We start from the raw sequence: 114,132 nt of genomic DNA, 5'->3' as shown, positions 1-114,132 counted from the left end.
AAAGGCGGCCAGCGTCAGCCAATTAAGTATGTTGCCGCCGCGATAGTGCCGCACCCAACGGCCGTTGCGACTGGTCGAAGACCACGCGCCCAGCTAGTGCCAGATCCTCGGCGATCTGGCCGCCCGATCGTCCGCTGCCGACCACCAGCACCGCGCCATTCTCTAGATCGGCTACGCTGCCATACGCCGAAGAATCTACCTGGTGAATGGTGATTGGCAAATCCGCTGACCCTGGTGGCCGGACCTGTTGATTTTGATCGCCGGTGGCGATCACCACATTGCGGGCCAGAAGCGCGCCGCCCGCCGTTGTGACGCGAAAGACCCCATTGTCTTTCGTCAGCTCCTTCACTGGGGTTTGGGTGCTTACCGGCAAGCAGTGTCGCTCGGCATAGCCTTCGAGATATGCCGCGAACTCGTGGTGGGTTATTGCGCCCCTGGATCGGGTCCCCCGTATGAGTCATCGGGTAAGATGGAGCGGATTGTCGGCGAGTTCAGTCGAAACGAGTCCCATCGCTGCGTTCGCCAGGTCTCGCCGATCCGGCCTCGATCGAGCACCTGATGATTGCAGCCCAGCCGTTTTAGAAAATAGCTGACGCCGAGACCCGCCGAGCCGGCGCCAACCACAATGGCATCGAGTACCTCGCTCATGCGCCCGCGCCCCCTGCCAAACTATAGGTCTATATCATCGTGTCCCTCGGCTTCTGGCAAGGCTACAGTTGCACATGAGAGGTCCGCGATGGGGTCGCTTTCCCCGTTCTCCCAAATTCGCAACAGGGTGGAAAATCGCCGTTCGGGGCGGTTCTACCGAACGGCTTGGTAGCGGACGAAATCGACGTTCAAGTGTTGTCTGTGGGTAACTTGCCGCGGCACGACGCGGCCTCCGCAATGAGTTCCAAGGAGTTTGCCGGGAAAGGCTCTGGCTCCATTAAGAAAAACGCGCATGAAGCCGACAGTACGGCTTACTGGCTTATTCAACCCAGCATTTGATTGCTTAGGACTGCTCCCCTTTGCCAGGTGTGGACATGGCTCGGAAGCGATGGTCCGCGACGCTCTCACGCGCTCGTGCGATCACTCGCTCTGCCCAGGCAAGGGGTTCTGCACGGGTATAATCCTCAAGCACTTTGGCATGGTGCTCCGCCGCGTCCCAATCGCCGCCCTTGATGCAGGCCTCGATGGCAGACCTCCTGAACTCCAGCTGGTTAAGCACGGCCGCTCCTCTCGCAAGTAGTCCCTCTGCCTCGCCGAGCGACGATGCCCGGACTTCCGGATCGTCGGTGATCAACGCCAGCTCGCCCAAAACGCGCGGCCCCGCGAAACCTATTCCTGTCTCGCGTGCGATTGCGAGCGCGTGTTTCACATGATCAAGCGCGCCATCACTGTCGCCCGAAAGGCGCAACAGGCTGGCGTGTATATATAAGCTGAGAGCTTCGAATCGCCTTGCACCGACCGAGATCGCCAGTTTCAAGGCTGCCTGCGTGTGATCGAGCGCTTTGCCATGTTGTTGCAGCTCGCGATAACAGAGGGCGGCGGCGTTTTGGGCAAGTATCTCCCCCCTTTTGTGGCCAATCTTTGCTGTCTCGGCTATAGCCAGCAAGGCGATCTCCAAAGCCGCCGCCGCGCTTCCTGAGTAGAATTGCGCCATGGCCGCCATCGGGCGGTTCGCCGCAGCAATCCTGGCGAACCCATGCTCTTGGGCGAGGCTCACACAGCGCTCAAACAGCTCGTAAGCAGACACCATTCTGACGCGTATGAACTGCGCGTCGGCGAGGCCGCCTAGCGCCATGGCTTCGAGCTCGACCGAGCCAGCCCTCTTCGCCAACTCCAGAGCCTGCTCGTGCTCGTGACTGCAGGCTTCGGCGTTGCCGCTCGGGAAATAGAGATTGCCGCGCAGAAAGTGAATGCGGGCCAGTTCCGCCGTGAATCCAAGCTGCGAAGCGGTGTTCTCTGCCTGCTCCAGGTCAGCGAAGGCTCCGTCCATGTCATCAATGGTGCGCCTCGCTCCTGCACGGCCGATCAGTACGCTGCAACGGGCCCGATCGTCGATCGCTGCCGTCAGTGCGAGGTCGTAGGCCGCCACCGCGTCCCGGACCCTGCCCAGTTGCTCCAGGATTTCGGCCCTTGATTGGGCTAGCTCGTACCGAACGACAGGGAGGGCGGCAATCTCGAGGCCCCGGTCTGAGAGGCGGAGCGCGTTTTCGTACCGATAGCTCCCGACCAGCAGCTGCACTGCCGACAGGTAGGCGGCGGCTGCCCTGGTGTCTTCGGCGCGATCGAGATGTTCCGCCCGCAAAACTGGATCGTCACTGGCTGCAAACCATTCGGCAGCCGCAAGATGGAGACCACGGCGCCGATTCCGAAGCAACGTCTCGTATACCGCATCCCGGATTAGCGCATGGCTGAACATGATCGCCTCGCCATGGTATCTGAGAAGACGGTGCTCGATCAGCTGGTTCGGCTGGTAATGTGGCTTACCTATGAGATACCGCAGGGCCCCAAGCTCGACCCTGAGGCCCAAGATGGAAGCAGCCTGGAGCGCGGTCCTGTCTGCAGGGTCAACACGGTCGACGCGAGCCTGCATCAAGCTCTGCACCGAACCGGGAACTTCTTGTGCGCCAAGACTCTGCTGCGTCTCGGCCAGGAGCTGCTCCAGAAACAGCGGATTGCCTGCTGCACGCGCGACGCAGCGTTCCACGAAGCTGCTACTGGCGGCCAGCAGTCCGCTCGCGAGTGCACGCGCGTCTTCGAGTTGCAGAGGTCCAAGGTCGAGCGTGACGAGGGAGGCTTCGGCAACCTCCTCACGCCACCCGGAACCAGAAGGGTCTCCCTCGACGCGCGACGTCATCGCGAGAATGGATCTGCTGCGGGCAGTCGCGAGTGCGATCTCCGAGAGCTGTGCCAGCGTTGTCTCATCGGCCCAATGAACATCCTCGACGATAATGAGAATCGGCCGGGCGCGGCTCGCACGCTGCACCAGACTGGCGGGAACCCTTATCCTGCCAGCTCGCCGAGCCTCGTTGTCCATAGCATCCACAAGTACTCGAAGGTCGGGCGGCTGCGGTAGGTCAAGGAGATCGTCCAGGAAAACGAGCTCGTCTTGGTTCACCAGTCCTGCGGCCAAGGCTGAATCGAGCCCGGCTTGGCTTGCTGCAGGTCCATCGGTCAAGGAGATGTTCAGAAGACTGCGCACCAGGGCGCCGATAGCATCACGGCCAGCGCCGCCCCCAAAGTCGAGCACGAGGGCGGCGTGGCAATCAAACCCGCCGTCGCGGGCGACGCGTTGGAACTCCTCGACTAGGCGGGTCTTGCCGATTCCGGCTTCGCCGCGAACGTAAAACACCTGACCTCTGCCTGACGCTCGGCACGATGCCACTGCCGCCCCGAATATCTGAAGCTCTGCCTGGCGGCCAACGAGAGGGCCTGCGTCAGTGGAAGCCTCCGTTCTGCATCGCACTACTTGCCACGCCCGTACAGGTTCTGCGAAGCCCTTCACGTTCAGCCAGCCCCCGTCCACGCAGTCTATCTTGCCGCGTGTCATCCTCATCACGGCATCGGAGATAAGGATGTCTCCGGGCGGCGCCGCGGCCGCGAGTCGGGAGGCGAGATTTACGGATTCGCCTGTCACAGTGTATTCGTGGTGGCTGACACTGCCAGTCGTGCTTGCGACGACCTGACCTCCGGCGACTCCAGCATGAATCTGGAGCCTCCGACCATGGACGTCGGCAAGTTCTGAAACAGCATCGCGTATCTCCAAGGCTGCATGGACTGCACGAACGGCGTCGTTGCCATAGGATATGGGTGCGCCGAAGACGCCCATCACGCAGTCACCGATGTGCTTGTTCAGGTAGCCGCCGTGAGCCACGACGATCGGATCCACACGCTCGAAGAAACCGCCCACAACCTTGTGCAGCTCTTCGGCATCGAGTTCGCGACTGAGGGCCGTAAATCCGGCTATATCTGCAAAGAGGACCGTTACCTGCCGACGCTCGCTCGCGGGGCTATGCACTGCCGGGGCGGGCCACCCGTCGTCGCCAGACGCTTTCAATCTCCTGATTGCGTCAAGAAGCTTCTTTCGGTGCCCGAGCGCAGAAACGCCCAGGTTGCGCAAGTCCTGGTCTGTCAAGTCGCGCAGGACATCGCCATCGATTGCGTTGTCGTGAAACGAACCGACGTACTGCTCGAGCCCTAGTGAGCGCAACCAACTGACAACGTCCACCTGCCTGTCCTTTCAGGTTGAGGCGACATTTGCATTTTTCCCGACGTCTGGAAGCGAGCAAGCTCGCGCTCTCAAGACAACGCCGGCTTGTCGCTCGCGAAGCTCCGTAAATTAGCATTTTAGCATGGTCACGGAACGCCGAACAAAGGATGGTTGCGAGATCCGCTTTGCGGTGGAGTTGCGACGTTCTCTTTGCCCATCACCGGCGACCGCTACGGGTCCAGGCTGTGTGAAAACGCCGAACCTGATAGCCTTTGACATGAGTCGAGGGGATTCATGAAGCGGTATATCGAGGGTGTCGACAGGAGCCAGAGTACACTGCTTCCCGAGCAGTTGGATGACTGGGTGCATGAGGATAGCCCGGTTCGGGTGGTGGACGTCTTCGTTGATGAGCTCAATCTGGCCGATCTCGGTTTTGTACGCTGTGAGCCAAGCAATACCGGGCGCCCCGGTTATCATCCCTCGATCCTGCTCAAGCTCTACATCTACGGCTATCTGAACCGAATCCAGTCGAGCCGACGTCTCGAACGCGAAGCTGGACGCAACATTGAGGTGATGTGGCTGGTTGGGCGTCTTGTGCCTGACCATAAGACCATCGCCGATTTTCGACGCGATAACGGTGGTGCCATCAAGAAGGTCTGTACCGGCTTTGTGCGGCTGTGCCGCGAGATAGGGCTTCTCGCCAAGCCGAGTGTTGCGATCGACGGCAGCAAGTTCAAGGCGGTCAACAACCGAGACCGGAACTTCACCAAGGGCAAGCATGGCGCAGATCGAAGAGAGCGTTGCCCGCTATCTCCACCAGATGGACGGCGCCGACCGGCAGGAGCGCGACGACATTCATTCCGCCAAGATCGAGCGCCTGCAGGAGAAGGTTGAAGGCTTCGACAGGAGGTGGTTCGGCTCAAGGAGATCGAAAAGGAGATGCTGGAAACGCCCGACCAGCAGGTATCGTTCACCGATCCCGATAGCCGGTCAATGGCGACCAGCGGCCGAGGCTCGGGCATGGTCGGCTACAACACTCAGACCGCAGTCGACACCGAACATCACCTTATCGTTGCCCATGAGGTGACCAATGTCGGCAACCGGGCGCAACTTGCCAACATGGCCAAGGCCAGCAAGCAAGCCTTTGAGGCAGACCATCTCGAGGTCGTGGCTGACCGCGGTTACTTTAACAGCGAAGAGGTCCTCGCCTGCGTCGAGCAGAAGATCACGGTGACCATGCCCAAGCCCATGACGTCGGCCAATCGGATCAAGGGGCTCTTCGTCAAGCAGGACTTCCGGTATCTCAAGGACGAGGATGTCTATCTCTGCCCGGCCGGCGAACGGTTGATCTATCGGTACACGCGAGAAGAGGCGGACCTGATGATCCGGCGCTACTGGTCGAGCAATTGTCCAAGCTGCGCCATGCGGTCCAAGTGCACGACCAGCAAGTATCGGCGCATTCAGCGTTGGGAGCAGGAGCATCACCTTGAGGCGATGCAGGCAAGGCTTGATGCTGATCCTGATAAGATGCGGCAACGCCGCGTGACCGCCGAGCACCCCTTCGGGACGATCAAATCATGGATGGGAGCCACGCACTTCCTCACCAAGCGGCTGCCGAACGAGCGCGCGGAAATGGCGCTGCACGTACTCGCCTATAACATGGACCCGGGTCATGAACATCATCGGCTCCAAGGCACTGGTGGCGGCAATACAGGGGTAATAGCCACGCCCATCACGATTGGATGAAACGCTCCCGTCAAACGCCGGCATAGAGGCCAATTCGGCATCTGGAGGGCGCTCGAAGGCAAAAACCGCCTACCATGACGCTTGAGCAACGCTCATATCCCACAATTGGCCATGGCATCAGCGTTTTTACACAGCCAGGGTCGAGAGCCGTTCTTCACTAGCCATTTGCACGCCGCGCGGATGTTCACGTTCGGGCTAGAAAGATCCCATATGCTTGACGGGAACACTTTCCAGCGACGCATTTCGGCAAGCGCGAATCGACGCTCAGATCGCAAGCTCAGTGCGGACCAATGCGGATCATGCGCTCGCCAACTCATTTCAGAGAGCTTAGGCGAGCGCTTAAAGGGTTACTATTTCTTCACGTCATCGGTAACGGCCCTGATCACCTCCGACGCCATGACGAATTCGTGTTTTCTGTTTGCAATACGATGGCGCTTGGCGATCCATTCGAAGTCGGTATAGGCAGCGTAGACGGATCCATCCTCTGCTTCGTAGACAAGAACGCGAACGGGCCAATCGAGACCCGCGAGAGGGTTGGCGGTGATGAATGTTGTGCCAAGCGCTGGATTGCCGAATGTCACCAGGCGCGACGGAAGTACCTTGTTGCCGGCGGCGTTGCCGAGCTTCGCCTGATCGATGACGCTGAACAGCGTGATGCCCTTTTCCTCGACGCTATGTTTGATCCGGTCTACCGTTTCGCCGACCGAATAGCGGCTTTTGACGGTGACAACCCCGTCGCTGTTCCCTGCCTGTGCTGTCGACGTTTGAGCCGACGCCGCGACCGCCGTGACAATCAGGGCGGCCGACCGTATTCCATTGCTGATCGTGATCATCTGAAACTCCTCTGTGTTGCCAAGCGGCATGTCAAGGATGCGTGCGGCCGCTGGATTTTGGTAATGCCGTCTCGTGTCCGTTTCGATAATCGGATTTTATGGTTTGTGGCTCGGTTCGCAGAGGAAGCGTCATCAGGATGGCGATCACGAGTGTCAACACCAACGCCAGCACGCAAAAGCTCCATCCAAGATGATCGTAGATCTGGCCGACAACCAGGCTGCCGAACAGGCCTCCCGTATAGTAGGAGGCGAGATAGGCTCCGCTCGCGGCCGCCTTTTCGATGTCGGCGATGTGGCCCACCTGGCCTGTGACCAGAGCCTGGGCGAGAAAAGTGCCGACGGCGATTAGCGCGAGACCGGAGAGCACCACGGCAAGGCCGCTGCTCAACAAGGCGATGAGACCGAGGATCGCGACAAAGAGGGTGAGCGTGATCGCCGGTGCGGCTCCAAGGCGGCGCGAAATCACCCCGCCCAGTGGCGTCGTAAACAGTGACGGCAGGAAGACGAAATAGACGAGCCCGAGCTGCATGGACGAGAGACCCAGCTCAACGAGCCGGAAATTCACGTAGGTGTAGGTCCCAATGAACACGAAGAGGATCAGAAAGCCGACAGCAAGCATGCTCTGCAGCCCCCGGTTGCCAAGCACGCAGCGCCAGCTCCCGTTGATGCTGCGCATCTGTCGGTTCGGCATTATGTGTTCCGTGCGCTTCAATGTGGTCCAGACCAACGCCGCACCCGCCAGATTGAGGACGGCGAAGGTCAGGAAGTTGATCGACAGACCGCCGGTATCAGCCACCCAAGCCGACAGGGTGCGGCCGAAGAGATTGCTTGCGACGTTGCCGGTGATATAGGCGGCGAGCGCACCCGTTGCTCGGTCGGCCGGATAGTGTTCCGCGAGATAAGCCATGCTGAGTGTGAATGCTGTGGCCATGCACAGGCCCTGCGCCACGCGGAGGCCGGCGAAAAGCATTATGTCTTGGGTAACAGCGAGCAGCGCCGTCGGCACGGCAAGCAAGGTCAGGCTGATCGAAATCCCGTTGCGCCGGTCGAGCGAGCGTCCGAATATGCCGACCGCCAGGCCAGCGACCGCCATGCCCAAGGTGCTGGCGTTGGCCGCGAGGCCCATCGTGGCACGGCTGACCGCGAACTGTCTCTGTAGCGACGGCAAAATCGCCTGGGCAGCGAAAAGATCGACGAGCGTCAGAAATGCGATGAGTGAAATGATGCCGAAGTGCAAGCGTTCTGCCGCCGGGGTCGTCCGAATGGAGACGGGCGCAAGCGCGGCGCGATCGAGATTCGTCATCGCCTTTTCTCCTGGAGCGGAGACGTTTCCCGCCGGTGGCCGGAAACGTCCGAGTTAGGGAAGTTGTGCTGTCGCCGTGTTCACATGGTGTCGGCGTTGTCTGCCATCGGCGGCAGGATATCGGCGGAGTAGAGCACGGCCGGCTCTTTGCCGTTGTTCTTCCACCAATGGGCAAGATCGCCGAACTCTGCGGTAACCTCGCCCGCCTTGTGCTCGATCGGCACCTTGCAGCTGCTGCGGTATTCGGTGATGGTGCCTTCAAGGATCAGGATATTGGCAGGGCGCGCATCATGCGCATGCCACGGAACGACGCCACCCGGCTGCACAACCAGTTTTCGCAGCCTGAGCGCATTGCCTTTCCAGTCGCCGCCCTTCGACGAAAGATCGATGGAGGCGAGGACTTCGTCGGTAACACCTTCCGGCGTAGTCGCGCCCGGCGCCATCGCATCCGCCGCTACTTGATCCTTAGGGCATTCGCCCGCCATGGCCGACGGCGACGCGAGTGCGCTTGCAAAGAGGCCGAGCGCCACGGCGACGACCAACGAGGGGCGACCTGCAATGGATTTCTGGGTCATGTCCGTTTCTCCTTTATGGTCCGGCCGGAGACATTCCGCCGGCATGAGGAGATTGCGGGACATTCAGGCGACAAAGAAATGCCGCCTGCTTTTGAATTCCATAGCTCAGAGCTATTGCGCAAGAGGTGAGGTATCGGCGGCCGACCGGCGCATGTCTATGCCGGAATGCGGTGTGGCCCAGCCGTAAGATTTGACGGCTGCGACGAAGGTGGCAACGGCCGGCGAGAACCGACGACCCGCGACGGTAACGAGGCAGACCTCCCGACTAACCTCCGGCTCGGTTACGGGGCGGACCTGGAGGCCAGGAATGACGGCACTGTACTCGGGAATGAAGCAGATTCCGAGGCCACCGGCCACCATGTTCTGAATCCAGTCCTCCCGCTCGCTCGAATAGGAGATGCGCGTCTTCACGCCAGAGGACTCGCATAGGTCCGTCAAATAATCCCAATATTCGCAGTTCACGCGCCTTAGGTAAATTTCACCATCTATCGCGGTGATGGGAACGGCCTCGTATTGGCAGAGACGGTGACCGGCGGGAAAGGCAAGCATGAATCTTTCACGAAACAGCGGCGTCACGTCGAAGCGTTCGGGAAAGCGGTCGCTGCTCGCCATGACAGCGACATCGATCTCTCCCTCTTCAAGCAGCTCTGAAAGCCTGGACGGCACGCCTTCGACGAGCTGAAGCTGGATGCCTCGGTGGCGCATGTTGAAGTCGGTCAGGAGACCGGTGAACCGACGCGGCCCGATTGTGCACATGATGCCGACCTTCACATGCGCATCCTCAAGGCACAGGAAGCGCGACGCCTCCTGCCTAACGCCGGATAGTTCGTCGAGAATTGATTGGAATCGTGGTCGAAGTAGGTTTCCGAGATCCGTAAGGTGGGTCAGGTTCCGTTCCCGCCGAAACAAGAGCCCACCGACCTCGTCTTCGAGCTGTTGAATTGCCCGGCTGAGTGCTGGCTGGGTCACGTTGGACTTTTCTGCCGCCCGCGTGAAGTTCCGCGTCTCGCAGACTGCTAGGAAATACCGCACGTGGTGAATATCCATGCCCGCCCCCGCAAGGTTTTGTCGAGGCGGCCAACTTCCTACGCGCGTGGCGCCTGTACCAATGCAATTCACCTATCGATTTCATAGCACAGTAGCATTTCAGTTGGAATGAATATGGCGGCATCCTCTACTCGAAAAGGCTCTTCGGCCGAGACGTGAGGAGACGTTACATGCTCAAGGCAACTGACGCAGAGATCGATTCAATGTTCGGGCGCAGGACGCTCGAGGGCCGCAGTGCCATCGTGACCGGTTCAACAAGTGGTATCGGTCTCGGCATCGCACAGGCAATGGCAAGGGCGGGTGCCGCGGTGATGCTCAACGGTTTCGGCAACCCGGCCGAGATCGAGGGACAACGAGCTGCGATGGCGGACGAAAACGACGTCGACGTCGCGTTCGACAGCGCGGACATGTCGAGCCCCGAGGCGATCCGGATGATGGTGGCGCGCGCCGTCGCGCGCTTCGGCCAGGTCGACATCGTCGTCAACAATGCCGGCATCCAGCATGTCGCACCGATTGCCGAATTTCCGGCCGCCAAGTGGGACGCGATCATGGCGGTCAACCTCTCCGCCGCGTTCCATCTCGTTCAGGCGACCTATGGCCAAATGCAGTCCCGCGGGTATGGACGCATCATCAACGTCGCCTCGGCTCATGGGCTCGTCGCATCTCCGTTCAAATCGGCTTACGTGGCGGCCAAGCACGGCCTCGTCGGTCTGACGAAGGTCTTGGCTCTGGAGGGCGCCGAGTTCGGCATAACGGCGAATGCGATCTGCCCTGGCTATGTGTGGACGCCGCTCGTTGAACAGCAGATTGACGACCAGGCAAAGTCCCACGGCATCGCGCGCGATGCCGTCATCCGCGATGTGTTCCTGAAGAACCAGCCGACCAAGCGCTTCGCGACCGTCGAGGAGATGGGGGCGCTGAGCGTCTTTCTGTGCACCAGTGCCGCAGCCTCCATAACCGGGGCGGCGATCCCCGTCGATGGCGGATGGACAGCGCATTGATTGCCCGTGGCAAAAAAGGAGGAGAGCCATGAACAAGCACGCCAACGTGAAGTTGCCGGCGTCTCACGACCATGAAAGGGCGTCCGTGGACGTCCGTCCACCACGAACGATAAACTTGGCGCTTCAGGGCGGCGGTGCGCATGGCGCATTCACCTGGGGCGTGCTCGACCGGCTGCTCGACGAGGCGAACCTTTCCTTCGAAGGCATCGTTGCGACCAGTGCCGGCGCGATGAACGCCGCCGTCCTGGCCTATGGGCTTGCGGAGGGTGGACGCAGCGGCGCGCAAAGGGCTCTCGCCAATTTCTGGCGTCGCATCAGCCATGCGGCAGCCTTCAGTCCTCTGCAGCCGAGTTTGCTCGACCGCCTGACCGGGGCGAAATCCTTGGAGTATTCGCCCGCCTTCGTCGTGTTCGACATGGTGACGCGGCTGCTATCGCCCTACCAGTTCAACCCATTGAACTACAATCCGCTGCGCCAGGTTCTGGAACAGTCGATCGATCTCGATGCGATCCGCATGTCCCGTTGTCCCGTGAAGCTGAACATTTGCGCCACCAACGTGCGCTCCGGCAAGGTGAAGGTTTTTTCCAATGACGAGATCTCGATCGATGCGGTGATGGCATCCGCCTGTCTGCCGTTCCTCTTCCAGGCCGTCGAGATCGATGGCGAGGGCTATTGGGATGGCGGCTACATGGGGAACCCGGCAATTTTCCCTTTGATCTACGGCTGCGATACTCCGGATGTGCTGGTGGTGCACATCAATCCCCTCGAGCGAACGGAACTGCCGCGGACTGCGGCTGAAATCCTGAACAGGATCAACGAAATCAGCTTCAATTCGTCGCTGCTCAGGGAGATGCGAGCAATCGCTTTCGTGACGCAACTGATCGATTCCGAGACGGGTAATTCCCTCGGGCTCAAACGGATATTCGTGCACGGCATCTCCGACGACGAGACAATGAGAAACCTCAGCGTCTCAAGCAAGCTGAATGCCGAGTGGGGAGCCCTCGTGGACCTCCGTGACCGCGGTCGACAATGCGCGGAGGACTGGCTGATGGCGAACTATGACGCGATAGGGAAGCGTTCGAGCGTCGATATCAGTACGCGTTACCTCTAGGCGGTTCGACGCTTCCCGACCAATCAGGCGCGTCGCCACCGGTCGAGCGCACCTCCCTTGCCATCTCCCTCCCGCGGCAGTCCTGCCTCCCGATACGGCCCGATAGGCCCGATCCGGGGGGCTTTTTTCGTCTCAGGTGCGCCCGTCACCGGCGGATATTTTCGGCCTATCGAAACCATGCCTGAACAGCATTTCAAAGAGCTCGAGCGGTCTGCGAAGCTTGTCGGTATCAGGCCGATACCCGGTTTGAACAACGTCAAATCCAGGAGATGTTCAATGATCAACACTCGTACGCTCATCAGTTCCGCGCTTGCCGCGATCGCCTCCGTCTCGGCGTCGACCGCATCGGCAGGACCGGCCGCCCAGCCGGAGTTCTCGTTCGAGAAATGCTACGGGATCGTCAAGGCCGGGCAGAACGACTGCCAGACAGCCACGCATTCCTGCGCGGGCACCTCGACGATGGACGACCAGGCGGATGCCTGGATCTACGTGCCTGCCGGCACCTGCGGAAAGATCGCCGGCGGCAGCAACGCCCCCAAGGCCTGACGGCCTCCGGAAAACAAGCAAAAAGGGAGTAGACCGATGCCCAAGACGTTTCCAACCCACCCGGTGCCGTGCGCTGCGGGCATCGGCCTCCGTTCGATACACATTGCCGAGGTGCTTTCCCGCAGGCCTGCTGCGGGTTGGCTGGAAGTCCATGCCGAAAACTACATGGGCCAATCAGCGGCCGTGGATGCGCTCGAGAAGCTGCGCGAGGTTTATCCGCTTTCGGTGCACGGCGTCGGACTGTCGCTCGGCAGCGCCTCGGGTCTCGACCGAGCTCATCTGGAGCGGCTGCGTCTCGTCTGTGAGCGCTTCCAGCCGGCGATCGTCTCGGAGCACCTTGCTTGGAGCGTCGCCGACGGCGCCTACCTCAACGACCTCCTGCCGCTCCGTTACGATGACGAGGCGCTCGCCATCGTTTCCGGGAACATCGGCCGGCTGCAGGACACGCTCAAGCGTCAGGTGTTCATCGAAAACCTTTCGGCCTACCTGGCCTTTGCAGAATCGAGCATGACCGAGGCCGAGTTCCTGAGCGAGCTCGTCAACCGGACGGGTTGCGGCTTGCTGCTGGACGTCAACAACGTGCATGTCTCCGCAAGCAACCTCGATTTCGATGCATTGGAGTTTATCGACGCCCTGCCTGCCGAAGCGATCGGTGAAATTCACCTTGCCGGCCACGCCGTCAACGAGGTCGACGGCGACGTCATTCTCATCGACGACCATGGGTCGCGCGTGCCGCCGGCCGTCTGGTCGCTCTATGCCCACGCTCTCCGCAGGATCGGCCCGCGACCGACACTGATCGAATGGGACACGGATGTGCCGCCGCTCGAGGTCCTATTGGGCGAAGCCATGTGGGCAGACATGCTCGCCCGCAGTATCGCTTTCGGCGGGCGCCCGGAGGAGCTGCCGGTCGCCGTGCCGGACAGCCGTTTCGAGACAATGACGCTACCCCGCCGCGACAACGCCAGTGGCATCCGTTTCCCGGCGCTCGCTGCCATAGCAGCAGTTAGAGCCGCTTGCGGCAAGTGCCCAACGGACCATTGCAGGAGGGACGGCCATGTCCTCCATTGAAGCCTTGCAGAGCGTCGTCGCGCGTGCGGTTCTGACGACCGGTCCCGCCGATATCCTGCCGCTCCTCGAGCGGGGTCGTTTCGATCCCGCAAGGCGGCTCAATATCTACCGCAACAATACGTTGGTCTCGCTCACGACGACGTTGAAGGCCGTGTTTCCCGTGACGGTGCGGCTGCTCGACGAGCGCTACTTCACTTACCTAGCCGGCTGCTTCATCCGGAACAGCCCGCCACAAGAGCCGCGCCTTTCGCGTTACGGCGCAGGATTTGCGCCATTCCTCGCGCGCTTCGAGGGAACCGCCGATATGCCGTTCGTTTCCGAGGTGGCGCGTTTGGAGTGGAAGATCGCCGAAGCGCTCGACGCTCCGTTGGAGCGGCCAAGCACACTCATCGAGCTCTACGAAGGGCTTTCGAGCGGGTCCTTCGCGCTTTTCCTACAACCTTCGCTGCGACTTGTTCTCTGCCGCTGGCCCGCCCTCAGCATATGGGCGGCGCACCAGCAGGGAGGCAATCCCGACAAACTCGCCCATCTCAAACGGGAGCCGGAACGCATTGCGCTGTGGAGACGTGCCGACACCGTTCGCTTCCTGCGCCTCGACGCCGCGGAGTTTGCGTTCTGGCACATGTTGATGCGGGGCAGCGGAATCGAGGCTGCGGTCGCTCGCGCCTGCCGCCATTCGCCTGAGTTCGATATTGCCCGCGCGCTGACGGGCCTTTTCGTCAGCGAACTCGTCATCGGCATCCATCGCATGAAGCGGTCTTCCAACCAACAGGAGAGAGTGTCATGACCACAATGCGCGCAACACCCGTCAGTATTTCCAAAACGATATACAGGCTTCACGACACTGTCGTGGCGTTGGCGACCGCCCTGCCGCTATCGATCGTGCAACTCGCATCCCGCGCGGCGATCGCAGAGATTTTCTGGCAATCCGCTCAGACGAAGCTTGCATCCTGGCCGATAACGCTCCAGCTATTCGCCTTCGAATATCGCGTGCCGCTGCTCGATCCCGGATTGGCCGCCCTTATGGCAACAGCGGCGGAACTCAGTGGCGCGGCGATGCTCGCCCTGGGACTGCTCGCGCGGCTCGCGTCGCTGATGCTGCTCGGCGTCGTCGCCACCATCCAGATCTTCGTCTACCCGGATCATTGGGTCGAGCATCTGATGTGGACGAGCTTGCTCCTGCTCATCCTATCGCGCGGCGCCGGCGTCATTTCCGTCGATCATCTGGTCGCCCGACGCATCCGTGCCGGAGGCTGAGCGATGTCGGTGACGCCTGTTCAGAGCGGCTCCGCGCCGGGCAAGATCGCGGCCGGCGTGGAGCCGACAATGCACCGGCCGCGCGTGGTCATTCTCGGTGCGGGCTTCGGCGGCCTGAATGCAGCGTTGACGCTTCGCCGCGCGCCGGTCGAAGTCACCGTCATCGACCGGCGAAACTATCACCTGTTCCAGCCTCTCCTTTATCAGGTGGCGACCGCGGGACTCTCGCCGGCGCAGATTGCCATGCCCATCCGCCGCATTCTTTCACGGCAGTCGAATGCCACGGTTCTGATGGACAAGATCGAGGCGGTCGATACCGGCGCGCGATGCGTAGTGACCGGTAGCCGGCGCATCCCCTATGACTACCTGATCGTCGCGACCGGCGCCCGCCACACTTATTTCGGCAACCATACTTGGGCGGACCACGCCCCGGGCCTGAAGACGATCACGGATGCGACGGCGATCCGGGCGCGCATCCTCTCCGCCTTCGAACGGGCGGAGGTGACCGATGACCCCCGCTTGCGTCAGACGCTGTTGACCTTTGTTGTCGTCGGCGGCGGGCCGACCGGTGTCGAACTGGCCGGCGCCATCGCCGAGCTCTCGCGAAGGACGATCGTTCGTGATTTTCGGCGCATCGATTCGTCCTCCGCCCGGGTCGTGCTCGTCGAGGCGGGTGAGCGGATACTGCCAGCGATGCCGCCCTGCCTTTCGAGGAAAGCCCAGAGACAACTCGAAAGGCTTGGCGTCGAGGTCCTGCTCGGCAATGCCGTCGCCGACTGCGACGACAGCGGCGTGCGGCTGGCGGACGGAACTGAAATCGGCTCCGCCTGCATTCTCTGGGCCGCAGGCGTCATGGCTTCTCGCGCCGCCAAGTGGATCGCCGCGCCGGCCGACCGTGCCGGACGGGTCCTGGTCGACGGGCGCCTCAATCCGCCGGGGCACGGCGAAATATTCGTCATCGGTGACACTGCTTCAGTCGCTGGTGTGGACGGGTGCCCTGTACCGGGCGTGGCACCGGCGGCCAAGCAGATGGGTCGCTACGCGGCGCGCGCCATTCTCGACGACGTGGCGGGACGGCAGTCGACGCCATTCCGTTACCGTGACTACGGCAATCTCGCGACCATCGGCCGCAAGGCAGCAGTTGCGGATTTCGGCAATGCCAGGCTCTCCGGCTATGCCGCATGGCTCGTCTGGAACTTCGCCCACCTCTGGTTCCTCGTCGGCTTCCGTAATCGCCTCGTGGTCTTTCTCGACTGGGCCCATGCTTATGTCCGCAACGATCGGGCCGCCCGTTTGATCACCGGCAGAAACGAGGGCTAGCGATGTATCGCCCGAAGCTCGCCCAAGTCGTCGTGCTTCTGCTCTTGCTCGCGGTCCTGTCGACTGCCGCGCTCATCCATCTTATCTGGCAGCGTGCCGCCAGCGAGAACATCGACGAGGTCGTAGCCAGTCTCGATACGCAGACGGCCGGGTCCGTCCGCAATGATCTCACCTCGACGCTCGCCCTCGTTTCGAGCACGGCTGAGATCGTCCGATCCATCCTTTTCCAGGGTGCCATCAGCGCCGGCGACGAGGTGAAACGCGAGTTCCTGTTCCTTTCCCTGTTACGCGAACAGTCGGCGATCACCTGGATCGGCTTCGGCTTTCCGGATGGGCGCTTCTTCGGTTCGCATGCGACTGCCGACGGGCGGATCGAAATGGTCGAAATCGGCGTCGCCGAGCCGGGAGAATTGCGTCAACTCAGGCGTGACCGCTATCGGCCGATCCCCGGAGACATCTTTTTCGAGCAGCGCATCAAGGCGGAAAGCGCCTATGTGGCGCTCGGCGCGCCCTGGTATCGTCTGGGAAGGGACGGAGGTGACCCTGTCTGGACGGTCACCAATGTTCTGCCGAACGGGTTCGAGCCATCCATCGTTCTCTCGACGCGCGTCGACATGTTCGGGAAGTTTGCCGGCGTGGTGATGGTGGCGGTTAGTCTCAGACGCCTGTCGCAAGCGCTCAAGGCGGTCAACATGCCAGTCGGCAGCAAGGCCTTCGTTCTCGATGAGCATGGCCGCGTACTGGCCAACTCGCAGCCTTCCGACGGTGTGATGGCGGCGCACTTTTCCGATTTCCCGGAGTCTGATGCCGTCGCGGCGGCCGCGGCAGAGGCGGTGGCTCTCAACGGAGGAGCTGCGTTTCGTGCCGTCACGCAAAGCGCCGCACTCGGACCCGTCTTTGTGTCGTCGTCGCGCCTTCCGTTTGAGCGATGGCGGCTCATCACCGCCACGCCTCGGTCGACCTTCGCAAGCGGCATCGACGAGAATATCCGGCGCATTCCGATTGCAGTGTTGGCAATTGCGGGTCTCGCGGCAACCACGGCCGTCGTCTTCGCCAATTTGCTCTTTGCTCGGCCGCTCGCGCGGCTGGCGGTACAGCTGCGTGCGGTCGAGCACTTCTCGTTTGAGAGCGTCCGGCATCACCCGACCTTTCTGGCCGAGCTCAACGACTTCTCCGACGCCTTGAAGCGTATGTCGATCGGGCTTTCGGCCTTTGCTCGCTACATGCCGCTCGACGTCGTGCGGCCGCTCGTCGAAGGTAGCATCGAGCCGAAGCCGGGCGGTGAGCTTTGCGACATTACGGTGATGTTCGCCGACCTGCCCGGGTTCACGGAACTGACCGAGAGGCTCGGACCGGCCGTCGAGCCGCACCTGACGCGCTTCCTGACGACCGCGGTCGCCGCCATCCATGCGGAGGGCGGTACGGTCGACAAGTTCATCGGCGATGCCGTTATGGCCATCTGGAATGCACCCGGAAGGCAGGCGGATCACGCCGCTCGGGCCTGCCGCGCCGCAACGGCAATCCGGGATGCGATGCACACAGAGCCGCCCGTCTCGGTCGGGCATGGCGAGGTCCGCGTGCGCATCGGCATCAACAGCGGGACGGCGCTGATCGGCAATATCGGCTCGGCTGAGCGGCTGAGCTACACCGCCATCGGCGACACGGTCAATCTGGCGAGCAGGCTCGTGGGCGTTGCCAAGGAGCATGGCGTCGAGATCGTCCTCAGCGATGCGACGGTGCAGGCGTCCGATGCATTTGCGCACACGACGTCTCTCGGCCTAGCTACGGTCCGCGGCAAGGCCGAACCAGTGGCCGTGTACACGATAGACCCGCCGGATGTCGCGTTTCAGGGAGGAGACAATGGAAATGGCACTTATCACGGCGATGATGATTGCTTGCTTACAGCTCAAGCATTTCGTTGCTGATTACGTGCTGCAGCCGGACTGGGTTCTGCGTGGCAAAGGCGATTTGCGGATGATCGGCGGCTATGTCCATGCGGGGACCCATGCGCTCGGAACCGTTCCGGCGCTGCTTCTGGTCGGCGCCGACTTGGGACGGGTTGTCGTTCTCGTCCTTGCCGAATTCATCGTTCATTACCTCATCGATTACGCGAAGGCGTTCTTGTCACTGCGCAGTAGCGCTGACGCTTCGACCCGCGCCTACTGGGCTATGCATGGTGCGGATCAATTGATGCACCAACTTACCTATGCGGGATTGATCTTGGCCACGCTGGTGTACTGACTCTGTCGACGACGACCAAACCGGTACTTAGGCCCCAGTGTCAAACGTGTTTCACCGCTTACCGACTATCCCCTTGGTCGCGAGCCGGCCGCCCTGGTAGTGGCTGCCACCGGCGGGCTGGCCTTCGCGCCGCTCGATCTTCTCGCGATAGGGCTCGCTCGTGTCCTGCGGCTCCCAGCCGAGGAAATCGGCATGGGCGTTCGACCACCAGGCGTCGCGGTTTGCCGAGACGCCGTAGAGCACCAGATGGCCGATCACGGGGGCCCCGATGAGCTTTCGGACGAGCGAAAGGAAATCGCGCGGGCTGAGCCAGGTGGAGAGCGTGCGGCGGTCCTTCGGTGCTTCGAAGCAACTGCCGATCCGGAGGCAGGCCGTTTCGAGGCCGAACTTGTCGTAATAGAGCCGCGAAAGGTCCTCGCCGAAACACTTGCTGACGCCGTAGAGGCTGTCCGGCCGTCGCTCCGACCTGTCGTCGAGCCCTTCGCCGACCGGGTGGAAGCCGATCACATGGTTGGTGCTCGCGAAGAGGATGCGCCGGACGCCGGCCTTGCGAGCCGCCTCGTAGAGATTGTAGGTGCCGAGGAAATTCGCCTGAATCAGCGCGTCGAAGCTCGCTTCGCCCGAGATCGCTCCGAGATGCAGGATCATGTCGCAGTCGCGCGCCAGTGTATCGACCGCCGCACGATCGGCGAGGTCGCATCGCACCACTTCCTCGCCCGGACGGGAAGGAGAGATGTCAACGATGTCGGAGAGGCGCAGGATCTCCGCCGATCCTTTCAGCGGCTCGCGCAGAAGATGCCCGAGGCGGCCGCCGGCGCCCGTCACCAGAAGTCGTTTGATCATCGGTATTGCCTCAATGAATCTCCGGCTCGGGCAGCTTGTGGGGCGACTGCAGGAAGGTGAAGTCGCAGCCCTCCGGCGCCTGCTGGATGTGTTCGGCATGCATCTTCAGATAGCCGCGCGAATAGTCGCGCTCCGGCGGCCGCCATTCCGAAAGCCGGCGTTCGATCTCGGCCGCCTCGACCTCGAGGGTCAGCGTCCGCCCGGCGACGTCGAGGGCGATCATGTCGCCGTTGCGGACCGCCGCCAGCGGCCCGCCGACATAGGATTCCGGCGCCACATGCAGGATGCAGGCGCCATAGCTGGTGCCGCTCATCCGCGCATCGGAAATCCTCACCATGTCGCGCACGCCCTGTTTCAAGAGTTTCTTCGGGATCGGCAGCATGCCCCATTCGGGCATGCCCGGCCCGCCGACCGGGCCGGCATTGCGCAGGATCATCACCGACTCGGCGGTGACGTCGAGATCCTCGTCGTTCACCGCCCGCATCATGGTGTCGTAATCATCGAAAACGAGCGCCGGGCCGCGATGCTTGAGCAGCGCGGGGTCGGCGGCGGCCGGTTTCATCACGCAGCCGTCGGGCGCGAGATTGCCCTTGAGGATCGCCGTGCCGCCGCGGCCGGCGACCGGGTTGTCGAGCGGCCGGATCACCTCGGGCAGGTGAACCTCGGCACGCTCGATCGCGCTGCCAAGCGTGCCGACGACGTTGCGTTCTTTGAGGTTGAGCAGCGGCTCCAGCCGTTTCCAGAGCGCCAGCAAACCCCCCGCGTAATAGAAATCCTCCATCAGGAATGCGCCGGTCGGGCGGATGTTGCAGAGCACCGGCACCTTTTCCGACATGCGGTCGAAATCTTCCAAGCTCAGCTGGACGCCGCACCGCCGCGCCATGGCGATCAGATGGATCATCGCGTTGGTCGAGCCGGCCATCGCCATATGCACCGCCAGCGCATTCTCGAAGGCGTTGGCGGTCAGGATGTCGGAGGGCTTCAGATCCTCGAAGACCATCTCGACGATGCGGGCCCCGGAAAGCGCCGCCATACGCGAATGGCCGGCATCCGAGGCGGGAATGGCGGAGGCGCCGGGAAGACAGAGGCCGAGCGTATCGGCGAGCGCCGTCATCGTCGAGGCGGTGCCCATCGTCATGCAGGTGCCGTAGGAACGGGCGATGCCGCGCTCCATCTCGTTCCATTGCAGCTCGGTGATCTGGCCGGCCTCCTTCTCGGCCCAGTATTTCCAGACATCCGAGCCGGATCCGAGCGCCTGGCCGCGATAATTGCCGCGCAGCATCGGCCCGGCCGGCACGAAGATCGTCGGCAGGTCGACCTGGATCGCCCCCATGATCGTCGCCGGCGTGGTCTTGTCGCAGCCGGCGAGCAGGACGACGCCGTCGACCGGATGCGAACGGATGAGCTCCTCCACTTCCATGGCGAGGAAGTTGCGGTAGAGCATCGTCGTCGGCTTCACATAGGTCTCGGCGAGCGACATGGCCGGCAGCTCGACCGGGAAGCCGCCGGCCTGCCAGACGCCGCGCCTGACCTCGTCGGCGCGGGCGCGCAGATGCGCGTGGCAGGGGTTGATGTCGCTCCAGGTGTTGATAATCGCGATAACAGGCTTGGCGGCGATTTCCTGCTGGTCATAGCCCATCTGGTAGAGCCGCGAGCGGTGCCCGAAGGATCGCAGGTCCTTGGCGCCAAACCAGCGGAAGCTCCTAAGATCTTCCGGGTGCTTGCGTTTGGTCATCGGCGGCCTCCTTTGCATTCCCCATCGGCTCGGCTAAATTAGACCTGTTCAGAAAGATGACAGGCGAGACCAAGCTATTGAACGACGTATCGTTGAAACTGAAACCGGCGCGGCGCGAACGCCTCGCCGACGTGCTTTACGGCCAGATCCTCGAGCAGATCACCAGCGGCCAACTGGTCGAGGGCGCGAAGCTGCCCTCCGAGGCGCGCATCTGCAGCGACTTCCAGGTCTCCCGGCCAGTCGTCCGCGAGGCGCTGATGCGGCTGCAGGCGGACGGGCTGGTGGTGTCGCGTCAGGGGATAGGCACTTTCGTCAAGTCGCGGCCTTCCAACAAGCTGACCGACTTTGCCGCCTCGGCGGAGATCGCCAGCTATCTGAGGGCATTCGAGCCGCGCCTGGCGCTCGAGACCGAATGCGCCGGGCTGGCCGCGATGCGGCGCACCAAGGCGCAGCTCAACCAGATCGGCGAGGCGCTTCAAGCGCTCGAAATGGCCTTCCAGCGTGGCGAGACGGGCTGGGAGGAGGATTTCGCCTTTCACCTCACCGTCGCCGCAGCCGCGGGAAACGAGCTTTTCCCGCGGCTGCTGCAGGACCTGCGCGACATCATGAGCGGCTCGATGCGCATGGCGCTCGGCCTCACGCGGCAAGGCTCGGACGATAGGCGGCGCCGGGTGCTCGAGGAGCACCGCAAGATCTTCCTGGCGATCTCCAGCCAGAACGCCGACCTCGCGCGCCTCCACATGCGCTATCACCTGACCGAATCGCGCGCCCGCGTCACCGGCTCCTACGGCGACCTGTAGTCGAAGTTCCGCGTTGTCCGTCGCGGACGGTCTGACCCCCTCTGGCCTGCCGGCCATTTCCCCCGCAAGGGGGGAGCGCGCGTGGGGCACGACCGATGCACCCATAAAGAGGCGCTGCATGGCCGAAGCCGTTCTGTTGAAGCGGTGGCCTTGCCACGAGTCGATCTCCCGCCTTATGGGGAAGATGTCCGGCAGGCCAGAGGGGGGTGGGGCAAGGGCCATTGCCGATTGTTCGTCAGGCGCTCGCCGACAGCCGTGGCGCGGCCGCCGCCTCGCTCCTGGCTCTCAGCTCGCGCGCTGCCTTGCCGATCGCCTCGAGCTGTTCGGCGCCGTCGAGATTGGTGAGGAAGTCGCCGATCGGTCCCGCTTCGCAGATGCCGGCGAGCCGCACCGCCTCGTGCAGAACGCGGATCGGCGAGTGGGCGTCGCGGAGATCCTCGAGCGGTAGGAAGCTTTCGCGAAGGGCCCTTGCCTCGGCGAACCGACCCTCGCGGCCCGCCTTCAGGATCGCTGTCGACAGATGCGGGGCGACGCAGACCGAGCCGGATGTGAAGGCCGCCAGGCCCATTTCCATGTGGTCGATCGCCGGCCGCTCGCCGATGCCGCTGACGATGCGCTCGCCGGAGCCTACGGCGTCGAGGATATCGGCGAGATAAGGGTCGTTCTTCGGCTCCGGACGCACGACCGCATATTTCAAAGCAGTGATGGCGCCGTCGCGAAACAGGCGGGCGACGTCGGAAGCCTGCATGAAGCCGTCATTCTTGATATAGGCGATCAGCGGCCGGCCGCCGATGTCGGCAAGCTTTGCGAAGCCGGAGGCCAGCCCTGTCGGCGTTGCCGGAAAGGAGAGCGGCAGGACCATGGCCGTCGGAAAGGCGCGGTCTCGCAGGATGGCCGCCTGGTCGGCCGCCTTGCCGAAATCGGCGCCGATCGACGGGATCATCCAGCCGTCGGCCGGCGCGATCTCCTCGAGCATGTCGAGCAGCCGGCCGAAATCCATGACGCCGAAATTGTAGAGATTGGCGTTGCCGCCATAGAGATAAGTCGTCACGCCGCCCGAGCGCAGCCAGTCCACCTGCCGGCGATTTTCCGCCTTGCTCGGCACGCCCTGCGCGTCACGCGCCAGAGGCGGCACCGAGAGGACGGAAGCGCCGAGGTCGGCGACAGTGACGGGCGTCGTTTTCATGGAAATCTCCCTGGCCGATTTCCTGTATTTTTAATTTACAAGTTGAGGCGGGGCAAGAGCAATGTTAAAGAAAAGCGGGAGAGGTAGATCTCATGAATTCCTCTAGATAGTCGGTTCGCACGGCGTTCCGAAAAATGCCGGGCGTCAGAGCGTGGTGCGAACATGTCTTTCGACCTAACATTTGAATGCGTGCTGGACCTGCGTTGCGCCGTGGCCGAGAGCCCCGTCTATGACGAGCGCCGGAACTGCCTGTTCTTCGTCGACGTCGGTCACGGCACCCTTCACCGAGCCGATCTTTCCGGGGCCGATCACACCGAGTGGTCTTTGGAAGGCGGCGCCTGCAGCCTCGGGCTCGCACGGTCCGGCCGTCTCGTCCTGGCGCAGCGCGACCGGGTCGTGCTGTTCGATCCGGGAAGCGGCGCGATCGTCCGCAAAATTGCCGAGATCGAGCCAGAGAGGCCACATACGCGCCTGAACGACGGCAAGGTGGGGCCGGACGGCGCCTTCTGGGTCGGCACCATGCACGAGGTCGCTGTCGACCGGCGGCCGATCGCCTCGCTTTATCGCGTGACGCCCGCAGGCGCCGTCGAGTGCAAGGTAGAAAATATCATCTGCTCGAACGGGCTTGCCTGGAGCGCTGATGGCACCGTCCTGTTCCACTCCGATTCGCGCGGGCCCTGGATCGACCGCTGGCGGTTCGATCCGGCGACCGGCGAACTCTCCGGCCGCAAGCGGCTGGCGGATCTCGACGAGGGACGCGGACGGCCGGACGGCGCGGCGACCGATGCCGACGGCAACTACTGGAGCGCCGGCGTCTCGGCCGGCGTCATCAATTGCTTTTCCCCGGAAGGCCGGCTGATCAAGGCGCATCTGTTTCCTGTACCCGCGCCCACCATGCCCTGCTTCGCCGGCCCGGATCGGCGGACGCTCTTCGTCACCTCCTTGCGCCCGACCGATACCGCCAAGGAGAGCCCCGCCGGCAGCATCTTCGCCGCCCGCAGCCCACTAGCAGGAGCCGCCGTCCATCGCTTCGATGACCGGCGGCTCTGACCTCACGAACGCTCTTTGAGGGTCCGCAGCAAAGCTTCCCGTACGAGAATGATCAACTCGGAATGAATATCCGCCCGGGACCGTCCGCTGCCGTCGTCACAAATTGGTTCGACCTCTCCAAACGACTTCAAGAGCTCGGCCCCACCCTCCTTGCACTCGGGCAGGAAACTGAAATGGTCGGCCTGCGCGACCGTGGCGTAGGAGCCATGCGGAGACAGCGCCGCCAGCCCGGAGGCGATCACCGCTGCGGGAATGGTTCCGGCGCTGCCGAGATTGATGAAATTCATCGGGATGGCGATCTCCTTCAGGCTTTGTGCGTCATAGGCCTGCGCGAGGCCCGGGTCGATCAGGACGGCGGACTTGATGCGCCGGTCGAGGTTCGATCGTTCGAAGCGCGCCCGGTCGATCTTGCGCAGGTCGACCTTGTCGACCGTGATCGCTTTGTCGTCGACGTAGCCTTGACCGCCTGCATACCAGGCGCAATCCCACGTCTGGTAGGTATCGCAGTAGCGCGCATAGGCTTCGAGGTTTGCCCGGGCACCGGCGATCTCCATGGCGGCCGCGCCTCCGAGCGAGAAGCCGATAACGCCGATGCGGCCCTTGTCTATAGCGCCGCTCCAGAGCGGATCGGTCGTCAGCCTGTCGATCACAAAGGATAAATCATGCGTGCGCTCCCACAGCTTCGGCGTGTCGGCGGGGGTTGAGTTGCCGCTGGTCGTACCGGGATGATTGGGACCGGCGACGACAAATCCGGCCCTGGCCAGTTGCGCGGCGAGCCAGCTCATGCCCTGGATGCGGCCGCCGGAACCGTGCGACATCACGACCAGCGGGTAGCGGCCCTCGAGGAGCGGCGCTTCCGACAGCGCCGGCGCGCCCTTGAAGACCTGGTTGTCGCCCACCAGAACGGCTTTGCCGCCAGGTTCGGCGGGATACCAGACGGTGACCTGAAGACGACGCCCGCCCTCGGGAGAGGCAAGGCTTAATTCGCGCACGCCGGTTTCGATTGCATGGCAGGGTACGGCAAAAAGCGCGCAGAAGAAAAGGGCTGCCAGGATGCGGGAAAAAATCATGGGAAATCTCGCTAGGTTCAAGGGACCTGCGAATGATTGCGCGTGCCCGGCTTCTCCGCTTCCTCGATCATGATTCAGGTCGTCCCGAATCGCGATCTGGGTCAACATTCGACCGTCGATAGCCATCCTCGAAGGACAGAACTTGATTTTCCTCCCGCTGCCGTTCGTCGTCGCCCTGCTGCTCCTGATCCTTCTTGTGGCGATGCTGCGCAACGAGCCGCACAAAGGCCTTCGGCCGTTCCTGGTGCTGCTCTGCCTGTGCTCCGTGCAATCGATCATCGTCGGCCTGCGGTGGGGTTATGACATCACGGCTCTACGCTACGTGCTGCCCTTGCTGGCGAGTTGCCTGCCGCCGCTGGTGCTGGCGAGCTTCCGCTGCCTGATCCACGGGGAGGAGGCCGGGGCAAGGGGTGCCCGTTGGCTTCACGCCGCGCCGCCACTTGGGATGATTGCGCTGATGTTGCTTGCGCCGGCTCTGGTCGACGGTGCGTTGATCGTCCTATTCGTCGGCTACGCTCTGGCGCTGCTGAACCTCGGCCGCACAGGCCCCGACGCCTTGGACGAAGCGCGTCTCGACGGCGCCCAACAGGCACATCGCGCCCTCCTGGTCGCCGCCGCGGCGCTCTGTGTTTCGGCCCTGTTCGACCTCGCGATCTTCCTCGACTTCCAGTGGGCAAAAGGCGCCAATGCCGCTCTGATCGTCAGCAACGCAAGTCTTCTCGAACTGCTTTTCCTCGGCTTTACCGCAGATGTCGCAGCGCGTGCGCGGCCGCTCCCCGCATTGCCGGCAAAAAGTGATAATACCGCATCGCTGGCGGCTAAGGATCGCGAGGTCCTGGATCGGGTCGATCATTTGCTTACCGAGCAGCGATTGTCTCGGGACGAAAACCTGACCTTGTCGCGGCTGGCGCGGCGCGCTGGCGTGCCGGCCCGGCAGATATCCGGAGCAGTCAATCGCCTGGCGCAGAAGAACGTCTCCCAATACATCAACGATTTCCGGATTGCCGAAGCCTGCCGGATGCTGCGGGAGACCGACATGTCAGTCACCGCCGCGATGCTCGAGTCCGGGTTCCAGACGAAGTCGAACTTCAACCGGGAATTCCGACGCGTGACCTGCCTCAGCCCGGCTTCCTGGCGCGAGCGAAACCGACCGTCTTCGTCCTGATCGGGCACGCCTGCCCGGGTCCCCTTGCTCTGACCGCTTCACTCTCACGGCGAAGGTGGAAGCCCTGTACATCCAAACGGAGTAGCCCGGTCAGGTTGTGAGCACGGGCTAAGGATATTGGCGGATGCCGCTAACCCAATTTCAACCTCACCGCCGCGAAACAGCTTTGTTACCCTGAACGTTATGTTTGCAGATCATAAGCGCTGTGCGCCATGACTGGCTTGCCAGGCGCGCATGTCCGGAAGGGTCAGTCATGGATCGCGTAAACAGGTCGCAGGCGCCGTGCGAGAGCGCTGTACCCCGCCGGGCATCACTTAGGGCCACACTCCGAATAGTTCCGTTCTGCCTCTTCCTGCTCCTTGGAGTTCCCGCAAAAGGCGAGACGGCGCCCGACGCCAGGCTTGCTCCGCAAGACACGGTCGAGATCAGCGTTTCCGGATGGCATGCCTTGCTTGGCGGGGTAGCCGAGGGTACGTTGCTGAACGACACGTTCACGATCGGGACAGGCGGAACGCTCGAACTTCCGGGCATCGGACGCCTGCCCGCGGCAGGTCTCTCCGAGAATGAACTGGCCAAGCTGATAACCGATCGCCTGCAGGTCCGAAGCGGCAGCGATCAGCGTCCGGTCACGAAGGTCCAGCGACGGATGTCGGCGCCCGAAATGCCGCCATCGCTGGCGACGACCAATGTCGCGGCGGTTCCGCCTGCAGGGTGGCAACGCGCAGCTCAGTCGGCGCAATCGCAACAACCGGAACGGTCCAGGGGTGAAACGGTGCTTGGTGAACTGGCGGCTCTTCGCATGGATCTCCAAGAGGCTCGCAGAGAAGCGCGCGCGGCACGTCAGGCTGCGCGTGACGCCGCCATGCGGCACTATCGCCGCCTCGTTACAGAGCGTCGACGGGCTGCCACCCTGGCACAGGAACTCCACGCCGCCCGGGCCGATGTCGGGGCATTGAAGATTCAACTGCAGCAACAGGCGAAGGCGGCGCGAGATTGGGAAGCCGCGGTGGCAGACGCCAACGAGGCTCGGGAAGTGGCGGCGCGCGAACGCGCCGAACGCGCCGCCCTGAAGGCAAAGCTTCTCGCGGCGCGCAAGGAAATCGACGCGATCAAGAGCGGTGCGCTGCTGGCCGGGCGTCAGCGCGAGGCCAGTCTCCGCCACGAGCTGGCGGCGCTGAGAGGCGGCCTTGACGCAATGCGGCATGCCGCCGACGACGCCGGAACGCAGGCGCGCGAGGCTGCCGCCATGGCGGCCGCTCAGGAACGAGCTCTTGAGAACCAGCGCCGGAGGGGCGAAGGGCTCGCGCGCGAGCGGGAGCTGGCGCAGCGGGAGATCGAGCGTCTGCAGATCAAGACGGCCGGAGAAATCCGATCAAAGGCTGCCGCGCTGAGGGCGCGCGATGCCGCGGAGACATCGCTGACCAATGCCCGGGGGGTCCTCGACGACGAGCGGCGCAAGCTTGCCGCCCAGGAACGGGAACTCGCCCTCCTACGCCAATCGGCCTTGCAGGCGCGTGCCGAGCTGCAAGCCGCAAAGCAGGCCGCTGAAGTGGCCGCGCGCGAACGCGCGGCCCTGGAGGAGAAGCTTCTCGCGGCGCACAAGGAGATCGACGCGATCAAAAGGGGCGCGCTGCTCGCAGGTCGTCAGCGCGAGGACAGTCTCCGTCGCGATTTGGCGGCGGCGAGAGGCGACCTCGACGCGATGCGGCGTGCCGCCGACGAGGCAGGCGCACAGGCGCGCAAGGCTGCCGCGATGGCGGCCGACCAGGAACGAGCTCTCGAGAACGAGCGCCGGAGTGCCGAGGGGCTCGCCCGCGACCGGGCGATGGCGCAGCGCGAGGTTGAGCGTCTGCAGACCAAGACAGCCGGCGCGATCCGGTCGAAGGCTGCAGCGCTCAGGGCGCGCGATGCCGCGGAGGCAGCGCTGAGCGATGCCAGTCGGGTCCTCGACGAGAAGGGGCGCAAGCTTGCCGCCCAGGAACGGGAACTCGCCCTTCTTCGCCAATCCACATTGCAAGCTCGTGCCGAGCTGCAGGCCGCAAAAGAGGCCGCATTGCAAGCCGGACAAGCCGGAAGGGTCGCCGAGGCTACGGCAAGCCGGGCTGGCGAGGCGCTTGGCCTGGAGCGCGAGAAGGCGAGATCGCTGGCGCGCGATCTCGAAACCGCGCGCCAGGAACGCGACGCGGCAAGGAAGCAATTGGCGCTGAGCTTGGCGGCGGTGGAGCGTAGCGAGCTCGAGCTTCCGAAGCGGGAAGCTCAACGCCCCGCGGCAAGCGTGGAACAGAGACGGAAGGCAGGCGCCGGCGATCGCGCCAATCCACGTGTCAAGCCCGTCGCGCGCAAGCGCGGTGGCTCGGTGGAAGTCCGCAAGGTGGAACTCGGCAAGCCAACGCGATCGGTTCAATCGGTGACGCTTGCGCTTCCCGAGGAACTGCTCCCCACGCGGCCGCAGGTCCGTGGCCGCTGATAGAAGAGGTGGCGAGCTATTCAAGGGCTACCCGCCCCAAAATGAGGAACCGGATTATGCGCAAGTACCTAGCTGCCACAGTCCTGATCGCAATCGCGATCGGCCCTGCTCATGCCTTAGGCCTTAACGCAACAGTCGGCCCGGTCGGCGTCGGCGCCGAGGTGGGGGTCGATAAGAACGGCGTCTCGGCAGGGGTCGGCGCCGGCGTCAAAGGGGTAGGTGGAGCAAAGGCCGGAACCTCGCTCAACAGAAGCGGAGGCGCCAGCCTTGGGGTTGGCGGCAATCTCGGCAACAAAAGTGGCGGTCTGTCGGTGGGTGCCGGCTCGAATGCCGGCTCGTCGAGCGGTGCGGGAACAGCTCCCGCTTCCGGCGCGGTTTCAGGCGGTTCGGCCGCGGGTCCCGGTTCCGGGTCTGCGTCTGGTCCCGGATCCGGGACCCGGACGTCCAGCGGAGGCTTGACCGCAGGGGCCAGCAGCGGTGGTGGCAGGATCATCTCCATTGCGCCGACAAAGAACGCGCGAACATCCATCGTTCTGCCACGCATCCTTTGGCCGCTGAAGAAGAAGTCCGCCCATGAGCGCGGCGAATGGGGTTATCCCATACGCCTGCCGTTGACGATCGCAGCGGTTCCGGGGACCCCCAAAAGCGTCGTTCGAGCCTGCCAAAAGGCAATAGCGTCGGCTGCCTCGCCCCTCGGCGGCGTGCGTGTGCGTGCGGCAAGCGCCGGTTCCCTGCTCCGGCATCGCAGCGGGGCGCTCACGGCCCCGCTCGTTGTCAGCATAGACTATGCGGGTGAGAACAGCATCCAGGTCCGCCAGGCGCGAATCCGGTGCCGGCTCGATTCGGCCGGCAAGGTCGTCGCGGTGAACTAGCTGCAGCGCCGTACGTCCGGCGGGATGCGATTGCCTCTTGCCCGGCCGGCCAGAGCCGACCGGGCAACCAAGTTCACGCGTTCAGCGATTTCGAGAACGGCATGACGCGCAGCCGTTTGCCGAGCGCCTTATAGGCGGCATTGGCGACGGCAGGGCCGATCGGCGGCACGCCAGGCTCGCCGATGCCCGACGGCGGGTTGGCGGAGGCGACGATGTGGACCTCGACCTTCGGCATCGCATCGATCCTCAGCGGCGTATACATATCGAAGTTGCCCTGATCGACCTGGCCGTCCGTCAGCGTGACTTCCTCGCCCAATATGGCGCCAAGGCCGAAGCCGATGCCGCCCTCCACCTGGGCGCGGACCTGGTCCGGGTTGACCGCCAGACCGCAGTCGACGGCGGCGACCACGCGTTCGACCTTGATCTGGCCATTGCCGTCGGTCGAGACCTCCGCGATCTGAGCGACCACCGAGCCGAAGCTTTCGGCAAGCGCGACGCCCCGAAAGCGGCCCTGAGGCAAGGGCTTCTCCCACTCGGCCTTTTCCGCCGCCAGCTTGAGCACAGTTGCGTGACGCGAGTCGGGCTCAAGCATCGACAGACGGAATTCTACGGGATCGCGTCCCGCCGCCTCGGCAACTTCGTCGAGGAAGGTTTCGGCCGCGAACGCCGTGTGCGTCGAGCCGACGGAGCGCCACCATAGAACCGGAACGCCAACCTCCGTGCTCGTCAGGCCGACCGTCTGGTTGGGAATGACGTAGGGAAGATTGCTTGCTCCCTCGACGGAGGTCGGGTCGACGCCGTTTTTGACCATGCCCTCGAACGCCGTCTTTGCCACTATGGATTGACCGACGATGTGATTGTTCCAGGCCACGAGTTTCCCGCTGTCGTCGATACCGGCCTTGAGGCTGTGCACATAGGCGGGCCGATAGCGGCCCGCCCGCATGTCGTCCTCACGCGTCCACTGCATCTTGACCGGCGCACGGAAACCGATGGCTTTGGCGACGTGCACGGCTTCGACGATGACATCGCCGTCGAATACGGCCCGCCGGCCAAAGCTACCGCCGGTCTTCATGACGTGCAGGCGTACCTTCTCGGGAGCGATCCCGGCCGCGTCGCCGGCGAGCTTCTGGTAGACATCGGTGAACTGATGCCCGCCCCAGATCTCCAGCGTGCCGTCTTCGTTCATGCGTGCGACCGCGTTCAGCGGTTCCATCGCCGCATGCGCCAGGTAGGGAAATTCGAAGTTCGCCTCGAGGACCTTGGCGGCCTTGGCGAATTCAGCTTCGGCGTCGCCGTCCTCGCGCGCGAGCGCTACCGGGCCCTTCTTTGCCAGATCGCGGTAGGCAGACATAATCTGCTGGGTACCGCGCTTTTCCGCCGCCGTCTCGTCCCAGGCGACGGTGACTGCCTCGCGCCCCTTGATCGCCGCCCACATGTTTTCGCCGACCACTGCGACGCCACGCGGTGTTTCGACGACATCGACCACGCCGTTGACGGCGCGTGCGGCCGACGCATCGAAGGACTTCGCCTTGGCGCCGAACAGCGGCGGATGGATCATCACCGCGGTCAGCAGCCCGGGAAGCTTGACGTCGATCGTGTACTGCTCCGTGCCGTTCGCTTTGCGGGCGCTGTCGAAACGCTTCAACTCGGAATTGCCGATCAACTTCCAGTCGCCCGGCTGCTTGAGTTTGACGTCGGTGGGAACCGGCAGCGTCGCCGCCTTGGCGGCGAAGGTGCCGAAGCCGCCGCTCTTACCGGAGGGATGGGAGAGAACGCCCTTCTCGACGGTGATCTCCGCCGCCTCGACGCCCCACTCGGACGCCGCGGCGGCGACGAGCATCGCCCGGGCCGCGGCACCGGCCTTACGGTAGCGCTCCCATGAGGTTACCATGGAGGTCGAGCCTCCGGTGCCCTGCATCGTGCCACCAAAGGCGACATTGCCGTAAGCCTTGACATCGCCGGAAGCTCCCCTCACGTCGATGGTCGACCAGTCGGCGTCGAGTTCTTCCGCCACCAGTGTGGCGATGCCGTTATAGGAGCCTTGTCCCATTTCGAACTGGGAGGAGAGGACGGTCACCTTTCCGTCGCCGTCGATGGTCAGGTAGGGCGAAAAGGAATGCGCGCCTTCTGCCGATGGCGTCTCGCCCGCTGTCGCCGGGGTTGCGCGCAGGAGATGAAAGCCGACGGCGATGCCGGTGCCGGCTGCGAATGCACCGATGAGGAACTGCCGCCGGGACGCCTCGACCCGTCCGGCAGGGAGGGTGATCGATTGCATCAGTTTGGGGATCATGTCTCAGGCCTCCAGGCGCTTTGCGGCTTCGTGAATGCCGGCACGGATTCGATGGTAGGTGGCACAACGACAGAGATTGCCCGACATGGCGGCGTCGATGTCTTCGTCGCTTGGCTTCGGGTTGTTGGCCAACAGGTCCGTTGCCGACATGATCTGGCCGGACTGACAGTAGCCGCATTGCGGAACGTCGAGATCGGCCCAGACGGACTGGACCGTTTCGGCGACCTTGCCCTTCAGGCCCTCGATGGTGGTGACCTTAGCCCCTTCGATGTCGCCGATGAATGTCTGACAGGAGCGGACCGGCGAACCATCGACATAGACGGTGCAAGCACCGCATTGAGCCATGCCGCAGCCGAATTTCGTGCCCGTCAGCCCGACCAGATCACGGATCACCCAAAGAAGCGGCATATCCGCCGCGGCGTCGACCGAGTGCTCGACGCCGTTGATAGTCACAATTGCCATGGTGTTCTCCTCGCGTTGAGGCGCGGGGGCCTCAAAATAGGTGCAGATATGCCTGCCCGCGCGCCGCAGCCATTCGCCAGACTGCGGCCGCACCTTAGAAGACCGGCCTTTCGCCCGGTAGATTCGATCCTGTCGGATTATTGCCTATTCCTGTCGCGGTGACGAGATCGTGATCATCGGCCGTCTGCGCCTCTGCGGCGCTAGCCGATCGAATCTCGGCTGGCAGCGTCGTTGGAGTTCAGGATTGCCTTGATATCGCGCAGCGGCGGGTGGCCGAAGGCGCGCCGATATTCACGGCTGAACTGGGTCGGGCTCTCATATCCAACCCTGAGCGCGGCGGTTGCCGCGTCGAGCGATTGCGACAGCATCAGTTCCCGCGCATGGTGCAGGCGCAGATGCTTCTGGAACTGCAGCGGGCTCATGGCGGTCATGGCGCGAAAATGGTGGTGCAGCGTCGATACGCCCATATTGGCGACCTCCGCTAGATCTTCGACGCGCAGCGGTCGGGCGTAGTTCTCCTTGAGCCAGGCGATCGCCCGGGCGACGCGGTTGCTGTTGGTGCCGGCAAGGGCAAAGCGCCTGAGCCGCGCGCCTTGCTCGCCGGTGAGCAGCCGGTAGAGGATTTCGTTATGGATGTGATTGGACAGGAATGGGATGTCCACCGCAGCCTTCGCAAGCGAAATCAGCCTCAGAAAGGCGTCAAACAGCTCCGGCGTCGCGGCGCCGACGGCGACGCCGACAAGGTCGCGTTCCGGTGGCCCCACCGGGTGCAGGTCGTGATCGGTGATGATCCGGCGAAGCTTCTCGAGGTCGAGCCGGAGCGACGCCGCAACATAGGGCTCGTCAAGGCTCGCCTCGCAGATCTGCCCGGTCGCCGGAAGCCCCAGAGCCGTCAGGAAAAAGCAGGACTCGTCGTAAAGGAGGGTCTGGTTGCCGACATGAACGCGCTTGCTTCCCTGGATGATCAGCGAAAGGCTAGGCTCATAGACGGCGGAGAAGGGCCCGGCTGGCTCGACGACCCGATAAAGCGAAAGCCCGGGGATTGTGTGGCTGTAGCGCAGACCATCCCAGGGGAGCTGCGCCAGCTCGTCGAGGATGCGCCGACGAAGCGGCGCGGTTTCCTCGCGTAGGCGCTGTCGCTGACTGATGGCCTCTTTCATGGGCGGTCTGTCGCCTCTCTTGCGGCGGATGTCAAATCATTTCGTTATCACATTCATTTGAGTCCTGCAGGATTAGGCAAGAATTGCAAGGGCAGGTAAATATTTCCGCTGATATGCTCATTGACTCATCATACCAGCTGCGTTATCGCTTCGGCAACATGATGCGGGAGATATAGATGACTTCGATTGCCTTGTTGGGTGCCGGCGGCAAGATGGGCTGCCGACTGGCCAAGAACCTGAAGGGATCGCGCTTCGACGTGCGTCACGTCGAGGTGAGCGAGATCGGCAAAGCGCGGCTGGCAAGGGAGGTGGGGCTCGAGACGGTCTCTCTCGATACTGCTCTCGACGGTGCGGAAGTCATAATCCTTGCGGTGCCGGACACGGCGATCGGCAAGGTGGCGGCCGGCATCGCCGAGAGGCTAAAGCCAGGTACGATGCTCGTCGTCCTCGACGCGGCCGCACCCTTTGCCGGTCATCTGCCGCGGCGCGATGACCTCACCTATTTTGTCACTCACCCCTGCCATCCGCCGATCTTCAACGACGAGACCGAGCTTGCGGCACGCAAGGATCATTTCGGCGGCATTGCCGCCAAGCAGCACATCGTCTCGGCGCTGATGCAGGGACCGGAGGCGGATTACGCCAAGGGCGAGGAGATCGCCAGGATCATCTGGGCGCCGGTGATGCGCTCGCATCGCGTCACCGTCGAGCAGATGGCGCTGCTCGAGCCCGGCCTGTCGGAAACGGTCTGTGCCTCGCTGCTCGTCGTCATGCGCGAGGCGATGGACGAATGCGTCGCCCGCGGCGTGCCGAAAGAGGCGGCGCGCGACTTCTTGCTCGGCCACATGAACGTGCTCGGCGCCGTGATCTTCGAAGAGGTCGAGGGCGTGTTCTCCGATGCCTGCAACAAGGCGATCGAGTTCGGCAAGCCGATGCTGATGCGCGATGACTGGAAGCGCGTCTTCGAGCCGCAGGAAATCGCCGACAGCATCCGTCGCATCACCTGATCTGCAGAAACCGGAGGGCAACTCCGGCCGTTTTCAACCTGGGAGGAAGAACCGATGAAACTGACACGCAGAATGACCGTGGCCGCCTTTGCGGCCTTCCTGGCGGCAGGGTCCGCCATTCCGGCCTACGCGGCCGACCTCATCGCGATCATCACGCCGTCGCATGACAACCCGTTCTTCAAGGCCGAGGCGGTCGGCGCCGAAACAAAGGCAAAGGAGCTCGGCTACGAGACGCTCGTGCTCGTCCATGACGACGACGCCAACAAGCAATCGCAGCTGATCGACACGGCGATCGGCCGCGGTGCCAAGGCGATCATCCTCGACAATGCCGGCTCGGAAGCCTCGATAGCCGCCGTACAGAAGGCCAAGGATGCCGGCGTGCCGTCCTTCCTGATCGACCGAGAAATCAACGCCACCGGCGTTGCCGTCTCGCAGATCGTCTCCAACAACTATCAGGGTGCCCAGCTCGGCGCCGAGGAATTCGTCAGGCTGATGGGCGAATCCGGCAACTATGTCGAACTGCTCGGCCGCGAATCCGATCTCAATGCCGGCATCCGCTCGAAGGGCTACCACGATGTCATCGACGAATATCCGGAGCTGAAGATGGTGGCGCAGCAATCGGCAAACTGGAGCCAGACCGAGGCCTACAGCAAGATGGAAACCATCCTGCAGGCCAATCCCGACATCAAGGGCGTCATCTCCGGCAACGACACGATGGCCATGGGCGCGATCGCCGCGCTGCAGGCCGCCGGCCGCAAGGACGTCATCGTCGTCGGCTTCGACGGCTCCAACGACGTGCGCGACTCGATCAAGTCCGGCGGCATCAAGGCGACCGTGCTGCAGCCGGCTTACGCCCAGGCGCAGATGGCGGTCCAGCAGGCGCATGAGTTCATCACCACCGGCAAGAAGCCGGCGGAAGAAAAGCAGCTGATGGACTGCGTACTGATCAACAGCGAGAACGCCGACCAGCTCGAAACCTTCGCGCTCACCAATTGACCCTCTTCCTGACCTGCGACGCGGTCCAGCCGCGTCGCAGGGGCTATGGAGTAGCTTTCGATGCCAAGTACAAGGGGCGCGTCCGTCATATTCCTTGCGGTGATGATGGCTCTCGCGGGCTGCAAGATCATCAGGACGCCGACGGCCGAAGAGACGGCGCAATCCGCTTCCGGCGGCTTCGATCCGGATCGGATGGTCGCTGAGATATGGGACAGCAAGGTCGTGCCCTATCTCGACAGGAAAGCGGGGCCGTTCTCGGAGGTCGCCTCGCTCGCGGCAAGCGACGCAGATGCGGCCGGCGCCAAATACGGACATAAGGAGAAGCAGGGAAGCAGCCCCTGGACCTTCGCCGCGCGGCTTTCGGGCACCATCATCAAGGCGGAGACGAAATCGCGCTCGGCCTATGTGGAGGTTGACGCCGATGGCGACGGCAAGGCGGATGCGCGTGTCCAGATCGGCCCGGCGATCCGCGGCACGGCGATCCGCGACAGCCTCGACTTCGTCAACTTCAACGAATTCAAGAACCAGATCGAGTGGGCCCAGTACGGCAAGGCCTTCAACACACATGTGAACGGCCTTGTGCTCGAAAAGCTCACGCGCGATCAGCTCGTCGGCAGGAAGCTCGAGGCGATCGGCGCCTATCCGCAGCCCGCCAAGGGGCAGCTGCCGTCGTTCGTGCCGGCGCAGCTGACGGTGAGTGGATGAGCTTGCACCCGCCCGAGAACGACGATTGCGTTCTGCGCCTCGAGGACGTCACCAAGGTCTATTCCGGTATCGTCGCCGTGCGCCACGCCAACCTGGCGCTCAGGCGCGGGGCGGTGAACGTGCTCGTCGGCGAGAACGGCGCCGGCAAGTCGACGCTGATGCGCATCATCGCCGGCGTCGAAAAGCCGTCGCTCGGCCGCATCCTGCTCGACGGCGAGGAGGTCGAATTCCACTCGCCCGGCGATGCCCAGCGCCACGGCATCGGCATGGTGTTCCAGGAACTTAATCTCTTCGGCAATCTCTCGGTCGCCGAAAACATCTTCGCTACGCGCGAAATCAGGCGCGGCCTGCGTGGCATCGATCATCGTGCCCAGGTCGCGAAAGCCACCGAGTTCCTCGATCGGCTCGATGCGGGCATCGATGCCGAGACGTTCGTCGAAGACCTGCCGATCGGTCAGCAGCAGCTGGTGGAAATCGCCAAGGCGATCTCGCTCGATACCCGTATCCTCATTCTTGACGAGCCGACCTCGGCGCTTTCGGCGGCCGAGGTCGATGTGCTCTTCAAGGTCATCCGCGAATTGAAGGCGCAAGGGGTGGCGATCGTCTATATCTCCCACCGCCTCGAAGAGCTGATGCGGATCGGCGATTACATCACGGTCTTGCGCGATGGCCAGATCACCGGTCATGCCATGGTCAGGGACATCGACACGAAGTGGATCGTCCGCTCGATGATCGGTTCGGACGCGAAGGATTTCGCCAAGTCGGTCGATCACCGCCTCGGTGAAGACGTTTTCCGCGCCGAGGACATCTGCCTGCCGCGCCGCACCGGCGGCCTTGCCGTCGACCATATGTCGATCTCGGTGCGGGCCGGTGAAGTGCTCGGCATCTACGGGCTGATGGGTGCCGGCCGAAGCGAATTCTTCGAATGCGTCATCGGCCAGCATCCGCATTCGACCGGACGCGTCCATGTCGGCGGCGCCGATGTTTCCACATGCGATACTTCCGACCGGATCCGGCGCGGCCTGGCGTTAATCCCGGAGGACCGCCAGCGCGAAGGGCTGGTGCAGGCGCTGTCGATCGCCAGCAATCTGACACTGGCGAGCCTTGAGCGCTTCCTGCGCTTCGGCTTCCATATCGTCGGCGACAAGGAGCGGGCGGCGATCAAGGCGGCCATCGGCGATCTTTCCATCAAGGCGCCCAATCCCGATTTCGAGGTCACGTCGATGTCGGGCGGCAACCAGCAGAAGGTGGTCATCGGAAAGGCGCTGATGACCCGGCCGAAGGTGCTTATGATGGACGAGCCGAGCCGCGGCATCGACGTCGGGGCCAAGGCGGACGTCTTCCGCACCATGCGGCGGCTGGCAGGCGAGGGTCTGGCGATCCTGTTTTCCACCTCCGACCTCGAAGAGGTGATGGCGCTCTCCGACCGCATCGCCGTCATGAGCAATGGACGGCTCGTCACTGTCATCGACCGCGCCGAGGCGACGGAAGAGTTGATCGTGAAGGCTTCGGCCGAAGGCCACAAGACGACAAGGGAACACGCCTGATGACAGCGGCAACGACCACCACCAACGCTGCGGAAGCTCCGAACGGCTCTCTGCTGCTGACGCTAATGAAGCTCAGGACGTTCATCGCGCTCTTCGCGGTGATCGCCTTCTTCTCGGTCTTCGCGCCGAACTTCCTGTCGACCGCCAACCTTATCCTGATGTCAAAGCACGTGGCGCTCAATGCCTTCCTCGCCATGGGCATGACCTTCGTGATCATCACCGGCGGCATCGACCTCTCCGTCGGGTCGATCGTCGGGCTCTGCGGCATGGTGGCCGGCGGGCTGATCCTCAACGGCATCGACCTGCAGTTCGGCTACACGATTTATTTCAATGTCTTCGAGGTGTGTCTGATCACGCTCGCCGTCGGCATCCTGATCGGTGCGATCAACGGCCTGCTGATCACCAAGCTGAACGTCGCGCCGTTCATCGCAACGCTCGGCACGCTTTATGTGGCGCGCGGTTTCGCGCTGCTTTCCTCCGACGGCCAGACCTTCCCGAACCTCGTCGGCAAGCCGGAACTGTCGACGACCGGCTTCGCCTTCTTGGGCTCCGGCCGGCTTCTCGGCCTGCCGGTGTCGATCTGGATCCTCATCGTCGTGGCGCTCGCCGCCGCTTACGTCGCCAAGTACACGCCGATCGGCCGCCACATCTTCGCGGTCGGCGGCAACGAGCGGGCCGCCCGCATGTCCGGCATCCGCGTCGATCGCGTGAAGATATTCGTCTATATGTTCTCCGGCTTCTGCGCGGCGATCGTCGGCCTGGTTATTTCCTCGGAACTGATGGCCTCGCATCCTGCGACAGGCAATTCCTTCGAGCTCAACGCCATCGCCGCAGCCGTTCTTGGCGGCACCTCCATGTCCGGCGGCCGCGGCACGATCGGCGGCACCATCATCGGTGCCTTCGTCATCGGCATCCTGTCCGATGGCCTCGTCATGATGGGCATCTCGTCCTTCTGGCAGATGGTCATCAAGGGCATTGTCATCATCGTCGCGGTCGTGGTGGACCAGGCGCAACGCCGGCTGCAGCAGCAGGTGACGCTGATGCAGCTTGCGAAGAAAGGTTGACTGAATGGCAATTCTGAAGGGCGCCCTGATCGGCTGCGGGTTTTTCGCGGTCAACCAGATGCATGGCTGGCGCGACACCGAGGGGGCGCGGATCGTCGCCATCTGCGACCGCGATCCGGCACGGCTTAGGGCGGTCGGCGAAGAGTTCGGCGTCACGCGGCGCTATACTTCGGCCGAGGATCTGTTTGCCGATGGCGGCTTTGATTTCGTCGATATTGCGACGACCGTCAGAAGCCACCGGCCGCTGGTCGAGATTGCAGCGCTGAACGGCATTCCGACGATCTGCCAAAAGCCGATCGCGCCGACGATGGAAGACGCCAAGGCGATGGTCGCCGCCTGTGCCGCGACGGGCGTGCCTATGATGGTGCACGAGAATTTCCGCTGGCAGTCGCCGATCCGGGCCGCCAGGGCCGCAATCGACAGCGGCGTAATCGGCGAGGTGTTCTGGGGTCGGGTGAGCTTCCGGTCGGCTTATGACGTCTATTCCGGCCAGCCATATCTCGCGACCGGCAAGCGCTTCATCATCGAGGACCTCGGCATCCACGCGCTCGACATCGCGCGCTACCTCTTTGGCGATGCGGCGTCGGTGACCGCCCGCACACGCCGCGTCAATCCGAAGATCGTCGGCGAGGACGTCGCGACGATGATGCTCGACCATCGCGGCGGCGTCACGTCGATCGTCGATTGCAGCTACGCCACCAGGCTGCCGGTCGAGCCTTTTCCCGAAACCATGCTGGAAGTCGACGGCAGCAAGGGGACGCTGCGGCTCTCGCAGGGCTACCGTCTTTCTGTTCATTCGCGCGAGGGGACGAAGGTGACGGATGTCGAGCCGCGCCTTCTCCCCTGGGCCTCGGCGCCCTGGCACAATATCCAGGAGAGCGTCAGCCTGATCCAGCAGCACTTCGTCGACTGCCTGCGCGCCGGCCGCGAACCGGAGACCTCAGGAAGGGACAATCTCAAGACCTTTGCGTTGGTCGAGGCATCTTATCGCAGCGCCGCCAAGGGCAAGACCGTGCCGGTCGAGGATTTCCTCGGATGACGGCTTCCCGCATCTTTCTCCTCTTCGGGACGGAAGAGCCGGAGCCGGTGCCGCGGCGCCTCGAAGCAGGCCGGCTCAGCGCCGAGCTCGTCGGCGGCAATCTGCGCATGATCCGTTTTTCCGGCAAGGAGGTGCTGCGGGCGATATCCTTTCTCGTGCGCGACCGCGACTGGGGGACATGTGAGGCCGCGATCACCGGCCTGACCGTCGAAGAGGAAGAGGCGGCGACCATCGTCCGTTACGACGCCCGGTTCCAGGCTCCCAACGGCGCGGTGCTTGACTGTCGGTCGACCATCGAAGTCTTCCCCGACGCGCTCATCTTCGATGCGCGTTACACGCCGGATCGCAATTTCGAAACGGCGCGCGCCGGCTTTGCGATCCTGCATCCGATCGTCGGCGTCGCCGGCCGGGCAGTCACGGTCGAGCATGGCGATGGTTCCGTCGAGCGTTCGGTCTTCCCCGATCTGATCGAGCCCTGGCAGCCGTTCAAGGATATCGCCGCGATTACCTATGAGGTGATGCCCGGCATCGAGGCCGAGTGCCGCATGATCGGCGACGTCTTCGAAATGGAGGACCAGCGCAACTGGACCGACGGCTCCTACAAAATCTATGTGCGGCCGCTGGCGCTTCCCTGGCCCTATGTGCTGAAAGCCGGGGAGACGGTTCACCAGGCCGTTCGGTTATCGATCCGCCAGCTCGATGCCGTTGCGGTGGTCGCTACAAAGCCGGTCCCGATCGAAATTTCGCTGAGGCGCGATCAAGGCAAGTTGCCGGCAATCGGTATCGGGCTTCGACCCGACGAGGCGGGCGATGAGCTTCTCGAAGCCGGACTGATCCGCGTGCTGGGTGCGCGGCATCTGATCTGCCATTTCGATCCGGGTGCCGGCCATGGCGCCGCGGCGCTGAGGCACTTCCGGCAGATGGCCGATACATCCGGCGCAGCGGTGACGCTAGAATGCTTCGTTCCTTGCCGACGCCCGTTGGATGACGAGCTGGGCGAGATCGCCCGGATGGTGCGTGACAGTGGACTGAGGCTCGCAAGCCTTGCCGTGTCGCCATCGGTCGACCGCCAATCGACGCCGCCGGGCAGCGCCTGGCCGGAATGCCCGCCGCTCGAAGATGTCTATCAGGCTGCGCAAAGAGCTTTTCCCGGCGTGCCGCTCGGGGGCGGCATGTTCAGCTATTTCACCGAGCTCAACCGCAAGCGCGCGCCGGCCAATCGGCTCGCCTATGTGACACATTGCACCAATCCGATCGTCCACGCTGCCGATGATCTCAGCGTCATGCAGACCTTCGAAGCGCTCCGCGACGTGACGCGCTCGGTGCGGGTGATCTATGGCGACAAGCCCTACCGCATCGGCCCTTCCACCATCGCCATGCGCCAGAACCCTTATGGCAGCCAGACAAAGGACAATCCGTCCGGCAAGCGTATCGCCATGGCCAACCGCGATCCGCGTCACAATGCGCTCTTCGGCGCCGCCTGGACGCTCGCCTATGCGGCGACCGTGGCGGAGGCGGAAGTCGAGGTGCTGACGCTTTCGACGCTTGCCGGTCCGTTTGGGCTGGTGGCCGGGCCGGGCGAGCCGGTCAAGGAGGGCTCCCCGAGGCCGCTGTTCTATGTGTTGCGCTGGCTTGCCGAGCTTTCTGGGGGCGAGGGCATCGCCATCGAGACCTGCGTGGCGGATCGGGTTCTAGGGCTCGGCGCCGAACTCGATGGTACGATCACCTTGCTGCTTGCCAATCTCACCCCCAATCCGCAGACGGTGACGCTCGCCGAGCCGGGGAGGCGGAGCCTCCTCCTCTTGGACGAAGGCTGGCTCCGCAACGGCGCAAGAGAGCCTGAGGCGAGGCCGCATGAAAGTGCTGACGTTGTGCTCCCGGCCTATGCGGTCGCCCGGATCGAAATTCTCTAATCGGTTTGCCACTGCGGCAGGCCACAGGGGGTAGAGCGCTCCCAAGCGTAATCTATTTGCCCTTCGGCGCATAAAGCGCCCGCGAACGCTCGAGATGCTTGATCATCGACTGCTCGGCCTCATCAGGCTTGCCGCGCTGGATGCAGTCGATGATCTCCGCATGCTCGGAGAGCGTCACGTTCTCCCTGCCGGTCCAGATCAGCATTTCCGTATGATATTCCTTGAGCCAGCCGAGCATCGCTTCGCTCACGGCACTGAAGATCGGATTGCCGGAGATCTCAGCGATGCGGCCGTGGAAGGCCATGTCGGCGGCGATGAAGGAGTCGGAATTGCCAAGCGCGGCGCGCTGGCGCTTCAAGATCTCCTCGAGCGCGGCGACATCAGCCGTCGTAGCGCGGCTTGCGGCCTCGCGCACCATGCCGCGCTCGAAGAAGATTCGCGCGTTCTTCAGGTGCTCGAGCGAGTCCGAGGACGCCGAAAGCATGATCTTGGCGGCGACGTCCACCTGCCTCAGGAGCGATTGCGCCGTCGGCTGCAGCACCCTGGCGCGCTCGCCATGCGAAATCTCAATCAGCCCCATATTGGCAAGCGTCTGCATGGCTTCGCGAATGGCCGGGCGGCCGACCTGAAAACGCTCCATCAGCATCCGCTCCGACGGCATCTCGTCGCCGGGCTGCAATTCGCCGGTTTCGATCAGCGCCTTCAGCCGGGCGAAGACCTCGTCGGAAAGCTTCCTGCGGACGATAGGTTCTGATTGAATCGCCATGTGAACTCCACCGCTATTCTCGCTCGTCCCTCTATATGCACGTTTTCCGTGGCGAGGAAATCTCGCCCTCACCGGCCGGCTCACGCGATTTCGCTTGCGCAGCTCAGATACTCATTATACCAGTTGAGGGAACGAGGCCACTGATTTTCATGAGGGGCAAACCGCCGTGATCCGCATCACCTACCGCATCGAGACACCCGGCGACGTCGAGGCGATGGCGGCAAAGATTGCCAGCGATCAGTCGACCGGAACCTTCGTGCCGGTGCCGGGCGAAACCGAGGAGCTGAAGGCGCGCGTCGCGGCTCGGGTCGTCGCCATCAGGCATCTGGAGCCGGCCGACCGGCCCGCCTGGCCGGAGGAGGGCGGCGGGGCACAGCGTTTCAACCGGGCCGAGGCGGAGATCGCCTTTCCGCTCGATGCGATCGGCACGGATCTCGCCGCGCTCATGACAATCGCGATCGGCGGCGTCTATTCGATCAAGGGGATGACCGGCATCCGCGTCGTCGACCTGAAACTGCCGCCGGAATTTGCTGCCGCCCATCCCGGGCCGCAGTTCGGCGTCGCCGGCAGCCGCCGGCTGACCGGCGTTGACAAGCGCCCGATCATCGGCACCATCGTCAAGCCCGCCTTGGGTCTCAGGCCGGAGGAGACGGCGGAGCTGGTGGGCGACCTCGTGTCCTCCGGCGTCGATTTCGTCAAGGACGACGAGAAGCTGATGAGCCCGGCCTATTCGCCGCTGAAGGAGCGGGTCGCCGCGATCATGCCGCGCATCCTCGACCACGAGCAGAAGACCGGCAAGAAGGTCATGTACGCCTTCGGCATTTCGCACACCGATCCCGACGAGATGATGCGCAACCATGACCTCGTCGTTCAGGCGGGCGGCAACGCCGGCGTCGTAAACATCAATTCGATCGGCATGGGCGGCGTTGCCTTCCTGCGCAAGCGCTCCGGGATCGTTCTTCATGCGCATCGGAACGGCTGGGATATCCACACCCGCCACGGCGGCCTTGGGATGGAATTTTCGGTCTGGCAGCAATTCTGGCGATTGATCGGCGTCGACCAGTTCCAGATCAACGGCATCCGCGTCAAGTATTGGGAGCCGGACGAGAGCTTCGTCAAATCGTTCAAGGCGGTCAGCACGCCGCTCTTTTCCGGGCGGGATTGCCCGTTGCCGGTCGTCGGCTCCGGCCAGTGGGGCGGCCAGGCGCCTGAGACCTATGCCCGTACCGGCGGCTCGACCGATCTGCTTTATCTCTGCGGCGGCGGCATCGTCAGCCATCCGGGCGGCGCCGGCGCCGGCGTCAGGGCGGTGCGCCAGGCCTGGGAGGCGGCGGTCGCCGGTATCCCGCTAGCCGACTATGCCAAAGACCATCCGGAACTCGCGCAGTCCCTCGAAAAATTTTCCGGCGGCAAGGGCGCCTGAACACATCGATGATCCACGGAGGGCGCGCATGCAGACACCATTGCTGAGCTACTACGGCGACGACCTGACCGGCTCCACCGACGTCATGGAGGCGCTCTCCTCGCATGGCGTCGAAACGGCCCTGTTCCTCAAGATCCCGGAGGCGGCGCTGCTCGAACGTTTCGCCCATTGCCGTGCTTTCGGCCTTGCCGGCACCAGCCGCAGCCAGACACCGGATTGGATGGCAGAGCATCTCCCCTCGGCCTTCGCCTGGCTGAAGTCGCTTCAGGCGCTGATCGCCCATTACAAGGTCTGCTCAACCTTCGATTCCAGCCCGGCGGTCGGCAATATCGGCAAGGCGATCGAGATCGGCCGCGAAATTTTCGGCAAGGCGCCGGTGCCGCTGGTGCTCGGCGCTCCTGAGATCCGCCGCTACACGAGCTTCGGCAATCTCTTCGCCGCCTTTCGCGGCGAGACCTACCGCATCGACCGTCATCCGGTGATGAGCCGGCATCCGGTAACGCCCATGGATGAGGCAGACATTCGCCTGCATCTGTCGCGGCAGACGTCGCTGAGGACGGGGCTGGTGGACATCGCCCAGCTCGCATCGGCAGACGCCGACGCGGTCACCGATTTCGCCTTCTCCGAGGGGAAGGACATCGTCCTCCTCGATGTCGCGGGCGCCGAGAGCCAGGCCGCCGTCGGGCGGCAGCTCTGGCGCAAGCGCTGTGCCGGCGGCCAGTTCGCCTGCGGCTCCTCGGGTGTGGAATATGCGCTCGTCCGCGAGTGGCAGAGGCTGGGGCTCATCGGCGAAGCGCCGGTCTTCACGGCTCCCGGTCCCGTCGACCGGATTGCCGTGGTCTCCGGCAGCGTCTCGCCGACCACCGAGCGCCAGATCCGCCATGCTCTTCAGAACGGGTTTGACGGCATCGGCGTCGATCCGCTCGTGCTGGCCGCGGCCGACAGCGGCGCTGCGCTCGAGGAGGCGATAGCGCGCGGCCTGAGGGTTCTGCAGGAGGGGCGGAGTGTTATATTCTACACGGCGCTCGGGCCTTCGAGTGATCGCGGCAATGCCATCGGCCTGGAGGACGGCTCGCGCCACCGGATCAGCGAGCGGCTCGGCCTGCTCCTCAAGGAACTGGTGAAACGGGCGGGCCTTCGCCGCGCCGTCATCGCCGGCGGCGACACCTCGAGCCACGCGCTGGGGCAGCTTTCGGTGGACGCGCTGACCTTGCGCCTGCCGCTCCCGCAGTCGCCCGGTTCGCCGCTCTGCACCGCCCACAGCGGCGACCTGTCGATCGACGACATTGAGGTGGCGCTGAAAGGCGGCCAGGTGGGCCTGGACGACTATTTCGCGATGATCCGGGACGGGCGGCCAGCGTCGTAAGGGCCACTTTCAGGCACAGGCGTCTGCCGCGCATCCCCGCCCTGCCATCACCAATACGCATGGTCTCATCACTTCGTTTCATGAGTAGAGGCAGCCCTTCGGTCTTGACAGCCGATCTCTGGCTCCTGCAAATTCAGTTGTCAGACATCTTACATAAACGGGAACTTTCGACTGATCGATTTGAACAGGAGGATTGCGTGAGAAAACTGTTTGCCAAGCTCGCCATCGGCGCTGCCGCATGGGCCTTCGTGACCACCGCCGAGGCGGGCGAAACGCTCGAACGGGTCATGGACAAGAAGGCCATGGTCGTTGCCACCAACAGCGGCTGGCCACCCCAGAGCTATCTCGACGACAATAACGAGATGGTCGGTTTCGACATCGACGTTTCGAAGGAGATCGCCAAGCGGCTCGGCGTCGAAATCAGCTTCGAGACGCCCGACTGGGCAACGCTGACCGGCGGCCGCTGGCAGGGTCGCTACGATCTCGGCGTCGGTTCCGTCACCCCGACCAAGGCGCGCGCCCAGGTGATCGACTTCGCCGGCATCTATTACTACAGCCCCTATGTCTATGTTCTCCACAAGGACAGTCCGGCGAAGTCCGTCGCCGATCTGAACGGCAAGATCATCGGCGTCGAGACCGCGACGACATCCGAGGACTTCATTCGCCGTCAGCTCGAGATCGACGCACCCGGTCTTCCGCCGGTCGAGTACAAGCTCGAGCCCGGCGAGATCCGCACCTTTGCGGATTCCATGCTGCCCTTCGACGATCTGCGCCTCGGCAACGGCGTGCGGCTCGACGCCGTCATCGCGCCGGAACAGACCGCCATGAACGCCATCAAGAACGGCTATCCGCTTCGCGTTCTCGATGGCGAATACGCCTTCAGGGAACCGCTGGTGGTGATTGCCGAGAAGGTCGATCCGGACTGGACCAGGAAGATCGGTGAGATCCTCGCCGAGATGAAGAAGGATGGCACGCTCGCAACGCTCACCACCAAATGGTACGGCAAGGATTATAGCGCCGACTGATCCTTATCTGCGGGCGGCGGCCAAACCGCCCGCAGCCCTGTCCATGTGAGCGATCCGCGGGTGACCATGTCCTATCCCGATACCTATTACCGAAAGACAATGGCCGATACGAAGGTCAGACCAGTTCTGTCCGAAGCGGTCGAATGCGACACCGTCATCATCGGCGGCGGCCTTGCTGGTCTGACAACAGCGCTGCAGCTTGCCCTCGCCGGCCAATCGGTAATCGTGCTGGAGGCCGAATGCATAGGCTTCGGCGCCTCGGGCCGCAACGGCGGCTTCGTCAGCCCGGGCTTTGCCACCGGCAGTGCGGAGATCGCCAGGCGCGTAGGAGCCGAGGCGGCTCGGCAGCTGCATCACCTGTCGATCGAGGGGGTCGATTTCGTCCGCGAGACGATCGAGCAGCTGAAGATCGACGGCGCCCGTCCGCAGCCTGGCCTCGTCAGCGTGCTGCGCTATGACGATGGCATGAGCCTGAAAGCGCATGCGGACGAGATGAAGCGCGCCTATGGCTACGCGCTCGACTATCTCGACACCGACCAGGTGCGTTCGGTCCTGAAGTCGAAGCGCTACTTCCACGGCCTCAGGGACGGCCGCGCCTTTCACATGCACCCGTTGAACTATCTCCGCGGCATCGCGGACGAGGTCGAGCGTCTCGGCGGGCGGATCTACGAGCGGTCGGCCGCAATAGCGACGGCTCTCGGCGCGGCCGAGAAAACCGTCCAGACGATTCGCGGCAAGGTCAAGGCCCGTCAGGTCGTCTTCACCACCGGAGGCTATAGCGGCCGGCTGCATGGCCCGCTGAAACGCGCCTTCCTGCCGATCGCCACCTATGTGATGCTGAGCGAGGAAGCGCCGGAGCTCATCCGCACGGCGATCGCCACCGACGACGCGGTCGGCGACAACCGCCGGGCCGGCGACTATTACCGGCTGGTCGACGGCGGCAAGCGGCTGTTGTGGGGCGGACGGATCACCACAAGGGCGGCTTCGCCGGCGGCTCTCGCCCGGGAGTTGCGATGCGAGATGGTCGGAACCTATCCGCAACTGAAAGAACTGAAGACCGAGCTCGCCTGGTCCGGCCTCATGTCCTATGCCCGCCATCTGATGCCACAGATCGGCGAGATGCAGCCGGGCGTATGGCACTGCACCGCCTTCGGCGGCCACGGACTCAACACGACGGCGATCGGCGGGAAGCTCGTTGCGGAGGCGATCCTCGGCCAGTCCGACCGTTACAAGCTCTTCAAGTCCTTCGGGCTCGTCTGGGCCGGCGGCTATGCCGGCCTTGCCGTGGCGCAGCTCACCTACTGGAAATTGCAGGCCCAGGACTGGTGGCGCGAGCGCGCTGCCTGAACGCCGGAGAGGTTTCGATGATTGGTCGCTTGGTACTGACTTACCCGGACGCGGCGCGGCGCACCGGCCTTCTGCTGATGCTGGCGCTCGTCACGCTCGGCATCTACGGCCTCGGCATCAGTCCGACCTGGATCGGGCATCTGCTGCCGGCCGCTTCCGACTGGCTCGCCGCCCATCCCGCGCTCGGGCAATTCCTCAGCGCATCGATGATTGCCCTCACGGCGGCAGTGAACTGGAAGGCGCTGCGCCAGCTGCCGCGCCACTGGCAGGTGGTTGGGGTCTGGCTTGAGCTCTTCGCGCTGCTGATGCTGTTCTTCTATTCTTTCGACCTGTCCTTCGCCTTCATCGCCAAGAAGATCGGCTTCCTGGTCTCGCAGGGCGTCGTCACGACGCTCTACATATCGGTGATCTCGATCGCCGTCGCCACCGTCATCGCGCTGGCCGGGGCGATAGCGAAACTGTCGAAGAATGGCGTCATCTACGGTCTTGCGACCTTCTATACCTCGCTGTTTCGCGGCCTGCCGCTGTTAATGCAGATCTATATCATCTATCTCGGCCTGCCTCAGGTCGGCTACGTCATCAGTGCGGTGCCTGCCGGTATTCTCGCCCTTTCGCTCTGCTACGGCGCCTATATGACCGAGATTTTCCGGGCCGGCATCGAGAGCATCCCGCGCGGCCAGACCGAGGGCGCGACGGCGCTGGGGCTCAGTCCCGCCCAGACCATGGGGCTGGTGATCCTGCCGCAGGCAATGCGCGTCATCATCCCGCCGACCGGCAACCAATTCATCGCCATGCTGAAGGATTCCTCGCTCGTATCGGTCGTCGGGGTCTGGGAGCTGATGTATCTTGCCCGCACCCAGGGACAGACGGAGTTCCGTCATATCGAGATGCTGATCACCGCCTCGATGATCTACTGGCTTCTCTCGGTCTGCCTGGAATATTTCCAATCCCGCATCGAAGCCCGGTTCGGCCGCTTCGATGTTCGCTGATGCGACTGCGCGCCGCTCGAAACGCGTTTAGGCGAGGCTTGAAACTCAGAGCGGCTGCGGCGCCTGCGGGAAGCCGCCGATATGGGCGCAGGTGAGGGAGGCGAGATCGCGTCCGGCCTGCAGGCATTCCGCAAGCGACCGGCCTTCCATCCGGGCCGCGATGAAGCCGGCGATGAAACTGTCGCCGGCGCCCGTCGTATCGACGACCTCGACGGGACGGATGCCGGCCGTGGCTTGCTCCCTGCCGTCGCTCGCAAGCGAGCCGCGACTACCGCGCGTCACCACGGCGAGGCGGGCACCGCGTGCCAGGAAATCGGCGGCGAGGCGCTCGGCCGCGGCGTCGTTCTCGCCGGCCGAGCCGAAGGCGATCGACAGCCCCGCGACTCCGAGGTCAGCGGCCGCGGCGTTGACGGAGACGTCCTGCGAGACGCTGACACCTCTCGCCGAGAGCGCGCGGCGCAGCGCGCCGCCATCGTCAAGCCAGCCGATATGGACATGATCCATGGTCTTCAGGATTTCCAGCTCGGCCGGATCCGGCCGATAGCCGGCGCAGACCCCGAAGTCCTCGTGAACGAAGATCCGGTCGCCGGCCGGCGTCACGTCGATATCCGTATAGGCGGTGTTGCCGTCGCGTTCCTGCAGGTGATCCAGCCTTACCGCATGTTCCTCGAGCAGGCGGCGCACCTTTGCGCCGTCGCCATCACGGCCGACGGCGCCGAAATAGAAGGACTGATGACCGAGCCGCGCGAGCTGCACGGCAACATTGACCGCATTGCCGCCGACATAGGACCGGGACAGCGGCGGACGAAACCGATCGATGCAGTTGTCGCCGATGGCGGCAAGGCGGAAGGAGGTCATGACTGTCCCTAAGATTCACGCAAGGGGCGTGCGAGTGCTGTTGCAGGCGCGACCCCTCGTGCCGCTTGCCCGCTCAATAGGCAACGCGTTTGTAGTAGCGCCGCGTGGTCAGCGGATGGTTGCGCAGGACTTCGAGATGGGCGCTGATCCGTTCGAGCACCGTGGCAAGGACGATCGGCGAGACGAGACCGCGCACCTCCGGCGAAATGCCGGGCAGGTCGAATTGCGCCGTATCGAGTACCGTCAGCTTGTCGGTGTAGCCCGGCGCGAATTTCTCGACGCGGTCGGCGAGCGGCCGCAGGCTGTCCTCGCCTTTGAAGAGAATGACGCTGACGCCCTTTTCGACGAGTTCCAGTGTGCCATGGAAGAAGTCCGAGGCATGCACCGGACGGGTGCGGATCCACTGCATCTCTTCGAGGATGCACATGCCGTAATAGAAGGCCTCGGGCCAGACGTTCCCCGCGCCGGTGACGATGTGATAGTCCGAGCCGGCGAGGATCCTGGCAAAGGCCTCCGCCATGTCCTCGTAGGTGCGCTTCACCCCGAGGAGCAACTGCGGGAGTTGTTGCAGTTCCGCGACGATCTCATCGTAATTGTCGATCTCGCCGCGGTGGCGCAGGATCGAAAGCGCAATGAAGAGCGATTGCAGATAGAAGGATTCGCAGGACGTGTCGTCCTCGGCGAAATTGACGAAGGCATGGTCGCCGCCTTTGCCGAGCGGCGTCTCCTCGTGGCCGACGAGCGTCAACACCGTGGCGCCGATCTCCTTCACCTTGGCGAGCAGCGCCACGCTTTCCTTGGTCGTGCCGGAGAGGGAGGGGATCACGACGATCGATTTTTTCGTCAGGTTGGCCGAGCCGGTGACCACCAACTCTGCGGCAAGATCGCTGAAGACCGGGAAGCGCGATTTTCGCTGCAGCAATTGCACCGCCGGCTGCATCAAGATGGCTGCGCCGCCGGTACCCAGAAAGAAGATATTCTCGGCGCCCTTGTTGAGGCAGGACCCGATGACCGCGTCGAGGCGCGGCCCGAGGGCGGCGGCGCCGGACTGGATGCGAAGAAATCTCTGTTCGTCGAAATTCAACATGGTTCTCTCTCGATAAAGCACCCACGATCATCGCAGCGGCGATGTTGTAAGACAACTGACAACAATGAGAGCTTGTGTCAAGGGCCGCCGTGACGGAGAAAAGTAGATCGTCCCTGCTCGGGTTCGTGTCTTCCGGCTGAAATTGCCTGGCCTTGACCACGGCGGATTTGTCAGACAAGAAAGACTTAGTCTACGGGCGCTTTGGAGAGAGAATTGGACGAGCCGCTTCGCGATACGCGCACACTGGTCATCCAGCTTCGCGACCGCATCGCCGATTTGATTCGCGACGAGGGGCTGAAGCCCGGCGACAAACTGCCGACCGAGGCGCAACTGACGCAGCGCTTCAAGATCTCGCGGCCGGCCCTGCGCGAGGCCCTGAAACTGCTCGAACAGGATGGCGCCATCTATGTGGAGCATGGGCGCGGCCGGTTCGTTTCGGCCATGTCGGCCGTCCAGGTGGACAGGCCGATCACGGTGTTCGAGAGCGTCACCGACATGACGCGGCACTACGGCTACCAGACCATCAACAAGGTGCTTTCGATTGCCGAAGAAATCCCCGACGCGCTAACCGCCGAACAACTGAAGCTGGGTGAGGGCGAGCGCGTCATCCGCCTCGAAAGGCTGCGGCTGCAGAAGGACGAGCCGATCCTCTATTGCGTCGATTACATCCCGCGCGGCATCATCCCGAACCGTCTCTACGACATCGACTGGACCGGCTCGCTGCTCGATCTGCTCGACCGCTATCGACAGCGGCCGCGCATGTCATCGGCCACCGTCTCCGCAGTGATGCTGCCTGCGGACGTGATCGAACGGCACGACCTCAGGGACTTCGGGCCGGCGCTGCTCATTCGCGAGACCTGCTTCAGCACGGCCGGCGCGCCCGTCATCCACGCCATCGACTATCACCGCGGCAGCCATTTCACCTTCAGCTTCGCGCGCAAATAGGCGCTCAATCACCCTCGTCGGGGATATTGAGCAGGTGGCCGCAGGCCTTGCAATGCACGGCGTCGAGGTCGTGCCGCTGCAGGCCGCATTGCGGGCAAGGGAAGTTCACCTTGTGCGGCCGAACCACCGCCTGGGCGAGCCGGACGAAGAGCGAGATGCCGATGATCATCGTCACGACGGAGGTGAGCTTGCCCAATGTGCCGGGCAGCGTAATGTCGCCAAAGCCGGTGGTGGTGACCGTCGCGACGGTGAAGTAGAGCGCGTCGACGAAGCCTTCGCCGCCCTCCTGCGCGTAGAAGAAGGTGGTGTAGACGAAGCCCGTCATCATGAACAGGAAGACGAGAAAGTTCAGGCAGGCGCGCACCACGTCCTGAAGATGCGCGCCGCCGATACGCCGCAAGCCTTCGCGCAGCAGCGGGCTTCTGCCAATCGCCCAGATCCGCATGGCTCTCAGGAATGCGAAATTGAACAGGAGGTCCGGGAACAGAAGGGTGGCGAGGATGACCAGGTCGATCCAGGTCATCGGCCTTCTGAGAAAGACACGCAGCGACGGAGCCGAAAGCGCGCGCGCCAGCAGTTCGGCGCCGATCCAGGCGGCGATCGTGTAGTCGATGATGAGATAGGTGGGGCCTTCCCGGAGATAGGGGCCCAAGATGAAGAAGGCGAGGATGCTGAGATCGATGAAAGCGAGAAGCGCTTGCCACCGCAGCGCCGACGGATCGCGGCCGCGTTCAATGCGCTGCAATGCGATCCGAAACGATCGGACATTGGTGGAGGCGGATCGCCTGCGCTCGGTCATATCCATGGGCTGGAGATAGGCTCGCGACGTTCGCCGTCAAGCACTTGCGGTCCGCGCATGCCCTGGTCGATCTCAGGATTCCTCGGCACCACGCCCATAGTCCGCCCGGTTGATCCCGTGGCGCTGCAGCTTGTCGTAAAAGGTCTTGCGCGGGATGCCGAGCGCCTGCAGGGTTTCCCTGACATCGCCGCGATGGGCGGTCAGCGCCTCTTTTAAAATATCGGCCTCGTAGCGCTCCAGCCGCTCGGGCAGGGTGCCGTTGCTCGGCACCGGCGGGGCGGCGGACTTGCCGGGATTGGCCTCGACCCCGAGTGCCACACGTTCGGCAAAATGCGAGAGTTCGCGCACATTGCCCGGCCAGCCATGCGTCATCAGATGGTCGCGAACCATAGCGGAGATCTCCGGCACCTCCCGTCCGAAACGCTCCGAGGCGCGTTTCAGGAAATGCGAGAAGAGCAGCGGGATGTCCTCGCGGCGTTCGCGCAGCGGCGGAATCGACAGCGTCACGACGTTCAGGCGGTAGTAGAGATCCTCGCGGAATTCGCCGCGTTCGGCCGGGTCGCCGAGGTCGATCTTGGCCGCCGCGACGACGCGGATATCGACCGGGCGAACAATATTGGTGCCGAGCGGCGTGATCTCGCGAGCTTCGAGCACGCGCAGCATCTTCACCTGCGTTGCCGGCGGCATCGCCTCGATCTCGTCGAGGAACAGCGTGCCGCCGCTCGCATGCTCGATCCGGCCGATGCGCTTTTTGACGGCGCCGGTGAAGGCGCCGGGCTCGTGGCCGAAAAGCTCGCTTTCGATCACCGTTTCGGGCAGCGCGCCGCAATTCAGCGCGACGAAATTGCCGCTCCGGCGCCGGCTCCACTGGTGCAGAAGCGTCGCGACGACCTCCTTGCCGCTGCCGGTCTCGCCGGCGACCAGCACGTCGACATCCGTGTCGGCGATATGCCTCAGCGTCTGGCGCAGCCGTTCCATCACCGGCGTCTGGCCGATCAGCGGCAGGCTTTCCGACGCCGCTTCCGCTGCCTGGCGAAGGGCGCGGTTCTCCATCACCAGGCGGCGCTTCTCTTCAGCCCGCCGGGCGCTCTGCACGAGCCGGTCGGCTGCAAAGGGCTTGGCGATGAAATCATAGACTCCGTCCTGGATGGCCTGGACCGCCATCGGTATGTCGCCATGGCCGGTCACCAGGATCACCGGAAGATCGGCGTCGAGCTCGGCGATCCGCCGGAAGAATGCGAGCCCGTCCATGCCCGGCATGCGAATATCGCTGACGACGACGCCCTCGAAACCGGGGTCGAGTTTTGCGAGCGCCTCGGCCGCGCTGGGGAAGGGCGATACAGCGAAGCCGGCAAGTTCCAGGGTCTGCTGCATCGCCTTGCGCAGGTCGCGATCGTCATCGACCAGGAATACGGAGGGTGCGCGGTTCATGGCGCGTCGGCCTTCTTCAGTTGCACGGTGAATGTCGTTCCGGACGGGCTGCTGTCGACCTCGATCGTGCCGCCATAGTCGTTCACGATCTCCTTGGAGATTGCGAGACCGAGGCCGAGCCCTTCCTCCTTCGAGGTATTGAAGGGGGTGAAGAGCTCGTCCAGGATTTCGCGCGGGATGCCCGGTCCGTTGTCGGCGACGGTGAGGGCGATGCCGGCCGCGGTCTCCTCGCAACTCACCCGGATCAGCGCGTCGGGGCGATCGCCGATCGCTTCCAGCGCATTCTGCAGCAGGTTGATCAGCACCTGTTCCAGCCGGATGCGATTGCCGTGCGCCTTGAGGCCATCCGGCGGCAGCTCGATGCAGATCGCGTCCATGCGGCCGGCAAAGCGGCTGCGTAAGAGCAGAAGCGCGCCCTCGACGACATCCTTCATCGGCGTCGGTTCGGCGGCGAAATGGCCCTTGCGGGCGAAGCGCCGCAACTCGTCGGTGATCGCGCCGACGCGTTCGGTAAGCTCGGCGATGGTCTCCATGTTCTCGGCGGCGATCGCGCTCTGGCCGCGGTCGAGGAAGGCGCGGGCATTGTCGGCATAGGCGCGGATGGTCGCAACCGGCTGGTTGATTTCGTGGGCGACGCCGGCGGCGACCTGTCCGAGGATCGCCAGCCGGTTGGCCTGCACCAGATCCTGCTGGACCGCCTGCAGCTTCTCGGCCGTCTGCCGGTGGTCGGCGATCTCGGTTTCAAGGCGGTCGCGGGCCCTGCTGAGGTCACGTGTGCGCGCCTCGACCTTTTCTTCCAGCTCGGTGCGCGCCAGCCGCTCCGTGGCCGATCGCATCACCACCACCTGCCGCCGCCGCAGCAGAAATGCGGCCATCGCCAGGAGCGGCATCAATGCGGCAAGCATGAGGAGCCGCATCTCCCGCGCCCCGGCCGCCAGCGCCACCTTCAGCGGCGACAGTTGCTCAAGCCGCCAGGCGGTGGATGGCACCGGCGTCTCGACGCGCAGGAAGGCCTCGGTGCCGTCGCCGGGCAGCAGCGCCTCCAACGTCGAGGAGCCGTCCGGCCGGGCCTCTGTCCGATGAAAAGGCAGCGGCAGTAGCGGCGCGTCGCCGAACTGCAGGCTTTCGCGGATGTCGGCAAGCCGGTCGTCGGGGATCGGCCGCGTCGTCATGAAGCGCCAGGAGGGCAGGCTGGTGATCAGCACGATGCCGCGCCGGTCGGTGACATAGGTCGGCTTGTCCGTCACCCGCCAATCGGCCTCGACCCCATCGAATTCGAGCTTGGCAACGATGACACCGAGTGGGCCGCCCGGCCCGTCGACGCGGTGCGAGATGTAGAGGCCAGGCCGCCGGCTCACCGTTCCCATGGCGAAATGTTCGCCCTTGCCGTCGCGCATCGCCAGGCGGAAATAGTCGCGGAAGGCATAGTCGTTGCCGACAAAACTCGTCGGCTCCCGCCAGTTGCTGGCCGCGACGGCGACGCCGTCGCGGCCGATCAGATAGACGACCGCCGCCTCGGCGCTTGCCGCAAGGCTTTCGAGCTTGCGATTGATCGGCTCCACCGACTGCGGGCTCGGCGAGGTCAGCGCCTGGCGAATGGCGGTATCGTCGGAAAGAACGAGCGGCAGGGCCCGTTGCCGCTCGACCACCGCCCGTAACAGCGAGGCTTTCAGGCTGGCATCGAGCCGGCTCTGTTCGGCAAGCTCGGCGAGCGCCTGCGACCGTCCATATGCCCCGGCCAGGAGGAGGCCCGCGACCAGAAGAGCGAGCGCCACGGCCGCAAACAGCAGCCATGATTGCCGCGACCGGCGGCGGAGCGCGCCCAGATCGTCCGTGCCTGGCGGGTATTTGATCATAGCGATATTGTGCATGTTTTCGCCCGGCGTGCCAGCCGGTTTGTGCGGAAATCCGCACAGGCCGATTGCCCGTTCTTCACTCTCTCCAGAAAACATCAAGTGTTTTCAAGCCTGTGCAGAGCCAGCAACAAACTGGCACGCCCGTTGCAAACAAGCTCCACAAGGCAGCCGCTGCTGTCGATCTTCGGAAGAGTGGCCCGGGAGGCCCGGCGCGTTGCCGGACTGGGCGCGTCCCAAGTGGAGGATATCACATGATCATCGAGCATTCCGCGGAGGTCCGCGGCAAGACACCCTTTTACCGCCATCTCTATGTCCAGGTTCTGGCGGCGATCGCCGCGGGCATCCTGCTCGGCCATTTCTATCCCGAGCTCGGCACTGAGCTGAAGCCGCTCGGCGACGCCTTCATCAAGCTCGTTAAAATGATCATCGCGCCGGTGATCTTCCTGACTGTCGCTACCGGCATTGCGGGGATGACCGATCTCGCCAAGGTCGGCCGCGTCGCCGGCAAGGCAATGATCTACTTCCTGACCTTCTCCACGCTTGCGCTCGTCGTCGGCCTCATCGTCGCCAATGTCGTGCAGCCGGGTGCGGGCATGCATATCGACCCGGCCTCGCTCGACGCGAAGGCGGTCGCCTCCTATGCGGCGAAGGCGCATGAGCAGTCGATCACCGGCTTCCTGATGAACATCATCCCGACGACGCTGGTCGGCGCCTTTGCCGAGGGCGACATCCTGCAGGTGCTGTTCATCTCGGTGCTCTTCGGCCTCTCGCTCGCCATGGTCGGCAAGAAGGCCGAGCCGGTCGTCGACTTCCTGCAGGCGCTGACGCTGCCGATCTTCCGGCTGGTGGCGATCCTGATGAAGGCCGCTCCGATCGGCGCCTTCGGCGCGATGGCGTTCACCATCGGCAAATACGGCGTCGCCTCGATCGCCAACCTCGCCATGCTCATCGGCACCTTCTACCTGACCTCCTTCCTGTTCGTCTTCGTCGTGCTTGGCGCGGTGGCCCGCTACAACGGCTTCTCGATCGTGGCGCTGATCCGCTACATCAAGGAGGAACTTCTGCTGGTGCTGGGAACGTCTTCCTCGGAAGCCGCACTGCCGGGCCTGATGAACAAGATGGAAAAGGCCGGTTGCAAGCGCTCGGTCGTCGGCCTCGTCATTCCGACCGGCTATTCCTTCAATCTCGACGGCACGAATATCTACATGACGCTGGCGGCGCTGTTCATCGCCCAGGCGACCGACACGCCGCTCTCGTACGGCGACCAGATCCTGCTGCTGCTCGTCGCCATGCTGAGCTCGAAGGGTGCGGCAGGCATCACCGGCGCCGGCTTCATCACGCTCGCCGCGACGCTCTCGGTCGTCCCCTCCGTGCCGGTCGCCGGCATGGCGCTGATCCTCGGCATCGACCGCTTCATGTCCGAGTGCCGGGCACTCACCAACTTCGTCGGCAATGCGGTTGCGACGCTGGTGGTGGCGAAGTGGGAAGGCGAACTGGACCAGGCGCAGCTCTCGGCGGCGCTTGGCGGCAACCAGCCGGTCGAGACTATCCCGGCGGTGGCGGTTCAGCCCGCCGAATAACTTGCCTCCCAGGGCAACGCACGATGAGTGCAAACTGGCGCGGTCTGGTTTTCCAGGCCGCGTCCTTTTTTTGGGCGCGAGGGGTGGCGACAGTTGCAACGTCAGCGGATGGCGACACTCCCCTGTGGCCGGCAGGCCAGAGGGGGGTATCGCGTCCGCATACGCCGCGAGCCTATCTGAGCCACTGCGTGTGGTGAAAACTAAATCCCGTGCAGCACCTGCGTCGCCTTGACCGCCGCCGAAGCGCGGTTCTCGACGCCGAGCTTCACATAGATCTGTTCGAGGTGCTTGGTGACGGTGCGGGCGCTCAAGCCCAGGATCTCGCCGATGTCGCGGTTGGATTTGCCCTTGGCGATCCAGAGCAGAACCTCGGACTCGCGCTGAGTGAGATGGAAATGCTGGCGCAGCGTCTCGTCGTCGCTGACGCCGTTCTCGGCGGTCAGGCGGAAGAGAAATTCGTTGGCGCCAATGGCGCCGAGATAGGAAATCTGCAGCCCCGTCTGGCCGGCCTGGTGCAGCGTCAGGCTGCCCTGCTTGTCGCTCCCCTGCTTCTCCCGCTCCCGCATCCAGACGGCGATGCGGGCGGCCACCACCGCAAGGCCTTCATCGCTGCCGGTGGCGGCGTTGACGAGGCGGGTCGCCTGCGGCGTCGACCAGCGCACGGTGCCATCGCCGCGCACGGCCAGCAGGTGCCGGCCGGCGGCATCGAGTGCGACGCGGGCGCTCTGGGCCGAGCGGGCATTGGAAAGGTGGACGCGGATGCGGGCACGCAGCTCGTCGATGTTGATCGGCTTCGTCAGGTAGTCGACGCCGCCGGCCTCTAGTGCCCGCACCACATGTTCCGTCTCCGTCAGCCCCGTCATGAAGACGACCGGCACCTGGGCGACCGAGGCATTGGCCTTCAATCGCGTACAGGTGTCGAAGCCGTCCATGCCGGGCATCACCGCGTCGAGCAGGATGAGGTCGGGGGTGATGCGGTCGGCGATGTTGAGCGCCGCATGGCCGGAGGTGGCGATCAGCACGGAAAAGCCGGACTGTTCCAGCGCCTCGGTGAGGAAGCCGAGCGCCTCGGGAGAATCGTCGACGAGCAGCACCATGTCGCGCGGGTTGGCGGTTTCAGGCACGGGCGTTCGCCTCCTCGGGAAGCAGCCGTTTCAGAAAGGCATCGTAGCCGGCAAGGTCGAAGGCCCGGACATAGGCAGTGGCCGCCTCGGCAAAGGGCTTGTTCTCGGGGTTCAGGGCAATCTCCGTCAGTTTCGCCTCTATACCTCTCACGTAGCCGATTTCGCCGAGTGCTATCAATTCCCTCACATGCTGCTCGCCGGGGCTGGTGACAGTGGCTTTGCCGTTGGCGGGCGCATCTTTGACGTCGCCCTCGTGGAGCCATTCGAGGCCGAGATGGATCGCCAGCTTGTCGGTGAGCTGGCGCACGCCGAAAGGTTTGGCGAGCGTGTCGTTGTGGCCGATGGCGCCGGCCGCCGAGCCGTCGCCGATATTGGCAGACAGCATGATCGCCGGCGCCGTCTGGCCGCCCTCGCGGAGCTTTGTCACCAGTTCCCAGCCGTTCATGCCGGGCATCGAGATATCGATCAGGAAGAGGTCCGGCCGCGTCCCCTCGATGAGCGCCAGGCAGTCGGCGCCGCTCGCCGCCGAGAGAACGGTGAAGTCGAGCGGAGCGAGTACCTCGCGCATCAGTTCGCGGTGGTCGGCATTATCGTCGACGACGAGGATGGTGCGGTGCGCGCCCCTGTAGGACCTGATCCTGCGCACCGGGTCGATGAGCGCCACCGGACGGTCGACGGCCGAAAGCATCAGCCGCACCTTGAAGGCGGTGCCCTTGTCCTTCTCGCTCGTCACCGAGATCTCGCCGCCGAGCGTCTGGGTCAGCAGGCGGGTGATCGTCAAGCCAAGACCGAGCCCCGGCATGCGATACTCGGCGTCGCCTCGCTGGAAGGGATCGAAGATCTTGGGCAGGTCCTTGTCACTGATGCCGCGGCCGCTGTCTTCGATGGTGAAGGTCGCCACCTGGCTGCGATAGACGATGTGGAAGCGGATTTGGCCCTGATCGGTGAATTTCACCGCGTTCGACAGTAGGTTGACGAGGATCTGCCTGAGCCGCTTCTCGTCGGTCTTCACATATTGCGGCAGCGTAGGGCTCCGGTTGTGCTCGAAGCCGATACCCTTGGCCTGCGCCTGCGGGCGGAACATGTCGACGATCTGGTCGAGGAAATCGTGAACGTTGATCTCGTTCGAATAGACCTGCAGCTTGCCGGCCTCGATCTTGGAAATGTCGAGCAGCCCGTCGATCAGGCCGGAAAGATGATCGGCGCTGCGCTTGATCACCTTGATTGCGCCCTGCCGCGATTGCGGGATCGTCTCATCGCGCTCGAGGATCTGCGCATAGCCGAGCACGGCGTTGAGCGGCGTGCGCAGCTCGTGACTTAAGCCCACGACATACCGGCTCTTGGCGCGGTTGGCGGATTCGGCCGCTTCCTTGGCATTCTGCAGCGCCGCGTCGGTCTTCTTGTGGGCGGCGATCTCCTTCAGAAGCAGGGTGTTCTGGCGGGAGGATTCCTCCTCGGCCACGACGCGGCTGTCATGGGCGAGCACATAGAACCAGGAGACGACGCCGGCGAGGATGGCGAAGACGAAGAAGACGATGGCGATCGTGCGTTCGACGACCGCGGCGGTCTCCGGCGAGGCGGCGGTCGTCTGGTGGGCAATCATCGCCAGGATAACCCCGATGCCGGAGATCGAGATCACCGCCGAAATCGCGTAGCGCCCCAGCCTCGTGGCGAGCTTTGCGACGACCGTCTCCGGCAGCACGGCCTTGGCCACCGCGGCGATTTGGGCATTTAACCGCGCCTTCGGCTTGCACATGTCGTGGCAGCGGCTGTCGAGTGAGCAGCAGAGCGAGCAGATCGGCGCGGCATAGGCCGGGCACCAGGCCATGTCTTCGGGCTCGAACGGATGCTCGCAGATCGAACAGGTGATCTCGCTTTCGCTTATCCAGCTCTTGCGCGGCTTGCGGGCGAGATAGAACTTTCCCTCTGTCCACCAGGCAAGGAGCGGCGAGACGATAAAGGCGGTGACGAGGGCGATATAGGGCGCCAGCGAGGCGGCGATGTCACCCATGACGCCGAAATGTGCGGCGAGCGCCAGAAGCGCCGAGACGCTCATGGTGCCGAGGCCGACAGGATTGACGTCGTAGAGATGGGCGCGCTTGAATTCGATGCCAGGCGGCGAGAGGCCGAGCGGCTTGTTGACGAAGAGATCGGCAGAGATCGTCGAGAGCCAGGCCATGGCGATGACCGAGAAGATGCCGAGCGTCTCCTCGAGCAGCCGGTAGATGCCGAGCTCCATCAGGAGCAGCGCGATCGCCACGTTGAAGACCAGCCAGATGACGCGGCCCGGATGGCTGTGGGTCAGCCGCGAAAAGAAGTTCGACCAGGCAAGCGACCCCGCATAGGCATTCATCACATTGATCTTCAGCTGGGAGACGACGACGAAGGCGACCATCAGTATGAGCGCGGCCGTCTCAGAGGGGACGATGTAGCCGAAGGCGGTGTAATACATCTGCGCCGGATCGGCGGCGCGAGTCGAGGGCACGCCGGCACTCAGCGCCAGGACGACCAGGAACGAGCCGGCAAGCAGCTTCGGCGCGCCGACGATCACCCAGCCGGAGCCGGCGAGGAAGACGGCGATGCGGTGATGCAGCTTCTTCTGGCCGTCCGGCGGCAGGAATCGCAGGAAGTCGACCTGTTCGCCGATCTGCGCCATCAGCGCGAAGATCACCGCAGAAGCCGCACCGAATTCGACGAGACCGAAGGGGGCGACAGTGCCGGCCGGGCCGGAAGCGTGGTGAATGCCGGCATAGGCGAGCCACAGGCCCACCTTCTCCCAGTCGGCAAGCGCGATGAAGGCGAAGGGCAGGATGTTCAAGACGATCCAGAAGGGCTGGGTGACGAGCTGGAACTTGCTGATCAGCCGGACGCCGTAGGTCACCAGCGGAATGACCATGACGGAGCTGACGATGTAGCCGATCCAGAGCGGTATGCCGAGCGCCAACTCCAAAGCGCCCGACATGATCGACGCTTCGATCGCGAAGAGGATGAAGGTGAAGCTCGCATAGATAAGAGAAGTGATCGTCGAGCCGATATAGCCGAAGCTGGCGCCTCGCGTCAGAAGGTCGATGTCGACGCCGTGGCGGATCGCACAGCGGCTGATCGGCAGCCCGACGACGAGGATCATGACGCTCGCCACGAGGATCGCGATGATCGCATTGGTGGTGCCGTAGGACATGGTGATGGCGCCGCCGATTGCTTCCAGCGCCAGGAAGGAGATCGCGCCGATCGCCGTCTGCGAGATACGTTCTGAGGAAAAGCGCCGCGCGCTCTTGGCGGTGAAGCGCAGCGCATAGTCTTCCAGCGTCTGGTTGGCGACCCAGCGATTGTATTCTCGCCGAACGGGAATGATGCGCTGGCGTGCCGCCATGTTGCCTCGTCGTTAGGGTATTCCGCCGGCCTCTGCCTATTTTCCCGGCAAGATAAAGCGACGCATGAAATTTATGCAACGCCAGAAGCGGGAAAGCAAGGCTCGAAACGCTCAGTCGCTCGTAGCGCGGGCAATTGGCTTGACAGACGCGTGCTGATCTGTAATAAACCGACTAGTTAATTAGCTTACAGGTTAAATGCAGGCATGGATGATCCGTTGAGCAGCACCCTGTCGGCCTTGGCCGACCCGACCCGTCGGGCCATCATCGCGCGTCTTGCCGCGGGCGAGGCGACTGTGAACGAGCTGGCGGCCCCGTTCGACATGAGCCTGCCGGCCGTCTCCAAGCACCTGAAGGTTCTGGAGCGCGCCGGCCTCATCGCGCGCGGCCGCAACGCGCAGTGGCGGCCTTGCCGGCTGCAGGCGGAGCCGCTGAAGGAGATTGCCGATTGGGTCGGGCGCTATCGCCCGTTCTGGGAGGCCAGTTTCGACCGGCTCGACAGCTATCTTGATGAACTGCAGCGCAACGACAAGTCGGATCAGAATTGAACCGAACCTGTCTGAGAAGGGAGAAGCCAATGAATGCTCCATCTCTCAAGGAGGAGATCGCCCTCACCATCACGCGCGTCCTTGCCGCGCCTCGCGACATCGTCTTCAAAGTCTGGACCACGCCAGAGCACCTCGCGCGCTGGTGGGGACCGAAGGACTTCACGGTGCCAAGCATGACGGCCGATTTCCGTGAGGGCGGCGCCTGGCGCAGCTGCATCCGCTCGGCCGAAGGGCAGGACTACTGGGCCCAGGGCACCTATCGCGAAATCGTGCCGCCGAGCCGCCTCGTCTTTACGTTCACCTGGGAAGAAGAGGACGCGATCGATACACTGATCACCGTCACCTTCGAGGAGGTGGCGGGCGGCACAAGGCTCACTTTCCAACAAGCGCCCTTCGCGACAGTCGAGAGCCGCGATTCGCACGCGGAAGGTTGGGGCGAATGCATGGATCGTCTCGATGCCTATGTCGTTGCCTGGAAGGAGGCTGTGTAATGAAGAAGGCCTACCACGGCAGCTGCCATTGCCGGGCGGTTCGCTTTTCCGCAAATCTCGACCTTGCGCCGGAAGGCGAGCGATCGGAGCCGTCGCGGCCGGGCGTCTGGTGGACGACGACTTTCCGCTGCAACTGCTCCTCTTGCCTCAAGGCGCGCTTCTGGAAAATTTTCGTGACCCCTAAGGATTTCTCCCTGCTTTCCGGTGAGGAGGCACTCGCCGAATACCGCTTCGGCGAGCGCTCGATCCGCCATGTCTTTTGCAAGCATTGCGGCGTCCGTCCCTTTGCCAGCGCCGATTTTGAGATGCTGGGCGGACCGTTTCATGCGGTGAACATCGCCTGCCTCGACGATGCGACCGACGAGGAGCTGGCGAATGCGCCGATCGTCTACGAGGATGGTCGGCACGATGCCTGGGACCGGGCACCGGCGGTGACCGGGTATTTGTGACCTGCCGATCACGGGCAGCAGGCGCTCGTCGATGTGGCGGGGCCGCAACAGGCAGCCGACGTGCGCTTCTCCTCGGCGAGCCATCGATCCCGCGGCTTGCAGCTCGCCGGCCTGGGAACGAGTTGCACATGCATTGCGTTGTCGCGCAGGCGCGGGAGCGACGCACGATAGAGTTGCATCGGCCGCACGCCGTCGCTGACCTCGAAGGTGAGCTTTGCCGATCCATCAAGCTCCACGTGGTCCGACACCTTGCGGAGGATTGCAGAGAATTTGCCGGCCGGCATATGTGCGCATTCGGCTCCGTCCACATCCCAGAGCTGCACAAAGATTTCGGTCCAGGATTCCGGATTGGCGCCGCAGTCGAGCGCCGCGAACTGTCCCGCCTTGACCTCCGTCACGTGGTATCCGGTTTTGATCGGCCGCCCTTCGTAGTGAAAGACGAGCGGCAGGTCGCTGGCTTCGGCAAGTGTTTCAAGCAGAAGTCCGAGGGAGATTTCGTCACGCGGAATTTCCGAGTTGTCGAGCGAAATCATCTGCGTTATTCCTATTTCAACGATTCAAGGATTATTGAAATATGAATGAACGTCAAGCGCTCGCCTCGTTCGGCGCGCTTTCCCAGGAAACGCGCCTGCAGATCGTCCGCATGTTGGTCATTGCAGGTCCCAACGGCATGCCGGCGGGCGCAATTGCCGAGAAGGTTGAAGTCTCGCCCTCCAATGTTTCGTTCCACCTCAAGGAACTGGAACGGGCGGGGTTGATCACCCAGCAGCGCGCGTCGCGGTCGATCATCTACTCGGCCAATTATGATGCGCTCGGCAGCCTCGTTCGCTTCCTGATGGAAGACTGCTGTGGCGGCCATCCTGAAATCTGCGCACCGGCCGCCGCGATCGCGGCCTGCTGTGCGCCAACCGTAGAGGGGAAATGCCAATGAACGACGATCGGGTCTACAACGTCCTCTTTCTTTGCACCGGCAATTCCGCGCGCTCGATCATGGCGGAAGCCATACTCGAGGCGGAGGGGAAAGGGCGCTTCCGCGCCTTCTCGGCCGGAAGCCAGCCGAAGGGTGAGGTCAACCCCTGGGCGCTGAAGACGCTCGAGGCGCTCGGCTATCGCACCACCGGGTTCTCGTCGAAGAGCTGGGACGCCTTTGGCGGGCCAAGCGCTCCGCAGATGGACTTCATCTTCACCGTCTGCGACGATGCTGCCGGCGAGGCTTGTCCGGTCTGGATCGGCCATCCGGCAACCGCGCATTGGGGCATCCAGGATCCCGCCGCCGTCGAGGGTTCGGATGTGGAGAAGGGCCGCGCCTTTGCGCTTGCAGCGAAATACCTCAAGAACCGTATATCGGTCTTCGCAGCCCTGCCGTTCGCCTCGATCGACAAGCTCGCGCTTGAGACGAAGCTCCACGAAATCGGCCGGCTCGAAGGCTCCACGTCCCGGCCCGAGGCGCGCTGATGTCGTCGTACGATCTCTCCCGCCGCCTCGTCGCGGAAGGACTAGGCACGGCACTGCTTGTCGGAACCGTCGTCGGCTCGGGCATCATGGCCGCGTCGCTGACAGCGGATACGGCGCTCGCCTTGCTCGCAAACACGCTCGCAACCGGCGCAATCCTGGTGGTGCTGATCACCATCCTCGGACCGATCTCCGGGGCGCATTTCAACCCCGCCGTATCGCTGATCTTTGTACTGTCGCGCTCCCTGCCGCGACGCGATCTCGCCGGTTACGTCCTTGCCCAGGTCACCGGCGGCATCATCGGCACAATCGTTGCGCATCTGATGTTCGATCATCCGATCCTCGAATGGTCGACGAAGATGCGCACCGGGCAAGCGCAATGGCTCGCTGAATGGGTGGCGACTTTCGGCCTCGTCGCGACCATCCTCGCCGGCATCCGCTTCGAGCAGAAATCCGTACCCTGGCTGGTCGGCCTTTATATCACCGCCGCCTATTGGTTCACCGCTTCCACCTCGTTTGCCAACCCAGCCGTGGCAGTCGCCCGATCGCTGACCGACACGTTCTCCGGCATTCGCCCCGCCGATCTTCCCGGCTTTATCGTGGCCGAGTTGATCGGTGCGATTTCCGCGCTCTTGCTGATGACATGGCTGCTGCAGCCAAGCATTGCACGAGCCGGGAAGCGCGCGGCCTGATATGATCAGCGTGGCTCTCCTCTCCTTGATCCTCATTCTTGTGGCGAGCAGAGGGATGAGGGCAGAGGCGTATCCGCTAAACCCGATGTTCGCTTGGGAGGTCATTACCAGCGGGCGATACGGGGCGCCGCGAGCGCGCCGGCGAGCGTGAGCATGGCAATCGCGATGGTATACCATGTCGCCACGAAGAGCGGTGAATCATCCGTGCAATGGGCGGCATAGAAGGTCGCGGCGATGCCGCCGGCCGCAAGCCCGGCCATTGCGCCCGCGAGCATGGGGTGAGACGGAGCGCCATGGCGCAGCGCCAATAGCAGCAGCGCAAGCGGCCCTATCCCGATCAGCGGGATGAAGGTGAGACAGACGAGACTGTTCGTGCCGACGAGCCTGGCGGACCAAGTGCCCAGCGGCGAGACGGCAAGTTCCGCTACAATCCCGGCGGCCAGCAGCATCGGTGCGACGGCGAGGCCGAGCAGGGTCCGGTGCGGCTCTGCATCCGGCCGCGACAGCATTTTAAGGAGACCGAAGGCGCTGGCGGCGAGCGCCACGGTCACCACGAATTTGAAGAGGAAGCGGAAGGTTTCAGCAGCGGCGGCGATGTCCGACCGCGCGCCGAGCACGCCGAAGAAGACGATGGCCGCCAGCGCGACGGCGGCGGCGCCGGCCGCCGACCAGGCACCGGCCATCGATATGCGGCCTCGTCGCGTGTCTGCCGCCAAGGCCCTGATGAGGTCATCTGTTTCCATGTCAATCTCTTCCAAATCGCCTGGCTATCGCGGCAAGGCCACGGTGTAATGCCACGCGAACTGCGGTTTCATTCATCTCGAGGATTCTGGCCGCCTCGGCGATCGTGCGCCCCTCGACCGATATCGCGGTCACCACCGAGCGCTGGCCCGGCGTCAACGTCTCCAGTGCGCGGCCGATCTCCCAATCCCTGGCTGTTTCCGCCTCCTCGGCTGCGAGCCGGCCTTCCACCTCGCTGATGTCGATCCGCGGATGGCGGCCCTGCCTGCGCATCGCATCGACAAGCTTGTGCTTGGCGATCGCATAGAGCCATGGCGCCACCGGACCATCGCTTCTCCAGGTGTGGCGCTTCACATGGATCGCCAGCAACGTCTCCTGAACGATGTCTTCCGGATCGAGGCCGGCGAACCCCGTTCGCCGCCGTGCCCAGGCCCGGACAAGACGCGCCGCTTCGTGCAGGAAGTCGCCATAGGCCCGCTCGTCGCCTTCAAGCGCAGTGCGGAAGAGCCGTGCGAGATCTCGGTCGCTTGCGCCGTCCACCCTGCGCTTCCTCCCCATTCGCCGGTTTTCGCCGATTGTTACAGGTCCGCTCGCGATTCTGTCGGCGTTGTGCCGATCACTGTTCTGATTGCGGATCCAGTCAATCCAAAATCCTCGTGAGTCCGGCGTCCATCGCACTCACGAAAGCGTGTAGGCGGCAAATGTAACATATCCCCGTTTTCGGCGAACGAGGCTCTGTGTGGCCCTGGAAACGGAGGCCGCACGGGACCCTCAAATGGAGAGATGTCATGACTTCCAAATCCACGATCAATGTGGCCGTATTGGCAGGTGCCGTGGCAGCCGCGGTGTCGTCGCTTGCGATGGCCGCGCCGCTTTCACAGGAACAGGTCAAGGCGGCGATGGATGCCGGCAAGGAGAAATGCTTCGGCGTCGCGCTCAAGGGGCAGAACGATTGCGCCGCCGGTCCGGGTACGACCTGCCAGGCCACGTCGACGGTCGACTATCAGGGCAATGCCTGGAAATTCGTCGACGGCGGCACCTGCACGACGATGGAACTCCCGGGCGGCAGGAAGGGTTCGCCCGAGCCGCTCACCCGCGACATTCCCTCGTAAGCCGACCAAGCGGCCGGAAGGTGGAGGCGACTATGCCTGTATCGACAATTCCAGCAGATCGCGGTGCGCCGCAGGCTCTCTGCTTTCCGGTGCATACGATCGCCGGGCTGGCCGGGACCAGCTTCAAGCACCAGCACCTGCCGTCCATTCTTCTGGATCGGCAGGGCGGCTTCTTCGAGGTCCACGCGGAAAACTACATGGGGCTGGGCGGGCCGCCGCACGCGGCGCTGTCGCGGATACGCGAGGATTACCCGGTCTCGCTCCATGGCGTCTGCATGTCGATCGGCGGGCCGCAGCCGCTCGACAAGGACCACCTCGGCCGCTTCGCAAGCCTCGTCGAACGCTACGAGCCGGCGCTCGTCTCCGAGCACCTGGCCTGGTCGACACACAGCACGACCTATTACAACGACCTTCTGCCGCTGCCCTATACCGAAGCCACCTTGCAGCGCGTCGCCGAACATATCGACGAGGTGCAGGAGGCGATCCGACGACCGCTGCTCCTGGAGAACCCGTCGACGTACCTGCTGTTCAAGGAATCGACGATGAGCGAGACCACATTCATCCGGGAACTCGTCAAACGCACCGGTTGCGGCCTGCTGCTCGACGTCAACAACGTCTTCGTCTCGGCCACCAACCACGCCTTTTCCGCTCTCGAATATCTCTCGGACTACCCGCTCGAGCATGTCGGCGAGATCCATCTGGCCGGCCATGCGGAGCAGCGCGACGACGAAGGCGACCGGCTGCTGATCGACAGCCATGACGGACCGGTGTCCCATGCCGTTTGGAAGCTTTTCGAAATCGTCATTGGCCGGCGCGGTCCGATCCCGACGCTCGTCGAATGGGACAGCGCCATACCCGACTGGCCGGTTCTCAAAGCCGAAGCGATGGCGGCCCAGGTGATTCTCGATCGCCACGCGGTCGCACTGCCACGGGAAAAGATGCATGCGCGCGCTTAGGGAAAGTTCGGCCGGCGGGCTCGACTACCCGGAGGGTTTCGTGCCCGGACTGCTCGATCCCGGCCGCGCGACGCCCGCGCTTGTCGCCGGCCCGAACGGCAAGGCCGTCGGCAAGCGCTTCGCTGTCTATCGCAACAATGTGACCGTCAGCCTTATCGAATCGCTTGCCGCGGTCTTTCCGGCGACGAAGCGCATCACCGGCGAAACATTCTTTCGAGCGATGGCCCGCTTCCACGTCCGTGAAACCCCGCCGACGTCGCCGCTCCTCTTCGAGTACGGCCGGGATTTCCCCGATTTCATCGAGCGCTACGAACATGCGAGATCCATGCCATGGCTCGCCGACGTCGCACGCATCGAGCGCGCCTGGCTCCATGCCTATCATGCGGCCGACGCGGCAGTGCTCCGCCCGGATGAGCTCGCCGCGGTCCCACCGGAACGGCTCGGCGAACTCGTCTTCGAGCAGCATCCGGCGAGCCACATTCTTCGCTCCGCCTATCCGGCGGTGACGATCTTCTCGGTCAATCGGGCAAGCGGTGCTGTCGGGCGCATCGAAACGACGGCCGCCGAAAGCGCGCTGGTGACAAGGCCGCTGTTCGAGGTCGAGGTTCGCCGCCTCGCGCCGGGCGACGATGTTTTTCTGGGCAGGCTGATGGCCGGCGAGCCGCTTGTGAGCGCCGCCGCGGCGGCGACCATGTGCTGCCCGGACTTCGATTTGGCAGCGGCGATCGCGACGATGCTGGAGGGCGGTGCCTTTGCGGGCATTCGCCAGGGAGGATGAGATGGTCACGTCGGTGCGGAATTTCTTCAAGAGGCACGCGGCCACCGGGAGGGCAGGCTGGTTCGGCCGGGTCGATGGCCTGATCGCCGCCTTGGCGCCGGCATGGCTTGCCCAGCTTCTGCTGCGCCTAGGACTCGCCGTCCCCTTCTGGCGCTCGGGTATCGGCAAGTGGGACGGCTTCCTGCAATTGAACGATGTCGCGCTGCTGCTCTTTACGTCGGAGTTCCGATTGCACCTGCCGGGCGGCCCCTATGCCTTTCCGGCACCGGCGGTGACGGCTTTCGCTGCCGCATCGGCGGAAGTCCTGTTTCCCGTCCTTCTTGTCCTGGGACTGGCGACGCGTCTTGCCGCGCTGGCGCTGCTGGCGATGACGATCGTCATTCAACTGACCGTACCGGACGGATGGCCCATTCATCTGACCTGGGCGGCGATGGCATTGGCCATCCTCAAGGCCGGGCCGGGCAAGCTGTCGATCGACCGGTGGCTCGATCCGGATTCGGCGAAGGCGTGAGATCCGATCGAACTTCCTTCTTCCCCCATTCGCCTACGTAGAATGTCGTATGTGCAGTGCAGTGGGCCTGGCGGAATATCCCTCAAGCAACGGCCAAGGAGAACCAACACTCCGTTGCGGCGACCAGAGCTAGAGGGGTTCAACCAGATGACTTACAGGGCACGCGTCACCGGCGCATTTCTCGCTGCCGTTCTTTCGACGACCGCGTTCAACGGCGCCTTTGCCGCCGACGACACGATCAAGGTCGGCATTCTTCATTCGCTTTCCGGCACCATGGCGATCTCCGAGACGACGCTGAAGGATGCCATGCTGATGCTGATCGACGAGCAGAACAAGAAGGGCGGCCTGCTCGGCAAGAAGCTCGAAGCGGTCGTCGTCGACCCGGCCTCCGACTGGCCGCTCTTTGCCGAAAAGGCGCGTGAACTGATCTCGGTCGACAAGGTCTCGGCCGTCTTCGGCTGCTGGACCTCCGTGTCGCGCAAATCCGTGCTGCCGGTCTTTGAAGAGCTGAACTCGATCCTCTTCTACCCGGTTCAGTACGAGGGCGAGGAAAGCCAGCGCAACGTCTTCTACACCGGTGCGGCCCCGAACCAGCAGGCGATCCCCGCAGTCGACTATCTGATGGAGAACGAGGAGGTCGAGCGCTGGGTGCTTGCCGGCACGGACTACGTCTATCCGCGCACGACGAACAAGATCCTCGAGGCCTACCTCATTTCCAAGGGCGTCAAGCCCGAGGACATCATGATCAACTACACGCCTTTCGGTCACTCCGACTGGCAGACGATCGTCTCCGACATCAAGAAGTTCGGCGCGGCCGGCAAGAAGACCGCCGTCGTCTCGACGATCAACGGCGACGCCAACGTGCCCTTCTACAAGGAACTCGCCAACCAGGGCGTCAAGGCCGAGGACATCCCGGTCGTCGCCTTCTCCGTCGGCGAGGAAGAGCTTGCCGGCCTCGACACAGGCCCGCTTGTCGGCCATCTCGCTGCCTGGAACTATTTCCAGTCGGTCGACAATCCGGCCAATGCCGAATTCATCAAGACCTGGAAGGCCTATACCAAGAATGACAAGCGGGTCACCAACGACCCCATGGAGGCCCATTATATCGGCTTCAACATGTGGCTGAAGGCCGTCGAAAAAGCCGGCACCACCGACACCGACGCGGTGCTCGACGCGATGATTGGCGTCTCGGTGCCGAACCTCTCGGGCGGCTATTCGACGATGATGCCGAACCACCACATCACCAAGCCGGTGCTGATCGGCGAGATCCAGTCGGACGGCCAATTCGAGACAGTCTGGGAAACGCCCGGCCTGGTGGTCGGCGACGAGTGGTCGGATTACCTGCCGGATTCCAAGGATCTGATCTCCGATTGGCGGGCGCCGATGTCCTGCGGCAACTTCAACGTCGCCACGGGCAAGTGCGGCGGCAAGGGTTCGTGATTTCGTGACGCGATAGCTCGAAACTCCCTCCGTCCGAACGCCCGTTCGGGCGGAGGATTTGCTGCAGATGCCAAGCGAGGGGCGAATGTACCGCATCCTTCAAACCGTGCTTTTTACCCTGGTTCTCTTCAACGCGCTCGCGACGCTGGGGCTTCGGGCGGAGGAGGGACTGCGCGATATGGTGAACGCGCTCGGCGAGGCGAAACTCTCCGACATGGACGAGCACATCGCAGCCCTCGCAAAGACCGGGGATCCCAATGTCGTGCCCATCCTCGAGGCGCTCGGCGAAGGCAATCTCTACGCCCGCAAGGCCGACGGCCAGGTGTTCCTGACGAAGGAGAGCGGTTCGACGCTGACGCTGACCGACCCGGTCACCGGCGAAAGCGCCGGCGAGGCGCCAAAGGCGGCGCTTTCCAAGGTCAAGGTCAACAACGGCGTGCGCCGCGCCGTGCGAACCGCGCTCGGCAGCCTGACACTCTTGAGTCCCGACCGGACCGCACGCCTCAAGGCCGCGCAATCCGTGCTGCAGTCTCCGAACGCCGATGCGCTCGGTGCCGTCGAGAGCGCGCTCGCCGCCGAGAAGGATGCGGAGGTTCGCGCACTGCTCGAACAGGCGCGCGCCACGACGCTGTTGATGTCCGACCGACCCGTCGCGGAGAAGAAGGAGGCGGTGCGGCTGCTCAGGGAAAAGGGCGGCCGTGAGGCGCTTCCCATTCTCTCATCGGCGCTCGGCGCGGCCGACGAGACGCTGAAGCCTGAAATCGAAGCGGCGCTCGCCAGCATCGAGCAGACACAGGCGCTCTGGGCGGCCGGCCAGAACGTCTGGTACGGCCTGTCGCTCGGCTCTGTGCTGCTGCTCGCGGCGATCGGCCTGGCGATCACCTTCGGCGTCATGGGTATCATCAACATGGCGCATGGCGAGATGGTGATGCTCGGCGCCTACACGACCTTCCTGGTGCAGGAGGTCCTGCGCAATTCCTATCCGGGTCTCTTCGACTGGTCGCTGGCGATCGCCCTGCCGCTCGCCTTCCTGGTCACCGGCGCCGTCGGCCTGGCGATGGAACGCGGCGTCATCCGCTTTCTCTACGGCCGGCCGCTCGAGACGCTGCTTGCCACCTGGGGCATATCGCTGATCCTACAGCAGTCGGTCCGCACGATCTTCGGCCCGACCAATCGCGAGGTCGGCAACCCCTCCTGGATGTCCGGCGCCTTCGAGCTCGGCGGGTTGACGATCACCTGGAACCGCCTCTGGATCATTCTCTTCGCACTCGCCGTCTTTGCCGCGCTGCTCTTCCTCCTGAAGAAGACGCCGATGGGCCTGCAGATGCGGGCGGTGACGCAGAACCGCCGCATGGCCTCCTCCATGGGCATCCGCACGCCCTGGGTGGATGCGCTGACCTTCGCGCTCGGCTCTGGCATTGCCGGCATGGCGGGCGTGGCACTCTCGCAGATCGACAACGTCTCGCCGAATCTCGGCCAGGGCTACATCATCGACAGCTTCATGGTCGTGGTCTTCGGCGGGGTCGGCAATCTCTGGGGCACGCTCGTCGGGGCCTTCTCGCTCGGCATCCTCAACAAGTTCCTGGAGCCCTATGCCGGCGCCGTGCTCGGCAAGATCCTCGTGCTCGTGCTGATCATTCTCTTCATTCAGAAGCGGCCGCGCGGGCTGTTCGCACTCAAGGGCCGGGCGGTGGAAGCATGATCACCTCGTTTCTCATCAAATCGCTGGATCGAACGATCGTCGTCGCCGTGGCACTCCTGCTCGCGCTCGCGGCGCTCGTGCCGGCGCTCAACCTCCTGACTGCGCCGGACCATCCATTGCACGTGCCGACCTATCTGGTCTCGCTGTTCGGCAAGTACCTGACCTATGCGCTGCTCGCCCTGGCGCTCGATCTCGTCTGGGGCTTCTGTGGCATTCTTTCGCTCGGGCATGCCGCCTTCTTCGCGCTCGGCGGCTATGCGATCGGCATGTATCTGATGCGCCAGATCGGTGCGCGCGGCTCCTACGGCAACCCGCTGCTTCCGGATTTCATGGTGTTTCTCAACTGGAAGGAACTGCCCTGGTTCTGGCACGGCTTCGACATGTTCTGGTTCGCGGCCCTGATGGTCGTCCTCGTGCCGGGGCTGCTGGCCTTCGTCTTCGGTTGGTTCGCCTTCCGCTCGCGCGTCAACGGCGTCTATCTGTCGATCATCACTCAGGCGATGACCTATGCGCTGCTGCTCGCCTTCTTCCGCAACGACATGGGCTTCGGCGGCAATAACGGGCTGACCGATTTCAAGGACATACTCGGCTTCAACATCCAGGCGGACGGTACGCGGGCCGCGCTCTTTGCGGCCTCGGCACTGGCGCTCGCCCTCTCGCTGGTCGTGACCTCGGGTATCGTGCGCTCGAAATTTGGCAAGGTGCTGGTGGCGCTGCGCGATGCCGAAAGCCGCACCCGCTTCCTTGGCTACCGGGTCGAGCACATGAAGCTTTTCGCCTTCACCGTCTCGGCGATGATGGCGGGTGTCGCCGGCGCCCTCTACGTGCCGCAGGTTGGCATCATCAATCCGGGCGAGTTCGAGCCGGGCAACTCGATCGAGGTGGTCATCTGGACGGCCGTCGGCGGCCGCGGCACGCTCATCGGGCCAATCATCGGCGCCATCCTCGTCAACGGTGGCAAGAGTATCTTCACCGCCGCCTTCCCGGAATTCTGGCTCTTTGCGCTCGGCGGGCTCTTCGTCCTCGTCACGCTGTTCCTGCCGAAGGGCGTCGTCGGCACGGCCCAGCACTATCTAGCCCGGCGCCGCGCCTATCGTGCCGCCAGCCGATCCGAGAACGGGACCGGCTTGCCCGACGCCGAACCGATGGCCGCGGAGTGATCGCCATGACCGAGAAGAAACCGAAAAGCCTGCTCTATCTCGACGGCGTCTCCGTCTCCTTCGACGGCTTCAAGGCGCTGAATTCGCTCTCCTTCATCATCGAGCCGGGGGAACTGCGTGCCATCATCGGGCCGAACGGCGCCGGCAAGACGACGATGATGGACATCATTACCGGCAAGACGCGGCCCAACGAGGGCGAGGTGTTCTTCAAGGGCGACATCGATCTCACCAGAAGGGATGAGGCGGAGATCGCCCAGCTCGGCATCGGCCGGAAGTTCCAGAAGCCGACGGTCTTCGAGAGCCACACGGTCTGGGATAATCTCGAACTGGCGCTCAACCGCAGCCGCGGCGTCTTCGCGACGCTGTTCTACCGGCTGACGCGCGAGGACAAGGCGCGCATCGAGGAGATTCTTGAGACGGTGCGGCTGACGGCGCGCCGCGATGATCTCGCCGCCAATCTCTCGCACGGCCAGAAGCAGTGGCTGGAAATCGGCATGCTGCTCGCCCAGGAGCCGGAATTGCTGCTCGTCGACGAGCCGGTCGCCGGCATGACGGATGCGGAGACCGCGGAAACGGCGATCCTCCTTAAGGAGATTGCCAAGACCCGCTCGGTCGTCGTCGTCGAGCACGACATGGGTTTCATCCGCGAGCTCGGCGTCAAGGTCACCTGTCTCGCCGAAGGTTCGGTGCTGGCGGAAGGCTCGATCGATTTCGTCAGCAACGATCCGAAGGTGATCGAGAACTATCTCGGCCGGTAGCGCGTGAGGGGCAAACCATGTTGAGCGTCGACAACGTCAATCTGCACTACGGCGCTGCCCAGGCGCTTCGCAATGTCTCGTTCAAGGCCGAGATGGGCAAGATCACCTGCGTGCTCGGCCGCAATGGCGTCGGCAAGTCCAGCCTCTTGCGGGCAATTACCGGCCAGCATCCCGTGAGTTCCGGGGCAATCGCCTTCAACGGCACGGCGCTCGATGGACTGGCGCCGTTCCGGCGGGCGAAGCAGGGGATCGGCTACGTGCCGCAGGGCCGCGAGATCTTTCCGCTGCTGACGGTTAAGGAGAATCTCGAGACAGGCTATGCGCCGCTGAAGCGGGCCGAGCGCTCGATCCCGGAAGACATCTTCAGCCTCTTTCCGGTTCTGCAGACCATGCTCGGCCGGCGCGGCGGCGATCTTTCCGGCGGCCAGCAGCAACAGCTCGCCATCGCCCGGGCGCTTGTCACCCGACCCAAGATCCTCGTGCTCGACGAGCCGACCGAGGGCATCCAGCCGTCGATCATCAAGGACATCGGCCGGGCGATCCGTTATCTGAGGGATTCGACCGGCATGGCCATCCTGCTCGTCGAGCAGTATCTCGATTTCTGCCGCGAGCTTGCGGACCAGGTCTACATCATGGATCGCGGCGCATTCGTTCATGAGGGGCCGGCGGAGACGCTGGACACGCCGGAAGCGCGTCGGCATCTGACGGTTTAGCTGTTTTCCACAGGCGCAAATTCCCCCCGGCAAATCAGCAACTTGAGTCTGCGTTGACGATATCGAGTGTTGGGATTGCGTCAGAAATCCCACCATTTTAATCGATTGTGTTTGCGCGCTCCTGTGCTTTGAACCATACTGCCGCCGCACGCTTTATGAAGGAGCATCACAAACCGTTACCGCTGACAGAATTGGCCATTTCGCGTTTCCGGCCTAACCACTCGGAGGAGACCCTAATGACGAATTTCCTGCCCGCCCTTTACGAAGGGCATGCCCCAATCACGCTGCAGACCCTCTTCAGGGATGCGCTCGAAGCCTATGACGATTGGGACGAAGACATGCCCGAACCGATCGTTGCCTTTGAAGGCAAGGTGGTGCCGATCAGCGCCGTATTCGATTGGATGAAACCCTGCACCGACATCATGCCCGCCAACATGCTGGGCATCGTCACCGACCGGCTGACGAAGCCCTGGAGCGGTTCGGGCCCGCTCGACGAGATGACCATCTCGACCGCCGCCCGCGTCATGTCCGTCCTCGTCAAGCGACGCGTCAGACGCTTCGGCCGCGGCTCGATCGAGGCCTTCGCCGACCGTTTCAACCAGCCCCTGCGCCCCAGCCAACAGGGTTGAACCGACACCTTCGAAGCGGCGTTGCCGACGGCAGCGCTGTTTCGCAGGCAGCCCCTCCGGCCTTGTCGAAGCCGCCGCTTTACACAGGATATTGGTAACGCTACCATTTCGTTCGGACGCCTCGGGAGGAGCCTGTCTGGCGTCACTGGACTCGCGTATCGACAAGTCGTGCCGGATCGGCCTCTGAAGCACTTGGGATCGGGTGACCGAAACCGGAAGTGAGCTTCGTTGTGTTCTGGAGCAATTTCGACTGCGTTCAACGGTCACTGCTCCAGGCCGCAGACATGTCTGCGGCGAACATCGATGGCGGCGCCCGCTCGCTCGATGCCCAGTCCCGCCTGTTAATGGGAGGGAATTCGATGACCACATCATTTGTCAGCGGCATTCTCACCGCCGCTGCATTCGCACTTCTATCGACCACCGCCGCCGCAGAACCTGAAATCGTCAGCGGTCCCGCGGCCGAACCGGATTGCTTCGTGCCGTGGACGGCCGAAACCAAATTCTTCAAGTTCCCTAAGAAGGACGGTCCCTATCGTATCGCGCTCGCCAACGGCTTCATTGCCAACACCTGGCGCATCCAGATGATCCAGACGGCCAAGGCCTATGCCGCGCAGCCGGATGTCGCGGCGAAGCTCAAGGAGTTCAAGGTCGTCTCGACCGGCGAGGACGTGCCGGCGCAGATCTCGGCGATCAACAACTTTATCGATTCCGGCTATGACGCGATCATCGTCAACGCCCAGAACCCGACTGCCTTCGGCCCGGTCATCAAGCGCGCCAAGGAAGCCGGCATCGTCCTCGTCGCCTTCGACAACATTCTCGATACCGAGGATGCGATCAACGTCAATGTCGACCAGAAGGGTCTTGGCGTGCTCTGGGCCAATTGGCTCGCCAAGCATCTTCCGGAGGGCGGCAAGATCCTCGAGGTGCGTGGCGTCGCCGGCACGTCCGTTGACACCGACCGCCACAACGGCATTCATGAAACCTTCGCGGCGACCGGCAAGAAATGGGACGTCGTCGAGGTGATCGGCAAGTGGGACGACCCGACCGCCCAGAAGGCGACGGCGGATGCGATCGCCGTGCACAAGAAATTCGACGGGATCACCGCGCAGGGCGGCGATACCGGCGTCGTGCAGGCGATGATCGATGCCGGGCATCCCTTCGTGCCCTTCGGCGGCGAGACGGAGAACGGCTTCCGCAAGTTCTGCGCCAAGCATGCCGGCGAGGGCCTGAAATGCTCGTCGGCGGGCACCGGTCCGGCGCAGGTCGCGGTCGCCATCAAGACGGCGATCGCAGCGCTCGAGGGCCAAGTGGTGCCGCAATCGATCAAGCTGCCGCTGGCGATCGTCGAGGATCCGAACTTCAAGGAAGGTCAGGACTTCTATCCCGACCAGTCGGATAACTTCTTCGTCGGCAATGCTTTCCCCACCTGCGGCATCAACTTCACGGCCCAGGAGATCATGGGTCAGACCAAGGAGAACCAGTAGGTTCTTCCTCAAGCACTGAAAATGTCGCGCGCCTCGCGTGCGCGGCATGCCCGTGACGAACCCTGATCCGAGGCGCCTCATGACCGCAGCCGAGACACCGCCGCCGCTCTTCCAGATGGAAGGTGTATCGAAGCGCTATGGCGGTGTCCGCGCATTGGAGAAGGCCCGGCTCGAAGTGGTGCCGGGCCGAATTCATGCGATCCTCGGCGAGAACGGCGCCGGCAAGTCGACGCTGATCAAGATCATGGCCGGCGTGGTCGCGCCGGACGAAGGACGTCTCCTGCTCGACGGCCGCGAGGTTGCCTTTCGATCACCGGCCGAGGCCGCGGCGGCAGGCATTGCCTGCGTCTTCCAGGAACTGTCGCTGATCCCGGACCTGAGCGTCGCCGACAATATCGCCCTTGCCAATCCGCCCCGCCGTTTCGGCATGATCGACCGGCGCGCCCAGCGGACGCTCGCCGAGGAAGCGCTCGCCCGAGCCGGAGCCGAGGATATCCACCCGCGCGCCGCCGTGAGGGATTTGCCTCTGTCGCGCCGGCAGATGGTCGAGATCGCCAAGGCGCTCGCCTCGAAGCCGCGCGCGCTGATCCTCGACGAGGCGACCTCGGCGCTGACTGCCGGCGACGTCGCCAAGGTCTTTGCGGTGCTGAAACGGCTGCGGGAAGATGGTCTGGCGCTGCTCTACATCTCGCATCGCATGCATGAGATCGCCGAACTCGCCGATACCTGCACGGTTTTTCGCAATGGTCGCAATGTCGCGAGCTTTGCCGCCGGCAGCCGCAGCAATAGCGAGATCGTCGAGATGATGATCGGCCGCGAATACAGCAACGTCTTTCCGCCGCGCCACGCGGTAGCGAGGCCGGCGAGAGCGCCCGTGCTCGAATGCCGCGATCTCGGCTGGAGCGATCGGCTGCGCGAAATCTCCTTTTCGGTGGGCGAGGGAGAGGTCGTGGGCCTCGGCGGTCTCGAGGGCCAGGGTCAGCGGCTGCTTCTCCTGGCGCTCTTCGGCGTATTGCGCGGCACGACCGGCTCGGTGCTCGTCGACGGATCGCCGGTTTCGATTAGCGGGCCGGCAGCGGCGCGAAAAGCGCCGCTCTCCATGGCGCTCATCCCGGAGGACCGCAAGACCGAAGGCTTGATGCTGCCGATGACGGTCCGGGAAAATCTCTCCTTCGCCGCCCTCGACCGGGTCTCGCGCAGCGGAGTCATCGACCGGACGAAGGAGGAGCAGTCGATCGACGACATGGTGCGGCTGCTGGAAATCAAGACCGCCGGCCTCGACGTGCCCGTCGGCACGCTTTCGGGCGGTAACCAGCAAAAGGTGGTCATCGCCAAATGGCTGATGCGCAAACCGCGGATCATATTGCTCAACGATCCGACGCGCGGCATCGATGTCGGCACCAAGCAGGAGCTTTACCAATTGCTGCGGCGGCTGGCGGAGGCCGGTGCGGCGATTGTCTTCTATTCGACCGACTATGACGAGTTGATCGGCTGCTGCGACCGGGTCCTGGTCCTCTTTGACGGTCGCATCGTCCGCGAACTTCAGGGCGGCGCGATCAGCGAGCGGGCATTGATCGCCAGCGCCCTCAACGTCGAGACAGGGCAGGAGGGAACGGCCGCATGAGCGAATGGCGCTACTGGCTGAACGAACAGCGCGGCACGCTGACGGGGCTGGCGATCTTCCTGGTGATGTTCGTCGTCTATGTCGCCAACCATCCGGCCGGCTTCACCGCCAATGTCGTGCACACGGCCGCCAACAAGGGCGTGCTGCTCGCCTTCGTCGCCATGGCCCAGGCGCTGGTGGTGATCACCGCCGGGATCGACCTTTCGGTCGGCATGATCCTGGTGCTCACCAATTGTCTGGCCTCCTGGATCGTCGTCGGCGGCGCCGTGCCGACGAGCCTTGGCGTGGTCGCCGTGCTGGCGACCGGAACGCTCTGCGGCGCGATCAACGGCCTGCTGGTGATCTACGGCCGCCTGCAGCCGATCGTCGCGACCATCGCGACAGGTGCCGTCTATTTCGGCCTGGCGTTGTTACTCCGGCCCTTTCCCGGCGGCTCCGTCAACGAGGATCTCGCCGACGCGCTGACCGGCCGCCTCTTCGGCGTCGTGCCGTCGAGCCTCGTGGCGCTTGCCGCCGTCGTCCTGCTCGTCTGGCTGCCGTTTCGACGATCGGTCGCCGGGCGGGCCGCCTATGCGGCGGGTTCTTCCGAGCCGGCCGCCTTCATGTCTGGTGTGCCGATCCGGCGCGGCAAGTTCGCGGCCTACCTGCTGGGAGGGCTGCTCGCCGGAATGGGCGGATTGTTTCTCACCTTCTTCACCTATACCGGCGAGGCGGCCTATGCGAGCGGCAGCGCCTATACGCTCTGGTCGATTGCCGCCGTCGTGCTCGGCGGCGTGTCGCTCTATGGCGGCCGCGGCAGCGCCGTCGGGGCGATCTTCGGCGCCTTTGCCGCGCGCACCACCGGCGACATGCTGTTTGCCTTCGATGTCGAGCCGCTCTGGCAGCCGCTCCTCCAGGGCATCGTGCTGATGATCGCCGTCAGCCTCGGGTCGCTGGCGCTGCTGCGCGTGCGAAACCGTCTGGACTGGTTCCAATGAGCGAGACGTCCGAAAGCCGCTTGTCCGTCAGGGCACGCCTGCCGGGCTTCCTCCGCCGCGCAGATCCGGCCGTCGTCACCGCTTTCGGCTGCATTCTGCTGCTTCTTCTTCTCGGCAGCCTCTATTCAAGCAATTTCCTCTCGCCCGATTACCTGCTGCAGCAGCTCAAGGTCGCGTCTTTCCTCGGCGTGGTGGCCGCCGGAATGATGGTCGTCATCCTGCTCGGCCATATTGACCTTTCGGTGCCCTGGGTGATGACGATGGGTGCGATGATGGCCTGCGCCGCGGCCGGATTCGGATCTGCAGGCGCCTTTATCGCCATCCCGGTGGGGGTCCTCTCCGGCATGGCCTTCGGCCTCCTGAACGGCATCGGCGTCGCCTTTCTGCGTATTCCTTCGATGATCGTGACGCTCGCCTCGAATGTCGTGGCTCAGGGGCTGATGGTCGTCTATACCGGCGGCTTCTCGCCGCAGGATTCGGCCCCGCATGCCATCCGCTGGCTTGCCACAGGCGCCCTCGTGCCGGGCGTTCCGAACGCCATCCTCGTCTGGATCGCCGTCAGTGCGGCGATGGTGTTCCTGCTCACCCGCACGGCCTTTGGCCGCGCCGTCTACGGCATCGGCAACAGCGAGCGCGCCGCCTTCCTCTCCGGCGTCGGCACGCGTCGCGTCGTGATGATCGCCTTCGTCGTCTCCGGTGGCTTGAGCGCCTTCGGCGGCGTGCTGCTTGCAGGCTATGCCTCGAAGGCGGCGCAGGCGATGGGCGACGCCTATCTGCTGCCGTCGATCGCCGCGGTCGTGCTCGGCGGCACCTCGATTCTCGGCGGCCGCGGCTCCTATTTCGGCACGGTCGCCGGCGTCATCCTGATCACGCTGCTGCAATCCATCCTCTCGGTCATGCAGATGCCGGAAGCGGGCCGCCAGATCGTCTACGGCATCGTCGTCATCGTCATGCTGTTGCTTTACGGCCGCGCGCCTCCGAGCCGCTGAGGGCGGGAGAAATGGCTTGACGCGAATCAGCAGATGAATCATTCCTGTAACGGAATAGATCGCATATTCCATATTTCAGCGTAGTTCAGCGATTGCTCTGTTAGGGAATGCGGCGGGCGCATCTGTGCGGCCGGCGAACGGATGGCCGTTGCCATTTTTTCGTCCGCCGCGGGATGGTGAATAAGCACGAGGGGTTGTCACGATGGACATGACAGGATCGGCCGTGGACGCCGCAAGCGCAGTGGGCAAGGCGGCGGCCGCCGGCACCGGATCTCGCAGGCCGGCGGACGAGGCGATCGCGGCTGATGCGCGGGCGCTTTCCGAGCAGCTGAAGGCGATGCGCGACCGGCTGTTCGCGCCGACAGCGATGAAGACGCTCCGGAGCTTCACCTCCGGCGAGGCCGCCAAGCTGATCGGCGTCTCCGACGGCTATCTCCGGCAATTGTCGCTTGCCGGCGAGGGGCCGCAGCCCGATACCGGAATCGGCGGACGGCGCTCCTATTCGCTTGCCGACATCAATGCGCTGCGCCGCCACCTCGCCGAACAGGCGCTCGCCAAGGGCAATGCCGCCAAGGCGCGTGCCTATGTGAACTGGCGCGACGAAACGCGCGGCGAGCATCTGCAGGTCATCTCCGTCACCAATTTCAAGGGCGGCTCCGGCAAGACGACCTCGTCCGTCCATCTGGCGCAATATCTGGCCTTGACCGGCCATCGGGTGCTGGCGGTGGATCTCGACCCGCAGGCCTCGCTTTCGGCGCTGTTCGGCTATCAGCCGGAGCTCGATCTCACCGGCAACGACACCCTCTATGGCTCGATCCGCTATGACGCCGAGGCGCGGCCGCTGAAAGAGATCATCCGCAAGACCTATTTCGACGGCCTCGACCTGGTGCCGGGCAATCTCGAACTACAGGAATTCGAGCACACGACGCCGCAGGCGTTGAGTGCGCGGCAGAACGGCGCCGATGCCGGGCCGCTGTTCTTCGCTCGCGTGCAGGCGGCACTCGCCAGCGTCGCCGATGACTACGACGTCGTCGTCATCGACTGCCCGCCGCAGCTCGGCTATCTGACGCTCTCGGCGCTCTGCGCCTCGACCTCGGTCATCGTCACCGTGCATCCGCAGATGCTCGACGTCGCCTCGATGAACCAGTTCCTCTACATGACCTCCGATCTCTTGAGCGTCGTGCGCGAGGCGGGCGGCGAGCTCAATTTCGACTTCCTGCGCTATCTCGTCACCCGCTTCGAGCCAAATGACGGGCCGCAGGCACAGATCGTCGGCTTTATGCGCTCGCTCTTCGGTGACCGGGTGCTGACCTCGGCGATGGTGAAGTCGACGGCGATCTCGGATGCGGGATTGACCAAGCAAACGCTCTACGAGGTCGGCCGCGAGAACTTCACCCGCGCCACCTATGACCGGGCGATCGAGTCGCTGAACGCCGTCAACGGCGAGATCGAGGCTCTCATTCACGCGGCCTGGGGGCGCTAAGTCATGGCTGGCAACAACCGGAAGAACGAATTGCGGGCGCTGTTCATGGGCGGTGCGCCCGCTGCCGCTCTGCAGCCCCCGACCGACCAGCCGCCGGCCGGGCCGAGTGAGTTGACACCTGTCAACACCCAGCCCGCCGCCCCGCGCGCCGCGTCCGGCGCCGTCAAGGCCATGGGCCTTTCGCTCGGCAGCATCACCCGCGAGGCGGAAGAGGCGCGGGTGCTCCGCGAGGCCCTGACCCAGGGCGAGCGCGTCGTCGCGCTCGATCCGGCGCTTGTCGAGGCCTCCTTCATCGAGGACCGGATGACTGACGGCGAGGTCGACGACCCGGATTTCCTCGCGCTCGTCGAAAGCATTCGCGAGAACGGCCAGCAATCGCCGATCCTCGTGCGCCCGCATCCGGAAAAGCAGGGCTACTACCAGACCGCCTACGGCCACCGCCGCCTGAAGGCCGTGCGCCGGCTCGAACTGCAGGTGAAGGCGATCGTCCGGCCGTTGACGGATGACGAGCTGGTGCTGGCCCAAGGCAAGGAGAATGCCGAGCGACGCAACCTCTCCTTCATCGAGCGGGCGCTTTTTGCCGCCGCACTTGCCGCCCGCGGCTTCGACCGCAAGGTGATCGGCGACGCGCTTGCCGTGCAGAAAAGCGAATTGTCGCGCCTGCTGCAAGTCGCCGACAGCGTGCCCCACGCACTCGCCCGTGCCATCGGCCCGGCGCCGAAGGCCGGTCGCGAGCGCTGGATGGCGATCGGCACCTTGCTGGAAAACAACGAGGCGAGGGAGCTGGCCGAAGAGGAGATAGGCGCGCCGCGCTTCCGTAGCGCCGATACGGACCAGCGCTTCCAATTCCTCTTCAACCGCCTGTCTCAGAGCGACAAGCCGGAACCGGAAAAGCCGGAGGAACTGAAGGACGAGGCGGGTCGAGTCTTCGCGCGGCTGAGGCTCGACGGGAAAGCGCCGAAGATCGAGTTTCTTCCAGGCACCCACCCGGCTTTCCTCAAGGAGGCAGTGTCGATGCTGGCGAAATGGCATGCGACATTCGTGAAGAACCAGAAGCCGTAGTCCTTGTTTCGGCGCGCGGCCGCAGAACCTCCCCAGGAGGTGCCACAGGGGCCACAGGGGAGAGGTGCTAGCCGGGCTGCACCTTCTTTGGCGTCTTCACCGTCACACCAGCTTCAAGGTGCAAGCGACCGGTGCTGCAAGTGCAAAGTCTCTCTGGGGGAGAGGGCCGCCGGGCCAGAGGGGGTTGGTGGCTGCCGACGTCGCGCGCATCTGTTCCCTGCTCGCCCTTCGCTCACTCCATCTCGGCGTCGTCCGCCTTGGCCGCGTGGTCGCGGTTGCCATGGATGATCTCGCGCTTGCCGACATGATTGGCCGGGCCGACGAGGCCTTCCTTCTCCATTCGTTCGACGAGGGAAGCAGCGCGGTTGTAGCCGATGCCGAGCCGGCGCTGGATATAGGAGGTCGAGCATTTCTTGTCGCGCAGCACCACTTTCACCGCCTGCTCGTAGAGCTCGTTGCCGTCTTCCGCAGCAATCGCGCTCTTGTCGAAAACGGCGCCCTGATCTTCTTCCGGCTCCTCTTCCTCCTCGTCCGCCGTCACGGTCTCCAGATATTCCGGGCGCCCCTGCGTTTTCAGATGCGCCACCACATGCTCGACCTCGAGGTCGGAGACGAAGGGGCCATGAACGCGCTGGATGCGCCCCCCGCCGGCCATGTAGAGCATGTCGCCCTGGCCCAGCAGCTGCTCGGCACCCTGCTCGCCGAGGATGGTGCGGCTGTCGATCTTCGAGGTCACCTGGAAGGAGATGCGGGTCGGGAAGTTCGCCTTGATCGTGCCGGTGATGACGTCGACCGACGGGCGCTGCGTCGCCATGATCAGGTGGATGCCGGCGGCGCGCGCCATCTGGGCGAGGCGCTGGATCGCCCCTTCGATCTCCTTGCCGGCGACCATCATCAGGTCGGCCATCTCGTCGACGATGACGACGATATAGGGCATCGGCGCCAGATCCATCTCCTGCTGCTCGAAGAGCGGCTCGCCGGTGCCCTTCTCGAAGCCGGTCTGCACGGTTGCCAGGATCGGCTCGCCCTTCTCTCGGGCGGCGGCGGCGCGCTGGTTGTAGCCGTCGATGTTGCGGACGCCGAGCCGCGACATCTTGCGATAGCGGTCTTCCATCTCACGCACCGCCCATTTGAGCGCCATCACCGCCTTCTTCGGATCGGTGACGACCGGCGTGAGAAGATGCGGGATGCCGTCATAGACGGAGAGTTCGAGCATCTTCGGGTCGACCATGATCAGCCGGCATTCCTCCGGCTTCAGCCGGTAGAGCAGCGACAGGATCATCGTGTTGATCGCCACCGATTTGCCCGAGCCGGTGGTGCCGGCGACGAGCAGATGCGGCATCTTCGCGAGTTCGGCGATCACCGGCTCGCCGCCGATCGTCTTGCCGAGGCAGAGCGCCAGCTTGCAGCCGGTCCTTTGGAAATCATTGGATTCGATCAGCTCGCGGAAATAAACCGTCTCGCGCGTCGCGTTCGGCAGTTCGATGCCGATGACGTTGCGGCCGGGCACCACTGCGACGCGGGCCGAAAGCGCCGACATCGACCGAGCGATATCGTCGGCAAGGCCGATGACGCGCGAGGACTTGACGCCGGGCGCCGGCTCGAATTCGTAGAGGGTGACGACGGGGCCCGGACGGACATGGATGATCTCGCCCTTGACGCCGAAATCCTCGAGAACGCTTTCGAGAAGCCCGGCATTCTGCTCGAGCTGCTCCTGCGTCATGAAGAAGCCCTGGCCCTGCGGCGGCTCCTGCAGCAGCTCCTTGGCCGGAAACTCGTAGGCGGCGTCAGCCTGCTGGCGCTCGCTGCCGCCGATCGGCGGAAAGGGTGAAGCGGAACGCTGCACCACGGCCGGCATGGTGATCGCCGCCTTGGTGACCGGAACGTTGGAAACCGGCGTCTTTTCCTCGGCTTTGACGACAGGCTCGACCAGCGCCGGCGCGGCCGCCACGGCCACGGCTTCAGGCTTATCGGGGGCGCTTGGGGGCGGTACGGGAACCGGCGCGGCGATAACTGTCGTCGCCGGGCGGCATTCGACCACCCGGAACATCGAGGTGATCGCCGTTGGCGGCTGCGGCTGGATTTCCACCGGCGCGGCGACAGGCGTCGGTGCCGCCGCAATCTGCTGCGGCACCATTGCCGGTTCCTCCACCGGTTCGGCGGCGACCTGCATGGCAGCCGCCATTTCGAGCGGCATGAATTCGAAGAATGCGTGATCGGAGAGGTAGGAGAGACGGGCTTCTCTTTCACCGGTCACAACCCTGGCGGCCGAATCTGATGCGGGTTCGCGGCCGGCCGGGATCATCTCGGCGACGTCCGCTGCATGGACCGCCGGCGCCAGTGTTCCGCCCGCTTCTTCCAACTCCGGCACCTCCCCTTTCACGATCGGTGCCGCATTGAGCGCCGGTTCTGCGGTGGCAGCATCGCGCGACTGTGCGGGACGCCAGGAGGGAAGCTGCTGCATCAGCACCCGCAGGAGTTCGGAGGGGCTATGGGCCGGCGTTTGGGGTTCGACAGCAGCGGGGACTGCGTCGACGGGCCCCGTTTCGGCGACGATCTCTGCTTCGACCACCTCGGCGGCAGTCGCCTCGACCTCTACCTCGCCCTCATCGGCCGCGGGCGCGCGGCGCTTCATGAATTCGCGTTCGGGCGTGCGGGTGAAGCGGACATTGGGCGACAGGAAGAAATGGCTCTCCCAGCTCGGTCCGTCCGACTGGCCGGTGATCTCGGCAAGGGTCGGCAGCGGATCGCGCGTCCAGGCGGTGACCTGGGCCGGCGCATAGGGCGAGCAGTGGCCGTAGAGGCGCGCGGCGCGCCCGGCATAGCCCATATCGTCGCCCGGATGACCCGTACCCCGGCGGGGCGCTTCCGGCGCCTCGAACAGATGATCCTGCGGCGAGGCGAGGGTTGTCTGGGCATGCGAAACGTCCGGTGCTCCCGGATGCGGATGCTCGAAACCATCCGCCTCATGTGCATCATGCAAAGCTGCCGTCGAGAAATTTGTCCGGGGAATACGCATGGCCTGAAACTCGAAATTTCATCATCGAAAGGGCTGTCCCTAGCGAATAGGAAATGAAGGTTAACAACTCCCTTCCAACGGCGCCGCCGGATGGTATCTCGCTGCCCACACGAGCGCACTTTCGACGCGTCTTTCCGGCCGCTCTCTCGAGGATTTCCAGGCCTTCGACACGGACACCGCACTGCAGGGTAACGCCGTTCAATTTCTGTTTCAGACGGGGAGAATTGCTGCCGTGTGTGGCAAAGCCGGCGAGGCCGGACCAGGCGGGAAAAACGAAGCCGCGCCGTGCCGGCCCTGGCGATCCGTTCAGGTGCTGGTGATCGTTCCATTCATGCCGTTCGGGTAAAAGCCACCTTTGGTGGCGCCCTCCTGATCGGTAAGATAGACGATGCGCAGGACTTCCTGCGGCGTTCGGGTAAAAGCAATTGCATCCGGCGTCGAGGGAACGATGTTCGCCTTGCCGTCCACCTGGAGCGGCTGGTCCTTGTCGTCCGATCCATCGATCTTGTCGCGGGCATCGGAAACCGCGGCGGCGGCCTTCCAGGCCTCCTCGCCCATCCGATAGAGCGTCGAGCGGGCCATGCCCATGTGATAGGCCTCGACGGCGAGGATCCCGGCGGCGGCGGCGAGAAACTCCTCGTTCTTCAGGACCGTCGCGGCGCCGGCATAGGCGGTCACGCCGACATCCTCGAACAGCATACCGCCGAGCACAAAGTTCATCTCGTTGCCGAAGGGATCGAAATTCTCCCCGAGGCCCGCGGCCTTCGCGACGGCGGCGAAGCCGGCATCGAAATCGATGGCCGGCCGCGACACGGCATCGGCGCCAAGGGTCTTGCGATAGAACCGGACGTGAGCAAGTTCGTTTTCCGCCACCTCGCTCATGAACTCGCTGATCGCGGGCGTCTCGAACGAAACCTGCTTGCCGCCGGTCACCGGCCCAGCGTCGGCACCCGCGTCGGCATCGTCGATCCCTTTGCCGGTCGTGCCGCGCAGGTAATACTCGGCCTCCATATATTCGAGGTTCAGCGCGAACTGGAAGACATCCTCGTCCATCGGTTCAGCTGGTTCATCCGCGCGCGAAACGCGGGCGAAGCCAGCGGTCGAGGCGAGCGTTGCTCCAAGTCCCAATTGCAACAGGCGGCGGCGCGGCAGATAGAGTGGGGGTAATGCGCGGATCATGGCTTCCTCCGAAGCCCGCCCGGCGTCAGTTTTTGGCACCCTGGATCAGGCGGGCCAATCAGGGTCCAACAGCATCAAGCGCGAAAAGTTCCGGGCCCGAACTCCTCATCCGTGTAATATGGCGGCCGCCATTGCTGGGAAAGGAACAGACATGAGCAACAATGCCGCACTTCAGAGTTCGCTTGCCTTTGTTGGCCGCCTGTTCCTCGCCGTCATTTTCGTCGTTTCCGGCATAGAGAAACTGGCCGATCCCTCCGGCACCATCGCCTATATATCGGCGGCCAACCTGCCGCTTCCAGCCGTCGCCTATGCCGGCGCGCTCGTCGTCGAACTCGGCGGCGGCATCCTGCTCGTCCTGGGTTATCAGACGAGGCTGGCAGCATTGGTCCTGGCCGTCTTCACGCTCGCCTCTGCGCTCGGTTTTCATATGGAATTCGACGATCAGAACCAGCTGATCCACTTCATGAAGAATATCGCGATTGTCGGCGGTTTTCTGCAGGTCGCCGCATTCGGCGCGGGCGGGTTCAGCCTTGACGCAAGGGCCGGCCGCACCTGATCGGAAGGATCCGACCCGCTTCTCGTCGTCGCCCCGGCGACGGGGCGGCCTCAATCTTTACTTAGTATCGCCTTAGTCCGCCTCTAGGCATGCCCTTGTGCGTCGCAACATAGCGCGCTGCAGTAACCTTTGGTTGCAAACAAGGACGAAGTGTACTGATGGCCGGCTATACCCTCCGCGAGACCCGTATCGATTGCCTGGACGGACTGCGAGGCTTGGCATCCCTCTGGGTGATGGTCGGCCATGCGCTGTTGCTCACGGGCTGGCGCCTGCCTGTTCTGTCGGAGCCCGATCTCGGCGTCGATCTCTTCATCATGCTTTCCGGCTTCCTGATGGTATTTCACTATGAGCTGCGGGCCGCAAAAGAGCCGTGGGAACTGACCTCGACCTGGGCGAGCTTCTGGATCCGCCGCTTCCTGAGAATTGCGCCGCTTTACTATCTTCTTCTGGCCGTGGCTTTTGCGCTCGGTCCCTGGCTGTTCGAATCGAGGATGATCATCGACGGCTTCCTAGACAAGGCGCCGCAGTCGCCGGCGCGCTACCTCGACAACGGTCTGACGAACGGGCTGATGCATTTGAGCTTTCTGTTCGGCCTCTCCCCAGATTATGCCTACAGGACGCCGCTGCCCGACTGGAGCATCGGCCTTGAAATGCAGTTCTACGCCGCCTTTCCCTTCGTCATGCTTCTGCTGAAGAGATGCGGCTGGCTGAGGGGCGCGCTCGTCACCGCCGCTATCGCCGTCGCGATCGTCTCGACGGCCGGTCTGTTGGGGGTGCATTTCCCGATGCCCGCCTTCCTGCCGTTGAAGATGCATGTCTTCCTTTGCGGAATGCTCTTGGCGCTCGGCCTTGACGCGGAGAAATCTAAGGCTTTTCTCTACGGCGGCGCCGCCCTGGCGCTCGTGCTGCTGCCGATCGGCGGCGACATGACCACAATAAAAATGCTGATGCGAGTCACGCTTGTCGGGGTGTTTTTCGCCCTGCTCCATCACCGCCTGGCCGGAGGGGCGCTAGGCGAGAGGCTTCGCGCCGTGTCATCGTCCCTCGGAAACAGGTTCTTCCACTGGCTGGGGGAACTGTCGTTCGGGGCCTATCTCTGGCACCTGATCTTTCTGCAGCCGATCGCCGCCTATTTCATTGGCACTTTCGGCGAAACGATCTCGCCGGCCGCGCGCTTTGCGGCCGTCACCCTGATCCTTGTGCCTTTGGTCTATGCGGCTGCCTGCGCGACATTCCTTGCCATTGAACGACCGGGGCAAAAACTCGCCAAGCGCCTGATCAATCGGAGAAGACCGCAGCCGGTTCGGGCGTGAGAGAGATTGGCGGAATCCACTGCTGGCACCCCACTTGGCTCGCCCGCAATCCGTCAGACGTTCTCCGGCGTGATCGTCAGAAACCGCACCGGCTCGGGGCTCACCTCGACGTCGATCAGTCCAAGCGACCGCAATGTCAGGTCGATTGCGCGGCGCGCCTGGATCTCCGGAGCCTGGTCGAGGACGATCGACATGACGCCGTCGCGGAGAGCGCCGCGCGACTGGTCGGAGAGCTCGTGACCGACCCAGAAAACGCGGCGCGACGCATGCTCCTTCAGCACCGCGGCGACGGAGCGGTTGTCGCCGCCGGCGGTGTAGAGGCCGATGATCCCCGAATCGTCGCACAGTGCCCCGCGCAGCAGCTCCATCGAGTTGAGGTCGTCGTCGCAATCGAACATCACCTGCCGGAAGAGGTGGTCGCCAGGATGGTTGGTGAGATAGGCGGAGAAGCCGCGGATGCGTTCCTTGTGGTTCTCGTATGCGCCGCTGTGGCAGAGCGCCACGAAGGACCCTGACCGTCCGGCAAGCATCCTCGACATGTAATAGGCGGCCGTCCGCCCCGCCGCATAATTGTCGATGCCGACATAGGGGAGTTCCGGCGCCGGTCGTGTCATGATCTGCACCACCGGCGTGCCATGGCGCGCCGCCGTCCTCAGGCTTTTCACCACGCTCGGATGGTCCGGCGCCACGACGATGAGCGCCGAGCGGCGGACCCCCGGATTGGCGATGTGGTGGGCGAATTCGACCGGATCATTCTCGCGCGCGAAGGTGCGGTGAACGGTGACGCTCTTGTCGAGCAGGGCGGCGATCCGCTCAAAGGCCTGATTCATGCGCGAGTAGAAGCTCGTCTCGGGCCGGACCAGAATGACTTCGATCCGGATCAGCCCCCGATGCGCCTCCGGCAGCCTATGCCGGTAGTCGAGCTTTCGGACCGCGAGGAACACCCGCTCGATCGTTTCAGGCCTGACGCCGCCGCGGCCGTTGACGACACGCTCGACGGTCGCGGTGCCGACGCCCGCCTCCTGCGCCACATCCTTCAAGGTCACTTTCGTCAATGCGCTTTCTCCCGGGAAATTCCCTCCCGTTCAGCATCGAGGATTGATCAAATTTGATCAAGGAAGATTTAGCGGGCAGCGGTGGTGCTCGGTATCCTTCGCGCATCAGGAGGAGCACCCATGAAGATCGCACTCGACCCTTACATGCATCGCCATCTTGGCCTCAATGATCTGTGCCGCAAGGCGGCGGAGCTTGGCTACGACCATATCGAGCTGTCGCCGCGCGAGGATTTCCTCCCCTGGTGGGTGCGGCCGCGCGCCCACAAGGAACGGATCGCCGAGTTCAAGGCAGCGCTGAAGGATCACGGCGTCAAGCTCGCCTCGATCCTGCCGATGTATCGCTGGGCGAGCCCGCATGAGGACGAGCGCCAGGCGGCGGTGCGCTATTGGAAGCAAGCGATCGAGGTCGCCGTCGAGATGGGCTGCGACACGATGAATTCCGAGTTCGGCCGTGGCCCGTCGCCCGACCGTAGCCATCGCTCCAACTGCTGCGGCGGAATACACACGCACGAGCACAGCGAAGCCGCCTGGTGGCGTTCGATGGAGGAGCTGGTGCCGGTCTTCGAGAAGGAAGGCGTGACGCTCAACATGGAGCCGCACCCGGAAGACTGGTGCGAGACCTTGCATCCGGCGATCGACATGCTGAAGGCGATCGGCTCGAAGAACGTCAAGTTCCTCTACTGCGCCCCGCACACCTTCTACTTCGGCGATGACATGGCGAAGATGATCCGCGATGCCGGGCCTCTGATCGCCCATGTCCATGTCGCCGACACCTATAACCACAAGGCGTCATCGGGGCTTCGCTACATCATCAACCCGCCGGGCGCCCCGGTGACGATCCACCAGCACATGGACATGTATCAGGGCGAGATCAACTGGGACGTCTTCTTCTCCTCGCTCGCCTCGGTCGGCTTCGACGGCATCGTCACCGCCTGCGTTTTCGGCTGGGAAGACCGCGCTGACGAGTCGGGTCGCTTCATGCGTGCGGAGATCCAGAAATACGTCGACAAATACTGGCCGGGCAAGGATGCGTAAGTGCCAGCTTATACAACGAGGACAACATTCGTGACCATCACCATCGCGACCGCCCCCTGCTGCTGGGGCGTAGACGACGTCAAGAACCCGAACCTGCCCGCCTGGGAACGCGTCTTCGACGAGGCGGCCGCCGCCGGCTATGGCGGTCTCGAACTCGGCCCCTATGGCTACGTGCCCCTCGACTCCGAACGGGTCGCCAAGGCGCTCGCCGACCGCAACCTCTTCATCGTCGCCGGAACGATCTTCGACGATCTTGTCTCGGCCGAAAACCGCGAGAATCTGTTGCGTCAGACCGACGAGATCTGCGCCGTCATCACCCGGCTGCCGCAGCCCGAACAGCTCCTCGGCCAACGTTTCAGGACGCCATACCTGACGGTCATGGACTGGGGCCACGACGAACGCGATTTTGCCGCCGGCCATGCTGACCGGGCGCCTCGGCTCTCCGACGGGGCGTGGCGCGGCATGGTCGCCACCATCAAGACGATCGCCGAGCTTGCGAGGAGCAAATACGGCGTGCGCGCCGTCATCCATCCGCATGCCGGCGGCTATATCGAATTCGCCGACGAGATCGAGCGGATCGCTCGCGACGTGCCGGCGGAGCTTGCCGGCTTCTGCGTCGACACCGGCCACAGCTATTACGCCGGCATGGATCCGGTCGAGACACTGAAGCGCTACGCCGACCGGCTCGACTACGTCCACTTCAAGGACATCGACGAGACGGTCTTCCGCCGCGTGCTTGGGCAGGAAATCAGGTTCTTCGAGGCCTGCGCCCAAGGGGTGATGTGCCCGATCGGCCGCGGCGTCATCGACTATCGGCCGGTCAAGCAGGCTCTCGAGGAGATCGGCTATCACGGCTTTATCACCGTCGAGCAGGAGCGCGACCCTTTAAGCGTCGCCGGCAGCCTCGCGGATGTGCGGGAAAGCCGCGACTATCTGCGCTCGGTCGGATTTTAGAGGTGATTGAGGTCTGGTACGTGTCGCAGCCCCCACTGCCCTGCCGGGCATCTCCCCCGCAAGGGTAGAGATCGGCCAGTGTTGATGCCTTCGCCGGTGGCCGCCATTGCAGATTGGGCGCCGTATTTTTGCGGTGCCGGCTGCCTCCCGCACCGAGATGAACGCTGTCGAAAAGACGGATTGGGGAGCCCGCGTCTTGCCGATCTCCACCCTTGCGGGGGAGATGCCCGGCAGGGCAGAGGGGGTGAAACGGACACCAGCGGAAAGCGACACCAAACACTTGAGGGACAGAATAATGCCAGAGACGAAGAAAAACCCGATCCGCTGGGGCATGGTCGGCGGCGGACGCGGCAGCCAGATCGGCTACATCCATCGCTCGGCCGCGCTCCGCGACGACACGTTCGAACTGGTGGCCGGCGCCTTCGACATTGACCCGGAACGCGGCCGCGCCTTCGGGGTGGATCTCGGGCTCGACGAGGCCCGTAGCTATCCGGACTACGAGACGATGTTCGCCGAGGAGGCGAGGCGCGCCGACGGGATCGAAGCGGTCTCGATCGCCACGCCGAACAACACCCATTTCTCGACCTGTAGGGCGGCGCTCGAACACGGCCTCAACGTCATCTGCGAAAAGCCGCTCTGCTTCACGGTCGCGGAAGCGAAGGAGCTCAAGTCGCTCGCCGAAGCGGGCGGGCTGACCGTCGGCGTCACCTATGGCTATGCCGGTCACCAGATGATCGAGCAGGCCCGCGCCATGGTGAGGAACGGCGACCTCGGCGAGATCCGGATCGTCAACCTGCAATTTGCCCATGGCTTCCACAGCGCCGCCGTCGAGGAGCAGAACCCGTCGACACGCTGGCGGGTCGATCCGAAGTTCGCCGGCCCCAGCTATGTGCTCGGCGACGTCGGCACCCACCCGCTCTATATTTCGGAGGTAATCCTGCCGCACCTGAAGATCAGGCGGCTGATGTGCGTGCGCCAGAGCTTCGTCAAGAGCCGCGCGCCGCTCGAGGATAATGCCATAACCCTGATGGAATACGACAACGGCGCCGTCGCCAATGTCTGGTCGAGCGCCGTCAATGCCGGCTCGATGCACGGCCAGAAGGTCCGGATCGTCGGCTCGAAGGCGAGCATCGAATGGTGGGACGAGCGGCCGAACCAGCTTTCCTACGAGATCCAGGGCGAGCCGGTCCGCATCCTGGAACGCGGCATGGACTATCTCTACCCGCAAGCCCGGCTCGACGACCGCATCGGCGGCGGCCATCCAGAGGGGCTGTTCGAGGCCTGGGCCAATCTCTACCGCCGCTTCGCTCTCGCCATTACTGGCAATCGTGGCCTTGCGCCCGAGGGTATCGAAGACCTGGCCTTCCCGGGTATCGATGCCGGCTTGGAAGGCGTGCGGTGGGTCGAGAACTGCGTCCGTTCGGCCGATGCCGGCGGGGTTTGGTTGGAGTACGAGTAGAGAGTTACGGCTTTCCATCCCTCCGCTCGTCCTTTCCTACCGTTCGGTTTCAAGACACCGCCTCTAGGCTTGCCCCGCCGAAGCCTGTGGCAACAACGCACCGAGCGGCAGGACGGTTTCTTCCTTGACGGTCTTGGTGACGATGTAGGTGAAATAGCGATCGATGCCGAGTTCGCGGCCGAGCAACTCGTCGACCAGCCGCTGATAGGCGTCGATGTCGGCCGTCACCACCTTGAGGATATAATCCACCCCGCCGCCGACCGACCAGCAGGCGACGATCTCGGGAATTACGGCGATGGCGCGCTCGAACCGGTCGAAATCCGCCTGCCGGTGATTGGCAAGGGTCACCTCCATCATCACACTTGCGACCGGAGCCACCCGTCGCAGCGCCACGCGCGCATGGTAGCCGGCGACGATGCCGGCCTTTTCCAGTTTTCTGAGCCGCATCCAGCACGGCGTCGGCGAAAGCCCCGCCTTTTCGGCCAGCGCCAGCTTGGTGATGCGCCCGTCGGCCTGGATCGCCTCGAGGATGCGCAGATCGATCGCGTCAAGTTTCATGCGGGGCGCCCCTCCTGAAGTCGAAATCCGGGAAAAGACATTGGGTTCTCACTTTTGCATTGTCAATTGAGCTGATTTTAATCACAGTTCAAATCATGACAAATTGGATGCCCGACACAACGCTTCTGCGCCGCCCGGCCTATCTCTCGCTGGCCGATCAAATTGCCCGTGCGATCGAGGAGGGGCGGTTGCAGAACGGCACGCGGCTGCCGACGCATCGCAAGCTTGCCGACGATTTGAAGCTGTCGGTGCAGACGGTGAGCCGGGCCTATGACGAGCTCATCCGGCGCGGGCTGATTTCGGGCGAGGTCGGGCGCGGCAGCTTCGTTCAGACGCGGCCGCGCGAGCCGGATCCGCCCTATCTGCCGGAGCGGCTCGGCGAACTGATCGACCTTTCGATCCTGAAGCCGGTCTGCGAGCAGATACATCTCGAAAAGATGCGACAGGCCTTCGCGTGGCTTGCCGAGAACCTGCCGGCAAGCTCGGCGCTGTCCTTCCGGCCGAACATGGTGTTCCCGCGCCACCGCACAATTGCGGCGGAATGGCTTTCGCGCTGCGGGCTCGACGTCTCGCCGCTCAATATCAGCCTCACCAACGGCGCGACCCCCGCCATGACCGTCGCTTTGATGAGCGTCGCTCCGCCCGGTTCGACCATCGCGACGGAGGCGATCAGCCATCACACGCTGGTGCCGCTGTCGACCTATCTCGGCATTCATCTCCAGGGCATCGCGATCGATGACGACGGGATGGTGCCGGAAGCGCTCGACGAAGCCTGTCGCAAGGGGGTCATCCGCGCGATCTTCCTACAGCCCTCAGTGATCAATCCGACGGCGACCTTGATGAGCCGCGAGCGCCGAGCCGCGCTCGCGGAAGTGGCGCGCCGGCACGACATCGCCATCATCGAAAACGATATTCTTGGGCCACTGGTCGAGGAGCGTCTGCCGCCGGTGGCGGCGCTGGCGCCGGAACGCACCCTTTACGTGACGAGCTTCACCAAGATCACCGTGCCGGGCCTCAGGATCGGCTATCTGGTGGCGCCGGACCGCTACGTCGCGGCGGTCGCCAACCGGCATCTCGTCTCGAACTGGATGGCGACGCCGTCGATCGCCGAGATCGCCACCCGTTGGGTGAGCGACGGCACGGCGATCGACCTCGTCAATTGGCAGCGCCGGGCTCTCGCCGCCCGCCACGCCATCGCCACCGAGACGTTCGGCCGACTTCCCCACCGCAGCCATCCGCAGAGCCTGCATGTCTGGCTGCCGCTCCCCGAGGGCCACGCGGAGGAGGCCTTCGTCTCCCAGGCGCGCCTGCGCGGTGTGGCGATCGCGCCGGGCGCGTCCTTCCGCACCGCCGACAGCGGCTGGCGCCCGGCCGTGCGCATCTCGCTCGGCTCGACCAGCGAACAGGAGCTCAAAACCGGGCTGGGCATCGTCGCCTCGCTGGCGCTTGGCGACCCGGAGGCATTGCTGCTCGCGATCTGATGTGGATGCAAAACTTGCTCATCGTCGAATAATTGTCATGAGATTATTATTCACATTGACATGATTTCGGAACCGGATCATCGTTAGGACATTACCGCTCTCAAAGGGAGAGACGCGAATGCCCGAGCCGATCATCCGCATCGACAACATCGTCAAGAGATACGGTCCGCTGACCGTGCTCGATGGTCTGTCGATGGAGGTAATGCCGGGCGAGAAGCTCGCCCTCATCGGCCCGTCCGGTTCGGGCAAGACGACGATCCTGCGCATCCTGATGACGCTGGAAACGATCAGCGACGGCTTTATTCAGGTTGACGGCGAGCAGCTCTATCACATGAAGAAGGCGGGCAGTCTCGTTCCGGCCGACGAGCGGCATCTCCATAAGATGCGCGAGAAGATCGGCATGGTCTTCCAGCACTTCAACCTGTTTCCCCATAAATGCGTGCTCGACAACGTCACATTGGCGCCGATGCTGACAAAGGGCGTTCCGCGTGCGGCGGCGGAAAAGCGGGCGATGGAGCTTCTTGACATGGTCGGGCTCGCCGACAAGGCGAAGAGCATGCCGGCCCAGCTCTCCGGCGGCCAGAAGCAGCGCGTCGCGATCGCCCGGGCGCTGGCGCTGTCGCCGAAGATCATGCTGTTCGACGAGGTGACCTCCGCGCTCGATCCCGAGCTCGTCGAGGAAGTCCTGAACGTCATGCGCAAGCTGGCGGCCGAAACGGACATGACGATGCTGCTCGTCACCCACGAAATGGGCTTTGCCCATGATTTCGCCGATCGGGTGCTCTTCTTCGACCGCGGCAAGATTGTCGAGGAGGGGAGGCCCGAAGACATCTTCCGGCACCCGAAACAGGAACGCACGCAGACCTTCCTGCGCAAGATCATAGCGGCAGGGCACCGCGTCTGAGCTCTCGGGCCGACATTGCCTCAAGCAACAACGTGAAGAGAACAACAGAGGAGTTGGGAACGATGACACTGAAAGCTTTGATGGCAATGGCGGCAGGTGCGACGGCGTTGATGGCAATTGCCGCAGCGACGCCCGTCGCGGCGGATGAGAACAAGCTCGAGGAACTGAAGGAACAGGGCTTCGCGCGTGTCGCCATCGCAAACGAGCCGCCCTTTACCGCCGTCGGCGCCGACGGCAAGGTCTCCGGTGCCGCGCCGGATGTGGCCCGCGAGATCTTCAAGCGGCTCGGCGTGCCGGAAATCGTCGCCTCGATCTCCGAATATGGCGCGATGATCCCCGGCCTGCAGGCGGGCCGTCACGACGCGATCACCGCCGGGCTTTTCATGAAGCCGGAGCGCTGCGCCGCGGTCGCCTATTCGCAGCCGATCCTCTGCGACGCCGAGGCCTTCGCGCTGAAGAAGGGCAATCCGCTCAAATTGAAGAGTTACAAGGACATCGCCGACAATCCGGATGCGAAGATCGGTGCGCCGGGCGGCGGCACGGAAGAGAAGCTGGCGCTCGAAGCCGGCGTGCCGCGTGACCGCGTTATCGTCGTGCCGGACGGCCAGAGCGGCATGAAGATGCTGCAGGACGGCCGCATCGACGTCTACTCGCTGCCGGTGCTTTCGATCAACGACCTCGTCTCGAAGGCCAACGACCCCAATATCGAAGTGGTCGCGCCGGTCGAAGGCGCCCCGGTCTATTGCGACGGCGCCGCCTTCAGGAAGGGCGACGAAGCGTTGCGCGATGCCTTCGATGTCGAACTCGCCAAGATGAAGGAATCCGGCGAGTTCGCCAAGATCATCGAGCCCTATGGCTTCTCGGCAAAGGCGGCGATGTCGACGACGCGCGAGAAACTCTGCGCCGCGCAATAAGCCTGGGCTGGGGCTTCCCGCCGCCTTTTCACCGGAGCGACACCGGGGGAAGGCGGCATGGAAGGCCCCGTTGAACCGAGCCGCACTCTGACTGGAACAATTGAACGATGATCGACTGGTCCGGCTATATCGGATTGATCCTTGAAGGCGCCTGGGTGACCGTCCAGCTCACCCTGATGGGCTCGGCGCTGGCCGTCGTGGTCGCCTTTGCGGCGGGGCTCGGGCGCGTCAGCCGGTTCATGGTGGTGCGCGCGCTTGCCACGACCTATATCGAGTTCTTCCGCGGCACATCGATCTTCGTCCAGCTCTTCTGGGTCTATTTCGTGCTGCCCTTTGCCGGCATCACGCTGACGCCGCTGCAAGCCGGCGTGCTGGCGCTGGGCCTGAATGTCGGCGCCTATGGCGCGGAAGTGGTGCGCGGTGCCGTAAAAGCGATCGGCCGCGAGCAGCGCGAAGCCTGCACCGCGCTCAACCTCTCGCGTTACCAGGCGATGCGCCACATCATCCTGCCGCAGGCGCTGCCGCTGATGCTGCCGACCTTCGGCAACAATGCGATCGAGCTCCTCAAGGGGACGGCGGTCGTCTCGCTGATCTCGCTCACCGACATGACCTTCCAGGCCCAGGTGGTGCGCGCGCAGACGGGCAGCACGCTGATCCCCTTCGCGACGATCCTGGTGCTCTACTTCGTCATGGCCTGGTTGATCTCGCTCGGCATGCGCTGGCTGGAGCGCCGGGTGACGCGTGGCCTCGACGGCGTGAGGGCCTGACCATGGAATGGGATTGGGAATTCGTCCGCCAAATCATGCCGACCCTCATCGAGGGGCTGCAGATCACCATTCTCGCCACCATTCTCGGTGCGGCGGTCGCCGCCGTGGTCGGCCTCGTCTTCGCGATCCTGCGCATGGTGGCGACGGCGCCGATCGCGCGCACCACGAGCTTCGCGGTGGAGTTCATCCGCGGCACGCCTTTGCTGGTGCAGCTCTATTTCATCTTCTACGTGCTGCCGGATATCGGCATCCGACTGCCGGCGCTGCTCGCCGGCGTCATCGGTCTCGGCATCCATTACGGCACCTACGCCGCCGAGGTCTACCGGGCCGGCATCGAGAACGTGCCGCGCGGCCAGTGGGAAGCCGCCAAGGCGACGAACCTCACCGCCCGCCAGACCTGGGTCCACGTGATCCTGCCGCAGGCGATCCCGCCGATGATCCCGGCGCTCGCCAATTACCTGATCGCCATGTTCAAGGAGACGCCGCTGCTTTCGGCAATCACGGTGCTAGAACTGATGAACCAGGCGAAAAGCATCGCCAACAGCAATTATCGCTATATCGAGCCGATGACGCTGGTCGGCGTCTTCTTCCTGATCATGAGCCTCATCTCGGTCTTCTTCCTGCGCTGGCTAGAAGAGCGCTACGCACGGGTGGACGAACGCTGATGGAAACGCCTGTCGCTCTTTCTTTGGCAGCGCGCGCACCGCGCCTCGACGACCGGCCGCTGGAAAAGCGCATCGGCCTCATCATCCTTGCCACCGATCACACCACCGAAGCGGACTTTCATCGGCTGGTGGCCTCGGACCGGATCGGCGTTTATGTCACGCGCATTCCTTATGCCAATCCGGTGACGCCGGAGAACCTGCGGGCGATGCAGCCGTCGCTGACGGCGGCGGCAGGCCTGATCCTGCCCGACGAGGCGCTTGACGTCGTGATGTATTCCTGCACTTCGGCATCCGTCGTCATTGGCGATAAGGAGATCGCTGCAGCGGTCAAGGCCGCCAAGCCCGGGGCTGCCGTAGTGACGCCGACGGCGGCGGCGGTCGAAGGCTTGCGGACGCTCGGCGCGACGCGAATTTCCGTGCTCACCCCCTATACGGTCGAGACCAGCCGGCCGATGGCGGATTATTTTGCGGCCTTCGGCTTCGAGATCGACCGCTTCACCTGCCTGGGACTTTCCGACGACCGGGAAATGGCGCGGATCGCGCCTTCGGAGATCGTCGCGTTTGCGAAGGAGGCCATGGCCCCGGAATCCGATGCCCTCTTCATCTCCTGCACCGCCGTTCGCGCCGCCGGCGTGATCGATGAAATCGAGGAGGCGATCGGCAAGCCGGTCGTCAGCAGCAATTACGCTACAGCCTGGGCCTGCCTGCGCCTCTGCAGCGACCAGGAGGCTCGGCCGCGGCTCGGGCGACTGATGGCGCTGCCACTTAAGGGGGAATGGCCGTGAACGCGTCTCTCCCCGTGACGATCGAGGATATCGAAGCCGCGGCGCGGCGTTTTTCCGGACGCGTGCTGACGACGCCGCTGGTTGCCTCGGCATCGCTGAGCCGGCTCTGCGGCGTGTCTGTCGGCCTCAAGCTCGAGCATCATCAGACGACCGGCAGCTTCAAGCTGCGCGGCGCGACCAATGCGGTGCTTTCACTCACCGCCGCGGAGCGTGCGCGCGGCGTCGTCGCGGCCTCGACCGGTAATCATGGCCGAGCACTCGCCTATGCGGCAAAGGCGGAAGGTTCGCTCGCGACGATCTGCATGTCGCACCTCGTGCCGGAAAACAAGGTCTCCGAAATCAGGCGTCTTGGCGCGGATGTCCGGATTGTCGGCAGGTCGCAGGACGAGGCGCAGCAAGAGGTCGAGCGGCTGATCGCGGAAAAAGGTCTCGTGATGGTGCCGCCCTTCGACCATCCGGCAGTCGTCGCAGGGCAGGGGACGCTCGGGCTCGAAATCGTCGACCAGATGCCAGAGGTCGCCGTTGTGCTGGTGCCGGTTTCGGGTGGCGGGCTGGCGGCCGGGTTGGCCGCAGCCGTCAAGGCGCGCAGGCCGGCGACGCGGGTGATCGGGCTGACCATGGAGCGCGGCGCCGCGATGAAGACGAGCCTCGCCGCCGGCACCCCCGTGCTCGTCGAGGAACAGCCGAGCCTTGCCGATTCGCTTGGCGGCGGCATCGGGCTCGACAATCGCGTGACATTTAGCATGTGCCGGGAGCTCCTCGACGACATCATCCTTGTGACAGAGGCGGAAATCGCCGCCGGCATGCGCCACGCCTATGCCGAGGAGCGCGAGATCGTCGAGGGAGCCGGGGCGGTCGGGATCGCGGCGCTTCTCGCCGGCAAGATCAAGACGATCGTCGGTCCGATCGCAGTCATTCTCTCCGGCCGCAATGTCGATATGGGCCTGCATCTCAGCGTGATGAACGGCGAAACGGATCCGTTTCGCAAGGAGGCAGCGGCATGACGAGGATAACGATTCTCACCGAGGCGGAGCTGCGTCGCATCGTGCCGCTCGATCGCGAAGCGGTCGCCTGCGTCGAGAATGCCTTCCATGCGCTCGCCACCAGGGCGGTGGCGATGCCGCCGATCCTGAGGCTCGACATTCCTGAGCATCGCGGCGAGGTCGACGTCAAGACGGCCTATGTGTCCGGCCTCGACGGTTTCGCCATCAAGATCAGCCCCGGCTTCTTCGACAATCCGAAGATCGGCCTGCCGAGCACCAACGGCATGATGGTGCTGCTTTCGAGCCGCACCGGGCTGGTGCAGGCCTTGTTGCTCGACAATGGATACTTGACGGACGTCCGCACGGCTGCCGCTGGTGCCATCGCGGCTAAGCACTTGTCGCGGGAAGGTGCATCCGTTGCCGCGATCTTCGGTGCGGGCATGCAGGCCAGGCTGCAGCTTGAAGCACTGACCCTCGTCCGCCCGATCCGCGAGGCGCGGCTCTGGGCCCGCGATGCGGCGAAGGCCGAAGCGGTTGCGATCGTACTGGCCGGAAAGCTCGGCTTTCCGGTCAAGGCCTCAATCGAGCCGGAGGCAGCCGTCGCGGGCGCCGATATCGTCGTCACCACCACCCCGTCGGAGAAGCCGATCTTCATGGCCGGCTGGCTTGAGCCGGGTCAGCATGTCACCGTCATGGGCTCCGATGCCGAGCACAAGAACGAGCTTGATCCGCGGGCGATCGCCCGCGCCACCTATGTCGCCGACAGCCTGAAGCAGACGCGCCGTCTCGGTGAACTGCACCACGCGGTTGCTGCTGGCGTCGTGGCACCGGATGCCGAGTTCGCCGAGCTCGGCCAGGTGATCGCCGGTCTGAGGGCGGGACGCACGAGCGCGAACGAGATCACCATCGCCGACCTGACCGGTACCGGCATCCAGGACACCGCCATCGCCACGCTCGCCTTCGCGCGGGCGAATGCCGCGAACGCAGGAGCGACGTTCGAGAGTTGACGCCGGCATTTCCGGCAAAACGAGGGAAGAGACATGACCCAACCCAACCTCAAATTCTCCCTTGGGGAATATGAAGCGCGGCTCAGAAAGACCCGCCAGGCGATGGAAGCCAAGGGCATCGAGCTCCTGATCGTCAGCGACCCGTCCAACATGGCATGGCTCACAGGCTATGACGGCTGGTCCTTCTATGTGCATCAGGCGGTGATCGTGCCGCCTTTAGGAGAGCCGATCTGGTTCGGCCGCGGCCAGGACGCCAACGGCGCCAAGCTGACCGCCTATCTCAACCACGAGAACATCATCGGCTATCCCGACCACTACGTGCAGTCGACCGAGCGCCACCCGATGGATTACCTCTCCGGCATCCTCGCCGATCGCGGCTGGGGGTCGCTCCGGATCGGCGTCGAGATGGACAATTACTGGTTCTCGGCGGCAGCCTTCGCTTCGCTGCAGAAGCATCTGCCGAATGCCCGCTACGTCGACGCGACGGCGCTCGTCAACTGGCAGCGCGCCGTCAAGAGCGAGACGGAAATCAAGTACATGCGCAACGCCGCCCGGATCGTCGAAGCGATGCACGCGCGCATCTTCGACAAGATCGAGGTCGGCATGCGCAAATGCGATCTGGTCGCGGAAATTTACGACGCCGGCACCCGCGGCGTCGACGGCATCGGCGGCGACTATCCGGCGATCGTGCCGCTGCTTCCCTCGGGCGTCGAAGCCTCCGCGCCGCATCTCACCTGGGACGACCGGCCGATGAAGCGGGGCGAGGGGACCTTTTTCGAGATCGCCGGCTGCTACAACCGCTATCACCTGCCGCTGTCGCGCACGGTGTTCCTCGGCAAGCCGACCCAGGCCTTCCTCGACGCCGAGAAGGCGACGCTCGAGGGCATGGAGGCGGGGCTCGCGGTCGCCAAGCCGGGCAACACCTGCGAGGACATCGCCAACGCCTTCTTCGCCGTGCTCAAGAAATACGGGATCGTGAAGGACAACCGCACCGGCTATCCGATCGGTCTTTCCTATCCGCCGGACTGGGGCGAGCGCACCATGAGCCTGCGTCCGGGCGACAAGACGGAGCTGAAGCCGGGCATGACCTTCCACTTCATGACCGGTCTCTGGCTCGAGGACATGGGCTTCGAGACCACAGAGAGCATTCTGATCACCGAAAGCGGCGTCGAATGCCTCGCCTCCGTGCCGCGCAAGCTGATGGTCAAGGACTGAGGACATGAGGGAGCAGCATTTGCGGCCGTCGCCGATCAGCGCCACGGTCGACTTCGACGCCGACGGCGTCCAGCACGGATTCCTGCGCCTGCCCTATAGCCGCGACGATTCGGCCTGGGGCTCGGTGATGATCCCGATCACCGTCATCAAGAACGGGATAGGGCCGACGGCCCTCTTCACCGGCGGCAATCACGGCGACGAATATGAAGGCCCGATCGCGCTCTTGGATCTGGCGCGGAGGCTCGATGCCGCCGAAGTTCAGGGCCGGGTGATCATCGTCCCGGCGATGAATTATCCCGCGTTTCAGGCTGCGACGCGGACCTCGCCGATCGACAGGGGCAATATGAACCGCAGTTTCCCGGGCCGGCCGGACGGGACGGTGACCGAGAAGATCGCCGACTATTTCCAGCGCGCTCTTCTGCCGCTGGCAGACATCGTGCTCGACTTCCATTCCGGGGGCAAGACGCTCGACTTTTTGCCCTTCTGCGCCGCTCACATCCTTCCCGACAAGGAGCAGGAAGCGAGCGCCTTCGACTTCGTCAAAGCCTTCGGCGCGCCGTTTTCCATGAAGATGCTCGAGATCGACGCGGTCGGCATGTACGACACGGCGGCCGAAGAGATGGGCAAGATCTTCATCACTACGGAACTCGGTGGCGGCGGCTCGGCGACGGCGAAAAGTGCTGCTATCGCTAAACGCGGCGCGATGAATGTGCTGCGCCACGCCGGCATCATCAAGGGCGAGATCGATGCCCAACCGACGCAGTGGCTGGACATGCCGAGCGACGATTGCTTCGCCTTTGCCGAAGATGGCGGGCTCGTCGAGTTCCTTGTCGATCTCGGCGAGCCGGTCGAATCCGGCTCAGTCATCGCGCGGATCCATCCGACTGCGCGCACCGGCGCCGAGCCGATCGAAGTTCAGGCGAAGATGGCCGGGATGCTGGTCGCCCGCCACTTTCCCGGACTGATCAAGGCGGGCGACTGCTGCGCCGTATTGGCCGTGGCGATTTAGACGAGATTGTCGCTGACCGCCGCGTCAGCCAGCCTGCGCTTTCTACCGACCCGGTTCGGCCTGACGCCGCGCGCTTACCGGGAGAATTTCGGCAAGCCAGCCGAACAGCCCAAAATTCCAGGATGAAGCGTTACACCGGTGAGGTTCCCCGCCTCCTCGACACTGAAAGCAACCGGCGGCGACTCAGAGCTGGTCGGTCGGAGCAATGGTTTCGCAGCTCGTTTGCCGCTCCGGGACGCTTGCTGTGGCTGCAACTTCTAATGTGACATTACCCCCGTCTTTATGGGGGTGACAAATCAAAGGCTGCAATAACATTATTCGCGCCGGGTGACGGGGCTGGCAGGCAGGCGCACGCCACGCGTGTGATGGAAAATTGGCTAGCTGCAGAACGGTACAGCCGTAACTGCGCATAATCGTCAGAGAGGGAACCTCACGATGCCCAATCCAAGTGAGACGAGCGACGAATGGTGGGTCAACGATCAGACGCCCGACAACCCTTATGGCAAGAGCGAGGATTACGAGTCTTTTCTCGATTATCTTGGGGCATTGCCCCGCAGCCTGACGCCGGAGATTGCGGCGGGAACGCTGAGGATCAACGTTTTCGAGCTCAACGACCATCCGGAATACAAGGCCGCCGCGATCGGCGCCTTGGAGATGTGGGCGGCTGTCACCCCTTTGAAATTCGAGATCGTCGACGACGCGCCGTTCGACAGCACCACGGACTGGATGGAGGTCGTCAGCCCGGAACTCGGCGAGGAGGACGATGGCAGCGCCTATTCGAGCGATCGCTATGTCAGCATCGGCCAGCGTTTCCATGACACGGAACCCAACAAGACCGATATCGGCGGTTATGTCTTCGATTCCTTCATTCATGAATTCGGCCATGAATTCGGCCTGAACCATCCGGGGCTCTACAATTACAGCGGTCCCGGCGGCGTGCAGATCAACTATCTGAACAATGCGACCTGGACCTATGACCGCCAGCAATACAGCGTCATGTCCTATTTCGATGGGATCGATGTCGGCGAAACCAGCCGCTGGTCGGCGTCGACGCCGCTGATCGCCGACATCGAGGCCATCATTCGCCGCTTTTTCTCGACCGTCGACCAAAATGGCGTGCGCACCTATCAGCAGATCGAGCTCAACACCGGGGACAATGTCTACGGCTTCGGCAGCACGCAATATGGTTACCAGCTGACCTCGTCGGGCATGCAGCATGACATCGGCTTTTCGATCCATGATACCGGCGGGACCGACACGATCGATTTCTCCGGCTCGACGGCGGGCACGATCCTCGACCTGCGCGCCGGACAGTTCTCCAGCGTCAACGGTCATAGCAACAATGTGTCGATCTTCGCCGGACACAACGCCGATCAAACCGACTATTACGTCGAGAACGGCATCGGCAGCAGGTTTAAGGACATCCTGATCGGCAATGACGGCGCCAACACGCTCGACGGCCGCGCCGGCGGCGACCGCATGGCTGGCAATGGCGGCGACGACATCTATTTCGTCGATTCATGGCAGGACATCGTTCGCGAGGAGGCGAACGGCGGCAACGACACGGTCATTCTCCTGTCCAGGCACTTGAAGATCAGGAAAATCGCCCACGTCGAAAACATCATCTATGCCGACGAGTCGACGATCCAACCCGGCGGGGGCGGCGGCGAGACCCCGCCCAGCATCGGCGACAGCACGATGGCGAGCATCATCTTCGGCACCAATGCAAACGATACTCTTGACGGCGGCGCCGGCGACGACACGATCTTCGGCCAGGGCGGTGACGACCTGATCATCGGCGGCCGCGACTCGCTTGCCAGCCGCGACATCAACAACACGATCGATGTGGAGGACCTCGAAGACCAGACCGAAAGCGACGACGGCAACGACACGCTCTACGGCGGCGGCGGCAACGACACCATTCTTGGAGGCCAGGGCAACGACATTCTCGACGGCGGCGAGGGCGACGATACGCTGAGCGGCCAGGACGGCATCGATATATTCAGGGGCGGCGCGGGGGTCGACACGGTCGATTTCAGCAAGGAGAGCCCTTTCCAGCTGCTCGTCAACCTTGCCACCAATGTCGCCAGCGGCGGCACCGCCTCGGGTGACACTTTCTACAGCATCGAAAACCTGATCGGTTCCGACGACCGCATCGACCGCTTCATCGGCACGGCCGCCGCAAACCACTTCTGGGGTCAGGGCGGCGGTGACTATTTCAACGGTGGCGACGGCAATGACATCCTGGATGGCGGCAATGATGGCGACATCCTCTATGGAGAAGGCGGCAACGACACGCTCATCGGCGGCGCCGGACAGGACTATCTGGACGGCGGTTCGGGTATCGACACGGTGGTCTACGCCGGCAGCTCCGACGGTGTGACGATCGATCTCAAGAACGGCACGGCCAATGGCGGCGACGGTGACGGTCCGGTGCAGATCGTCGGCCGGGGCGCAGCGATCCGGCACGATATCCTCGAGGGGTTCGAGAACGCCGTCGGTTCATCCTTCGATGACCATCTGATCGGCAATGCGTTCGCCAACGAGCTCTCCGGCGGCACAGGCGACGACACGCTGACCGGCGGCGGCGGCGCCGACCGGTTGAACGGCGGTGCCGGCAGCGACACCGCAGACTATGCCGAGGCAATGAGCGGTGTCCGGCTTAGCCTCACGGGTGGCAGGTCCGGCGGAGATATCTATGTCTCCATCGAAAATCTCGCGGGGTCGGGCTTCAACGACCGCCTCGCCGGCGACAACGCAGCCAATGTGTTGACCGGCCAGGGCGGCAACGACGGGATCGACGGCGGCCACGGCGATGACACGCTGCTCGGCGATTTCGCCTATCAGGGCGACGCGCCGCCACGCCCGGGCATCGGAACCGGCTATGCGACGCTCGGACCGGACGCGACGAACAACTCGATCGCAGCCTCCTTCGACATCTCCAACAATTTCTCGCTGACCGCCGACCCCGACATCTTCGATTCGACGACGGTCCTTCACACGACCGTCAACGCCACCGGAAACGGCCAGGGCGGATACTACAAGATCGAACTGGCTGCCGGTACGGTCATCACGATCGACATCGACGGCATTGCCGACCCGAATGTCCATGACAGCTGGGTCAGGCTGCTCGACAGCTCCGGCAACATCGTCGCTCAGAACGATGATGGCGGCGGCGACCCCGGCTCTGCAAGCAACCGGGATTCAAGCCTGGTATTCGTCGCTCAGGAGACGGGGACCTATTACATACTGGAGGGCAGCTGGTCGCCGACGGCGCCGGGCGATGGCTGGGCGGAAGCCGTGCCTGCAGGCTCGACCTATGAACTGAACGTTTCGGTCGAATTCCCCCCTGCGCCGCCCCAGCCGGGCGTTGCGGGATCCGACAGGCTCGATGGTGGCGCTGGCAGCGATCTGCTGGATGGAGGTCTGGCGGCCGACACGCTCACCGGCGGCGAGGGAGAGGATACATTCCGCTTCTCAACCGAGCTTGGGAACGGCAATGTCGACTGGATCAGGGACTTCAGGGTGATCGACGATACGATCCTGCTGGACAACCTCGTCTTCGAGAGCGTGGGTGGCGACGGCGCTCTCGCGCTCGGCGCATTCCACGGGAGTGCGGCGGGCGTCGCTCATGACGCCGACGACCGCATCATCTACGATACCGACAGCGGCATCCTGTCCTATGACGCCGATGGCGCCGGAGAGGTCGCAGCCATTCAATATGCGCAATTGAGCAGAAATCTGAATCTTTCGGCGAACGACTTCGTTATCGTCTAACTCGACCGCGGGAGGGGCGCTTTCAGGCGCCCTTCCAAAAGACCAGCGTCGCTGCAATGTTGCTATCGCACGGATCTAAGCGGGGCGACCATGGAGAGAGTGTGTGATGAAGCGCCCGACCGGCCGCCGCACAGTGTTGATGACCGTCGGAGCTGCGGCTTTCGCCGCGGTCGCCGTGCCCGTCGCCGCGCAACCGACGGATATTCGCGGCACAGTCACCTTCGAGAGCGGCGCTGCTATCCCGGAAGGTCATCTTGAGATTTATCTCGAGGACCCTGCCATTCAGGACACTGCGCGACGCCGCGCCGCGCAGACGCGCATCAGAAGCGACGGCGGGACGAAGACGATCACCTTTTCCTTGTCCCCGCCCGCAGGCTCGACGGCTTCATCAACGCTGCGGATCGTTGCGCGCCTGGAACGTGCGGACGGCTGGCTGCTGGCGCGCGGCAGCGCACAGTTCAATAAGGGGGCGCCTATCAGCGTCATGCTCAATACGGTTATGTATTGAGTGGCCAAACGTTAGAGGCGAACTGGGCATTTTCAACGGCCAGGGCGCGATCTATTTGCTGCCATGGAGAGTAGTCGGGCAACGATAGTTCCGGCCGCTTTCGGAAACGTCTCGTCAATCTGAAGACGGAACAGGGATTGCGAAGGCGCGCCTTCGGTGGTATCTCCGACAATATTAGTCTGGGTTTTGAGTATTCCATGGCTCATGTCAGCGCAGGCGTTGAATACGCTCTTCACTGTCTTCTTTTCCTCGCCGATGCGGAGGAGTTGGGGCAGCCCGCAAGCGCGCGCGATCTTGCCGAGCTGCAGAAGGTTCCTGCTGATTTCGTGGCGAAGCTTTTCACCAAGCTTCAAAAGGCCGGCATCGTCGTCGCACGCGAGGGGATTGGCGGCGGTTTTGCGCTGGCGCGCCCCGCGACGGAAATCACCGCGCTTGATGTCGTCGAAGCTGTCGATGGACGCAAGGCACTCTTCGAATGCAGGGAGATACGCGCTCAATGCGCGCTTTTCGGCGACCGCACCCCCGCTTGGGCGGTGGATGGCGTCTGCGCCATCCACGCGGTCATGATCGAGGCCGAGAAGCGGACAAGAGAGGCGCTGGCGGCGCATACGCTGGCGAGCATCAAGGGCCGGGTAGAGGCGAAGGCACCCCAGGAACACGCCGGCCACGTAAAGGAATGGCTGGCCGCACGTACTCCGAGGCGTGGGCGCCGTGCGCGGGCATCCTGATGGGTTTTAGCGGCAAGGGAGCGAACCCGCGGTACAGCTTTTGCGCATCAAGCCGTCCCAATGCTCGTGCTCCCGGGCCGCCCGAAGCGCGCACCACCGCATGAAGCTCGCTCTTCGCAGTGTTCGGCGCATCCTTAGCCCGTTACGCCGACCGTCTCCGGTTCACGAGTCTCGGGCGAACCGGGTCGACAGTTTCCAAGTCAGGCTCGTGATCCTGGATCGCGTGATCGATGGAGGCATCGCGAACGGCGCCCGCATCGCGCGCTCTCGATCTTCCTCCAAGTGTCGCGTCCGCACGGACGCGCATAGCCGTAACCGCGGCAGCTCAGAACAGCGCGTAGTCCGACAGCTCGATCGTGACGGCGGTGAAATCGCGGTCGAGAGCGCCATCCGGCTTGATTGTGAACACGCTGCGGCGGGTCGGGTATTTCAGCCCGTCAACGTCAACGTAATCAGATATGAAATGCGCCGCCGGCGTGTCCGCCCAGACATCGACCGTATAGTCGTGACGGCGGAGCAGCCCTTGGGGATCGAAGTAGAAGCGCTGTTCCCGCGTATGGCTGTGAACGCCCTCGGGGAACCGCACGGCGACGCCGCGAAGTTTCACGCCTTCATTGTCGATCGGGGCAACGTCGCGCGCTTCGTAGCCGGGCTCGCCGAAAACGAACGGCGCCGCGTGATACGTCCACATGGCGTAGCCGTTGAAGTAGGCGAGGTTCAGCGGGTCCCACTGTCCCTTGAAGCTGCGATCGAACGCCTCACGTCCGTTTTCCCGATGGGCGATAACCGAGCCGTCTCCGGCGGTGATCTCCACATGCTCGGGAGTCCAGGTCATCGTCCAATCGGGTTCGCCGAAGGGCGTAACGCGAGTCCACTGGCGACGGAACTCGCTTGTTGCCCGCCGCGGCACGGGAATCAAAGGAGCGCCTTTCAGCTCCCATAGCTTTCCACCGGTCCGTATGGTCGAGGCGATCCCCCTGAACGCGCGCCAACGGGCGTGCCCACCATGCGCTTCCAGAGCCTCTTCAAGCAGCGGGTGCGATTTGCCACGCATCGACCTCCTCCTCGATTGGGAGTGATGATGATTACTTGACGCTTCAGCCCCGGCCCTATGTTCTATATACCATTATTGAAGGCGCCACGCTTCGGCTGTCGCTCTGTCAGGCGAGGGAGCGACGATCGCGGGCGCCCCGAACGCAGGTTCCGAGTTTGACTTCAGGTCGGCGCAGTATCGGCTCGCGCGGCGTCGGGGCGGACGGGCCATCAGCGCCCCGCGTCTAAACGGAGACTGAGATTGAGTGTTGCCTTCACCAAGGAAGAAAGTGCCGAAACTGCGTCGGAAACATTGCTGCCCGACCGTCCAGTTTCACCTCACCCGAACCTTGTCACGGAAGCGGGTCTGAAGGCGCTGGAGGTGTCGCTCCAGCTCGCTCGCGAGGCCCATGATGCCACGAGCACGATCGAAGACGTGAATGAAAGGCGCCGGCACGCGGCAAGCCCCTTGCGGGACCTGCGCTACTTTGCCGAGAGACTTCGCACGGCTCAGCTTGTCCCGGATCCGACCTCAACCGATACCGTCGCCTTCGGGAGCACGGTCACTTTCAGCCGCGACGATGGACGGGTGCAGAAATATCGCATCGTGGGAGAGGACGAAGCGGACCCCAAGGCCGGATCGATTTCCTACGTATCGCCGGTCGCAAGGATGCTGATGGGCAGGGCCGTCGGAGATGTCGTGAGTGTGGGCGATCAGGAGCTCGAGATTATCGCCATCTCCTAGGCTGTTGGCCTCGCGTAGCGCTCCAGGTTCAGAACAGCTCCAGAGAATTCTGGTCGTACCCAACGCGGGAAAAGTTGCGGACGCGCGAGACCCACGCGCCCGCTATCGCACTGCCACCTTATTTATCGATCGCAGCCAGTGGCGTGTTGCGGAAACTGATCGCCATGCGGTTGTAGCTGTTCATCAGGGCGATCGCGATCGTCAGGTCGACGAGTTCGCGCTCGTCGAAGAAGGCACGCGCGGCCTCGTAGGCCTTGTCCGGCACGCCGGTCTCGGCGACGCGCGTCACGGTTTCGGCCCAGGCGAGGGCGGCCCGCTCACGCTCGTCGAAGAGATTGCCGGCCTCCGGCCATGCCTGCACCAGTGCGATCTTCTCGATCGTCTGCCCCTTCTTCAGAAGGTCGCGGGTGTGCATGTCGAGACAGTAGGCGCAGTTGTTGATCTGCGAGATACGCAGATAGACGAGATCGACCAGCACCGCAGGAAGGCTGCTCTGCATGACGTAGCCGTAGACGTTGCCCAAGGCTTTGACGCCGGCCGGTGCGATCTGGTTGTAGTCGAGACGCTTGCTCATTTGCTTGCTCCTTGAAAGGTCGCTCCACTACTCGATGGGTGTGGTCAGGGCCCTTTCGTCGCTATCGGCGACGAATACGGCGAGTAGTTTTGCGGGCTTGGTCTTGCTCGCATTGCGGCTGACGAAATGGTCGGACGCCGGTGGCTCGTGCCAGCTCTCGCCGGCGCGATAGGTCTGCGTCGGACCGTCATTCACCTTCGACTCGATTTCTCCCGAGAGGACGTAGGCGAAGATGAAAGACGATTTTGCGTGCCTGTGCGCGGCCGAGACACCGCCCGGCGGATAGTCGACAATCAGCGCGGTCAGCGTCTTGCCGGGAATGTTGGGTATGGCCCGCTCGAAATGGGGGGTAACCACATCGCCGGGATCGTGCGCTGCGACGGGCATGGCAGTGACGATGGCGAGGGCGGCGCCGGCTGCGCCGATGATGGATCGTGCATTCATGTCGGCATTTCTCCTTATGGCGTTTCAGCTCGTTGTCTCCAAAAGGAAGACCAGTTCCGCGACGATCGTTTGTGTGTCGCGTTAACTACGATTAATATGATCGTAGTTTATCGGCAACGGAAATTGCGGCCGGTTTTGGGAGACGCATTGTCAACACCCAGGAGACGGGAGCTGCAGAACGTCCCCGCGTATGATTCGCTGCAGAATGCGTGCATCGCTGCGGCGCGCGGGTCGGCGGGCGGCTTTGTACGGGAACGCCCGGCGACAGACATTGCTGAGGGCAATGGCTGGCGGCACGAAGGCCGCGACGTGGCCGCCGCGCTCGGGCGCAATAGTTCCCGAGCGTAGGGCAAGCCGTTTCTAATTAGGACGCTGCGGGCAGGCCCCGCGGTGAAACGCAGGAGTCATGCGATGGAGGTTTGCCCGATCGACGCTCCTTTACATGGAAAGCCCGGATCGACAGGACAACCCCGGCGATCAGGATGGCGACCCCGGCGCATTCCATTGCAGTTGGCCACCGCGCATGAACGATGAGTCCGCCAATGACGCCGAAGGCGGTTTCCGCCACGATCAATTGCGCGGTCAGTGCGACGGGCAAGTTCCGTGAGGCGACATTCCACGCCCACACTCCGCCGACCGTGGCCAGCAGCGCGAGGGATGTGCCCCAAAGATAGAGCGAGCCGGCAGCGTTCCACCCGAAACCGAGCTTGGGAAGCTGGAAGAGGTCCATCGCTGCACCGATCGGGTAAAGGACCAGCATCAACACGCCTCCGCCGACCAGTGTGAGCGCCGACCACGCGGCTGCGGGCATGTCGGGTCGGGCGGCGATTGCAGCTTCGTTGGCAATCGCGAACCAGACCCACAGGGCCACGGCCGCGAGTGCCAGCGGAATGCCGATCCACAGCGAGCGGACGGAGCTCAATCCTTCGGCCGTAAATACCGTGCCATTGACGAGAACAAGGCCGATCAGCACCAGCATGAGCGGCATCATCAGGAATCGCCAGGGCAGGGATCTCTGCCGCTGGTTGCCGATGACTGCCAGAACGATCGGGACCAGTCCGAGAAAGGCGGGAGCAATCACCGGACCGGCAAAGATGGCGGATCCGGTCACCGTCAGGAAATAGCCGACATAGCCGATGAAGGCGAGCCAGGTCGTCGAAAGCCAGTTGCGAAGCGTAAGATGCCGCAACGCCCCTCTTGCCGAAAACAGGATGCAAAGGCCGACCAGGGCCGAAACGACGTGGCGGACAAGGGCAAAATCAAAGGTGGAGTAGTCACCGATGATGAATGGCACGACGAAATTGAGCGAAAAAGCAAAGGCCGCGAAGAGTGCGGCGAAAACGCCGATGTAGAATCTCTTGTCCATTTCTTTTCCTTCCAGCCATGGCTTCGTTGTCGGCAGGACGAGGTCCGGCCGGCTGTTCGTTCGCTCCGTTGCGGAGATGGTTTCAGCGACGATCGTTGCGGGCGGGGACCTGACAGTTGATCGCTTCAGGATCGTGCCGTGGCGCGTATTCGACGGTACTGCTCCGTCGGGAGGCCGCCCCAGCCCCAGTTGTCGAGATCGACCTCCTCGATCACGACGTAGGTCGATTCAAGCGGCTTGTTCAGGACGTTGAGGAGCACCTCGCTGACACCTTTGATGATCGCGGCCTTTTCCTCAGAAGTGACCGAGTTGCGGTCGGGTGTGGTTCCTTCTCGGGTGACCTGTACGGTGACGATGGGCATTGCAGCCTCCTTTTGCGAGAAATTGCCTGGGGGTCTCAGGCGCCCGCGCCGCTGCGGCGCGGCGCACTCGTTTGGCTACCAGCGTCCGGCGTTCTGGCCGCCGTCGACGTGTAGGATCTCGCCGGTGACGAAGCTGGCGGTCTCCAGGTAGAGGACGGCATCGACGATGTCGCGAATGTCACCCATTCGACCGACTGGGTGCAGTCCGGCAAAAGCCGAGTGCGTCTCGACCGGATGCATCGGTGTTTTGATGATCCCCGGGGAGACCGCGTTGACACGAATGCCGCTTTTCGAGAACTCCATCGCGAGCGACCGGGTCACTGCGTTCAGACCGCCCTTGGTCAGCGAGGCGAGTGCAGAGGGGACGCCGACGATCGGTTGATCAACGAGGCTCGTGGTGATGCTGACTATA

At 63.7% G+C, this 114,132-nt stretch carries 104 protein-coding genes and 1 pseudogene (1 of these 105 only partly in view); 70 read left to right on the top strand and 35 right to left on the bottom strand.

What is annotated here, in order from left to right; genetic code table 11:
* Positions 1–22 precede the first annotated feature (22 nt).
* From NXT3_RS33210 to NXT3_RS30770, 3 genes are all read right to left on the bottom strand, one after another.
* Positions 23–427 carry an NAD(P)-binding domain-containing protein gene (locus NXT3_RS33210; RefSeq protein WP_337442190.1) on the bottom strand — a complete coding sequence of 135 codons (405 nt, stop codon included), beginning with the start codon at positions 425–427 and terminating at the stop codon, positions 23–25.
* Positions 424–648 (bottom strand): NAD(P)-binding protein, encoded by a 225-nt coding sequence (locus NXT3_RS33205; protein WP_337441767.1) that lies wholly within the window; start codon positions 646–648, stop codon positions 424–426. Before NXT3_RS33205 ends, NXT3_RS33210 begins: the two co-directional genes overlap by 4 nt.
* Positions 649–991: 343 nt before the next feature.
* Entirely contained in the window at positions 992–4,213 is a 3,222-nt protein-coding gene (locus NXT3_RS30770; protein WP_104841317.1) for an adenylate/guanylate cyclase domain-containing protein, read from the bottom strand.
* A 276-nt stretch (positions 4,214–4,489) separates the two neighbouring features.
* On the opposite strand from NXT3_RS30770, the pseudogene NXT3_RS30765 reads away from it, so the two are divergent.
* Positions 4,490–5,915, top strand: a pseudogene (locus NXT3_RS30765) (IS1182 family transposase).
* A gap of 376 nt (positions 5,916–6,291) precedes the next feature.
* Here the strand turns inward: NXT3_RS30765 and NXT3_RS30760 are convergent.
* From NXT3_RS30760 to NXT3_RS30745, 4 genes are all read right to left on the bottom strand, one after another.
* Positions 6,292–6,774, bottom strand: a complete 483-nt coding sequence (locus NXT3_RS30760) for a DUF302 domain-containing protein (RefSeq protein ID WP_037416013.1) — start codon at positions 6,772–6,774, stop codon at positions 6,292–6,294.
* Between the two features lie 31 nt (positions 6,775–6,805).
* A complete protein-coding gene (locus tag NXT3_RS30755) occupies positions 6,806–8,077 on the bottom strand; it encodes an MFS transporter (protein WP_104841316.1) in 1,272 nt (423 codons plus the stop codon).
* An 80-nt stretch (positions 8,078–8,157) separates the two neighbouring features.
* A complete protein-coding gene (locus NXT3_RS30750; RefSeq protein WP_097527434.1) occupies positions 8,158–8,652 on the bottom strand; it encodes a cupin domain-containing protein in 495 nt (164 codons plus the stop codon).
* A gap of 111 nt (positions 8,653–8,763) precedes the next feature.
* Entirely contained in the window at positions 8,764–9,699 is a 936-nt protein-coding gene (locus NXT3_RS30745; RefSeq protein ID WP_097527435.1) for a LysR family transcriptional regulator, read from the bottom strand.
* Positions 9,700–9,869: 170 nt separating this feature from the next.
* Between NXT3_RS30745 and NXT3_RS30740 the strand changes: the two genes are divergently transcribed.
* The 9 genes from NXT3_RS30740 to NXT3_RS30700 all read left to right on the top strand — a co-directional run bounded on the left by NXT3_RS30740 (position 9,870) and on the right by NXT3_RS30700 (position 18,243).
* On the top strand, positions 9,870–10,700 hold the full coding sequence (locus NXT3_RS30740; protein ID WP_050988194.1) for a 3-hydroxybutyrate dehydrogenase: 831 nt from the start codon (positions 9,870–9,872) through the stop codon (positions 10,698–10,700).
* A 28-nt stretch (positions 10,701–10,728) separates the two neighbouring features.
* Complete coding sequence (locus NXT3_RS30735) at positions 10,729–11,811, top strand: patatin-like phospholipase family protein (protein WP_097527436.1); 1,083 nt, start codon at positions 10,729–10,731, stop codon at positions 11,809–11,811.
* A 276-nt stretch (positions 11,812–12,087) separates the two neighbouring features.
* A complete protein-coding gene (locus tag NXT3_RS30730; protein ID WP_018237578.1) occupies positions 12,088–12,357 on the top strand; it encodes a BufA1 family periplasmic bufferin-type metallophore in 270 nt (89 codons plus the stop codon).
* A gap of 36 nt (positions 12,358–12,393) precedes the next feature.
* On the top strand, positions 12,394–13,425 hold the full coding sequence (locus tag NXT3_RS30725; protein WP_104841315.1) for an MNIO family bufferin maturase: 1,032 nt from the start codon (positions 12,394–12,396) through the stop codon (positions 13,423–13,425).
* Positions 13,412–14,212 (top strand): HvfC/BufC N-terminal domain-containing protein, encoded by an 801-nt coding sequence (locus tag NXT3_RS30720; RefSeq protein ID WP_104841314.1) that lies wholly within the window; start codon positions 13,412–13,414, stop codon positions 14,210–14,212. The genes NXT3_RS30725 and NXT3_RS30720 overlap by 14 nt, the downstream gene beginning before the upstream one ends.
* A complete protein-coding gene (locus NXT3_RS30715; protein ID WP_037415906.1) occupies positions 14,209–14,682 on the top strand; it encodes a DoxX family protein in 474 nt (157 codons plus the stop codon). The genes NXT3_RS30720 and NXT3_RS30715 overlap by 4 nt, the downstream gene beginning before the upstream one ends.
* Positions 14,683–14,685: 3 nt before the next feature.
* Positions 14,686–16,002: an NAD(P)/FAD-dependent oxidoreductase gene (locus NXT3_RS30710; protein ID WP_097539901.1), complete on the top strand. Its 1,317-nt coding sequence runs from the start codon at positions 14,686–14,688 to the stop codon at positions 16,000–16,002.
* 2 nt (positions 16,003–16,004) lie between these two features.
* A complete protein-coding gene (locus NXT3_RS30705) occupies positions 16,005–17,927 on the top strand; it encodes an adenylate/guanylate cyclase domain-containing protein (RefSeq protein ID WP_104841313.1) in 1,923 nt (640 codons plus the stop codon).
* Positions 17,863–18,243, top strand: a complete 381-nt coding sequence (locus NXT3_RS30700) for a DUF3307 domain-containing protein (protein WP_097527440.1) — start codon at positions 17,863–17,865, stop codon at positions 18,241–18,243. Before NXT3_RS30705 ends, NXT3_RS30700 begins: the two co-directional genes overlap by 65 nt.
* Before the next feature lie 51 nt (positions 18,244–18,294).
* Here the strand turns inward: NXT3_RS30700 and NXT3_RS30695 are convergent, their stop codons facing one another.
* Complete coding sequence (locus NXT3_RS30695; protein ID WP_176536643.1) at positions 18,295–19,086, bottom strand: NAD-dependent epimerase/dehydratase family protein; 792 nt, start codon at positions 19,084–19,086, stop codon at positions 18,295–18,297.
* Between the two features lie 10 nt (positions 19,087–19,096).
* On the bottom strand, positions 19,097–20,821 hold the full coding sequence (araD, locus tag NXT3_RS30690) for an L-arabinonate dehydratase (RefSeq protein WP_097527442.1): 1,725 nt from the start codon (positions 20,819–20,821) through the stop codon (positions 19,097–19,099).
* Positions 20,822–20,898: 77 nt separating this feature from the next.
* On the opposite strand from araD, the gene NXT3_RS30685 reads away from it, so the two are divergent.
* Positions 20,899–21,621 (top strand): FadR/GntR family transcriptional regulator, encoded by a 723-nt coding sequence (locus NXT3_RS30685; RefSeq protein ID WP_037416018.1) that lies wholly within the window; start codon positions 20,899–20,901, stop codon positions 21,619–21,621.
* A 235-nt stretch (positions 21,622–21,856) separates the two neighbouring features.
* Here the strand turns inward: NXT3_RS30685 and NXT3_RS30675 are convergent, their stop codons facing one another.
* On the bottom strand, positions 21,857–22,807 hold the full coding sequence (locus NXT3_RS30675) for a dihydrodipicolinate synthase family protein (RefSeq protein WP_104841311.1): 951 nt from the start codon (positions 22,805–22,807) through the stop codon (positions 21,857–21,859).
* Positions 22,808–22,969: 162 nt separating this feature from the next.
* Between NXT3_RS30675 and NXT3_RS30670 the strand changes: the two genes are divergently transcribed.
* Positions 22,970–23,857 carry an SMP-30/gluconolactonase/LRE family protein gene (locus NXT3_RS30670; RefSeq protein ID WP_104841310.1) on the top strand — a complete coding sequence of 296 codons (888 nt, stop codon included), beginning with the start codon at positions 22,970–22,972 and terminating at the stop codon, positions 23,855–23,857.
* A 2-nt stretch (positions 23,858–23,859) separates the two neighbouring features.
* Here NXT3_RS30670 and NXT3_RS30665 read toward each other — a convergent pair whose 3' ends face one another.
* On the bottom strand, positions 23,860–24,927 hold the full coding sequence (locus NXT3_RS30665; RefSeq protein WP_097539906.1) for an alpha/beta hydrolase family protein: 1,068 nt from the start codon (positions 24,925–24,927) through the stop codon (positions 23,860–23,862).
* Positions 24,928–25,069: 142 nt separating this feature from the next.
* Between NXT3_RS30665 and NXT3_RS30660 the strand changes: the two genes are divergently transcribed.
* From NXT3_RS30660 to NXT3_RS30650, 3 genes are all read left to right on the top strand, one after another.
* Positions 25,070–26,092, top strand: a complete 1,023-nt coding sequence (locus NXT3_RS30660) for a helix-turn-helix domain-containing protein (protein ID WP_037415937.1) — start codon at positions 25,070–25,072, stop codon at positions 26,090–26,092.
* Positions 26,093–26,423: 331 nt separating this feature from the next.
* Positions 26,424–28,559 (top strand): polysaccharide biosynthesis/export family protein, encoded by a 2,136-nt coding sequence (locus tag NXT3_RS30655; RefSeq protein ID WP_234828259.1) that lies wholly within the window; start codon positions 26,424–26,426, stop codon positions 28,557–28,559.
* A gap of 56 nt (positions 28,560–28,615) precedes the next feature.
* Positions 28,616–29,431, top strand: a complete 816-nt coding sequence (locus NXT3_RS30650; RefSeq protein ID WP_097527446.1) for a helicase — start codon at positions 28,616–28,618, stop codon at positions 29,429–29,431.
* Positions 29,432–29,504: 73 nt separating this feature from the next.
* On the opposite strand, the gene NXT3_RS30645 is transcribed toward NXT3_RS30650, so the two are convergent.
* The 3 genes from NXT3_RS30645 to NXT3_RS30635 all read right to left on the bottom strand — a co-directional run bounded on the left by NXT3_RS30645 (position 29,505) and on the right by NXT3_RS30635 (position 33,343).
* Positions 29,505–31,721, bottom strand: coding sequence for a xanthine dehydrogenase family protein molybdopterin-binding subunit (locus NXT3_RS30645; RefSeq protein WP_097527447.1), 2,217 nt, complete (start codon positions 31,719–31,721; stop codon positions 29,505–29,507).
* Between the two features lie 3 nt (positions 31,722–31,724).
* Positions 31,725–32,183, bottom strand: coding sequence for a (2Fe-2S)-binding protein (locus NXT3_RS30640; RefSeq protein ID WP_097527448.1), 459 nt, complete (start codon positions 32,181–32,183; stop codon positions 31,725–31,727).
* Positions 32,184–32,383: 200 nt separating this feature from the next.
* Positions 32,384–33,343, bottom strand: coding sequence for an AraC family transcriptional regulator (locus NXT3_RS30635; protein WP_097527449.1), 960 nt, complete (start codon positions 33,341–33,343; stop codon positions 32,384–32,386).
* Positions 33,344–33,519: 176 nt separating this feature from the next.
* Between NXT3_RS30635 and NXT3_RS30630 the strand changes: the two genes are divergently transcribed.
* The 7 genes from NXT3_RS30630 to apnL are packed head-to-tail and all read left to right on the top strand — an operon-like array spanning position 33,520 to position 41,611.
* Positions 33,520–34,347, top strand: a complete 828-nt coding sequence (locus NXT3_RS30630) for a phosphogluconate dehydrogenase C-terminal domain-containing protein (protein WP_104841308.1) — start codon at positions 33,520–33,522, stop codon at positions 34,345–34,347.
* Positions 34,348–34,401: 54 nt separating this feature from the next.
* Entirely contained in the window at positions 34,402–35,343 is a 942-nt protein-coding gene (locus tag NXT3_RS30625) for a D-ribose ABC transporter substrate-binding protein (RefSeq protein ID WP_097527450.1), read from the top strand.
* A gap of 60 nt (positions 35,344–35,403) precedes the next feature.
* The gene (locus NXT3_RS30620) at positions 35,404–36,048 is read left to right on the top strand and encodes a DUF2291 family protein (protein ID WP_097527451.1); all 645 of its coding nucleotides are present in this window, start codon (positions 35,404–35,406) and stop codon (positions 36,046–36,048) included.
* Positions 36,045–37,595 carry a sugar ABC transporter ATP-binding protein gene (locus NXT3_RS30615; RefSeq protein ID WP_097527452.1) on the top strand — a complete coding sequence of 517 codons (1,551 nt, stop codon included), beginning with the start codon at positions 36,045–36,047 and terminating at the stop codon, positions 37,593–37,595. The genes NXT3_RS30620 and NXT3_RS30615 overlap by 4 nt, the downstream gene beginning before the upstream one ends.
* Entirely contained in the window at positions 37,595–38,659 is a 1,065-nt protein-coding gene (locus tag NXT3_RS30610; protein ID WP_037415961.1) for an ABC transporter permease, read from the top strand. Before NXT3_RS30615 ends, NXT3_RS30610 begins: the two co-directional genes overlap by 1 nt.
* Before the next feature lie 4 nt (positions 38,660–38,663).
* Positions 38,664–39,698 carry a Gfo/Idh/MocA family protein gene (locus NXT3_RS30605; protein WP_104841307.1) on the top strand — a complete coding sequence of 345 codons (1,035 nt, stop codon included), beginning with the start codon at positions 38,664–38,666 and terminating at the stop codon, positions 39,696–39,698.
* A complete protein-coding gene (gene apnL, locus NXT3_RS30600; protein ID WP_097527454.1) occupies positions 39,695–41,611 on the top strand; it encodes a D-apionate lactonase in 1,917 nt (638 codons plus the stop codon). Before NXT3_RS30605 ends, apnL begins: the two co-directional genes overlap by 4 nt.
* Positions 41,612–41,663: 52 nt before the next feature.
* Here the strand turns inward: apnL and NXT3_RS30595 are convergent, their stop codons facing one another.
* On the bottom strand, positions 41,664–42,377 hold the full coding sequence (locus NXT3_RS30595) for a transcriptional regulator NanR (protein WP_037415969.1): 714 nt from the start codon (positions 42,375–42,377) through the stop codon (positions 41,664–41,666).
* A 166-nt stretch (positions 42,378–42,543) separates the two neighbouring features.
* On the opposite strand from NXT3_RS30595, the gene oiaX reads away from it, so the two are divergent.
* The 5 genes from oiaX (at position 42,544) to NXT3_RS30570 (ending at position 48,527) form a co-directional block, all read left to right on the top strand.
* Complete coding sequence (gene oiaX / locus NXT3_RS30590; RefSeq protein WP_104841306.1) at positions 42,544–43,800, top strand: 3-oxo-isoapionate-4-phosphate decarboxylase OiaX; 1,257 nt, start codon at positions 42,544–42,546, stop codon at positions 43,798–43,800.
* A 28-nt stretch (positions 43,801–43,828) separates the two neighbouring features.
* The gene (locus tag NXT3_RS30585; protein ID WP_104841305.1) at positions 43,829–45,166 is read left to right on the top strand and encodes a four-carbon acid sugar kinase family protein; all 1,338 of its coding nucleotides are present in this window, start codon (positions 43,829–43,831) and stop codon (positions 45,164–45,166) included.
* A 197-nt stretch (positions 45,167–45,363) separates the two neighbouring features.
* A complete protein-coding gene (locus NXT3_RS30580) occupies positions 45,364–46,191 on the top strand; it encodes a transporter substrate-binding domain-containing protein (protein WP_097527457.1) in 828 nt (275 codons plus the stop codon).
* 66 nt (positions 46,192–46,257) lie between these two features.
* Positions 46,258–47,538, top strand: coding sequence for an NAD(P)/FAD-dependent oxidoreductase (locus tag NXT3_RS30575; protein WP_097527458.1), 1,281 nt, complete (start codon positions 46,258–46,260; stop codon positions 47,536–47,538).
* 17 nt (positions 47,539–47,555) lie between these two features.
* Positions 47,556–48,527, top strand: coding sequence for an amino acid ABC transporter permease (locus tag NXT3_RS30570; RefSeq protein WP_104841446.1), 972 nt, complete (start codon positions 47,556–47,558; stop codon positions 48,525–48,527).
* 45 nt (positions 48,528–48,572) lie between these two features.
* On the opposite strand, the gene NXT3_RS30565 is transcribed toward NXT3_RS30570, so the two are convergent.
* Together NXT3_RS30565 and NXT3_RS30560 are read right to left on the bottom strand one after the other, a co-directional pair.
* Positions 48,573–49,385 carry a PfkB family carbohydrate kinase gene (locus NXT3_RS30565; protein WP_104841304.1) on the bottom strand — a complete coding sequence of 271 codons (813 nt, stop codon included), beginning with the start codon at positions 49,383–49,385 and terminating at the stop codon, positions 48,573–48,575.
* Positions 49,386–49,458: 73 nt separating this feature from the next.
* Positions 49,459–50,472, bottom strand: a complete 1,014-nt coding sequence (locus tag NXT3_RS30560; protein WP_104841303.1) for an SIS domain-containing protein — start codon at positions 50,470–50,472, stop codon at positions 49,459–49,461.
* 213 nt (positions 50,473–50,685) lie between these two features.
* Here NXT3_RS30560 and NXT3_RS30555 point away from each other — a divergent pair, with 213 nt between their 5' ends.
* Complete coding sequence (locus NXT3_RS30555) at positions 50,686–51,417, top strand: GntR family transcriptional regulator (RefSeq protein ID WP_104841302.1); 732 nt, start codon at positions 50,686–50,688, stop codon at positions 51,415–51,417.
* Between the two features lie 4 nt (positions 51,418–51,421).
* On the opposite strand, the gene NXT3_RS30550 is transcribed toward NXT3_RS30555, so the two are convergent.
* The 3 genes from NXT3_RS30550 to NXT3_RS30540 form a co-directional block, all read right to left on the bottom strand.
* Entirely contained in the window at positions 51,422–52,222 is an 801-nt protein-coding gene (locus tag NXT3_RS30550; RefSeq protein ID WP_097527460.1) for a potassium channel family protein, read from the bottom strand.
* 66 nt (positions 52,223–52,288) lie between these two features.
* Positions 52,289–53,647 carry a sigma-54-dependent transcriptional regulator gene (locus NXT3_RS30545; RefSeq protein WP_104841301.1) on the bottom strand — a complete coding sequence of 453 codons (1,359 nt, stop codon included), beginning with the start codon at positions 53,645–53,647 and terminating at the stop codon, positions 52,289–52,291.
* Positions 53,644–55,518, bottom strand: coding sequence for a sensor histidine kinase (locus tag NXT3_RS30540; RefSeq protein WP_104841445.1), 1,875 nt, complete (start codon positions 55,516–55,518; stop codon positions 53,644–53,646). Before NXT3_RS30540 ends, NXT3_RS30545 begins: the two co-directional genes overlap by 4 nt.
* Positions 55,519–55,754: 236 nt before the next feature.
* Here NXT3_RS30540 and NXT3_RS30535 point away from each other — a divergent pair, with 236 nt between their 5' ends.
* Positions 55,755–57,083 (top strand): dicarboxylate/amino acid:cation symporter, encoded by a 1,329-nt coding sequence (locus NXT3_RS30535; RefSeq protein WP_104841300.1) that lies wholly within the window; start codon positions 55,755–55,757, stop codon positions 57,081–57,083.
* 200 nt (positions 57,084–57,283) lie between these two features.
* On the opposite strand, the gene NXT3_RS30530 is transcribed toward NXT3_RS30535, so the two are convergent.
* Positions 57,284–58,207 carry a response regulator gene (locus NXT3_RS30530; protein ID WP_199773429.1) on the bottom strand — a complete coding sequence of 308 codons (924 nt, stop codon included), beginning with the start codon at positions 58,205–58,207 and terminating at the stop codon, positions 57,284–57,286.
* Positions 58,200–61,577: a hybrid sensor histidine kinase/response regulator gene (locus NXT3_RS30525; RefSeq protein WP_104841299.1), complete on the bottom strand. Its 3,378-nt coding sequence runs from the start codon at positions 61,575–61,577 to the stop codon at positions 58,200–58,202. Before NXT3_RS30525 ends, NXT3_RS30530 begins: the two co-directional genes overlap by 8 nt.
* Before the next feature lie 204 nt (positions 61,578–61,781).
* Here NXT3_RS30525 and NXT3_RS30520 point away from each other — a divergent pair, with 204 nt between their 5' ends.
* Genes NXT3_RS30520 through NXT3_RS30510 form a run of 3 tightly spaced genes read left to right on the top strand, consistent with a single transcriptional unit; the run spans position 61,782 to position 63,063 of the window.
* On the top strand, positions 61,782–62,123 hold the full coding sequence (locus NXT3_RS30520; protein ID WP_097524358.1) for an ArsR/SmtB family transcription factor: 342 nt from the start codon (positions 61,782–61,784) through the stop codon (positions 62,121–62,123).
* A 29-nt stretch (positions 62,124–62,152) separates the two neighbouring features.
* Positions 62,153–62,614: an SRPBCC family protein gene (locus NXT3_RS30515; RefSeq protein ID WP_037416050.1), complete on the top strand. Its 462-nt coding sequence runs from the start codon at positions 62,153–62,155 to the stop codon at positions 62,612–62,614.
* A complete protein-coding gene (locus NXT3_RS30510; RefSeq protein ID WP_097524359.1) occupies positions 62,614–63,063 on the top strand; it encodes a GFA family protein in 450 nt (149 codons plus the stop codon). The genes NXT3_RS30515 and NXT3_RS30510 overlap by 1 nt, the downstream gene beginning before the upstream one ends.
* Positions 63,064–63,071: 8 nt before the next feature.
* Here NXT3_RS30510 and NXT3_RS30505 read toward each other — a convergent pair whose 3' ends face one another.
* Positions 63,072–63,596: a DUF6428 family protein gene (locus NXT3_RS30505; RefSeq protein ID WP_104841298.1), complete on the bottom strand. Its 525-nt coding sequence runs from the start codon at positions 63,594–63,596 to the stop codon at positions 63,072–63,074.
* Between the two features lie 41 nt (positions 63,597–63,637).
* Here NXT3_RS30505 and NXT3_RS30500 point away from each other — a divergent pair, with 41 nt between their 5' ends.
* From NXT3_RS30500 to NXT3_RS30490, 3 genes are read left to right on the top strand one after another with little or no spacing between them, the layout of a single operon-like run.
* Positions 63,638–63,994: an ArsR/SmtB family transcription factor gene (locus NXT3_RS30500; protein ID WP_097524361.1), complete on the top strand. Its 357-nt coding sequence runs from the start codon at positions 63,638–63,640 to the stop codon at positions 63,992–63,994.
* Positions 63,991–64,518: an arsenate reductase ArsC gene (locus NXT3_RS30495; RefSeq protein WP_037416063.1), complete on the top strand. Its 528-nt coding sequence runs from the start codon at positions 63,991–63,993 to the stop codon at positions 64,516–64,518. The genes NXT3_RS30500 and NXT3_RS30495 overlap by 4 nt, the downstream gene beginning before the upstream one ends.
* Positions 64,518–65,207: an aquaporin gene (locus NXT3_RS30490; protein ID WP_097524363.1), complete on the top strand. Its 690-nt coding sequence runs from the start codon at positions 64,518–64,520 to the stop codon at positions 65,205–65,207. The genes NXT3_RS30495 and NXT3_RS30490 overlap by 1 nt, the downstream gene beginning before the upstream one ends.
* 104 nt (positions 65,208–65,311) lie before the next feature.
* On the opposite strand, the gene NXT3_RS30485 is transcribed toward NXT3_RS30490, so the two are convergent.
* Both NXT3_RS30485 and NXT3_RS30480 read right to left on the bottom strand, forming a co-directional pair.
* Positions 65,312–65,950 carry an NrsF family protein gene (locus NXT3_RS30485; RefSeq protein WP_097524364.1) on the bottom strand — a complete coding sequence of 213 codons (639 nt, stop codon included), beginning with the start codon at positions 65,948–65,950 and terminating at the stop codon, positions 65,312–65,314.
* A gap of 1 nt (position 65,951) precedes the next feature.
* Complete coding sequence (locus NXT3_RS30480; RefSeq protein WP_097524365.1) at positions 65,952–66,488, bottom strand: sigma-70 family RNA polymerase sigma factor; 537 nt, start codon at positions 66,486–66,488, stop codon at positions 65,952–65,954.
* A 248-nt stretch (positions 66,489–66,736) separates the two neighbouring features.
* Between NXT3_RS30480 and NXT3_RS30475 the strand changes: the two genes are divergently transcribed.
* The 16 genes from NXT3_RS30475 to repB all read left to right on the top strand — a co-directional run bounded on the left by NXT3_RS30475 (position 66,737) and on the right by repB (position 83,326).
* The gene (locus NXT3_RS30475) at positions 66,737–67,060 is read left to right on the top strand and encodes a BufA1 family periplasmic bufferin-type metallophore (RefSeq protein ID WP_037416075.1); all 324 of its coding nucleotides are present in this window, start codon (positions 66,737–66,739) and stop codon (positions 67,058–67,060) included.
* A gap of 32 nt (positions 67,061–67,092) precedes the next feature.
* Positions 67,093–68,016, top strand: coding sequence for an MNIO family bufferin maturase (locus NXT3_RS30470; RefSeq protein WP_097524366.1), 924 nt, complete (start codon positions 67,093–67,095; stop codon positions 68,014–68,016).
* Entirely contained in the window at positions 68,003–68,794 is a 792-nt protein-coding gene (locus NXT3_RS30465; RefSeq protein ID WP_097524367.1) for an HvfC/BufC N-terminal domain-containing protein, read from the top strand. Before NXT3_RS30470 ends, NXT3_RS30465 begins: the two co-directional genes overlap by 14 nt.
* A 1-nt stretch (position 68,795) precedes the next feature.
* Positions 68,796–69,305 carry a DoxX family membrane protein gene (locus NXT3_RS30460; protein ID WP_176536545.1) on the top strand — a complete coding sequence of 170 codons (510 nt, stop codon included), beginning with the start codon at positions 68,796–68,798 and terminating at the stop codon, positions 69,303–69,305.
* A gap of 147 nt (positions 69,306–69,452) precedes the next feature.
* Positions 69,453–70,745 carry an urea ABC transporter substrate-binding protein gene (gene urtA, locus NXT3_RS30455; RefSeq protein ID WP_037416090.1) on the top strand — a complete coding sequence of 431 codons (1,293 nt, stop codon included), beginning with the start codon at positions 69,453–69,455 and terminating at the stop codon, positions 70,743–70,745.
* 85 nt (positions 70,746–70,830) lie between these two features.
* A complete protein-coding gene (gene urtB, locus NXT3_RS30450) occupies positions 70,831–72,447 on the top strand; it encodes an urea ABC transporter permease subunit UrtB (RefSeq protein WP_199773428.1) in 1,617 nt (538 codons plus the stop codon).
* On the top strand, positions 72,444–73,607 hold the full coding sequence (gene urtC / locus NXT3_RS30445; RefSeq protein WP_037416105.1) for an urea ABC transporter permease subunit UrtC: 1,164 nt from the start codon (positions 72,444–72,446) through the stop codon (positions 73,605–73,607). Before urtB ends, urtC begins: the two co-directional genes overlap by 4 nt.
* A gap of 5 nt (positions 73,608–73,612) precedes the next feature.
* On the top strand, positions 73,613–74,365 hold the full coding sequence (gene urtD / locus NXT3_RS30440; protein ID WP_037416121.1) for an urea ABC transporter ATP-binding protein UrtD: 753 nt from the start codon (positions 73,613–73,615) through the stop codon (positions 74,363–74,365).
* A gap of 17 nt (positions 74,366–74,382) precedes the next feature.
* Positions 74,383–75,078: an urea ABC transporter ATP-binding subunit UrtE gene (gene urtE, locus NXT3_RS30435; protein ID WP_097524369.1), complete on the top strand. Its 696-nt coding sequence runs from the start codon at positions 74,383–74,385 to the stop codon at positions 75,076–75,078.
* A gap of 236 nt (positions 75,079–75,314) precedes the next feature.
* Positions 75,315–75,707, top strand: a complete 393-nt coding sequence (locus tag NXT3_RS30430) for a BRA0787 family protein (RefSeq protein WP_037416112.1) — start codon at positions 75,315–75,317, stop codon at positions 75,705–75,707.
* A gap of 359 nt (positions 75,708–76,066) precedes the next feature.
* Entirely contained in the window at positions 76,067–77,191 is a 1,125-nt protein-coding gene (locus NXT3_RS30425) for a sugar ABC transporter substrate-binding protein (protein WP_037416124.1), read from the top strand.
* 79 nt (positions 77,192–77,270) lie between these two features.
* Positions 77,271–78,815, top strand: coding sequence for a sugar ABC transporter ATP-binding protein (locus NXT3_RS30420; RefSeq protein WP_097524375.1), 1,545 nt, complete (start codon positions 77,271–77,273; stop codon positions 78,813–78,815).
* Complete coding sequence (locus tag NXT3_RS30415; protein WP_097524370.1) at positions 78,812–79,792, top strand: ABC transporter permease; 981 nt, start codon at positions 78,812–78,814, stop codon at positions 79,790–79,792. The genes NXT3_RS30420 and NXT3_RS30415 overlap by 4 nt, the downstream gene beginning before the upstream one ends.
* Positions 79,789–80,781: an ABC transporter permease gene (locus NXT3_RS30410; RefSeq protein ID WP_104841296.1), complete on the top strand. Its 993-nt coding sequence runs from the start codon at positions 79,789–79,791 to the stop codon at positions 80,779–80,781. Before NXT3_RS30415 ends, NXT3_RS30410 begins: the two co-directional genes overlap by 4 nt.
* 202 nt (positions 80,782–80,983) lie before the next feature.
* A complete protein-coding gene (gene repA / locus NXT3_RS30405; protein WP_095678093.1) occupies positions 80,984–82,264 on the top strand; it encodes a plasmid partitioning protein RepA in 1,281 nt (426 codons plus the stop codon).
* A gap of 3 nt (positions 82,265–82,267) precedes the next feature.
* Positions 82,268–83,326 (top strand): plasmid partitioning protein RepB, encoded by a 1,059-nt coding sequence (gene repB / locus NXT3_RS30400; protein WP_104841295.1) that lies wholly within the window; start codon positions 82,268–82,270, stop codon positions 83,324–83,326.
* A gap of 232 nt (positions 83,327–83,558) precedes the next feature.
* Here the strand turns inward: repB and NXT3_RS30395 are convergent, their stop codons facing one another.
* Positions 83,559–86,345, bottom strand: coding sequence for a DNA translocase FtsK (locus tag NXT3_RS30395; protein ID WP_104841294.1), 2,787 nt, complete (start codon positions 86,343–86,345; stop codon positions 83,559–83,561).
* A 306-nt stretch (positions 86,346–86,651) separates the two neighbouring features.
* Positions 86,652–87,524 (bottom strand): ferritin-like domain-containing protein, encoded by an 873-nt coding sequence (locus NXT3_RS30390; protein WP_104841293.1) that lies wholly within the window; start codon positions 87,522–87,524, stop codon positions 86,652–86,654.
* A 151-nt stretch (positions 87,525–87,675) separates the two neighbouring features.
* Between NXT3_RS30390 and NXT3_RS30385 the strand changes: the two genes are divergently transcribed.
* Both NXT3_RS30385 and NXT3_RS30380 read left to right on the top strand, forming a co-directional pair.
* Positions 87,676–88,080 (top strand): DoxX family protein, encoded by a 405-nt coding sequence (locus NXT3_RS30385; protein ID WP_095678091.1) that lies wholly within the window; start codon positions 87,676–87,678, stop codon positions 88,078–88,080.
* A 158-nt stretch (positions 88,081–88,238) separates the two neighbouring features.
* Positions 88,239–89,393: an acyltransferase family protein gene (locus NXT3_RS30380; RefSeq protein ID WP_104841292.1), complete on the top strand. Its 1,155-nt coding sequence runs from the start codon at positions 88,239–88,241 to the stop codon at positions 89,391–89,393.
* A gap of 53 nt (positions 89,394–89,446) precedes the next feature.
* Here NXT3_RS30380 and NXT3_RS30375 read toward each other — a convergent pair whose 3' ends face one another.
* The gene (locus NXT3_RS30375; protein WP_037416156.1) at positions 89,447–90,448 is read right to left on the bottom strand and encodes a LacI family DNA-binding transcriptional regulator; all 1,002 of its coding nucleotides are present in this window, start codon (positions 90,446–90,448) and stop codon (positions 89,447–89,449) included.
* Positions 90,449–90,568: 120 nt separating this feature from the next.
* Here NXT3_RS30375 and NXT3_RS30370 point away from each other — a divergent pair, with 120 nt between their 5' ends.
* The 3 genes from NXT3_RS30370 to NXT3_RS30360 all read left to right on the top strand — a co-directional run bounded on the left by NXT3_RS30370 (position 90,569) and on the right by NXT3_RS30360 (position 93,896).
* Positions 90,569–91,483 carry a sugar phosphate isomerase/epimerase family protein gene (locus NXT3_RS30370; RefSeq protein WP_097538651.1) on the top strand — a complete coding sequence of 305 codons (915 nt, stop codon included), beginning with the start codon at positions 90,569–90,571 and terminating at the stop codon, positions 91,481–91,483.
* Positions 91,484–91,513: 30 nt separating this feature from the next.
* Positions 91,514–92,437, top strand: a complete 924-nt coding sequence (locus NXT3_RS30365; RefSeq protein WP_037416161.1) for a TIM barrel protein — start codon at positions 91,514–91,516, stop codon at positions 92,435–92,437.
* A gap of 295 nt (positions 92,438–92,732) precedes the next feature.
* On the top strand, positions 92,733–93,896 hold the full coding sequence (locus NXT3_RS30360; RefSeq protein WP_104841291.1) for a Gfo/Idh/MocA family protein: 1,164 nt from the start codon (positions 92,733–92,735) through the stop codon (positions 93,894–93,896).
* 63 nt (positions 93,897–93,959) lie between these two features.
* Here the strand turns inward: NXT3_RS30360 and NXT3_RS30355 are convergent, their stop codons facing one another.
* Positions 93,960–94,454 carry an Lrp/AsnC family transcriptional regulator gene (locus NXT3_RS30355; RefSeq protein WP_097524383.1) on the bottom strand — a complete coding sequence of 165 codons (495 nt, stop codon included), beginning with the start codon at positions 94,452–94,454 and terminating at the stop codon, positions 93,960–93,962.
* Positions 94,455–94,513: 59 nt separating this feature from the next.
* Between NXT3_RS30355 and NXT3_RS30350 the strand changes: the two genes are divergently transcribed.
* From NXT3_RS30350 to NXT3_RS30290, 13 genes are all read left to right on the top strand, one after another.
* A complete protein-coding gene (locus tag NXT3_RS30350; RefSeq protein ID WP_199773427.1) occupies positions 94,514–95,935 on the top strand; it encodes a MocR-like ectoine utilization transcription factor EhuR in 1,422 nt (473 codons plus the stop codon).
* A 118-nt stretch (positions 95,936–96,053) separates the two neighbouring features.
* Entirely contained in the window at positions 96,054–96,839 is a 786-nt protein-coding gene (ehuA, locus tag NXT3_RS30345; protein WP_097524384.1) for an ectoine/hydroxyectoine ABC transporter ATP-binding protein EhuA, read from the top strand.
* A 62-nt stretch (positions 96,840–96,901) separates the two neighbouring features.
* On the top strand, positions 96,902–97,753 hold the full coding sequence (gene ehuB, locus NXT3_RS30340; protein ID WP_037416176.1) for an ectoine/hydroxyectoine ABC transporter substrate-binding protein EhuB: 852 nt from the start codon (positions 96,902–96,904) through the stop codon (positions 97,751–97,753).
* Positions 97,754–97,860: 107 nt separating this feature from the next.
* Entirely contained in the window at positions 97,861–98,520 is a 660-nt protein-coding gene (gene ehuC, locus NXT3_RS30335) for an ectoine/hydroxyectoine ABC transporter permease subunit EhuC (RefSeq protein WP_037416179.1), read from the top strand.
* A 2-nt stretch (positions 98,521–98,522) separates the two neighbouring features.
* Entirely contained in the window at positions 98,523–99,185 is a 663-nt protein-coding gene (gene ehuD / locus NXT3_RS30330; protein WP_097538656.1) for an ectoine/hydroxyectoine ABC transporter permease subunit EhuD, read from the top strand.
* Positions 99,185–99,970 carry an ectoine utilization protein EutA gene (eutA, locus tag NXT3_RS30325; RefSeq protein ID WP_037416185.1) on the top strand — a complete coding sequence of 262 codons (786 nt, stop codon included), beginning with the start codon at positions 99,185–99,187 and terminating at the stop codon, positions 99,968–99,970. Before ehuD ends, eutA begins: the two co-directional genes overlap by 1 nt.
* Complete coding sequence (gene eutB, locus NXT3_RS30320) at positions 99,967–100,974, top strand: hydroxyectoine utilization dehydratase EutB (protein ID WP_037416200.1); 1,008 nt, start codon at positions 99,967–99,969, stop codon at positions 100,972–100,974. The genes eutA and eutB overlap by 4 nt, the downstream gene beginning before the upstream one ends.
* Complete coding sequence (gene eutC, locus NXT3_RS30315) at positions 100,971–101,960, top strand: ectoine utilization protein EutC (RefSeq protein ID WP_104841289.1); 990 nt, start codon at positions 100,971–100,973, stop codon at positions 101,958–101,960. Before eutB ends, eutC begins: the two co-directional genes overlap by 4 nt.
* 33 nt (positions 101,961–101,993) lie before the next feature.
* The gene (gene doeA / locus NXT3_RS30310) at positions 101,994–103,175 is read left to right on the top strand and encodes an ectoine hydrolase DoeA (RefSeq protein WP_104841288.1); all 1,182 of its coding nucleotides are present in this window, start codon (positions 101,994–101,996) and stop codon (positions 103,173–103,175) included.
* A 4-nt stretch (positions 103,176–103,179) separates the two neighbouring features.
* Complete coding sequence (gene doeB / locus NXT3_RS30305; protein WP_104841287.1) at positions 103,180–104,184, top strand: N(2)-acetyl-L-2,4-diaminobutanoate deacetylase DoeB; 1,005 nt, start codon at positions 103,180–103,182, stop codon at positions 104,182–104,184.
* Between the two features lie 435 nt (positions 104,185–104,619).
* The gene (locus NXT3_RS30300) at positions 104,620–107,961 is read left to right on the top strand and encodes a M10 family metallopeptidase C-terminal domain-containing protein (RefSeq protein WP_104841286.1); all 3,342 of its coding nucleotides are present in this window, start codon (positions 104,620–104,622) and stop codon (positions 107,959–107,961) included.
* A gap of 106 nt (positions 107,962–108,067) precedes the next feature.
* Positions 108,068–108,469 carry a hypothetical protein gene (locus NXT3_RS30295; RefSeq protein WP_037416210.1) on the top strand — a complete coding sequence of 134 codons (402 nt, stop codon included), beginning with the start codon at positions 108,068–108,070 and terminating at the stop codon, positions 108,467–108,469.
* A gap of 197 nt (positions 108,470–108,666) precedes the next feature.
* Positions 108,667–109,197, top strand: a complete 531-nt coding sequence (locus tag NXT3_RS30290) for an RrF2 family transcriptional regulator (RefSeq protein WP_037416213.1) — start codon at positions 108,667–108,669, stop codon at positions 109,195–109,197.
* A gap of 325 nt (positions 109,198–109,522) precedes the next feature.
* On the opposite strand, the gene NXT3_RS30280 is transcribed toward NXT3_RS30290, so the two are convergent.
* Positions 109,523–110,251, bottom strand: coding sequence for a hypothetical protein (locus tag NXT3_RS30280; RefSeq protein ID WP_199773426.1), 729 nt, complete (start codon positions 110,249–110,251; stop codon positions 109,523–109,525).
* Positions 110,252–110,491: 240 nt separating this feature from the next.
* Between NXT3_RS30280 and greA the strand changes: the two genes are divergently transcribed.
* Positions 110,492–110,974, top strand: coding sequence for a transcription elongation factor GreA (gene greA, locus NXT3_RS30275; RefSeq protein WP_037416216.1), 483 nt, complete (start codon positions 110,492–110,494; stop codon positions 110,972–110,974).
* Between the two features lie 118 nt (positions 110,975–111,092).
* Here the strand turns inward: greA and NXT3_RS30270 are convergent, their stop codons facing one another.
* From NXT3_RS30270 to NXT3_RS30250, 5 genes are all read right to left on the bottom strand, one after another.
* Positions 111,093–111,548 carry a carboxymuconolactone decarboxylase family protein gene (locus NXT3_RS30270; protein ID WP_104841285.1) on the bottom strand — a complete coding sequence of 152 codons (456 nt, stop codon included), beginning with the start codon at positions 111,546–111,548 and terminating at the stop codon, positions 111,093–111,095.
* Between the two features lie 27 nt (positions 111,549–111,575).
* Positions 111,576–111,992, bottom strand: coding sequence for a cupin domain-containing protein (locus NXT3_RS30265; RefSeq protein ID WP_037416220.1), 417 nt, complete (start codon positions 111,990–111,992; stop codon positions 111,576–111,578).
* A gap of 364 nt (positions 111,993–112,356) precedes the next feature.
* On the bottom strand, positions 112,357–113,358 hold the full coding sequence (locus NXT3_RS30260; RefSeq protein ID WP_037416223.1) for a DMT family transporter: 1,002 nt from the start codon (positions 113,356–113,358) through the stop codon (positions 112,357–112,359).
* A gap of 125 nt (positions 113,359–113,483) precedes the next feature.
* Positions 113,484–113,720 (bottom strand): tautomerase family protein, encoded by a 237-nt coding sequence (locus tag NXT3_RS30255; protein ID WP_037416227.1) that lies wholly within the window; start codon positions 113,718–113,720, stop codon positions 113,484–113,486.
* Positions 113,721–113,795: 75 nt separating this feature from the next.
* Positions 113,796–114,132, bottom strand: partial view of an SDR family NAD(P)-dependent oxidoreductase gene (locus NXT3_RS30250; protein ID WP_104841284.1) — the 3' portion only. The gene runs 377 nt beyond the window's last position; 337 of the gene's 714 nt are visible here — the last part of the coding sequence; the start codon falls outside the window, past its right edge — the gene reads right to left on this strand; its stop codon occupies positions 113,796–113,798.

Origin of the sequence: Sinorhizobium fredii (assembly GCF_002944405.1) — a bacterium.
Classification (GTDB): Bacteria; Pseudomonadota; Alphaproteobacteria; order Rhizobiales; family Rhizobiaceae; genus Sinorhizobium; species Sinorhizobium fredii_C.
Note: the sequence above shows the minus strand (reverse complement) of the source record. Positions and strands in the feature narration are given on the sequence as shown.

Excerpts from the sequence above, each read along its gene's own strand:
- repA (WP_095678093.1), top strand. The coding sequence starts at position 80,984 with ATGGACATGACAGGATCGGCCGTGGACGCCGCAAGCGCAGTGGGCAAG.
- NXT3_RS30695 (WP_176536643.1), bottom strand. The coding sequence starts at position 19,086 with ATGATCAAACGACTTCTGGTGACGGGCGCCGGCGGCCGCCTCGGGCAT.
- NXT3_RS30640 (WP_097527448.1), bottom strand. The coding sequence starts at position 32,183 with ATGGCAATTGTGACTATCAACGGCGTCGAGCACTCGGTCGACGCCGCG.
- NXT3_RS30630 (WP_104841308.1), top strand. The coding sequence starts at position 33,520 with ATGACTTCGATTGCCTTGTTGGGTGCCGGCGGCAAGATGGGCTGCCGA.
- NXT3_RS30385 (WP_095678091.1), top strand. The coding sequence starts at position 87,676 with ATGAGCAACAATGCCGCACTTCAGAGTTCGCTTGCCTTTGTTGGCCGC.
- urtA (WP_037416090.1), top strand. The coding sequence starts at position 69,453 with ATGACTTACAGGGCACGCGTCACCGGCGCATTTCTCGCTGCCGTTCTT.
- NXT3_RS30270 (WP_104841285.1), bottom strand. The coding sequence starts at position 111,548 with ATGAGCAAGCGTCTCGACTACAACCAGATCGCACCGGCCGGCGTCAAA.
- NXT3_RS30490 (WP_097524363.1), top strand. The coding sequence starts at position 64,518 with ATGTCGTCGTACGATCTCTCCCGCCGCCTCGTCGCGGAAGGACTAGGC.
- NXT3_RS30515 (WP_037416050.1), top strand. The coding sequence starts at position 62,153 with ATGAATGCTCCATCTCTCAAGGAGGAGATCGCCCTCACCATCACGCGC.
- ehuC (WP_037416179.1), top strand. The coding sequence starts at position 97,861 with ATGATCGACTGGTCCGGCTATATCGGATTGATCCTTGAAGGCGCCTGG.
- NXT3_RS30730 (WP_018237578.1), top strand. The coding sequence starts at position 12,088 with ATGATCAACACTCGTACGCTCATCAGTTCCGCGCTTGCCGCGATCGCC.
- NXT3_RS30370 (WP_097538651.1), top strand. The coding sequence starts at position 90,569 with ATGAAGATCGCACTCGACCCTTACATGCATCGCCATCTTGGCCTCAAT.
- NXT3_RS30710 (WP_097539901.1), top strand. The coding sequence starts at position 14,686 with ATGTCGGTGACGCCTGTTCAGAGCGGCTCCGCGCCGGGCAAGATCGCG.
- NXT3_RS30290 (WP_037416213.1), top strand. The coding sequence starts at position 108,667 with ATGGCTCATGTCAGCGCAGGCGTTGAATACGCTCTTCACTGTCTTCTT.
- urtC (WP_037416105.1), top strand. The coding sequence starts at position 72,444 with ATGATCACCTCGTTTCTCATCAAATCGCTGGATCGAACGATCGTCGTC.
- NXT3_RS30495 (WP_037416063.1), top strand. The coding sequence starts at position 63,991 with ATGAACGACGATCGGGTCTACAACGTCCTCTTTCTTTGCACCGGCAAT.
- NXT3_RS30430 (WP_037416112.1), top strand. The coding sequence starts at position 75,315 with ATGACGAATTTCCTGCCCGCCCTTTACGAAGGGCATGCCCCAATCACG.
- NXT3_RS30300 (WP_104841286.1), top strand. The coding sequence starts at position 104,620 with ATGCCCAATCCAAGTGAGACGAGCGACGAATGGTGGGTCAACGATCAG.
- NXT3_RS30540 (WP_104841445.1), bottom strand. The coding sequence starts at position 55,518 with ATGCACAATATCGCTATGATCAAATACCCGCCAGGCACGGACGATCTG.
- NXT3_RS30735 (WP_097527436.1), top strand. The coding sequence starts at position 10,729 with ATGAACAAGCACGCCAACGTGAAGTTGCCGGCGTCTCACGACCATGAA.
- eutA (WP_037416185.1), top strand. The coding sequence starts at position 99,185 with ATGGAAACGCCTGTCGCTCTTTCTTTGGCAGCGCGCGCACCGCGCCTC.
- NXT3_RS30595 (WP_037415969.1), bottom strand. The coding sequence starts at position 42,377 with ATGGCGATTCAATCAGAACCTATCGTCCGCAGGAAGCTTTCCGACGAG.
- urtD (WP_037416121.1), top strand. The coding sequence starts at position 73,613 with ATGACCGAGAAGAAACCGAAAAGCCTGCTCTATCTCGACGGCGTCTCC.
- ehuD (WP_097538656.1), top strand. The coding sequence starts at position 98,523 with ATGGAATGGGATTGGGAATTCGTCCGCCAAATCATGCCGACCCTCATC.
- NXT3_RS30725 (WP_104841315.1), top strand. The coding sequence starts at position 12,394 with ATGCCCAAGACGTTTCCAACCCACCCGGTGCCGTGCGCTGCGGGCATC.
- NXT3_RS30510 (WP_097524359.1), top strand. The coding sequence starts at position 62,614 with ATGAAGAAGGCCTACCACGGCAGCTGCCATTGCCGGGCGGTTCGCTTT.
- NXT3_RS30415 (WP_097524370.1), top strand. The coding sequence starts at position 78,812 with ATGAGCGAATGGCGCTACTGGCTGAACGAACAGCGCGGCACGCTGACG.
- NXT3_RS30565 (WP_104841304.1), bottom strand. The coding sequence starts at position 49,385 with ATGACCTCCTTCCGCCTTGCCGCCATCGGCGACAACTGCATCGATCGG.
- NXT3_RS30550 (WP_097527460.1), bottom strand. The coding sequence starts at position 52,222 with ATGGATATGACCGAGCGCAGGCGATCCGCCTCCACCAATGTCCGATCG.
- NXT3_RS30675 (WP_104841311.1), bottom strand. The coding sequence starts at position 22,807 with ATGAAAACGACGCCCGTCACTGTCGCCGACCTCGGCGCTTCCGTCCTC.
- NXT3_RS30745 (WP_097527435.1), bottom strand. The coding sequence starts at position 9,699 with ATGGATATTCACCACGTGCGGTATTTCCTAGCAGTCTGCGAGACGCGG.
- NXT3_RS30570 (WP_104841446.1), top strand. The coding sequence starts at position 47,556 with ATGATTGGTCGCTTGGTACTGACTTACCCGGACGCGGCGCGGCGCACC.
- NXT3_RS30470 (WP_097524366.1), top strand. The coding sequence starts at position 67,093 with ATGCCTGTATCGACAATTCCAGCAGATCGCGGTGCGCCGCAGGCTCTC.
- NXT3_RS30420 (WP_097524375.1), top strand. The coding sequence starts at position 77,271 with ATGACCGCAGCCGAGACACCGCCGCCGCTCTTCCAGATGGAAGGTGTA.
- NXT3_RS30750 (WP_097527434.1), bottom strand. The coding sequence starts at position 8,652 with ATGACCCAGAAATCCATTGCAGGTCGCCCCTCGTTGGTCGTCGCCGTG.
- apnL (WP_097527454.1), top strand. The coding sequence starts at position 39,695 with ATGACGGCTTCCCGCATCTTTCTCCTCTTCGGGACGGAAGAGCCGGAG.
- NXT3_RS30265 (WP_037416220.1), bottom strand. The coding sequence starts at position 111,992 with ATGAATGCACGATCCATCATCGGCGCAGCCGGCGCCGCCCTCGCCATC.
- araD (WP_097527442.1), bottom strand. The coding sequence starts at position 20,821 with ATGACCAAACGCAAGCACCCGGAAGATCTTAGGAGCTTCCGCTGGTTT.
- NXT3_RS30740 (WP_050988194.1), top strand. The coding sequence starts at position 9,870 with ATGCTCAAGGCAACTGACGCAGAGATCGATTCAATGTTCGGGCGCAGG.
- eutC (WP_104841289.1), top strand. The coding sequence starts at position 100,971 with ATGACGAGGATAACGATTCTCACCGAGGCGGAGCTGCGTCGCATCGTG.
- NXT3_RS30380 (WP_104841292.1), top strand. The coding sequence starts at position 88,239 with ATGGCCGGCTATACCCTCCGCGAGACCCGTATCGATTGCCTGGACGGA.
- NXT3_RS30610 (WP_037415961.1), top strand. The coding sequence starts at position 37,595 with ATGACAGCGGCAACGACCACCACCAACGCTGCGGAAGCTCCGAACGGC.
- NXT3_RS30485 (WP_097524364.1), bottom strand. The coding sequence starts at position 65,950 with ATGGAAACAGATGACCTCATCAGGGCCTTGGCGGCAGACACGCGACGA.
- NXT3_RS30585 (WP_104841305.1), top strand. The coding sequence starts at position 43,829 with ATGCAGACACCATTGCTGAGCTACTACGGCGACGACCTGACCGGCTCC.
- NXT3_RS30700 (WP_097527440.1), top strand. The coding sequence starts at position 17,863 with ATGGAAATGGCACTTATCACGGCGATGATGATTGCTTGCTTACAGCTC.
- NXT3_RS30260 (WP_037416223.1), bottom strand. The coding sequence starts at position 113,358 with ATGGACAAGAGATTCTACATCGGCGTTTTCGCCGCACTCTTCGCGGCC.
- repB (WP_104841295.1), top strand. The coding sequence starts at position 82,268 with ATGGCTGGCAACAACCGGAAGAACGAATTGCGGGCGCTGTTCATGGGC.
- NXT3_RS30720 (WP_104841314.1), top strand. The coding sequence starts at position 13,412 with ATGTCCTCCATTGAAGCCTTGCAGAGCGTCGTCGCGCGTGCGGTTCTG.
- NXT3_RS30360 (WP_104841291.1), top strand. The coding sequence starts at position 92,733 with ATGCCAGAGACGAAGAAAAACCCGATCCGCTGGGGCATGGTCGGCGGC.
- NXT3_RS30715 (WP_037415906.1), top strand. The coding sequence starts at position 14,209 with ATGACCACAATGCGCGCAACACCCGTCAGTATTTCCAAAACGATATAC.
- NXT3_RS30355 (WP_097524383.1), bottom strand. The coding sequence starts at position 94,454 with ATGAAACTTGACGCGATCGATCTGCGCATCCTCGAGGCGATCCAGGCC.
- NXT3_RS30560 (WP_104841303.1), bottom strand. The coding sequence starts at position 50,472 with ATGTTGAATTTCGACGAACAGAGATTTCTTCGCATCCAGTCCGGCGCC.
- NXT3_RS30520 (WP_097524358.1), top strand. The coding sequence starts at position 61,782 with ATGGATGATCCGTTGAGCAGCACCCTGTCGGCCTTGGCCGACCCGACC.
- NXT3_RS30670 (WP_104841310.1), top strand. The coding sequence starts at position 22,970 with ATGTCTTTCGACCTAACATTTGAATGCGTGCTGGACCTGCGTTGCGCC.
- doeB (WP_104841287.1), top strand. The coding sequence starts at position 103,180 with ATGAGGGAGCAGCATTTGCGGCCGTCGCCGATCAGCGCCACGGTCGAC.
- NXT3_RS30705 (WP_104841313.1), top strand. The coding sequence starts at position 16,005 with ATGTATCGCCCGAAGCTCGCCCAAGTCGTCGTGCTTCTGCTCTTGCTC.
- NXT3_RS30635 (WP_097527449.1), bottom strand. The coding sequence starts at position 33,343 with ATGAAAGAGGCCATCAGTCAGCGACAGCGCCTACGCGAGGAAACCGCG.
- NXT3_RS30295 (WP_037416210.1), top strand. The coding sequence starts at position 108,068 with ATGAAGCGCCCGACCGGCCGCCGCACAGTGTTGATGACCGTCGGAGCT.
- ehuA (WP_097524384.1), top strand. The coding sequence starts at position 96,054 with ATGCCCGAGCCGATCATCCGCATCGACAACATCGTCAAGAGATACGGT.
- NXT3_RS30465 (WP_097524367.1), top strand. The coding sequence starts at position 68,003 with ATGCGCGCGCTTAGGGAAAGTTCGGCCGGCGGGCTCGACTACCCGGAG.
- NXT3_RS33205 (WP_337441767.1), bottom strand. The coding sequence starts at position 648 with ATGAGCGAGGTACTCGATGCCATTGTGGTTGGCGCCGGCTCGGCGGGT.
- NXT3_RS30255 (WP_037416227.1), bottom strand. The coding sequence starts at position 113,720 with ATGCCCATCGTCACCGTACAGGTCACCCGAGAAGGAACCACACCCGAC.
- NXT3_RS30280 (WP_199773426.1), bottom strand. The coding sequence starts at position 110,251 with ATGCGTGGCAAATCGCACCCGCTGCTTGAAGAGGCTCTGGAAGCGCAT.
- NXT3_RS30525 (WP_104841299.1), bottom strand. The coding sequence starts at position 61,577 with ATGGCGGCACGCCAGCGCATCATTCCCGTTCGGCGAGAATACAATCGC.
- NXT3_RS30535 (WP_104841300.1), top strand. The coding sequence starts at position 55,755 with ATGATCATCGAGCATTCCGCGGAGGTCCGCGGCAAGACACCCTTTTAC.
- NXT3_RS30425 (WP_037416124.1), top strand. The coding sequence starts at position 76,067 with ATGACCACATCATTTGTCAGCGGCATTCTCACCGCCGCTGCATTCGCA.
- NXT3_RS30755 (WP_104841316.1), bottom strand. The coding sequence starts at position 8,077 with ATGACGAATCTCGATCGCGCCGCGCTTGCGCCCGTCTCCATTCGGACG.
- ehuB (WP_037416176.1), top strand. The coding sequence starts at position 96,902 with ATGACACTGAAAGCTTTGATGGCAATGGCGGCAGGTGCGACGGCGTTG.
- NXT3_RS30505 (WP_104841298.1), bottom strand. The coding sequence starts at position 63,596 with ATGATTTCGCTCGACAACTCGGAAATTCCGCGTGACGAAATCTCCCTC.
- NXT3_RS30500 (WP_097524361.1), top strand. The coding sequence starts at position 63,638 with ATGAATGAACGTCAAGCGCTCGCCTCGTTCGGCGCGCTTTCCCAGGAA.
- NXT3_RS30390 (WP_104841293.1), bottom strand. The coding sequence starts at position 87,524 with ATGATCCGCGCATTACCCCCACTCTATCTGCCGCGCCGCCGCCTGTTG.
- NXT3_RS30665 (WP_097539906.1), bottom strand. The coding sequence starts at position 24,927 with ATGATTTTTTCCCGCATCCTGGCAGCCCTTTTCTTCTGCGCGCTTTTT.
- NXT3_RS30620 (WP_097527451.1), top strand. The coding sequence starts at position 35,404 with ATGCCAAGTACAAGGGGCGCGTCCGTCATATTCCTTGCGGTGATGATG.
- NXT3_RS30545 (WP_104841301.1), bottom strand. The coding sequence starts at position 53,647 with ATGAACCGCGCACCCTCCGTATTCCTGGTCGATGACGATCGCGACCTG.
- NXT3_RS30475 (WP_037416075.1), top strand. The coding sequence starts at position 66,737 with ATGACTTCCAAATCCACGATCAATGTGGCCGTATTGGCAGGTGCCGTG.
- NXT3_RS30615 (WP_097527452.1), top strand. The coding sequence starts at position 36,045 with ATGAGCTTGCACCCGCCCGAGAACGACGATTGCGTTCTGCGCCTCGAG.
- NXT3_RS30575 (WP_097527458.1), top strand. The coding sequence starts at position 46,258 with ATGTCCTATCCCGATACCTATTACCGAAAGACAATGGCCGATACGAAG.
- NXT3_RS30410 (WP_104841296.1), top strand. The coding sequence starts at position 79,789 with ATGAGCGAGACGTCCGAAAGCCGCTTGTCCGTCAGGGCACGCCTGCCG.
- NXT3_RS30395 (WP_104841294.1), bottom strand. The coding sequence starts at position 86,345 with ATGCGTATTCCCCGGACAAATTTCTCGACGGCAGCTTTGCATGATGCA.
- NXT3_RS30650 (WP_097527446.1), top strand. The coding sequence starts at position 28,616 with ATGCGCAAGTACCTAGCTGCCACAGTCCTGATCGCAATCGCGATCGGC.
- NXT3_RS30625 (WP_097527450.1), top strand. The coding sequence starts at position 34,402 with ATGAAACTGACACGCAGAATGACCGTGGCCGCCTTTGCGGCCTTCCTG.
- NXT3_RS30645 (WP_097527447.1), bottom strand. The coding sequence starts at position 31,721 with ATGATCCCCAAACTGATGCAATCGATCACCCTCCCTGCCGGACGGGTC.
- doeA (WP_104841288.1), top strand. The coding sequence starts at position 101,994 with ATGACCCAACCCAACCTCAAATTCTCCCTTGGGGAATATGAAGCGCGG.
- NXT3_RS30460 (WP_176536545.1), top strand. The coding sequence starts at position 68,796 with ATGGTCACGTCGGTGCGGAATTTCTTCAAGAGGCACGCGGCCACCGGG.
- urtE (WP_097524369.1), top strand. The coding sequence starts at position 74,383 with ATGTTGAGCGTCGACAACGTCAATCTGCACTACGGCGCTGCCCAGGCG.
- NXT3_RS30760 (WP_037416013.1), bottom strand. The coding sequence starts at position 6,774 with ATGATCACGATCAGCAATGGAATACGGTCGGCCGCCCTGATTGTCACG.
- NXT3_RS30605 (WP_104841307.1), top strand. The coding sequence starts at position 38,664 with ATGGCAATTCTGAAGGGCGCCCTGATCGGCTGCGGGTTTTTCGCGGTC.
- urtB (WP_199773428.1), top strand. The coding sequence starts at position 70,831 with ATGTACCGCATCCTTCAAACCGTGCTTTTTACCCTGGTTCTCTTCAAC.